This window comes from Streptomyces sp. DSM 116793 (assembly GCF_057320905.1).
The window spans coordinates 6,558,267-6,673,609 of the sequence record NZ_CM170494.1 but is presented as its reverse complement, the minus strand read 5'-3'; the positions used below and the strand labels follow the sequence as shown (position 1 = coordinate 6,673,609).

Annotated in this window: 84 protein-coding genes and 4 pseudogenes (2 of these 88 cut by a window edge); 43 read left to right on the top strand and 45 right to left on the bottom strand. The window is 71.0% G+C overall.

Going from position 1 to position 115,343, the window contains the following annotated elements; genetic code table 11:
- Positions 1–507, bottom strand: the 5' portion of a protein-coding gene (locus tag ACSMXW_RS26230; RefSeq protein WP_485799866.1) for a DNA-methyltransferase. 825 nt of this gene lie to the left of the window's left edge; the window shows 507 of its 1,332 coding nt (coding positions 1–507); the start codon lies at positions 505–507; the stop codon falls past the left edge of the window.
- A 570-nt stretch (positions 508–1,077) separates the two neighbouring features.
- Between ACSMXW_RS26230 and ACSMXW_RS26225 the strand changes: the two genes are divergently transcribed.
- Complete coding sequence (locus ACSMXW_RS26225; protein ID WP_485799865.1) at positions 1,078–1,527, top strand: PIN domain-containing protein; 450 nt, start codon at positions 1,078–1,080, stop codon at positions 1,525–1,527.
- A gap of 204 nt (positions 1,528–1,731) precedes the next feature.
- Positions 1,732–2,481 (top strand): transposase, encoded by a 750-nt coding sequence (locus ACSMXW_RS26220; RefSeq protein WP_485799864.1) that lies wholly within the window; start codon positions 1,732–1,734, stop codon positions 2,479–2,481.
- Positions 2,482–2,701: 220 nt separating this feature from the next.
- On the opposite strand, the pseudogene ACSMXW_RS26215 reads toward ACSMXW_RS26220, so the two are convergent.
- A pseudogene (locus tag ACSMXW_RS26215) lies at positions 2,702–3,540 on the bottom strand (IS5 family transposase).
- 353 nt (positions 3,541–3,893) lie between these two features.
- Here ACSMXW_RS26215 and pglW point away from each other — a divergent pair.
- On the top strand, positions 3,894–8,591 hold the full coding sequence (gene pglW / locus ACSMXW_RS26210; protein ID WP_485799863.1) for a BREX system serine/threonine kinase PglW: 4,698 nt from the start codon (positions 3,894–3,896) through the stop codon (positions 8,589–8,591).
- Between the two features lie 69 nt (positions 8,592–8,660).
- Positions 8,661–12,482, top strand: a complete 3,822-nt coding sequence (pglX, locus tag ACSMXW_RS26205) for a BREX-2 system adenine-specific DNA-methyltransferase PglX (protein ID WP_485799862.1) — start codon at positions 8,661–8,663, stop codon at positions 12,480–12,482.
- A 4-nt stretch (positions 12,483–12,486) separates the two neighbouring features.
- Here pglX and ACSMXW_RS26200 read toward each other — a convergent pair whose 3' ends face one another.
- Positions 12,487–13,152: an ATP-binding protein gene (locus ACSMXW_RS26200; protein WP_485799860.1), complete on the bottom strand. Its 666-nt coding sequence runs from the start codon at positions 13,150–13,152 to the stop codon at positions 12,487–12,489.
- A 186-nt stretch (positions 13,153–13,338) separates the two neighbouring features.
- On the opposite strand from ACSMXW_RS26200, the gene ACSMXW_RS26195 reads away from it, so the two are divergent.
- The 4 genes from ACSMXW_RS26195 to pglZ all read left to right on the top strand — a co-directional run bounded on the left by ACSMXW_RS26195 (position 13,339) and on the right by pglZ (position 21,631).
- Positions 13,339–14,211 (top strand): helix-turn-helix domain-containing protein, encoded by an 873-nt coding sequence (locus ACSMXW_RS26195; RefSeq protein WP_485799858.1) that lies wholly within the window; start codon positions 13,339–13,341, stop codon positions 14,209–14,211.
- Complete coding sequence (locus ACSMXW_RS26190) at positions 14,208–14,411, top strand: DUF397 domain-containing protein (protein ID WP_485799856.1); 204 nt, start codon at positions 14,208–14,210, stop codon at positions 14,409–14,411. The genes ACSMXW_RS26195 and ACSMXW_RS26190 overlap by 4 nt, the downstream gene beginning before the upstream one ends.
- 325 nt (positions 14,412–14,736) lie before the next feature.
- Positions 14,737–18,699, top strand: a complete 3,963-nt coding sequence (gene pglY, locus ACSMXW_RS26185) for a BREX-2 system ATPase PglY (protein ID WP_485799854.1) — start codon at positions 14,737–14,739, stop codon at positions 18,697–18,699.
- Between the two features lie 19 nt (positions 18,700–18,718).
- Positions 18,719–21,631, top strand: coding sequence for a BREX-2 system phosphatase PglZ (gene pglZ / locus ACSMXW_RS26180; protein WP_485799852.1), 2,913 nt, complete (start codon positions 18,719–18,721; stop codon positions 21,629–21,631).
- A 21-nt stretch (positions 21,632–21,652) separates the two neighbouring features.
- Here pglZ and ACSMXW_RS26175 read toward each other — a convergent pair whose 3' ends face one another.
- Together ACSMXW_RS26175 and ACSMXW_RS26170 are read right to left on the bottom strand one after the other, a co-directional pair.
- Positions 21,653–22,486: a CBS domain-containing protein gene (locus ACSMXW_RS26175; protein ID WP_485799850.1), complete on the bottom strand. Its 834-nt coding sequence runs from the start codon at positions 22,484–22,486 to the stop codon at positions 21,653–21,655.
- A gap of 206 nt (positions 22,487–22,692) precedes the next feature.
- The gene (locus tag ACSMXW_RS26170) at positions 22,693–24,501 is read right to left on the bottom strand and encodes a GmrSD restriction endonuclease domain-containing protein (RefSeq protein WP_485799848.1); all 1,809 of its coding nucleotides are present in this window, start codon (positions 24,499–24,501) and stop codon (positions 22,693–22,695) included.
- A gap of 122 nt (positions 24,502–24,623) precedes the next feature.
- On the opposite strand from ACSMXW_RS26170, the gene brxD reads away from it, so the two are divergent.
- The 3 genes from brxD (at position 24,624) to ACSMXW_RS26155 (ending at position 29,526) form a co-directional block, all read left to right on the top strand.
- Positions 24,624–25,961, top strand: coding sequence for a BREX system ATP-binding protein BrxD (gene brxD / locus ACSMXW_RS26165; protein ID WP_485799846.1), 1,338 nt, complete (start codon positions 24,624–24,626; stop codon positions 25,959–25,961).
- Positions 25,958–28,099 carry a DEAD/DEAH box helicase gene (locus ACSMXW_RS26160; protein WP_485799844.1) on the top strand — a complete coding sequence of 714 codons (2,142 nt, stop codon included), beginning with the start codon at positions 25,958–25,960 and terminating at the stop codon, positions 28,097–28,099. Before brxD ends, ACSMXW_RS26160 begins: the two co-directional genes overlap by 4 nt.
- Positions 28,100–28,194: 95 nt before the next feature.
- Positions 28,195–29,526: an SRA domain-containing endonuclease gene (locus ACSMXW_RS26155; protein ID WP_485799842.1), complete on the top strand. Its 1,332-nt coding sequence runs from the start codon at positions 28,195–28,197 to the stop codon at positions 29,524–29,526.
- A gap of 10 nt (positions 29,527–29,536) precedes the next feature.
- On the opposite strand, the gene ACSMXW_RS26150 is transcribed toward ACSMXW_RS26155, so the two are convergent.
- On the bottom strand, positions 29,537–30,586 hold the full coding sequence (locus ACSMXW_RS26150; protein WP_485799840.1) for a beta family protein: 1,050 nt from the start codon (positions 30,584–30,586) through the stop codon (positions 29,537–29,539).
- 164 nt (positions 30,587–30,750) lie between these two features.
- On the opposite strand from ACSMXW_RS26150, the gene ACSMXW_RS26145 reads away from it, so the two are divergent.
- From ACSMXW_RS26145 to ACSMXW_RS26110, 8 genes and pseudogenes are all read left to right on the top strand, one after another.
- Entirely contained in the window at positions 30,751–32,646 is a 1,896-nt protein-coding gene (locus ACSMXW_RS26145) for a DNA/RNA helicase domain-containing protein (RefSeq protein WP_485799839.1), read from the top strand.
- Positions 32,647–32,987: 341 nt separating this feature from the next.
- On the top strand, positions 32,988–33,188 hold the full coding sequence (locus ACSMXW_RS26140) for a hypothetical protein (RefSeq protein ID WP_485799837.1): 201 nt from the start codon (positions 32,988–32,990) through the stop codon (positions 33,186–33,188).
- A 201-nt stretch (positions 33,189–33,389) separates the two neighbouring features.
- Entirely contained in the window at positions 33,390–35,276 is a 1,887-nt protein-coding gene (locus ACSMXW_RS26135) for a DNA/RNA helicase domain-containing protein (RefSeq protein WP_485799835.1), read from the top strand.
- A 91-nt stretch (positions 35,277–35,367) separates the two neighbouring features.
- Positions 35,368–36,220: pseudogene (locus tag ACSMXW_RS26130) on the top strand (IS5 family transposase).
- Positions 36,221–36,398: 178 nt separating this feature from the next.
- On the top strand, positions 36,399–36,704 hold the full coding sequence (locus tag ACSMXW_RS26125; protein WP_485799834.1) for a hypothetical protein: 306 nt from the start codon (positions 36,399–36,401) through the stop codon (positions 36,702–36,704).
- A 5-nt stretch (positions 36,705–36,709) separates the two neighbouring features.
- The gene (locus ACSMXW_RS26120) at positions 36,710–37,465 is read left to right on the top strand and encodes a hypothetical protein (RefSeq protein ID WP_485799833.1); all 756 of its coding nucleotides are present in this window, start codon (positions 36,710–36,712) and stop codon (positions 37,463–37,465) included.
- A gap of 23 nt (positions 37,466–37,488) precedes the next feature.
- Positions 37,489–38,991 (top strand): putative T7SS-secreted protein, encoded by a 1,503-nt coding sequence (locus ACSMXW_RS26115; RefSeq protein WP_485799831.1) that lies wholly within the window; start codon positions 37,489–37,491, stop codon positions 38,989–38,991.
- Between the two features lie 4 nt (positions 38,992–38,995).
- Positions 38,996–39,667, top strand: a complete 672-nt coding sequence (locus ACSMXW_RS26110; protein WP_485799829.1) for a hypothetical protein — start codon at positions 38,996–38,998, stop codon at positions 39,665–39,667.
- A gap of 528 nt (positions 39,668–40,195) precedes the next feature.
- On the opposite strand, the gene ACSMXW_RS26105 is transcribed toward ACSMXW_RS26110, so the two are convergent.
- The 3 genes from ACSMXW_RS26105 to ACSMXW_RS26095 form a co-directional block, all read right to left on the bottom strand.
- Entirely contained in the window at positions 40,196–40,468 is a 273-nt protein-coding gene (locus ACSMXW_RS26105) for a DUF4333 domain-containing protein (RefSeq protein ID WP_485799828.1), read from the bottom strand.
- Positions 40,469–40,925: 457 nt separating this feature from the next.
- Positions 40,926–42,623, bottom strand: coding sequence for an SWIM zinc finger family protein (locus tag ACSMXW_RS26100; protein ID WP_485799827.1), 1,698 nt, complete (start codon positions 42,621–42,623; stop codon positions 40,926–40,928).
- A 750-nt stretch (positions 42,624–43,373) separates the two neighbouring features.
- On the bottom strand, positions 43,374–44,204 hold the full coding sequence (locus ACSMXW_RS26095) for a PspA/IM30 family protein (RefSeq protein WP_485799826.1): 831 nt from the start codon (positions 44,202–44,204) through the stop codon (positions 43,374–43,376).
- Between the two features lie 620 nt (positions 44,205–44,824).
- Between ACSMXW_RS26095 and ACSMXW_RS26090 the strand changes: the two genes are divergently transcribed.
- Both ACSMXW_RS26090 and ACSMXW_RS26085 read left to right on the top strand, forming a co-directional pair.
- Entirely contained in the window at positions 44,825–45,622 is a 798-nt protein-coding gene (locus ACSMXW_RS26090; protein WP_485799825.1) for a VOC family protein, read from the top strand.
- Between the two features lie 484 nt (positions 45,623–46,106).
- Positions 46,107–46,301 (top strand): hypothetical protein, encoded by a 195-nt coding sequence (locus tag ACSMXW_RS26085; protein ID WP_485799824.1) that lies wholly within the window; start codon positions 46,107–46,109, stop codon positions 46,299–46,301.
- Positions 46,302–46,639: 338 nt separating this feature from the next.
- Here ACSMXW_RS26085 and ACSMXW_RS26080 read toward each other — a convergent pair whose 3' ends face one another.
- Entirely contained in the window at positions 46,640–46,993 is a 354-nt protein-coding gene (locus ACSMXW_RS26080) for a DUF4333 domain-containing protein (protein ID WP_485799823.1), read from the bottom strand.
- 428 nt (positions 46,994–47,421) lie between these two features.
- On the opposite strand from ACSMXW_RS26080, the gene ACSMXW_RS26075 reads away from it, so the two are divergent.
- From ACSMXW_RS26075 to ACSMXW_RS26065, 3 genes are read left to right on the top strand one after another with little or no spacing between them, the layout of a single operon-like run.
- Positions 47,422–47,733, top strand: a complete 312-nt coding sequence (locus tag ACSMXW_RS26075) for a hypothetical protein (protein ID WP_485799822.1) — start codon at positions 47,422–47,424, stop codon at positions 47,731–47,733.
- A gap of 19 nt (positions 47,734–47,752) precedes the next feature.
- A complete protein-coding gene (locus ACSMXW_RS26070) occupies positions 47,753–48,991 on the top strand; it encodes a putative T7SS-secreted protein (protein ID WP_485799821.1) in 1,239 nt (412 codons plus the stop codon).
- A 34-nt stretch (positions 48,992–49,025) separates the two neighbouring features.
- Positions 49,026–49,532, top strand: a complete 507-nt coding sequence (locus ACSMXW_RS26065) for a hypothetical protein (RefSeq protein ID WP_485799820.1) — start codon at positions 49,026–49,028, stop codon at positions 49,530–49,532.
- 17 nt (positions 49,533–49,549) lie between these two features.
- On the opposite strand, the gene ACSMXW_RS26060 is transcribed toward ACSMXW_RS26065, so the two are convergent.
- Together ACSMXW_RS26060 and ACSMXW_RS26055 are read right to left on the bottom strand one after the other, a co-directional pair.
- Positions 49,550–50,254 (bottom strand): hypothetical protein, encoded by a 705-nt coding sequence (locus ACSMXW_RS26060; RefSeq protein WP_485799819.1) that lies wholly within the window; start codon positions 50,252–50,254, stop codon positions 49,550–49,552.
- Between the two features lie 126 nt (positions 50,255–50,380).
- Positions 50,381–51,340, bottom strand: a complete 960-nt coding sequence (locus tag ACSMXW_RS26055; RefSeq protein ID WP_485799818.1) for a D-2-hydroxyacid dehydrogenase family protein — start codon at positions 51,338–51,340, stop codon at positions 50,381–50,383.
- An 891-nt stretch (positions 51,341–52,231) separates the two neighbouring features.
- Here ACSMXW_RS26055 and ACSMXW_RS26050 point away from each other — a divergent pair.
- Positions 52,232–53,089 (top strand): lysylphosphatidylglycerol synthase transmembrane domain-containing protein, encoded by an 858-nt coding sequence (locus tag ACSMXW_RS26050; protein ID WP_485799817.1) that lies wholly within the window; start codon positions 52,232–52,234, stop codon positions 53,087–53,089.
- Between the two features lie 483 nt (positions 53,090–53,572).
- Here the strand turns inward: ACSMXW_RS26050 and ACSMXW_RS26045 are convergent, their stop codons facing one another.
- Complete coding sequence (locus tag ACSMXW_RS26045; RefSeq protein ID WP_485799816.1) at positions 53,573–54,085, bottom strand: hypothetical protein; 513 nt, start codon at positions 54,083–54,085, stop codon at positions 53,573–53,575.
- 565 nt (positions 54,086–54,650) lie between these two features.
- Here ACSMXW_RS26045 and ACSMXW_RS26040 point away from each other — a divergent pair.
- The 5 genes from ACSMXW_RS26040 (at position 54,651) to ACSMXW_RS26020 (ending at position 61,771) form a co-directional block, all read left to right on the top strand.
- The gene (locus ACSMXW_RS26040) at positions 54,651–58,097 is read left to right on the top strand and encodes a S8 family peptidase (protein WP_485799815.1); all 3,447 of its coding nucleotides are present in this window, start codon (positions 54,651–54,653) and stop codon (positions 58,095–58,097) included.
- Positions 58,098–58,315: 218 nt separating this feature from the next.
- Positions 58,316–59,044 (top strand): TetR/AcrR family transcriptional regulator, encoded by a 729-nt coding sequence (locus ACSMXW_RS26035; RefSeq protein ID WP_485799814.1) that lies wholly within the window; start codon positions 58,316–58,318, stop codon positions 59,042–59,044.
- Positions 59,045–59,099: 55 nt separating this feature from the next.
- A complete protein-coding gene (locus ACSMXW_RS26030; RefSeq protein WP_485799813.1) occupies positions 59,100–60,275 on the top strand; it encodes an MAB_1171c family putative transporter in 1,176 nt (391 codons plus the stop codon).
- Between the two features lie 447 nt (positions 60,276–60,722).
- A complete protein-coding gene (locus tag ACSMXW_RS26025; RefSeq protein WP_485799812.1) occupies positions 60,723–61,178 on the top strand; it encodes a helix-turn-helix domain-containing protein in 456 nt (151 codons plus the stop codon).
- A complete protein-coding gene (locus ACSMXW_RS26020) occupies positions 61,175–61,771 on the top strand; it encodes a toxin (RefSeq protein WP_485799811.1) in 597 nt (198 codons plus the stop codon). The genes ACSMXW_RS26025 and ACSMXW_RS26020 overlap by 4 nt, the downstream gene beginning before the upstream one ends.
- A gap of 190 nt (positions 61,772–61,961) precedes the next feature.
- On the opposite strand, the gene ACSMXW_RS26015 is transcribed toward ACSMXW_RS26020, so the two are convergent.
- Together ACSMXW_RS26015 and ACSMXW_RS26010 are read right to left on the bottom strand one after the other, a co-directional pair.
- Positions 61,962–65,798: an aminotransferase class I/II-fold pyridoxal phosphate-dependent enzyme gene (locus tag ACSMXW_RS26015; protein ID WP_485799810.1), complete on the bottom strand. Its 3,837-nt coding sequence runs from the start codon at positions 65,796–65,798 to the stop codon at positions 61,962–61,964.
- Positions 65,799–65,824: 26 nt separating this feature from the next.
- Positions 65,825–66,766, bottom strand: a complete 942-nt coding sequence (locus tag ACSMXW_RS26010) for an NAD-dependent epimerase/dehydratase family protein (RefSeq protein ID WP_485799809.1) — start codon at positions 66,764–66,766, stop codon at positions 65,825–65,827.
- Positions 66,767–67,068: 302 nt separating this feature from the next.
- On the opposite strand from ACSMXW_RS26010, the gene ACSMXW_RS26005 reads away from it, so the two are divergent.
- The 4 genes from ACSMXW_RS26005 (at position 67,069) to ACSMXW_RS25990 (ending at position 72,526) form a co-directional block, all read left to right on the top strand.
- The gene (locus ACSMXW_RS26005) at positions 67,069–68,394 is read left to right on the top strand and encodes a GAF domain-containing protein (RefSeq protein ID WP_485799808.1); all 1,326 of its coding nucleotides are present in this window, start codon (positions 67,069–67,071) and stop codon (positions 68,392–68,394) included.
- Between the two features lie 399 nt (positions 68,395–68,793).
- Positions 68,794–70,311 carry an aldehyde dehydrogenase gene (adh, locus tag ACSMXW_RS26000; protein WP_485799807.1) on the top strand — a complete coding sequence of 506 codons (1,518 nt, stop codon included), beginning with the start codon at positions 68,794–68,796 and terminating at the stop codon, positions 70,309–70,311.
- Complete coding sequence (locus tag ACSMXW_RS25995) at positions 70,311–70,805, top strand: DUF779 domain-containing protein (RefSeq protein WP_485799806.1); 495 nt, start codon at positions 70,311–70,313, stop codon at positions 70,803–70,805. Before adh ends, ACSMXW_RS25995 begins: the two co-directional genes overlap by 1 nt.
- 209 nt (positions 70,806–71,014) lie before the next feature.
- A complete protein-coding gene (locus tag ACSMXW_RS25990) occupies positions 71,015–72,526 on the top strand; it encodes a dihydrolipoyl dehydrogenase family protein (RefSeq protein WP_485799805.1) in 1,512 nt (503 codons plus the stop codon).
- Between the two features lie 61 nt (positions 72,527–72,587).
- On the opposite strand, the gene ACSMXW_RS25985 is transcribed toward ACSMXW_RS25990, so the two are convergent.
- The gene (locus tag ACSMXW_RS25985; RefSeq protein WP_485799804.1) at positions 72,588–72,797 is read right to left on the bottom strand and encodes a DUF397 domain-containing protein; all 210 of its coding nucleotides are present in this window, start codon (positions 72,795–72,797) and stop codon (positions 72,588–72,590) included.
- Positions 72,794–73,669: a helix-turn-helix domain-containing protein gene (locus tag ACSMXW_RS25980; protein ID WP_485799803.1), complete on the bottom strand. Its 876-nt coding sequence runs from the start codon at positions 73,667–73,669 to the stop codon at positions 72,794–72,796. Before ACSMXW_RS25980 ends, ACSMXW_RS25985 begins: the two co-directional genes overlap by 4 nt.
- Positions 73,670–73,863: 194 nt before the next feature.
- On the opposite strand from ACSMXW_RS25980, the gene ACSMXW_RS25975 reads away from it, so the two are divergent.
- Complete coding sequence (locus ACSMXW_RS25975; protein WP_485799802.1) at positions 73,864–74,772, top strand: RpnC/YadD family protein; 909 nt, start codon at positions 73,864–73,866, stop codon at positions 74,770–74,772.
- A gap of 44 nt (positions 74,773–74,816) precedes the next feature.
- Here ACSMXW_RS25975 and ACSMXW_RS25970 read toward each other — a convergent pair whose 3' ends face one another.
- From ACSMXW_RS25970 to ACSMXW_RS25915, 12 genes are all read right to left on the bottom strand, one after another.
- Positions 74,817–75,713 carry a glycosyltransferase family 2 protein gene (locus ACSMXW_RS25970; protein WP_485808323.1) on the bottom strand — a complete coding sequence of 299 codons (897 nt, stop codon included), beginning with the start codon at positions 75,711–75,713 and terminating at the stop codon, positions 74,817–74,819.
- A gap of 173 nt (positions 75,714–75,886) precedes the next feature.
- On the bottom strand, positions 75,887–76,891 hold the full coding sequence (locus ACSMXW_RS25965) for a glycosyltransferase family 2 protein (RefSeq protein WP_485799801.1): 1,005 nt from the start codon (positions 76,889–76,891) through the stop codon (positions 75,887–75,889).
- Positions 76,884–77,846: a glycosyltransferase family 9 protein gene (locus tag ACSMXW_RS25960; RefSeq protein WP_485808322.1), complete on the bottom strand. Its 963-nt coding sequence runs from the start codon at positions 77,844–77,846 to the stop codon at positions 76,884–76,886. The genes ACSMXW_RS25965 and ACSMXW_RS25960 overlap by 8 nt, the downstream gene beginning before the upstream one ends.
- A gap of 425 nt (positions 77,847–78,271) precedes the next feature.
- Positions 78,272–80,113: a D-glycero-beta-D-manno-heptose 1-phosphate adenylyltransferase gene (gene rfaE2, locus ACSMXW_RS25955; RefSeq protein ID WP_485799800.1), complete on the bottom strand. Its 1,842-nt coding sequence runs from the start codon at positions 80,111–80,113 to the stop codon at positions 78,272–78,274.
- Positions 80,110–80,853, bottom strand: coding sequence for a D-sedoheptulose-7-phosphate isomerase (locus tag ACSMXW_RS25950; RefSeq protein ID WP_485799799.1), 744 nt, complete (start codon positions 80,851–80,853; stop codon positions 80,110–80,112). Before ACSMXW_RS25950 ends, rfaE2 begins: the two co-directional genes overlap by 4 nt.
- On the bottom strand, positions 80,853–82,088 hold the full coding sequence (locus tag ACSMXW_RS25945; RefSeq protein ID WP_485799798.1) for a glycosyltransferase: 1,236 nt from the start codon (positions 82,086–82,088) through the stop codon (positions 80,853–80,855). The genes ACSMXW_RS25950 and ACSMXW_RS25945 overlap by 1 nt, the downstream gene beginning before the upstream one ends.
- On the bottom strand, positions 82,085–83,047 hold the full coding sequence (locus tag ACSMXW_RS25940; protein ID WP_485799797.1) for a glycosyltransferase: 963 nt from the start codon (positions 83,045–83,047) through the stop codon (positions 82,085–82,087). Before ACSMXW_RS25940 ends, ACSMXW_RS25945 begins: the two co-directional genes overlap by 4 nt.
- Positions 83,044–84,042, bottom strand: a complete 999-nt coding sequence (locus ACSMXW_RS25935) for a glycosyltransferase family 9 protein (RefSeq protein ID WP_485799796.1) — start codon at positions 84,040–84,042, stop codon at positions 83,044–83,046. The genes ACSMXW_RS25940 and ACSMXW_RS25935 overlap by 4 nt, the downstream gene beginning before the upstream one ends.
- On the bottom strand, positions 84,039–85,130 hold the full coding sequence (locus ACSMXW_RS25930) for a D-glycero-alpha-D-manno-heptose-1,7-bisphosphate 7-phosphatase (RefSeq protein ID WP_485799795.1): 1,092 nt from the start codon (positions 85,128–85,130) through the stop codon (positions 84,039–84,041). The genes ACSMXW_RS25935 and ACSMXW_RS25930 overlap by 4 nt, the downstream gene beginning before the upstream one ends.
- A gap of 6 nt (positions 85,131–85,136) precedes the next feature.
- The gene (locus tag ACSMXW_RS25925; RefSeq protein ID WP_485799794.1) at positions 85,137–86,318 is read right to left on the bottom strand and encodes a glycosyltransferase family 2 protein; all 1,182 of its coding nucleotides are present in this window, start codon (positions 86,316–86,318) and stop codon (positions 85,137–85,139) included.
- Positions 86,315–87,949, bottom strand: a complete 1,635-nt coding sequence (locus ACSMXW_RS25920) for a carbamoyltransferase family protein (RefSeq protein WP_485799793.1) — start codon at positions 87,947–87,949, stop codon at positions 86,315–86,317. Before ACSMXW_RS25920 ends, ACSMXW_RS25925 begins: the two co-directional genes overlap by 4 nt.
- Before the next feature lie 119 nt (positions 87,950–88,068).
- Positions 88,069–89,115, bottom strand: coding sequence for an NAD-dependent epimerase/dehydratase family protein (locus ACSMXW_RS25915; RefSeq protein WP_485799792.1), 1,047 nt, complete (start codon positions 89,113–89,115; stop codon positions 88,069–88,071).
- Positions 89,116–89,650: 535 nt separating this feature from the next.
- On the opposite strand from ACSMXW_RS25915, the gene ACSMXW_RS25910 reads away from it, so the two are divergent.
- The 7 genes from ACSMXW_RS25910 to ACSMXW_RS25880 all read left to right on the top strand — a co-directional run bounded on the left by ACSMXW_RS25910 (position 89,651) and on the right by ACSMXW_RS25880 (position 99,466).
- Positions 89,651–90,616, top strand: coding sequence for a polysaccharide pyruvyl transferase family protein (locus ACSMXW_RS25910; RefSeq protein WP_485799791.1), 966 nt, complete (start codon positions 89,651–89,653; stop codon positions 90,614–90,616).
- Between the two features lie 570 nt (positions 90,617–91,186).
- Positions 91,187–91,987 (top strand): GNAT family N-acetyltransferase, encoded by an 801-nt coding sequence (locus ACSMXW_RS25905; protein WP_485799790.1) that lies wholly within the window; start codon positions 91,187–91,189, stop codon positions 91,985–91,987.
- Between the two features lie 379 nt (positions 91,988–92,366).
- Positions 92,367–93,878 carry an alanine racemase gene (locus tag ACSMXW_RS25900; RefSeq protein WP_485799789.1) on the top strand — a complete coding sequence of 504 codons (1,512 nt, stop codon included), beginning with the start codon at positions 92,367–92,369 and terminating at the stop codon, positions 93,876–93,878.
- A complete protein-coding gene (locus ACSMXW_RS25895; protein ID WP_485799788.1) occupies positions 93,875–95,248 on the top strand; it encodes a pyridoxal-phosphate dependent enzyme in 1,374 nt (457 codons plus the stop codon). The genes ACSMXW_RS25900 and ACSMXW_RS25895 overlap by 4 nt, the downstream gene beginning before the upstream one ends.
- A gap of 5 nt (positions 95,249–95,253) precedes the next feature.
- Positions 95,254–96,486: an aminotransferase class V-fold PLP-dependent enzyme gene (locus tag ACSMXW_RS25890; protein WP_485799787.1), complete on the top strand. Its 1,233-nt coding sequence runs from the start codon at positions 95,254–95,256 to the stop codon at positions 96,484–96,486.
- A 236-nt stretch (positions 96,487–96,722) separates the two neighbouring features.
- On the top strand, positions 96,723–97,481 hold the full coding sequence (locus ACSMXW_RS25885; RefSeq protein WP_485799786.1) for a class I SAM-dependent methyltransferase: 759 nt from the start codon (positions 96,723–96,725) through the stop codon (positions 97,479–97,481).
- Between the two features lie 155 nt (positions 97,482–97,636).
- Entirely contained in the window at positions 97,637–99,466 is a 1,830-nt protein-coding gene (locus ACSMXW_RS25880) for a hypothetical protein (RefSeq protein WP_485799785.1), read from the top strand.
- A gap of 102 nt (positions 99,467–99,568) precedes the next feature.
- Here ACSMXW_RS25880 and ACSMXW_RS25875 read toward each other — a convergent pair whose 3' ends face one another.
- From ACSMXW_RS25875 to ACSMXW_RS25855, 5 genes and pseudogenes are all read right to left on the bottom strand, one after another.
- The gene (locus ACSMXW_RS25875; RefSeq protein WP_485799784.1) at positions 99,569–100,207 is read right to left on the bottom strand and encodes a 4Fe-4S single cluster domain-containing protein; all 639 of its coding nucleotides are present in this window, start codon (positions 100,205–100,207) and stop codon (positions 99,569–99,571) included.
- 179 nt (positions 100,208–100,386) lie between these two features.
- Positions 100,387–101,103 carry a hypothetical protein gene (locus tag ACSMXW_RS25870; RefSeq protein WP_485799783.1) on the bottom strand — a complete coding sequence of 239 codons (717 nt, stop codon included), beginning with the start codon at positions 101,101–101,103 and terminating at the stop codon, positions 100,387–100,389.
- Between the two features lie 37 nt (positions 101,104–101,140).
- Complete coding sequence (locus ACSMXW_RS25865; RefSeq protein WP_485799782.1) at positions 101,141–101,866, bottom strand: hypothetical protein; 726 nt, start codon at positions 101,864–101,866, stop codon at positions 101,141–101,143.
- A gap of 80 nt (positions 101,867–101,946) precedes the next feature.
- Positions 101,947–102,108, bottom strand: a pseudogene (locus ACSMXW_RS25860) (alcohol dehydrogenase); the annotation flags it as partial.
- A gap of 243 nt (positions 102,109–102,351) precedes the next feature.
- A complete protein-coding gene (locus ACSMXW_RS25855; protein ID WP_485799781.1) occupies positions 102,352–102,942 on the bottom strand; it encodes a TetR/AcrR family transcriptional regulator in 591 nt (196 codons plus the stop codon).
- Between the two features lie 64 nt (positions 102,943–103,006).
- Here ACSMXW_RS25855 and ACSMXW_RS25850 point away from each other — a divergent pair, with 64 nt between their 5' ends.
- A complete protein-coding gene (locus ACSMXW_RS25850) occupies positions 103,007–103,369 on the top strand; it encodes an aldo/keto reductase (RefSeq protein WP_485808320.1) in 363 nt (120 codons plus the stop codon).
- A gap of 94 nt (positions 103,370–103,463) precedes the next feature.
- Here ACSMXW_RS25850 and ACSMXW_RS25845 read toward each other — a convergent pair whose 3' ends face one another.
- The 11 genes and pseudogenes from ACSMXW_RS25845 to ACSMXW_RS25795 all read right to left on the bottom strand — a co-directional run.
- On the bottom strand, positions 103,464–103,874 hold the full coding sequence (locus tag ACSMXW_RS25845; protein WP_485799780.1) for a nitroreductase/quinone reductase family protein: 411 nt from the start codon (positions 103,872–103,874) through the stop codon (positions 103,464–103,466).
- Between the two features lie 115 nt (positions 103,875–103,989).
- Complete coding sequence (locus tag ACSMXW_RS25840) at positions 103,990–104,370, bottom strand: DUF742 domain-containing protein (protein WP_485799779.1); 381 nt, start codon at positions 104,368–104,370, stop codon at positions 103,990–103,992.
- Positions 104,367–104,801 carry a roadblock/LC7 domain-containing protein gene (locus tag ACSMXW_RS25835; protein ID WP_485799777.1) on the bottom strand — a complete coding sequence of 145 codons (435 nt, stop codon included), beginning with the start codon at positions 104,799–104,801 and terminating at the stop codon, positions 104,367–104,369. Before ACSMXW_RS25835 ends, ACSMXW_RS25840 begins: the two co-directional genes overlap by 4 nt.
- Positions 104,798–108,127 carry a sensor histidine kinase gene (locus ACSMXW_RS25830; protein WP_485808319.1) on the bottom strand — a complete coding sequence of 1,110 codons (3,330 nt, stop codon included), beginning with the start codon at positions 108,125–108,127 and terminating at the stop codon, positions 104,798–104,800. Before ACSMXW_RS25830 ends, ACSMXW_RS25835 begins: the two co-directional genes overlap by 4 nt.
- Positions 108,128–108,765: 638 nt before the next feature.
- The gene (locus tag ACSMXW_RS25825) at positions 108,766–109,461 is read right to left on the bottom strand and encodes an RICIN domain-containing protein (RefSeq protein WP_485799776.1); all 696 of its coding nucleotides are present in this window, start codon (positions 109,459–109,461) and stop codon (positions 108,766–108,768) included.
- A gap of 171 nt (positions 109,462–109,632) precedes the next feature.
- Positions 109,633–109,797, bottom strand: a pseudogene (locus ACSMXW_RS25820) (ISAzo13 family transposase); the annotation flags it as partial.
- Between the two features lie 358 nt (positions 109,798–110,155).
- A complete protein-coding gene (locus ACSMXW_RS25815; RefSeq protein WP_485799774.1) occupies positions 110,156–111,004 on the bottom strand; it encodes a class II fructose-bisphosphate aldolase in 849 nt (282 codons plus the stop codon).
- A 120-nt stretch (positions 111,005–111,124) separates the two neighbouring features.
- Positions 111,125–112,087: a DMT family transporter gene (locus ACSMXW_RS25810; RefSeq protein ID WP_485799772.1), complete on the bottom strand. Its 963-nt coding sequence runs from the start codon at positions 112,085–112,087 to the stop codon at positions 111,125–111,127.
- Positions 112,084–113,076, bottom strand: a complete 993-nt coding sequence (locus tag ACSMXW_RS25805; protein ID WP_485799770.1) for an N-acetylglucosamine kinase — start codon at positions 113,074–113,076, stop codon at positions 112,084–112,086. Before ACSMXW_RS25805 ends, ACSMXW_RS25810 begins: the two co-directional genes overlap by 4 nt.
- Positions 113,077–113,126: 50 nt before the next feature.
- Positions 113,127–114,290, bottom strand: coding sequence for an SIS domain-containing protein (locus ACSMXW_RS25800; RefSeq protein WP_485799768.1), 1,164 nt, complete (start codon positions 114,288–114,290; stop codon positions 113,127–113,129).
- A protein-coding gene (locus ACSMXW_RS25795; RefSeq protein WP_485799767.1) for a D-tagatose-bisphosphate aldolase, class II, non-catalytic subunit crosses the window boundary here: on the bottom strand, positions 114,287–115,343 show its 3' portion. The gene runs 242 nt beyond the window's last position; 1,057 of the gene's 1,299 nt are visible here — the last part of the coding sequence; the start codon falls outside the window, past its right edge; it ends in the stop codon at positions 114,287–114,289. Before ACSMXW_RS25795 ends, ACSMXW_RS25800 begins: the two co-directional genes overlap by 4 nt.

Sequence of the window (115,343 nt, the reverse complement as noted above, 5' to 3'; positions counted from 1 at the left end):
CGAGTACGGCAGCAGCACCTGATTGACGTCAGCCTGCGGCCACTCAGTCTTCGAGAACCACCAGACCGTATTTACGGCATCCTTAACCCGAATCCGGCGCTTATTCACCCACTCGAGTGGACTAGGGAGTTTCGCCGGATTATACCAGAAGAACTCCTCCGCGAGGTGGTACTTCAATTCGTCAACGAACTTCAGCAGGACACGGTAAGGGTAGAGGGATCGAGTCGGACTGCCCTTGCGGTAGGCGTTGCCGATGTCAACGACGAGGCTCCCGGTTGACTTCAGGACGCGCTTTGCGGCCTCACCGAACTGGGCGAGCCAGTCGACATAGGCCTCTTGATCTTCGTTGCCGTATGCCTTCTTCCGCTGCAGGGCGAAGGGCGGGCTCGTGACGATCAAGTCCACACTCTCGTCGTCGAGGCCCTGGAGCAGCCTCAAGGAGTCCCCGTGCAACTGGGTGCCGCGGGGTGTCGTGTAGACCTTCTGATCGTCCGTGAAAGTGGTCAACGCGTCCTTGCCTCAGATGTACTCGTCCAACGTGTGTCCCGCGAGCGGAAGTAGCATGCGCCGACGTCCCAGGCAAGTAGGGCCAGCCTGACAGCTGTCCCCGTGGCCACACTCCTGCCGAGGTTCCGTTCGGCAGCTAGCCGACGATACACAACGTCCAAGTGGGCAGAGTCGGGGCTTCCAAGTAAGTGCCCCATGATCTTCGCCCCGCTGCATCGGGGCACTTGGCCGACAGCCTGACCGCTAGCCTCGCGCTTTCGCGAGGTGGACCGTCAGAGGGCTGATCAAAAACGCGAGAAGCGCTCCTGAACTGCAACGATAGGGCTTGTCGCGAGACCCGTACGTCGCGAAGAAAGAAGCACTTCTCAGGTGATGAAGCGTACCGGGTCCTACCCTCCTGTCTGCGTAGAGGGCGGCGGTCTGGGGCGGACCGGCCTGGATCGGGCAATACCGGCTGCGCTGGCGCCGTGGCGCCGCCTCCGTGCCATGCATGATCCGGGGGACAGTTCGATCCCGTAGCCTTCGCCCAGCACCTCGCCGCTGACAGCCCTTACGACCGGCCTTCATCAGGTGCGCACCTATCGGGGCCAGCCCGACGCGACCAGGCAGCCCGGCTCCTACGGGGCCTCGCGGCGGCAGCACGCCCAGTGGGAGAGCGACCCACTCGTCAAGCTCGTCACCCGGCCCCTGCGCTACCCATCCGCATGGCCCAAGGAGCGAGCCCAGGAAAAGGGCATCGACGTCCAGCTCACCCTGGACTTTGCCGTCATGACCACCCGCAGCGAATACCGCGTTGGGATCATGGTGTCGGCCGACACCGATCTGAAACCCGCACTCGAGTATGTGGCCGAGCTGACGGCTTCCCGAGGCAGGCCGCGAGCCGAAGTGGCAGCCTGGTCCATCAGCGGCCAGCACTGTCGGCGGCTCGCCATCAGCGGCAGAAACCTCTACTGCCACTGGATAGGCGAAGACGTCTACAGGAAGGTCCAAGACAAAACCGACTACACCCGCAGCATCTGAGAAACTGAAGGCCCCTCCCGGACACCGCCAACGCTCCTACGCTCCGGTGTCCGGTCAAGTCCTTGAGAGCAAGCACTGAGCCTTTTCAGGGCGGCCACCGATTGGGTGATCTTGGCTCGGTGAACCGGTGGTCCGCAACGCACGAGGCTCCCGTGCCGTTGAGGGAGGTGTTCGAAGTCTCAACCCATCGGCGCAGGAGCCTCGTTGGTTTCCTATCCTGCCGCACTCGACCTGCCTCATGCCCTGGTCGAGCAGGTCACGATGCTCATCGTCACCCGTGAAGGTGACCGGCGGTGCAAGCTCCCGCCGCACCAACGCGCGCTCGTCGCGCTGGTGTACCTGCGCATGCACGACACCCTGGCCCGGATCGCATCCGGGTTCGGGATATCGGTCGGTACTGCCCATGCCTACGTAACGGCCGTCACCGGTCTGCTCGCCGATCGCACCGCTGGCCTGCTGAAGACTATGCGCGAGCGCGATCCGGACTTCGTCCTGCTGGACGGCACCCTCACCGAATGCGACCGCGTCGGCGACAGTCGCGCTGACTACTCGGCCAAGCACCGCCGCCACGGCGTGAACGTCCAGGTCGTCACCGATCCGGCTGGCCAGGTGCTGTGGATCTCGCCCGCGCTGCCGGGCCGCACCCACGACCTGACCGCGGCCCGAACCCACAAGATCATCCGGATCTGCGAGCGGCAGGGCGTTCCGGTCCTTGCCGACCGCGCCCACCAGGGCGCCGGCACGTGGGTCACCACCGGCCTGAGACGTCCACCAGGCGGAGACCTCACACCCACCCAGCGAACCGTCAACCGAGCCCTCGCCCAGGCACGAGCCCCCGTCGAACGCGGCATGGCACGGCTGAAGTCCTGGCGGATCTTCCGCAGGTCACGCATCAGCCCCAACCGCATGACCGTCATCGCCAAGGCCGTCCTCACCCTGGAGAGGCAACGCTGAAAAGGCTCACTGTTCCGGCCGGCGTGGTGGACCATCCATGGACTGGGTCCCGATCAGCCAATCGCAAAATCTGCTCTGACCTGCAATGTTTCGTAGGCCAGGAGCGGCCTCTGGAGCCGTGTACCAGGTTCGAATCCTGCCGGGGCAGATCACATCCCTTTTCGCAGGTCAGGGCTACTAAAAGAGCGTTTTGTCCCGGGAGGGGTGTTTGGTAAGGGCATCAGGCGTCGCGCCAGTTCGGGGTGGTTTCCCGGGTGAGGCGGCGGCTTATCAGGTCGACCATCGCCAGTTTGATCACGGCGTCGGAGCGGTGTGGGTGGGTTTCGTAGTCGCGGGCGAGACGTCGGTGGTGCATGAGCCAACCGGATGTCCGCTCGACGACCCAGCGCCGTGGGAGGATCTTGAAGCCCTTCTGGCCGGGGTCGCGCTGGACGACTTCGACGTCGATGCCGAGGCGGGCGCCGTGGTCGATGGCCTTGGTGCGGTAGCCGGTGTCGGCCCACGCCTTCGTGACACGGGGATGCGCTGTCGCGATCTGCGAGAGGACCTGGATGCCGCCGACGTTGTCGGAGACGCTGGCGGCGGTGACGAGGACGGCCAGGGGGAGGCCGAGGGTGTCGACGCCGATGTGTCGCTTGCGGCCTGCGATCTTCTTGCCTGCGTGGATGCCCTGGTCGGCGGCCGGGACGTTGGCAGAGGTTTGACGCTCTGGGCGTCCAGCACGCATGCGCTCGGCTCTTCGTCTCGGCCCTCTGCCTTGCGGACCAGGCGCCTGAGCACTCCGTTGAGATGGTCGAACACGCCGTCCTTCTGCCAGGCGGCGGAGCAGCCGTAGACGGTCTCCCAGGGGGCGAAGTCGTGCGGTAGGTATCGCCAGGGGATGCCTGTGCGGTCGAGGTAGAGGATGGCTTCCATGATCCGGCGCAGGTCGCGCTCGGGCGGCCGGCCGATGTCCAGGCCCTTTCCTCTCCGCTCGGCTCGCCAGGTCGACAGGATGGGCTCCATCAGCTTCCACCGGGCATCGGACAGGTCACTCGTGTACGGCCGCTGTCGGGACATGTTCCGGTAGTACCGGCGGCCGCCGTGCTTCCACAGGGCGCAAACAGGGGTGAGCGGGGGCGCCTTGGGATCAGACAGGAGCGAAAGGACCGAAACGGGCCTGCGCCTGCCGTCACCAGCCCCTAACGGCACGACAGTGACCCGGAAATCTCAACCGCCCCAGGCAGGTCAGCCACCCAGAGAGCCACCAAACACCTCTTCCGGGACAAAACACTCTTTTAGAATTGACGGCTCGATCCAAGGGTTATCGGGCTCCCGACCCCGGCCCCACACCCGTTACGATCTCAGCTGGGAAATTGCTGCCGAGCAGCCGTAATCAGGACAGATCGACAAGGGCGAAGCGGGGATGGCGCATGCGGGACGGCCGGTGGGAAACGGTCACCGAATCCGAGTTCCAGCACGAGCGCCGGGGGCTGGAGGTCATCCGGGAGAAGCTCCCCGACAACGATCCATGGCGTGCCTGGTCGAACTTCACCTTCACCGCGCACAGCGGCCACGTCAGGGAGGTGGACCTGCTCGTCGTCGCTCCCGGCGGGGTCTATCTGATCGAGCTGAAGGACTGGCACGGCTCGGTCGAGTCCCGTAACGGCACCTGGCTGCAGACCCAGCCCAGCGGCCGGCAGATCACGCACGGCAACCCGCTCCATCTGGCGAGCAAGAAGGCCAAGGAGCTGGCGCAGCTTCTGGCGCAGGAGGGCGAGCGGGTGTGGGTGTCGGAGGCCGTCTGCTTCACCGACTCCTCGCTGAGGAACCGGCTGCCTGCCCATGACCAGCACGGCCTGTACACCGTGCACCAGCTCGTCCAGACGCTCCAGGCGCCGCCCCGCGACGAGCATCGCCGCATCGACCGGACGCGGTCGCGTCGGATCCAGTCAGCCCTGGAGCGGGTGGGCATCGCCCGCAGCGACGCCGAGTACAAGGTCGGCCCCTATCTGCTGCACCGGAAGTCGTTCGACTCGGGCCCGACCTGGGCGGACTATCTGGCCCGGCACAGCGAGCTGCCGGAGGCCGCACGGATCCGTGTCTATCTGCGGGAGCGCGGCTCCGACGCCGATGTGCGGGCCTCGGTCGAGCGGGCGGCGCGGCGTGAGGCCGCGGTGCTGCGGCGTTTCCGGCACCCCGGTGTGGTTCAGCTGAAGCAGTACGACCCGTCCGGGCACTCGGCGGGCCCCGCGCTGATCTTCGACTTCGATCCACGGACGCTGCGCCTTGACGAGTACCTGGCGCAATACGGCGAGAAGCTGGACATCCTGAGCCGGATGGCGATGGTTCGGCAGCTCGCCGAAACCGTGCGTTCGGCGCACAGCCGCCGGATCTACCACCGCACCCTGGCGGCCCGCGCCATTCACGTGATGCCCCGCCCCCGAGGGCGGGCGGCGGGTGCGGACGGGAACGGCGAGGAGGCCGCTTGGCTGAGCCCGTATCTTCAGATCTCGGACTGGCAGGTCGCGGTCCAGCGCGGTCCGGAGTCCGGCATGCCGAGCGGCGGTGAGCGGTTCGCGCCGACCACGCTCTCACACGCGGGCGCCCACCTAGCGGAGGGTGCGGACCCGTATCTCGCCCCCGAACTGACCGCGCTGAAGGCCGACCCCGTGGCGCTGGACATCTACGGCCTCGGTGTCCTCACCTATCTGCTGGCCACTGGAAAGGCCCCGGCTGCCAGCCAGGCCGAGCTGCTGGCCCGTTACGAGGCGGGTGAGGGACTGCGACCGAGCGCCGTGGTGGACGGCTTGTCGGAGTACATCGACGAGCTGGTGCAGGCGGCCACGGCCTACCACGTCGACGACCGACTGGACTCGGTGGACGACTTCCTGGAGATGCTGGAGGTCGTCGAGTCGGTCCTGACCGAACCCGTCCCCGCGGAGCCCGTGCGGCCGGCCGAGCCGGAGAAGGACCCGCTGGAAGCGGTCGCGGGCGATGTGCTGGCCGGCCGCTGGCAGGTCAGGCGACGCCTGGGTACGGGATCGACCAGCCGCGCGTTCCTCGTACGGGACCTGACGGCAGGCCCTGACGTGCGCTTCTCGAAGACTCTCGCGGTGCTGAAGGTCGCCAACTCGGACAGCAAGGGGGAGATGCTCGCCCGCGAGGCCGAGATCATGGGACGGCTGCGCCCCGATTCGCGAATCATCCGTCTCGTCGAGCCGGAGCCGCAGCGCATCGGCGGCCGCACCGTCCTCGTCATGGAGTACGTCGGAGACGAACGCGAGGCCGATGGCGAACCGGCCGCGCCCGGTGAGCGCAGGAGCAGGCGGCGCGAGGAGACCGTCGCCCGCCAGCTCCGGGAGTTCGGCCGTCTGTCCGTGGACCAGCTCGAGGCGTACGGCGACTACCTGTTCGGCGCGGTGGACTTCCTGGAGGGCGAGGGCGTGTGGCACCGCGACATCAAGCCGGACAACATCGCGATCCGCATCCGCCCGAACCGCACCCGTGAGCTGGTCCTCATCGACTTCTCGCTGGCGGCCTATCCGGTGCAGGAGACCGGGGCCGGGACGGACGGCTATCTGGATCCGTTCATCGGCACGCTCACCGATCGCTCGGTCTACGACGGACACGCCGAGCGGTACGCCCTCGCCGTCACCCTGCACGAGATGGCCTCCCGGGAACTCCCGGTCTGGGGCGACGGGAGGGTCTCGCCGCGCCAGACGGACCCGAAGAAGGAGCCGTACCCGAAGATCGCAGCCGATGCCTTCGACCCGGCGGTGCGCGACGGCCTCGTCGCATTCTTCCGCAAGGCCCTGCACCGGGACGCGGCTCAGCGCTATGCCGACCTCAAGCCGATGCGGGACGCCTGGAAAAAGATCTTCCTGGACATGGACGAGGCGAAGCCGTCGTCGCGCCGCTCCCGTCAGCCCACCGCCGCGCCGGGCGGTACGGGCGGCACGGGCGGCACTGGGGAGGCGCCGGCCGAGGCCCGGGAAGCCCCGATCCCGGACGCCGAGGAAGAGAGCGCCGAGAAGCAGCGCGACCGGCAGGCGGCCGAGGCCGACCGCGAGACCCCCATCTCGGCATCGGGCCTCAGCCTGGCCGCCCAGTCCTTCGTCTACGGCCTGCACGTCAATGACGTCGGTGGTCTGCTCGACTACAGCCGCCATCAGCTCGTCAACGCGCCCGGCCTGGGCGCCAAGACCCGCAAGGAAGTCCTCCGCCGCATCAAGGAGTGGCGGCAGCGCCTCGCCGAACAGCCCGCCGCCCCGCTCACCCCCGAGGGGCGCAAGGAGGCGAAGGAGGAGCTGTCGGTCGCGGAGGCCGCGCTCGCCACCGCGATCGCGGAGAACGGCAATGCGGAGGGGCTGCCGGAACGTGCTCTGCGTAGGGTCACCCTCGATACGCTCGCGACCATCTTCGTACCGGAGCTGAAGAAGGACGGCGCGAACCGCAACGAATGCGAGATGGTGCGGCTGCTGCTCCGGCTCCCCGATGAGCGGGGCACCCTGCCCGACATCGGCGTCTGGCCCAAGCAGAAGGACGTGGCGAGCGCGCTCGGACTGTCGGCGGGCCGCATCCCGCAGATGCTGAAGACGCAGCGGACCCGGTGGAAGAAGCACCCGGCGGTGCGGGTGCTGCGCGCCGAGATCCTGGCTCTGTTGCGGGACCTGGGCCGGGTCGCCTCCGCGGCGGAGATCGCCGACGCCCTGGCGGTGCGGCGCGGCACCCAGCTCCCGGAGCGCGAACAGCGCCGGGCGCTGGCTCTGGCCGCCGTACGCGCGGTGGTCGAGGTCGAGCAACTCGTCCCGGACGAGGCCGAGTTCCAGCACGCGCCGAACCGTGACGCGGCCGACGAAGGCATGGGGGCGGGGCTGCTGGCCCTGGAGGTCGGCCCCGACGACGCGCCCGAGACCCCGTCCGGGCCCGGTCTGCTCCACTACGCCCAGCGGCTGGGCAAGGTCGCCGACCGGCTGGCAAAGCTCGACACCCTGCCGACCGCGGCCACAGTGCTGGCGGAACTGGGCGCCATCGCTCCTCCGAGTACGGCCGTGGAGTGGGACGAGCGGCGCCTTGTCGAGATCGCCGCAGCGGCCTCACGCCAGGCCGCCGCCACGCCACGCCTGGAGATCTACCCCCGTAATCTGCCACTCGTACGGGCGCTGCGCCTCACCCAGGCCGGTCTGGTGCCACGCATCCCGGGCATGCCGGACAAACGGCAGCCGGGGCTGACGCCCAAGGACATCCACGAGCGGGTACGGGCACGCTTCCCCGAGCTGCTGAACGAGCGACGCGGTCACGCACTGCCGACGGACGGGCCGCTGACCCGGGCGCTGCGGGAGGCCGGGTTCGACCTGGAGCTGAAGACCCGCGAGGGCCACGGGACGCTGCGCTACATCCCGCGTCAGCGGGACGGCCAGTCCACGTACCTGTCGTCGGACGCCGCCCGCCAGGCGACGGGCATCCTCACCGCTCACCGCTACTCCGACGACCCGCAGCTCGCGGGCGCGGCGTTGGCCGAGGAGCGGCTGCTCGCCTCGGCCCGGCGAGACGGCTTCCGGGTGCTGACGGTACGGACGGGGCTGGCGAGCCAGGCGGTGCGCGAGCTTACGGCGGACCGGTTCGGAGCGGAAGCGGTATCGGTGACCGAACTGTTCCTGCGGGCCCTGCACGAGCAGGTCGACCAGCGGCCGAAGCCCACGTGGGAGACCATCCTACGAGCGGACGCGGCGGAGCCGGGTTCGAAGGCGGCGCTGCGATTCGGTGAGTACGTGCGCACGAGTTGGGGTGCGGTGGAGCCCCGGCTGCGGGAGCTGGTGTCGGGGGCACGGGAGGCGGGGGCACGGGGCTCGTCAGGATCACCTGTGCTGCTGACGGACGCGGGAGCGTTCGCGCGGTACGACGCCATGGCAGTCCTGGAACGGCTCGCCGACGCGGCGCGGGACGGAGGGCGCGGGCTGTGGCTGCTGTGCCCGCAGAACGACCCGGCGCGACCGCCGAGGCTGGGCGCGGTCGCTGTGCCGTACCAGTCGGGGCTGGGAGAATGGGTTGAGTTGCCCGAGTCGTGGGTGGCCAACGCCCACCGGGCCGAGGCGTCGGCGCATGCGGGTCTGCCCGCGGACGGCTGACGGCGGGGTGCGAGCCGCCGAGGCGATGGGCACATTGGGGACAACGGGGAACACGGGAGATGTGACGACGTGATTGACGCTCCAGCGCTGCGGACCGACCTGATCAAGCAGGTCAAGGCGATCGAGGTGGATCTCACCAAGCAGGTCAAGGATGGGGAGTCGGTCCTCAAACCGCTGCGGCAGGAGTTCGAGAAGGCGAGCAAGGCGGATCCGGCGACTCCGAGGTGGAGTGCTTGGCTGGATGCGCGTTTGGCTTCGGCTGAGGGTGAGTTGTCGGCGGACCGCGTGGAGCGGATCAGGGCGGCGGACTCGGTCGCGGGCCGGCTGCGGGCGGAGTACGACGAGGCCCGGAAGCTGGGGCGTACGGCGGCGACGTGGAACGCCTGGCTGGACGAGCGGGTCACGCAGGTCGCGGTGGCGTGGGTGCTGGGCACGGTGTTCGTACGGTTCTGCGAGGACAACCGGCTGATCGCGGAGCCGTACCTGACGGGGCCGGATGCGGAGCGTCGGGACCTGGCGGAGGCTCGGTACGCGCAGTACGTGGAGGAGGACCCGGACCCGACGTACCGGGGCTGGCTGGAGCGGGCCTTCGAGGAGCTGGGCGCGGGGCAGGCCGGGAAGCTGCTGTTCGACAAGCGGCGCAATCCGCTGTACCAGATTCCGCTGTCGCATGACGCGGCTCGGGCGCTGGTGGAGTTCTGGCGCGAGCGGGGCGAGGGGGAGGACGCCGACCGACTGGTCCACGACTTCACCGACCCGCTGGATGAGGACGACCCCACGAAGGGGTGGGACACCCGGTTCCTGGGCGACCTGTACCAGTGGCTTTCGGAGTCGGCCCGGAAGACGTATGCGCTGCTGCAGACACCGGAGTTCGTGGAGGAGTTCATCCTCGACCGGACGATGGACCCGGTGGTGCGGGAACTGGGCGGCAAGTTCGGCGAGCTGAAGATGATCGACCCGACGTGCGGGTCGGGCCACTTTGTGCTGGGGGCGTTTCGGCGGATGGTTCGGCTGTTCGCGGAGCGGGAGCCGGGGCGGGATGTGCATGAGCGGGTGCGGGATGCGCTGAACGCGGTGCACGGGGTTGACATCAATCCGTTCGCGGTGGCTATTGCGCGGTTCCGGTTGTTGATGGCCGGGATGGCCGCTGGGAACGTGCGGACGCTGGCAGATGCCAACAGATACGACTGGCCGATTCACTTGGCGGTGGGCGATTCCCTCATCCAGGGACGCCAGCTTGAGATCGGCGTTCGCGGCACTAGTGGACAGGGTGAACTTGAGTTCGTAACTGACCAAAAGGATGAGCTGGCAGAATTCTCTTATGCAACCGAGGACATACACGAGGAGGCATACAAGAATATCCTCACACGCGACCAGTACGACGTAGTGGTAGGAAACCCGCCATACATCACGGTCAAGGACAAGAAGTTGAACATCTTGTACCGTGACCTTTATTTGTCTTGCGCAGGCAAATATGCACTATCTGTCCCCTTTGTAGAGCGGTTCTTTCAGCTCGCGAAGTCCGGATCGCCTCACGGGCACGGATATGGAATGGTGGGCCAGATCACTGCGAGTTCCTTCACAAAGCGAGAGTTCGGAACCAAGCTAATTGAGGAATATTTTGCGCACAAAGTTGAGCTGACGGAAGTTATTGACACATCAGGAGCTCACATTCCAGGCCACGGCACACCTACAGTAATCCTTGTGGGCCGACGCCGCCCTGGAAGTGTCCGCACAGACACCATTCGAACCGTACGCGGAATTCAAGGTGAACCGACAGCACCGGAGTTGGGCAAGAAGGGCCTGGTCTGGCAGGCAATCACTCAGCAGATCGACCATCCGGGGTCAAAAAGCCAGTGGGTCTCTGTAGATGACTTGCCCCGCGATCAGTATTTTCGCAAACATCCCTGGATGCTCACTGACGGCGCCGTCGAACTCAACAAAAAAATCGAGGAAACTGGGCGAATCAAACTGAGGAGTGTTCTGGCTCGAGACATCGGTTTCGCCAGCTTCCCCGGGCAAGACGACGCGTTCATCAGCACCCCGGAGGCCCTTCGGCGACAGCGCATCACGGGTGGCCTTGCCAGGAAGCTCATCGTTGGAGAGGTAGTCAGAGATTGGGAATGCCATTGCACGGAAAGCGCTATTGCACCCTACGATGACGACCTTAACCCATTGCCTTACGATGCTGGCGCCCCCTGGGCGCGCCTGCTGTGGAAGACACGGAGCCACCTCCGTTCCACTACTGACTTTGATGGCCAGACTCAGCATGACCTCGGTAAGGCATGGTGGGGTTGGTATCGCTGGGTAGCTGAACGTTACCGCACTCCACTGTCGATCACATTTGCTTTTGTCGCGACACACAACCACTTTGTGCTTGATCGAGGCGGGAAGGTATTCAACCGTTCTGCTCCTGTGATCAAACTAGAGAAAGGGGCAGGCGAAGAGGAGCATCTACGACTGCTCGGACTACTCAATAGCTCGACTGCCTGCTTCTGGCTCAAACAAGCAAGCCACAATATGGGCAGCACCGTTGACACAAAGGGGGCGCGCCAAAGCACCTTCCCCTTCGAAGATTTCTTCCAGTTCAACAGCACCCCAATGGGAGAATTTCCCCTACCCGGAGAATTTCCCACCGAGCTTGCAGCGAAACTCGATATGCTTGCCAGGGATCTTGCTGACACCAGTCCCTCCGCGCTAACCGACCCAGACTCACGCACCCCCAGCGCTCCACATTTCAGCGAATGCCGGAATAAGTGGTACTCCACCCGGGCCAAGATGATCGCAATGCAGGAGGAACTCGACTGGCAGGTCTACTCCCTCTATCGCCTACACTCCGAAGACCTTCGCGCGCCCGAAGTGGAAGTCCCCCGACTCGCCCTCGGCGAGCGTGCTTTCGAGATCGTGCTCGCCCGTCGCGTTGAGAAGGGCGAGGCATCAGACGAGTGGTTCAAGCGCCACAACTCCACACCCATCACCGAGCTACCCGACCACTGGTCCGACGCCTACAAGGCCGTCGTCCAGAAGCGCATCGACGTCATCGAAACCTCTCGCGCCATCGGCATGCTGGAGCGCCCCGAGTACAAGCGCCGCTGGGCCACCGAGGGCTGGGATGTTCTCCAGAAGCGCGCGCTCAAGTCCTGGCTCCTCGACCGGATGGAGAACCGTGAGCTGTGGTTCCAAGATGGACAGCCGACCATCCTCACCCGCGACCAGCTCACCTCCGCGCTGTCCCTCGATGAGGACTTCGTGTCTGTCGCGGAGCTGTACGCCCCGCGCACAGAACTGGCGACCATCGTCACCGATCTCCTCGCCGAGGAGCACGTGCCGTTCCTCCCCGCGCTCCGCTACAAGCCCAGCGGCCTGAAGAAGCGCGAAGACTGGGAGCACGTCTGGGACCTCCAGCGCAAGGAGGACGCCGCTCCGGACGAGCCCGCGAAGCGGAAAATCCGAGACACGATCCCTGTACCGCCGAAGTACACCTCAGCAGACTTCCTCAAGCCGTCCTACTGGCGTGCCCGAGGCAAGCTGGACGTGCCGAAGGAGCGGTTCATCTCGTATGCGACCGGGGCGATCTCCGGAACACCGATGCTGTTCGGCTGGGCGGGCTGGGACCACCGGGAGCAGGCGCAGGCGCTCGCCACGTACTTCACCAATCACGACGGGCTGTCTTCCGAGGAGATGACGCCGCTGCTCGCGGGCCTGCTCGAACTTCAGCCCTGGCTCGAACAGTGGCACAACGACTTCGACCCGCTCTACGGCAGCTCTCCCGCAGCTTTCTTCGCGGGCTACCGCACCACCCAGCAGGGTGAACACGGCCTCACCGATGACGACCTGCGGGCCTGGCGGCCTGCCCCGGCTGCTCGTGGCCGGCGCTCAACCAAGGGCTGAGCAGCTATCCCGATGTGTCCTCCTCCCCGCCTTTGCGCGGGGAGGGGCCACCCGGCCCTCGTACGGTCAACGGCGCGGCGGCGCCGACCCGCAGTTCGAACCCGTCGTCCATCTCAAGCACGACAGTGCAACTGCTGCCCGACGCAGAACGCTCAGTGCCCACGCTTCGAACCGTTCGCCAGGCGCCGCACACTCGTACACACTGACCTTCACGGACCGCTACCGCAGCGATCTGGGTACCGTCGCGGCCAGTAGCGAGGTCTGGGGCCTGCAGCTCTGCCCAGACCGTTTTCCCGATCCCGCATGCCCGTTGCTCGAACCCCCAGCGTTGAGCCAGCGCCTCCACGAGCAGCAGCCCGCGCCCGCCCGTCTCGTCCTCGCCTGGCGCCCGTACCTCGGGTTTCCCTTCGCCTGCGTCACTGACCTCCAGGCGCAGCATGCTCTCTTCCTGCAGCCACGCGATCCGCACTCCGACCAGCCGGTCACGCGGCACACGTACTCGCATCGCGTTGGTCACCAGCTCTGAGAGGACCAGCTCAGCAGTCTCCGCTGCCTGTCCGATGCCCCAGGAACCGAGTACTGAATGCAGTAACGCACGCGCCCTGGGGACGCTGCGCCGCCGACGAGGCAGCCGGAACTTCACTTCGTGAGCGGTGGAGTGCTCTGCCATGACGCCCCCTGGGGGTCGGTAGCTCTCAATCAAGTCCCTGTGGACTGATGGCGGTTCGAACCGTCCTGAGCAGATTGCTCTCGCTGCAGAGGTTCGCGCAACGTTGCATGAATAATCGCTTCTCGATTCACTCGTTCGTGCTACTTGGAGAGCCCTCAAGCCCTGAGCACTGATAGGTAGTGACGTATGCCAACCGTCAAACCCTCCACCGTGCTGGGGCGCCAACTCGGTGACGAACTCCGCCGGTTCCGCGAGAACGCGGGCCTCTCCACCGCCGATGCAGCAGAAGTCCTCGACTGCACCAAGGGGAAGATCAGCCGCATCGAGAACGGTCACGTTCCCGTCCGCACGCCGGATCTGAACGCCCTCATTCACGCATACGGCGTCGAAGACAGCGAGGCACGCGAGCGCCTCGCTGCACTGGCGCGCAGGGCAAATCGTCGGCGACGCGACGGCTGGTGGCGTCAGTACGAGTCCGTACTCGGTGACGCCTACCGCGACCAGATCGAGATGGAGGCCATCTGCGACAGCATCCGAACGTACGAAGTGCAACTCGTCCCCGGACTCCTACAGACAGCGGAGTACGGGCGGGCAGTAACGGTGGCCTCGCGCTCCTGGCAGACACCCGAGGAGATCGAACAGTTCGTCCAGGTGCGGCTCACCAGGCAAGAACGACTGATCGGCGAAACCCCCATGGACTTCTGGGCCGTACTGTCCGAAGGGGTCCTGCGGCAGCAGGTTGGCGGCCCGGCCCTGATGCGAGCACAACTGGAGCACATGGCCGCCATGGCGGAACAGCCCAACATCACTGTGCAGGTATTGCCGTTCTCACGCGGTGCGCACTCAAGTATGTTCGGGCCGTACCTTCTTCTCAGCTTTCCGCAGTTGGCATCGCTCGACCTTGTGTTGTCAGAAACGCCGACCGGCAACATCTGGATGGAGCGGGAACTCGAAGTCGCTCGCTATCGCGAACTCTTCGACGACGCACGCACCGCAGCGCTGCCACCGACGGAATCGCTCGCTCTGATCCGTTGTGTTGCCAAGGAGTACCAGTCATGAGCAATGAAACCGACATATCGCTGGACCTCATGGAGGCGGCCTGGCGTACGAGTGGCTACAGCGGCGGCCAGGGCAACTGCGTCAAGGTAGCCGACAACCTCTCCCGCAGTGTCTTGCTCCGCGACAGCAAGCACTCAGCCGGTCCTGTCATACGCGTCAGTCGGGCGGCCTGGGCCACATTCATCACGCACCTGCGTTGAACTGGACCGTAAGGCCGGAATGGCCGCCGGAGACTTCGACAACCTGTAGTCCGCTCCCCCCACCACCACTCCCTCCCCCACCGGCCACTCCACCCACCACCGGCCCGCCCCGCACACCGGCTCCCTCCCCTACGCAAACCGTTACGATCGTGTACGGGCCACAGCCGTCGCACGACCGACTCACGACGGCTGACGACGACGCACCGGGGCCGCGCGGAGACCATCCGTAACCGTCGCCGCCCCGGGCCAGGGGGCAGACCCTGCTGTCCAGGCCCACGCGCTCACGCGCACACAGGACGCAGGAACCAGGAGAAGCGAGACACAGATGGCCCCGAACGCCACCGGCACGGCACCTCTCCTCCGTGACGTCATCGACATCAAGACGTCGATCTCGACCTCCGACTTCGTGCTGAAGCTCGCCGAGGCCGTCACCGAGGAGGGGGCGGCTCGCGCGCTGCGCGACTATGTCGTCACGGAGCGGCTCCTGGAGAACTTCGACGAGGCCCTCAGCCTCATCAAGGCGTCCCTCGACGGGCACACCTCGAAGGCCGCCTATCTCCACGGCTCCTTCGGTTCCGGTAAGTCCCACTTCATGGCCGTCCTCCACGCCCTCCTCCGGGGCGACCCGGCCATCCGCAGCCGCGGGGACTTCGACCCGGTGCTGACCAAGCACGAGTGGCTGGGCACCGACGGCAAACGATTCCTGCTCGTCCCCTACCACATGCTCGGTGCGAAGTCCCTGGAGCAGCGCGTTCTCGGTGGCTACGTCAGCCACGTCAAGTCCCTGCCCCAGCACAAGGACGCCCCCACCCCGCAGGTGTACCGGACGGACTCGCTCTTCGAGGACATCCGCTCGCACCGTCGCCGCGTCGGCGACGAAGCCTTCATCGCCGGGCTCGCCGACGCCCCCACCCCCGGCGCCACCGGAGATGGCGAGGATGACGACGAGTGGGGCGACCCGTTCAGCTGGACGCCGGAACTGCTCAACACCGCGCTCGCAGCCGAGGAGCTGGACGGCGGCGAGGTGAACCTGAACCTCGTCAATCCCAGCACCCCGGCCGAGCTTCGCGCGAAGCTCGTGCACGACGCGAGCATGACCTGGTTCCCCGGCTTCGCCCGGCACGCGGCCGAGGACGAGCACGGGTTCATCTCCCTCGACGCCGGCCTCGCCGTCATCGCCGAGCACGCGAAGTCGCTCGGCTACGACGGGCTGATCCTCTTCCTCGACGAGCTGATCCTCTGGCTCGCCAACCGCATCCACGACCAGAAGTTCGTCTCCCGCGAGACCGACAAGATCACAAACTTCGTGGAGGGCGCCGACTCGCGCCGCGCCATTCCTATCGTGTCGTTCATCGCCCGCCAGCGCGACCTGCGCGAACTCGTCGGCGAGGAGACCTCCGGCGCGGCCGAAACCGCCATCCAGGACAGCCTGAACCTGGCCTCCGGCCGCTTCGACAAGATCACGCTGGAGGACCGCAACCTCCCTCAGATCGCCCACGCGCGCCTTCTCACGCCCAAGGACGCGGAGGCCGCCGCCAAGCTGGACGCCGCCTTCGCGAAGATCAAGCGGGTCGGTCCCCAGATCTGGGACGTGCTGCTCGGCTCGGACGAGGCGACGACCGGCGCCGACGAGGAGTCGTTCCGGCTGACGTACCCGTTCTCCCCCGCCTTCATGGACACGCTCGTCCACATCTCCTCCGCCCTCCAGCGCTCCCGCACGGGCCTGAAGCTCATGGGCCAGCTCCTCGCCAACCACCGGGACGACGCGACGCTGGACAACCTGATCCCGCTGGGCGACCTCTACCCGGTCATCGCCGACGGCGGCGACAAGCCGTTCGTGGACAGCCTGAAGGTGGAGTTCAAGGTCGCGGACAAGCTGTACCGGACCAAACTGCGGCCGCACCTCCTCGGGACGTACGAGATCACCGAGGAGGACGTCGAGCGCTACCAGCACCGCCGCGAGACCATTACCGACCAGCAGCTCCTCGAACGCTGCCGGGGCTTCGTCGGCGACAACCGGCTGATGTGCACGCTGCTGCTGTCCGCGCTGGCCCCCGGCGTACCCGCCCTCCGCGATCTCACCATCCGGCGACTCGGCGCCCTCAACCACGGCTCGGTCCTCTCCCCCATCCCGGGGGCGGAGGTCGGAATGATCAAGGCGAAGGTCGACGAGTGGGCCACCCACTTCGTGGAGATCAAGGCCACCGGCACCAAGCTCAACCCCGGCGTACGGCTGGAACTGGCCGGGGTGGACGTCGACTCCGTCATCGCCAACGCGAACGTGAACAACAACCGCTCCAACCGCCGGGCCCTGGCCAGGCGGCTGCTGGCCAAGGAGCTGGGCCTGGAGGTGCACGAGCGGCTGGGCAGCGCGGACGATCTGGCGCTCGTCTGGCGCGGCTCGAACCGCACGGCGGAGGTGGTCATCGGTGATGTCAACGACCACGAGAACCTGCCCGACCACGAGTTCTCCCCGAGCCAGGACGGGCTGTGGCGGCTGGTCATCGACCTGCCGTACCAGGAGAGCGAACACGGTCCCGTCGAGGCGGTCAACCGGCTGCGCGCGCTGCGCGAGCAGTCCGGTACGGGGACCCGCACCGTGGGCTGGATTCCCACCTACCTGTCCGCCCCCCGCTACAAGGACTTCCAGAGGCTGGTCGTCATCGACTACGCGCTGGCCGACCAGCGGCGCTTCGACACCCACTACGCCCAGCACCTCAACGCCGACAACCGGGCACGGGCCAGGGTTCTCCTCGAAGAGCAGCGGGAATCCCTGATCAAGACGGTGACGGCGGCCTTCAAGCAGGCGTACGGCTGTGCGGACAAGAAGGCGGCGGACGTCGACGTGTCCTTCGACGACCACTTCGAGTCGCTGCGTGACGTGCCCGATCTGAAGGTCTCCATCGGCCAGACGCTGTCCGACGGGGCACGGCACATCGTGAAGAAGCTGCTGGCGCACCAGTTCCCCGCGCACCCCGACCTCGACCCTGATGGCACCCACACGGCGGTCACGCCCGCGCAGGCCCGTACTGTGTTCGGCCATATCCGGGCGGCGACGGAATCCGCCGAGCGGCAGGTCGAGGTTCCCTCGAAGGACCGGGTGTGGATGCGCCGGATCGCCGCGCCCCTCGGACTCGGCCAGCAGGGAGAGGTCTACTTCCGGCCCTCCAACCGCTGGGTGGACCACTTCAACCTGCAGGCCCGCAGCGACGGTGGCCCGGGCGACCTGAGCGTGGTCAAACTGACCGAGTGGATCGACCGACCCGAGCCGATGGGTCTCGACGCCTTCCTCGTCAACCTGGTCATCGCCTCGTACGCGGAGATGGACGACCGGGTGTGGGTGCGCGCCGGCTCGCTGCTCGACCCGGCGCCCGAACCCTCGGCCATCAAACCCCAGGACGGTCTGCGCTCCCAGCCGCTCCCGGACCAAGCGGTCTGGGAGGAGGCGGGGCGCCGTTTCTGGGACATCTTCGGCGAGCAGCCCCCGAAGCTGCGCCGGGGGCGGCTGGTCGGCCACTTCGCCCGGCAGATCACGGCCAAGGCCCGCGACTACAAGCCGCACACGGACACGCTGGTCGAGGAGCTGGAGAAGCACGCGAAGCTGCTCGGCCTGGACGGGGCCGACGAGTCCGCGTCGGGCAGGCTGACCCTCGCCCGCCGCTCCCGCGACCTGCTCAAGGAGCTGCGCGACCTCTCCGAGAGCACAGCGGGAGGTTCGGCGGCGGCCAAGCAGATCATCACCACCTTCGCCACCTTCGACCTGGGCGAGGCGTCCGCCGGCCGCTATGGGGCCTCGATCAAGCAGGCGAAGGCCGTCGCCGACGCGCTCGTCGTCGCAGCCTGGGACATGCTGAAGCTCGCGCCCAACTACGGGCCTCAGGGCGAGGCGGTGCTGGAGGCGCTGCGCGGCGCGGCACGCGCAGATCAGCGCACGATGCGGCTCGAGGACGCCCTGCGGGACGCGCGGAAGTCCATCGTCGCGGTCATCGAGCGCAGCCAGGCGGCAGCCCGCCCGCAGCCGCCCACCCCCACGGTTCCGGTTCCGCCAGCCCCCGTCTCCCCGCCCGCCCAGCTCACCACGCCCAACGCGGTGAGCCTGAACGACGACACCGCCCAGCCACCGGTGTCCACCAACCACCTGCTCCCCGGCCCGCGTGCGGCGCGTCGTTCGGGCGGCGGACGGGCCAAGGCATCGCAAGCGATCGCCCAGCTCCGGGCCGAACTGGACGACCTGACGGCCACGGAACCCGATGCGATGATCGAGATCAGTTGGCGGGTCGTGGAATGAGCGGAACAAGGCGGGTGCGGTGACGACGAGCACGAGCGCGGAGGCCACCACCAGTGCGGTACGGCTCAACTCCGCCACCATCGCCCAGTACCTGGCGTCCCAGCGCGGCCTGAACCCGGGCAAGCGCCGGGCCGTGCTGCTGCGCGCCGCGCCGCGCTGGGACGGCCCGGCCGAACTGGCATGGGGCGATCACCGGCACGCGTCGGTGGCCGTCGCGCCCTCACCGCTCGCCGCGTACGAGCTGGTGCTGGCGCACCAGGCGCCGGCGGCGCCCGGACCCGACGTGCTGGTGGTGCTCACCGACCGGGAAGAGGCCGAACTCGGCCCCGACCTGCTGGCCAAGGTGCACCGGCACCGCGTCAACGCGGTGGACACCTGGGACATCGTCCGGGAATCCTTCGGTGCGGTCAGCGCCGACCGCTGGCTGGTCGACGAGACCTGGGCCGCCGAGGCGCTGCTGGACGCCACCCCGCCGGGCGGCTGGCCTCGGCTTCCCGGCGGGGTGCTGTCCAGGGACAAGGCGCTGAGCGAACTCACGCTCCGCAGGCTCGGCATCGGCCGGTACGACCCGGACCGCGACCAGCGGCATGCCCTGTCCGTGAACGGCGATGAACTCGACATCCAGACGCTGCTGCAGTGGTCGCTGGCGTCGGGCGGCCCGGACCGCTATCTGGCGCTGCGAGCGCCCGAGCGGGCCGGTATCCGCGAGTTCCTCGGCTCGTCGGACCAGGCGGGCCAGGCCGGGCGGGCACTGCTCGCCCTGGTCGAGACCGAGCACGGGCCGGATGCCGTCGCCTTCGGACTGGTCTGCGCCGCGCTGTGGGTGCATGCCGACGCGGATGCGGACGCGGAGAACTACCGGGCCCGGGGGCGCGCCGAGCGCTGGTTCGGCGACGAGCCGCCCGCCCGCGGCGAGGCCCTGGACGCCTTGGTAGCGGCCTTCGGCCGCGCCTGCGAGGAGTTCGCCTCGGGGCTGCTGCTGACGGGACGGTCGGCCCACGAGGAGTCGGCGGCGACCGCGCGCCGTCTGTCCGGTTCCGTGGGCGACCGCGCGGCCTCGCTGGCGCGGCAGTTCGGCGCGGAACAGGCAACCCGTACGAGTCCCCTGCTGGCCGCGGGGCTCGAGGCCCGCTTCACCGCCGTCGGTGAAGCACTCCTGGCCGGCCATCGGGCGCGGATCGAGCAAGCGGTGGCCGCGCTCGACGACCACCGGCTCGCACCTGAACCCGATGCCCGGCCCCGTATCGAACGGGCCCGCATGGCGCAGCGGCTCACCCAGTGGCTCGCGACGAAACCGGCGATCGGCGCCGAGGCGGAGAGCGAAAGCGTGCGGGTCGGGATCGGCCGACACGTCACCGACACCGGCTGGGTTGACCTCGCGCTCGACCACATCGAGTCCGGCGGCGACCCCGATGCGACGCTGAAATCGGCCTACGACGCCCTGGGCACCTCCGTACGCGACCGCCGCCGGAACATCGACCGCCACTTCGCCCGGTCCCTCGCGGCCTGGACGGCGGGCGGCAGACCACCGGAGGACATGCTGACGGTGGAAACCTTCCTGCCCAAGATCGTCGCCCCCGTGGTGAAGGCCGGGAAGCGCCGGCTGCTGCTTCTGGTCCTCGACGGGATGAGCGCCGCCATCGCCGCCCAGCTCGGCGAGGAGCTGCGCGACCACTGGGTGGAGTACGACCCGCTGCCCAAGGCGAAGGGCGCCCCGGTCCGCCGGGCGATGGCCGCCGCGCTGCCCACCGTCACGGCCGTATCGCGCACCTCCCTGTTCGCCGCCCGCCTGATGAGCGGCACCCAGGCCGACGAGAAGAGGCTCTTCCCCCAGCACCGTTTCTGGGGCGAGGAGGAGGCCGCCGTCTTCCACAAGGACGACCTGCGTGGCGACACCAGCGGTGCCCCACTTGGGCCCGAGCTGCACGAGGCGCTGGTCAGTGACCGCATTCATGTCGCCGTGGTGCTCAACACCATCGATGACCGGCTCGCCACCGAGCAGAAGCTCGGAGACGGCACCTGGCGGCTCGGGGACATAGGACGGCTGCGGGACTTGCTGCGCTTCGCCGCCGCCCAGGGCCGGGCGGTCATCCTCACCAGCGACCACGGCCATGTCATCGACCGGCACGGGGTGCGGGTCGAGGCCGACCCCGACCGCGTGGAGTCCGCCCGGCACCGGTCGGGAGCGGGTCCGCTCGCCGAGACGGAGATCGCTCTCTCGGGACCGCGCGTGGTCGCACCGGTGTCCGGTGGGGAGATCGTCACACTGTGGGACGCCGACTCGCGCTACACCTCGCAGAAGGCCGGTTACCACGGCGGTGCCTCCCTGGCCGAGGTCGCCATTCCGGTGCTCGCCTTCCTCCCTTTCGGGGCGGAGCCGCCGAGCGGCTGGCGCGAGCTGGGCAACCAGCAGCCGCCATGGTGGTCGCTCGGCGCGGCTGAGGACGAGCCGACGCCGGCACGGCCTGCCGTGACGCCCGCCCCGAAGAAGCAGTCCAAGCGGGCGAAGACAGACGTCGCGCTGGCCAAGAGCCACGACTCGCTCTTCGACATGGCGCTGGTGCCCTCGGAAGGGGACGGCGCCCTGCTCTCCGCGAAGCCGGTCGCTCCGGATGACGCGCTCGTCGACGGACTGATGGCTTCCGAAATCTTCAAGGCTCAGGTGGACCTTCTCGCCCGCAGACCGCGCCCGCCGGAGCTGGCCCGGGTCGAGAAGGCCGTACGGGCCCTGCTGGACGTAGGAGGCACGCTTCCCGTGACGGCGCTGGCGCAGCGCATCGGCCTACCCGCCTCCAGGGCGGCCGACGGCTTCGCCGCCGTACTGCGGCAGCTGCTGAACCACGACGGTGTGCAGGTCCTGGAGACCTTGCCGGACGGCAGGACGCTGCGGCTGCACCCGGGGCTGCTGCGGGACCAGTTCGAGCTGGCGTAACCCGCAGAGGGCGCCCGGCAGTCAGGTGAGCTGCCGCAGCAGCCCGACGAACTGGCGCAGCTCGTCGCTGAGCCTCTTCGACAGCGGTTCGGGGTCGAAGTGCGCGATCATGTTGCGGATCGCCCGCACCCGGTCAAGCTGATGCACGAACTGGACCCGGTCCACGCCCGTCCAGCGGAGAGCCTGCCAGTTCTGGTCGGCGAGGGGGCGGAGTGCCCGGTTCTGCTGATGGCCGTCGAGCAGCTTCACATAGCCGTTGAACATCAGATCGGTGATCTGGCCGGTCTTCTTGTTGTTCGGCTGTACCGCGCGGATGTTGTCCGGTTCCAGGGCCGCGCCGAGGCACTTGCGAAGCCGGAACTCGATCTCGCCCACGACGAAGAACGGCCACGCCGTGGCGTCGAAACGCTCCGTGATGTCGGCCCCGGTGACGATGCCGGTGAACTGTCCGCTGCTGTCACGCACGAGCACGTAGCCGTACTCACTGATGATCGGCAGGAGGGAGAAGAAGTCCTGACGCGAGTCGGCTATCGGCGGGTCGTCCACCAGGGCCTTCGACAGAGTGGTCGGCGCGTTGGTCTCGTACATCTTGGCGACCGAACTCCAGGTGACCACACCGTGCAGAGTCGTCCTGCCATCGATGACGGGCACCTGGGAGTAGTTCTTGGTGCGCATGAGATACGTGGCCTGGGCCACCGACGCGTCGGACGGCACACAGTCGACCCCGCTGTGCGACGCCGGGAGATCCCCGATCCGGAAGGAATGCTGGGGGAGCGATACAGGCGTCACCCCGTCCCCCTCCCCCTCCTGAACATCCGGCTCCTGCTCCAGCTCGGCCACGGATTCGAGGGGCACGACGTGCACATCTGCCTTGCCGTTGCAGTTGGCAAAGTAGGGAACGGTCGAAAGCCCAGCGTCCTTGAGCGTCTGTGTGATGAGCAAAACGGACTGGTCGTTCCGCACCCTCGTGCCGAAGAGCGCGAGGAGCTCTGCAACCGGGATCAGCTTGCCTCGGAGCTCGCGGAGCCGCTCCTCAGATGGTGTCTGCGACATCCTCGCGCTCACCAGCCCGCCGTGTCACGGAAGACGGTGCGCTTGCCCATGGCGGATCTCACCAGCTCAAGCAGTTGCCGGGCACGGTTCTCGTAGAAGCGGTCGAAGTCCGCATCGTGCAGGTCCGACGGATCGATGAGATGAGTGGCGAGGACGTCGTCGAACCACTCGGGTCGCATCCCGGACTCCAGCGTGAGCGACTTGAGGTATACGGCGGGAGAGCCCACGAGGCTTCGGCTGGCCCGGAAGGACAGCGGCGTCTTGTTGACGATGGAGTTCGCCTTGGCCGATTGCGCCGGGGCGTTCTTGGCGACCCACCCCTTGGGGAAGATCTGTCGCACGTCGACGTTGTACTCGATCAGCCGGCCCGCCGTGAGGGGGGCCTCGGTGAAGTACCAGTCCACCGCGCCCTGCTTGACCAGCAGCGCGTAGATGCCCTTGTAGGCGGCGCTGTTGCGGGTGGTGAGGCTGTCCAGCCGGTCGTCCAGGAAGGCCGCTTCGGCGATCGTGTCGGGGGCGACTCCTTCCTCACCGCGGATCCAGCCGATGAGCTGCTCCACGTCGCGTGTGAAGCGGCTCTCGGTCGATCCGCCGTACATCTCGCCGAGCACCCCGCACCAGTACCACTGGGCGATCCGCTCGTCCGCGCCGGGCGTGTCAAGCTCCTCCTCCAGGACGGCGCGGACGGCGGCCAGCGGCACGAGCTGGGTGCGGTACGGGAGGTCGCCGGTGCGGACGATGCACTGCCGCTCCAGGAACGCCCCGACCCACTTTAACGCCTCCGCCACCCGGGGCGCGAGGCGCCGGAAGTCCGCCAGCGGCAACCGCAGCAGGTCGCGGCGCTTGCAGGAGACCGAGCTGCGCTGGCCGGCCTGCTTCTCCTCCCAGGTACGGACGAGTGCGACGGCCTGCAGGAAGTCGCTGCTGCTCAGACCGTCCTCGATGCCTGCCTCCAGGCGGCCGAACACCGCATAGGACGACGTCAGGTCCTTCTTGATCTGCTCCCACTCCACCGGGAGCCGGTAGTAGTCGCCGCGCTCCGCGACATGCTCCTGATTGCCCGCGTAGGTGGCGGTGAGCAACTCGAAGACGTTGAGCGACACACCACCTGTGTTGACCCGTTCGAACACGGCACACACGGCGTCCATGGTGGTGGAGGCCGGAAGCTTGATCATCGGCACCTGGAACTGCTGCACATGGTTGAGCACATGCTGCTGGAAGTCGCTCCAGATGCCCCAGTTCGCCGTATCAACCTTCACGAACTCCTGGAGCCATTCGTTCACGCGCTGCGTGTCGAACACGAGGTGGAGCGGAAAGAAGCCTTCCGCGCACTCCTTCTCGACCGTGCTGAGGTCACGGACGACCCTGCGTGCGAAGTCGGACCGCAGAATCCGGTCCTCAGGCACGGAAACGACCGCGTCGTCGCGGTCCGCCGGTGCTCCGATGGCCTTGGCGATGTCGATGTAGTACCAGCGCTTGAGTTCCTTGCCCCGCGCGTCGACGGTTTCGACCGGCCGGTCCCGGTGAAGCGCCTGGAACAGGGAGGTCATGCGCTGCTGCCCGTCAAGGAGCAGTAGCTCGGGCGTCGTACCCTCGGCGGACTCCGCGCCGTTGAGCGTACGGGGCTTGAACTGGGAGGTACCACCGGTCTGCAGCGCCATCACGACGCCGAGGGGGTAGTCGAGCGTCACTGTCGCGATGAGGGCCCTGATCCGCTCGTCGTCCCATTTCCATTCGCGTTGGAAATCAGGAAGCTGAAGAGTTCCGGATGCGACGTCCTTGAGAACGTTGCCTAGATTGAGGCCGTCGAGCGCCACGCTGGGTCGTCTCCCCGATAGAAGCTGAACGGTGAACGTACGATTGCACCAAGTCACCAACCGTGAGTCAAGCGCAATGGCAGGACCGCCTGGACCGCCTGACGCAGTGCGAGACTGATGGGGTGAGTACCGACAGCCCCGGCCGGACCGGACCCGTCAGCGCGGCGCGGCGCCGTGATGTCATCGACGCTCTGCGGCGTGGCGCCGTCCCCGAAAGCGGGCTCGACCTCCTCGCGACTGGTCTAGAGCGATTCGAGGAGGCGCTCAACGCTGAATTCGATGCCGTCTCGTCAGGGGCGTCCGTCTTCAAAGCGGTCCGCGGTGAGTATGGATCAGGCAAGACGTTCTTCACCCGGTGGCTCGGCGAGCGGGCAAAGCGCCGCAAATTCGCCGTCGCCGAGATCCAGGTCTCCGAGAACGAGACACCTCTGCACAAGCTGGAGACTGTCTACCGCCGCCTGACCGAGCGGCTGGCCACACCCGGATTTCCGCCTAGTGCGCTGCGGCCCGTGGTGGACGCGTGGTCCTACGCCCTGGAAGAGGACGCTCTCGCCGCTGGAGCTTCGGAGGAGGCGCTGCCTGCCGAGGTCGAACGGCTGATGATGGCCCGGCTCGTCGAGGTCTCCCGGCACGCACCATCGTTCGCCATCGCCCTGCGGGGATACCGGAATGCTCTGGCGGCGGGAGACGAAGCCACGGCGTCCGCCGTCATGGCCTGGCTGGGCGGGCAGCCGCACGTGGCTGCCGCGGCCCGCAAGGCGGTCGGGGTGCGGGGCGATCTGGACCACTTTGGTGCCCTCGGCTTCCTGCAGGGCCTCCTGACCGTGCTGCGTGACTCAGGGCATGCCGGACTCTTCGTGGTCCTTGACGAAGTGGAGACGCTCCAGCGGGTTCGCTCCGACGCACGCGACAAGGCGCTGAACGCGTTGCGCCAGCTCATCGACGAGGTGCACTCCGGGCGGTTTCCTGGGCTCTACCTGATGATCACCGGGACACCGGCCTTCTACGATGGACAGCAGGGCGTGCAGCGGCTGACGCCGCTGGCACAGCGGCTGGCCACCGACTTCAGCACCGATCCCCGCTTCGACAACCCGCGCGCGGTGCAGCTGCGGCTGTCCGGTTTCACCCTCGACTCGCTCATCGGCCTGGGGCTGACGATTCGTGACCTGTACGCGAGTGGCTCGTCCAGCCCGGACCGCGTCAAGGCTCTCGCAGACGAGGCATACATCGCCGATCTCGCCAAGGCTGTGGGCGGAGCGCTGGGCGGCAAGGTGGGGGTTACACCTCGGCTGTTCCTGAAGAAGCTCGTCGGCGACGTCCTCGACCGTATCGATCAGTTCGAGGAGTTCGACCCGCGCGAGCACTACGCCCTCACCGTGAACGCATCGGAGCTGAGCGACGTCGAGGCCAATGCCGCGGCAGCCACGAGCGCCGATGACATCGCGCTGGACCTCCCGTGACGGGGGTTCCCGCGGGCTCCGACCCGCTGGACCGACTGCACCGAGGCCTGGCCCACCACATCGTGAACTCCCTGGGTTGGCCGGGCCTGCGGCCGCTCCAGGAGGAAGCGATCGCACCTCTGATGGACGGGGCGGACGCGGTGCTGCTCGCCCCCACCGCCGGCGGGAAGACCGAGGCCGCATGCTTCCCCGTCCTGTCGCGGATGGTGGAGGAGAACTGGACCGGCACCTCGGTGCTGTACGTCTGTCCTCTCAAGGCGCTGCTGAACAACCTGCTGCCACGGCTCGAGACGTACACCTCGTGGCTGGGGCGGACCGCATCCCTCTGGCATGGCGACATTCCCCACACCCGTCGCAAGCGCATCCTGCGCAACCGACCGGATGTCCTGCTGACCACTCCGGAATCCCTCGAGGCGATGCTGGTCAGCGCAAACGTCGACCACCGAGCCTTCTTTTCGGGACTGCGCACCATCGTCGTCGACGAGGTACACGCTTTCGCGGGAGACGATCGCGGCTGGCATCTGCTGGCCGTGCTGGAGCGGCTGGAGCGAGTGGCCGAACGGCCGGTCCAGCGTGTCGGGCTGTCCGCGACAGTGGGCAACCCGCAGGATTTGCTGACCTGGCTCCAGGGCTCCGGGGCCAACAAACGTACCGCGCGGGTGGTCGCCCCCCACCTGCGGGAGCAAGAACCCGCTCTTCCCCCGCCCGGGGACATCGAACTCGACTACGTAGGTTCGCTGGCCAACGCCGCAACCGTGATCGCGGCGCTGCACCGGGGCGAGAAGCGTCTGGTGTTCTGCGAGGCGCGCCGGGACGTGGAGAAGCTCGGCGAAGCACTGCGAGCGAAAGGAGTGACCACCTTCCTCTCGCACGCCTCACTGTCCACGGACGAGCGGCGCCGGGCGGAGGAAGCCTTTGCGGAGGCCCGTGACTGCGTGATCGTCTCCACGAGCACACTGGAGCTCGGCATCGACGTCGGTGACCTGGATCGGGTCATCCAGATCGACGCGCCGGCAACGGTTGCCTCATTCCTTCAGCGACTCGGCCGCACCGGACGCCGGCCCGGGTCGAAGCGCAACTGCCTCTTCCTGGCAGTGGACGAGGCCGGGCTGCTGTCGGCGGCCGCCCTTCTCCTGCTCTGGTCCCGCGGCTGGGTGGAACCGGTCGTCGCGCCGCCGGAACCCCGGCACATCACGGCTCAGCAGATCCTCGCCCTGTGCCTTCAGGAACACCGGGTCGGCGACCGGCTGTGGCGGGACTGGTGGGGCGGACTCGGCCCGTTCGGTGCGTCGGCGGAGCCGGTCGTGCGGCATCTGCTCGACGAGGGGTACCTGAACCTGGACGGTGGGCTGATGTTCATCGGCCCCGAGGCCGAACAGCGCTTCGGTTTCCGTCACTTCATGGATCTGACGGCGGTGTTCACCGCTGCGCCCGAGTTCACCGTGCTGTCCGGCCGCACCCTTATCGGTACGACTGATCCGGCGTTGCTCACCGACGAGATCGTGGGACCGCGGCGGCTGCTGCTCGCCGGACGCAGCTGGCAGGTGACCTATATCGACTGGTCGCGGCGGCGCTGTTTCGTCGAGCCGGTGGACGGGGGCGGAAGGGCCCGCTGGGGCGGCGTCGGCTTCGCCCGCGCCGCCTCGTACGAGCTGACGCGGGCGGCTCGGGAAGTGCTGCTCGGTACAACGCCTTCGGTCAGACTCACCCGGCGGGCCGAGGGGGCGCTCGCCCAGGCTCGCGAGGCGAGCACCGACCTGGTGCACCCCGGCGGCACCGTGATCACGCGAGGCGGACGGGACACGAACGTCCGCTGGTGGACGTGGGCGGGATACCGCGCCAATGCCACCCTCGCCGCCACGCTCACCTCTGTCTCCGACCCCCTCCAGCGCCCCACGGACACGTACGTCCGGCTGCGTGAGGGCATCACCCCGCACGAGTGGAAGAAGGCCGTCGCGGAGGGCACCGAGCACCTCTGCCTGCCCGCGGTGGATCCACGCGCCCTGACCGGCTTGAAGTTCAGCGCCGCCCTTCCGCGTCGCCTCGCCGAGGCGACGCTGGCCGCCCGTCTTGCCGACCTCGACGGAGCGTCCGCGGCGCTCCGCGAACCGGTCAGGTTCATGACGTGGAGCGTCTAGGGCAATCAAGTGGTTCGATGATGGTGACCGTGTGTCAGCGACGTGTCGTAGCCTCCGAGTCCTACTCCACAGGCTGGCCGACCGGAGAGTGACGTATGAACACTTGGCTCCTCACCTGCAACCAAGACGTGTTCGCACTGGACTCATTCCGTCAGGATGGGCATGAGCTCCGGTCGTGGAGCGTGGTGCGTCACAGAAGGGAGTTGGCAGGCGGCGACCGGTTCGCCATGTGGATCACGGGGCCCAAGGGCGGTCTCATCGGCTGCGGTCGATTCACCGGGCCTCCGACGCGGCAGGCATCCCATCCGGACGAGTACTGGCAGAAGGATCCAGGGCAACGCTGGTGCGCACCACTCGTCATGGATGAGTGGCTTGACGAGCCCGTCCCTCGGAGTGAGTTCGTCGAGGACCCACGGTTCCTGGGAACCTCGCCATTTCGGACGCTCTTCGCCGGAAATCCCCACCGCCTGAGTGATGACCAGTGGGGAGCCTTCAGTGAGGTGTTCGAGCAGCGACGTACCTCCACCTCACGCGACTGGGGACTGCGGCCCGGGGACACGATTCGGCGCGGGGACCTCCACGATCTCTACGGAGGCAGCCGAGTCGGCGACATCAGCACATGTAGGGAATCCAGGAACGTTTTTCTGTTCACCAGCCCACACACCGATCGCGGACAAGGGTGCCGTGACGGATGGGCGGAGGACGGGACCTTCCACTACATCGGTGAAGGCTCCGCCGGCGACCAGGATTTCGCAAGCGCGAACAACTCGGCGATCCGTGACCACACGCAAGAGGGCCTGGCGCTGCGTCTCTTCGACGGAGACGTCCATGACGTCCGCTACATCGGGGAGTTCGCCGTAGATCCCTCAGCTCCGTACAGCTACGCGGAGGTCCCTGAGCCCAGCGGCGAATCGATGCGACGAGTCATCCGATTCCATCTCATGCCCGTGGGTATCGCTTCTCAGCCGGCCACCGTGCCCGTGGGCTGTGACTACCGAGTCGCGGACGACACCGTCGTGCCCACCACCGCCAGCCCCGGCCCAGTGAATGCAGACCTCGCCACGCGGAATCTCAAGGCGCACCGAAGACTGCAGAACGATCTGGCGGCGGCTGCCAGGAAGCGGGGCATGACGGTCCTCTCACCCAACGCGGCTGATCCGGACTTCGACCTCGCCTGGCGCAAGCGTGACGATGACCTCGTCGTATGTGAGGTCAAGTCTCTGACGAGAACCAATGAGGCGCGACAGCTACGCCTTGGCCTGGGCCAGCTTCTCGATTACCACGATCTGCTCCGGACCCGAGTCGCGAACGTGCGGGCGGTCCTGTGGGTGGAGCGCGAACCCAGCGACTCCCGCTGGCTCGCGATATGCCACCGGGTGGGGATCGAACTCGCTTGGCCGGGCCAAGAGGACGACATCCTCACATAGGGGCCGGGACTCATGGGCGTCCAAGGGCCTCCAAATTGGCCGATACCACGGCAAGATGGTGTGAGGTCGCCCATGCGCGCCACTCCGTACCACCTCCGGCTTTCGGCCGTCGTCGACGAGCGCAGTCGAGGAGCCGGGCGTCTCCCCACGAGGTCCGCGCACCAGTCGACGGCCAGTGAGGGGACGCGACAAGGTCTTGGCTCAGGGTGAAGAAGTCATCGTTGCCGGAGCGGATCCTCGGGTAGACGTAGACCTGCCAGTCATCTCTGGTCGTGTAACGCATGTTGGGGTCCGGCGTCCCCTTGGAATGCACCGGCATACGCGGGTGCGTGACGCCGAAATCCCCGAAATCCGGCGGCTCGCCATCCCACCGGTTGATGACCTGCTGCCACAGCTGCGCATCCAACCGTGGCACAGGCGTCGCCTGGCCGCGGGGGAAGCCGGCGAGATTGACAGGGAACGCACCCGCAGCGACACACCTCTCTCGCCAACGCCAGGGGGAAAGCAACCTCAGCCCCTCCAGAACACGCTTTACGGCGCCATCCCGACCCGCGATGGACCGTACGGGCCCGGCGTCCATGAGCAAACCGATCTCCTCGGGCTCCGCCTTGAGCCCCCGGAGCAGCGCGCGGATTTGCCTTTCGTCCGGGAAAGAGGCGCTTGAATCCCTGGCCACCGTCACGCGAAGGCACGCTCCACTCCGGTGCCTAGCCACCGCACTCGCCGCCTCCGCCATCACCTCGTCGGTGTCGGTGCATCGAACGACGGGGCACATCGCCACACCTCTGAGATCGAGCGACTCGCTCACTCGGGCCATCGGGCCGCCGATGTCACCTTGGAGGACCCTGACCTCTGGTAGGGCACCACAGTCGACAGTGAGGACCATGCCGTTCGGCACGGCGTCCATGGCATGATCGCAGAAAGTTTCCAAGATATCCCTGACATCCGGGTCGGGGACGATCTCCATCACCGGACGGATACGGACTCGGACCTCGGACGTCGCGTGCTCAAGGGCCATGAACTCACCTGCTTTGCCCTTAAGTATCGGTACGTAAGCCACCGGCCACTCCAAGCACCCGCCGGCGCACCAAGCCGACCGACAATTCACCCGTGTCCGACAGAATGACCGAGCCACGTACGGTCAGGTAGAGGCCGAATCAGCCACCGTGCTCGGCCCCTGGGCCGACGCGGCTGCGCATGGGGCCACTGATATAGATCGTGGCCATGCATATTTTCGGAGGAACGGTGGCGCAGGCCGCGGCGAGGATCACCGAGCCCGAGTTCGTCACCGAGTGCGTTCAACGCTTCCGTACCATCCACGGTCGCCCTCCTGGCGAAGCGGAAATACGTAGCTGGGAGAACAGTTGGCCACCGCTGCTTCGGGTGCTCTCCGCGGCCGAGTTGAGCGGGCTGCACCTGTTGCTGGAGTACGAGCTGCCCGGCACCAGCCAGCGCGTCGACGGGCTCCTCCTCGGTCGCCGCGCTCAGGTGGAGTCCCTGGTCGCCGTGGTCGTCGAGCTCAAGCAATGGCAACATGCCGCGCCGCACCACGCGGGGCCGGGGATGCTCAAGGTAGGGGAGAGGGAAGTCCTCCACCCAGCCCGCCAAGTCGGTGGCTATGTCAACTACCTCAACGAGTGGGTGCCTCCCGAGATCCACCTGGACGTCGAGGGTCTCGCCTTCCTCCACAAGGCCCCTTCGGACCTGATCGAAGCCTTGCGCCGGCTTCAGGGATCGGGCCCCAGCGCTGCCTACCCCGTCCTCGGCCCTGATGACGTGGATCCTGACACCCCGCCACACGAGCTGGCCGAACGCCTCCACTGTCAGGGTCTGCAGCCGGCATCCCAGCAACGCGTCACCGCATTCCTGGAGGCGCGACACCGTCCGTCGCCCAAGTTGCTGGCCAGGGTTGCCGACGCCATCGCCGGCCATGAAAAGTTTCGTCTCGTCGGAGAGCAGGACAGGGCGCGTCAGCAGATCGACAGCGCCATCAGAACCGCACGGCAGGGCCGCCGTGGGCACATCGTCGTCGTCACGGGTGGGCCTGGGACGGGGAAGACAGCCATCGCGACACGGATACTGGGCGATCTCTGTCAGGATCCCGGCGCCAACCCGCGTCTCCTCTCCCCCACAGGGACCCTTTCACAGCAGCTCTGCCGGGCCGTTGGGGAGCCGGCGCGGGGCCTCATCGCCACCTGGACCACTGGCCGGCCCGGCGGCCTGGACAAGGCCACAAGCGTCGTGCTGCTCGATGAGGCCCACCGTGCTCGCACAGGCCTGGGCGTTCGCAGTGGGGACTCTCCTCTCCTACTCGCCAGACTGATGGATGACTGCGCCGTCCTCGTCCTCTTCCTCGACGAGGGTCAGATCGTCCGCCCCGGCGAGGGCACCACCGTGAACGAGCTGCGCCTCATGGCCGGGCGGAAGGGGTACAGCTTCGCCCACATCGATCTGCCCACCCAGTTCCGATGCAGTGGCTCCCGGTCCTATCTGGATTGGGTGGATGCCCTGCTGGCTCCGGAAGCACGCCCGCCGCGCTGGAGTGGCAACGACTATGACCTCGCCCTCGCGGAGAATCCCGCACAGCTCGAGGAATGGGTCGCGGAGCACATTCGCCAAGGCCGAAGCGCGCGCATCACCGCGGGGTACTGCTGGCCCTGGGATTCCCCCGATGCCCCACCGCTGTTGCCGGAGGTCTCCATCTCATGGAAGAACGCCTCCGGGGAGCACCTGTGGGAGCGGCCTTGGAACTCCCGGTCCGACAAGATCATCGCCGGGGACGGAGTCCCGGGTCGCGCTTTCTGGGCCACGGACGAGGGCGGACAGCGGCAGATCGGGTGCGTCTACACCGCGCAAGGCATGGAGTACGACTACGGTGCGGTGATCCTCGGTAAGGACCTCAGGTGGACGGCTCAGGGGTGGCAGGCCCAGCCCGGCGAGAGCGAAGATTCCACCACGAACCACCTCACCGCTCAGCGGTACCTGCGATACGCGCTGAACACATACCGGGTTCTTGCCACCCGCGGCACGCGTGGTACGCGCCTGTACTCCACCGATCCGGCGACCCAGGCGTTCCTCCGGACCGTGCTGCCGGGCCCCATCAGCAGCGAAAGGCACTGATCATTCTCAGGAACTTTCTTGCCATGATCAGACCGACTGCGTACACTCTCGAAAGATCATTCGGCCACGACAAGGCTTCCGGGTCTGACCCGGACATCGCCTTCCCGCCTGGATATGGAGCACACACGTGCCTTCTTCCTCAACCGACGGCAGCACGGTAGCCAAGGTTCAGCACCGTCGGTCATCCTCGTTCGCACAGCAGCCAGGACACAGGGGTAGCGCGGTCTCGCCGATTCGCTTCCTCCCCCGTTCCGCCTGATCCCGTCTGAACCTGATGCCCGCACCGGGCTGGCGGGAAAACCGTTCTTCCTGCGGCGCCGGCCGGGCCCGAAAGGACTGCTGTGCTTTCCACGCCCATTGTTGTCACCGTGTGTGTCGCCTCGATGGCGGCGGTGATTTGTTGCGCCTTCGTCTGCAACACCTTCGGCAAGATCGCTGCCGCCGCGCTCCGGGACAGCCGCTCGGCCGACCGCCCACAGATCATCCAAGCCCTGGGCACGGCCTTTCGTCATTTTCTGCGGCCGTGGTGGCGGCGCAGCTAGATCTTCCACCAAAGGGCAGGGGGCGTGTCGAGCGCGCCCTCTGCCCTGGATGGCGGAGAGAAGCATCGTGACAGAGCTACAGTTGATACCGATCTTCCTGCGGCCCGCCGGGCTTCCGCATCTGGCGGGCTCCCCCCGTACACGATGTGAAGGACACGCCCCCACCCGCTCCAGTGATCGTGTGCTGCCTGGGGGCCTCTCTTGTTGATCCGTGAATCCGTCGCGTCGGCCGCCGCCGAGATCCAGTCGGGAGCGCTGTACTTCCATCTGGAGGACAGGTTCGTTCACGCGCACGGACACCGGCCCTCCTACGCCGAGCGCCGATCGTGGGAACACTCTCTTCCCGCTCTGGTGAACGCCGTGCTGGAGGCTGGTCTCGGCGAAGTCGAGGTAATGCTGGAGTACACGCTCCCGCTCACCAGCCGGCGTGCCGACGCCATACTCGCGGGCGTTCATCCGAAGACCCGCGAACCTTCCTACGTAGTCGTGGAACTGAAGCAGTGGACCGAGGCTTATCCGGACGAGGAAGCCCCACGCCTTTGCCATGTCGACGGAATGCGCTCCCGCGCAATGCTGAATCCTATCGAGCAGGTCCGGGGGTACTGCGACTACCTGACCCGGTTCAACGGGGCTTTGGACGGGCGGGAGCACCAGATTGTCGGCGTGGCCTACCTGCACAACGCCACTGAGTTCGGAGCCGGAGCGTTGGACATCGTCGGACAGAGTCCGCGCGGCCGCTTCTTCACCGGGGACAAACGGGGCAGGTTGATCGAGTTTCTCCAGGAGCACCTCGCGCCGGAGTCCGGCGCCCTCCCCGCCGACGCCCTGCAGGCAGGGAAGATCAAGCCGTCCACGCAGCTCGTCGATGTCGCGGCTCAGGAGATCCGCGACCGGGAGCAGTTCCAACTGCTCAATGAGCAGCAGCTCGCGTACGAACTCGTACTCAAAGCCGTTCGGAGCTCTCGGCAGGCCGACAACAAGGAAGTAATTGTCGTCACCGGTGGGCCGGGGAGCGGGAAGAGCGTCATCGCGCTGTCTCTTCTTGGAGAGCTGTACCGCCAGGGCCGGTCCGCGTTGCACGCTACCGGTTCGGCTTCGTTCACCAAGACGATGCGGAAGGTCGCGGGGAGTCGCAAGCGGGAGGTCCAAGACCTCTTCAAGTACTTCAACAGCTTCATGAGCGCCGAGCGCAACGGTCTCGATGTACTGGTATGCGACGAGGCACACCGGATGCGCCAGACGTCGGCGAACCGCTACACCCGAGCCGCCGACCGCACCGGCAAACGCCAGGTTGAAGAGCTGATCGACGCGGCCCGCGTGCCGGTCTTCCTTCTCGACGAGCACCAGGTCGTACGCCCCGGCGAGATGGGCTCCTTGCGCGAGATCGAAGACGCGGCGGCTGCCAAGGGGCTGCGAGTCACGACAGTGGCTCTGGACGGGCAGTTCCGTTGTGGCGGCAGTGACGCCTATCTGCAGTGGGTGGTCCGGCTGCTCGGCCTGGAAAAGGGAGGCCCGATCGTCTGGGAACCCGACTCCAAGATGACGCTCATGGTGGCCGATAGTCCCGAGGAGATGGAGGAATTCCTCGAAGACCAACGCGCTCAGGGGTACGGCGCCCGCATGTCCGCCGGGTACTGCTGGAGGTGGACCACCAAGATCGCACCGGGTCAGTCGCTCCCGGCGGATGTCGTCATCGGTGACTGGGCCCGGCCCTGGAATGTCTACGGGGACCGAGCGGTGGGCGGTGCGCCTCCGGCGGCGCTGTGGGCCACGGACCCGGCTGGGTTCGGACAGGTCGGCTGCGTCTATACCGCGCAGGGCTTCGAGTACGACTGGAGCGGGGTCATCATGGGGCCGGACCTCGTGTGGCGCGATGACAGGTGGGTCGCTAACCGTGCTGCGTCGAAGGACCCGGCGTTCAAGAAATCCACTCCGGATGAGGACGTGGACCGGCTGATCCGCAACACGTACAAGGTACTGCTGACCCGGGGCATGAATGGCACCGTGATCTACTCAACCGATGCGGAGACACGCACCAAACTGCGGGAACTCGTCCAGACCGTGGCTCGTACCCCCGCTTCCGTGTAGCAATTCCGGCTCTTAGAGGGCATCTGATCTCTACATTTGGTAGTTAGGGATGGTTTTGTGACTGCTGGCGTTGGCGGTCGTTGGGCGGTGTGTGAGTGCTCGTCGTCCGTACCGCAGTGATGTCTCCGACGCCCGCTGGGCATTGATCGAACCGGTCTTCACCGCCTGGCGAGCCAAGCGAACCGGACCTGGCACAGCGGCCCGAGTGCACGACCTGCGGGAGATCGTCAACGCAATCCTGTATGTCAACCGCACCGGCATCCCGTGGGAGTACATGCCCCACGACTTCCCGCCGTACAAGACCGTCTACGACTACTACGCCAAGTGGGAAGCCGACGGCACCACCCAGCAGGTCCACGACCTGTTACGCGACAAGACCCGGCAGGCCCACGGCCGCAGCACGGAGCCCACCGCGGCCGTGGTGGATGCGAAGAGCGTGAAGACCTCAGCAAACGTGGCCGAGAGCAGTCAAGGCATCGACGCCGGCAAGAAGATCAAAGGACGCAAGCGGCACGTCATTTACCGACACCCTCGGCCTGGTCCTGGCCGTGCTGGTCACCGCCGCGTCCGTGCACGACACCACCGGCGGCAAGCTCCTGCTCGACGACCTGGCTGCAGCTCATCCCACCGTGTCGAAGGTCTGGGCCGACGGCGGCTACCAGACCAGCATCTTCAACCACGGCGCCGGTCTGGGTATCGATGTGGAGGTGGTGCAGCGGCCACGGACGAAGGGGTTCGAACCGTTGCCGAAACGGTGGGTGATCGAGCGGACCTTCGGCTGGCTGATGCAGCACCGCCGCCTCGCGCGAGATCATGAAGCCCTACCGCAGAGATCCCGGGCGATGATCCACTGGGCGATGGCTAACAAAATGTCCCGCGAGCTGACGGGAGAATCCACACCAACGTGGCGAATCGAAACGGACATGCCAGCCACAACGGCATGAACATTGATCAGATGCCCTCTTCCGCGTCCGTCGCCCGCACGAGACTCTCGGACCACAGACGTGCGTCAACTCCGCTGCTCTCAACGGCACTTGCTGACGGCGCGCTTGTTTCTCCCCGGCATGCGCCGTGTGTCAGGATGGCTGTTCCTGCGGATATCTCGGGGGAGAGGCGACCGCGATGGCTGGTTACACCAAGGTGGAGTTCGAGGCACTGTCGCGACTGGTCAGGGATCTCAGCGAGTGTGCGACCGGGATGCGGTCCGCGATGAAACAGCTGAAGGACATCGGTCCCAAATCCTGCGGCTCCGACGAGCTGGACGAAGCCTGCGACGAGTTCCAGGAGAAGTGGGGGTACGGCATCAAGTTGATCGCCGAGGCCACCGGCGGGATCACCGAGAAGGTAGCCGAGTCGGGCCGGCTTTACCAGGGCTTGGAAGACAAGATCGCCGCGCAGGCGCGGTCCGTGAAGGCCAGTGATCGGTGAATGCCGTGCACGATCCCCGCACAGCGGATTCCCACCGGGGCACGCCGCCGTCTTCGGCGCAAACCTCGCCATCCCTGGCCTTCCGCTTCCGGGTCCAGCCGGAGTTCCACACGGTCCCGCTGGGCATCGGTGAGGACGCGGACGCCCTCGACGAGCAGCTGCGGCAGTTCACCCGCGACTACTGGGGCGAGAGCGAGGACCTGGAGCAGCTGCGCCGGTTGACCAGAGCCATGTACGCGGCGAACGCGCAAACCCTCGCTGAGGGCGGTACCGTCCACAACGCGCTCGGCGTCTTCCCCATCGGCGGCACGCCGGAGGGCCCCCGGCCGCCCGAGCGCATCAGCCGCGCCACACTCACCGTCAGCGTGCGTGACCTGGACAACCCCGACCCGCATCTCACGGCCGCGGGCATCGCTGAGCTGCTGGACAGGGCCGCAGCAGACGGCGAGGGCGGCGAGATCCAGATGGTGACTCTCCCCGCCGGCCCTGCGGTCGTCCGAATTGCCGGGTCCCGCGCCGTGTGGGAGCTGCCGGACAGGAGGCAGGAGCGGTTCTTCGTACGGATCGAGGTCTGGCTCCCGTTCCCCGAGGACGACAGGCTGCTGCTGCTCTGCCTGAGTACGGCCGACGTCCAGGATCTGTACCACTATCAGGCGGTCCTCGCGGACATCGCCGAGACCGTCGTCTTCGGAGAAGCCGACGACCCGGTGACAGTCGAGGCCGCCGACTCCCCTCCGCCGTCCCCCTTCAGCTCCTACTGACCAGGTCAAGGAGATCGGCACTCATGAGCACCCAGACGTTCGACGCGCTCGGATTCGACCCCGCACCCGGCGTCCCTTCCTCAGTGCATCACCTGGTCACCACGCTCAGCAGGGTGGGCAAACAGCTCAACGACGCCCACGGAACGCTGACCCGCCTGGGCAAGGCGGACGGCGCCTGGGAAGGTGAGGCGGCATCCGCCTTCGCCAAGAAGACCGGGACTCTGCCCAAGTACCTGGCCGACGGGCACAGCTCACTGATCGACGCCGCTCACGCACTGCACGGCTGGGAGTCACGCCTGCGTGAGTTCCAGACGCTGGCACGCCGCTACGAGGAGGAAGCCACGGCGGCCCGGAAGAGGCTGAAGTCGGCCGAGAACAACCCGGACCTGCGGCTCGGGGGCCGGACCTTCGACACCGATGCGGAACTGCACGACGCGCAGCAGCGCCTGGACCACGCGGTGAAGCGGGCGAACAACGCCCGCGACGAACTGAACTCGATCATCAAGAAGGCGCAGGACCTGTTGAACAACCACGACGAGGCGGCACGCGCCGCCGCGTCGGCGATCCGCAAGGCCGCTGAGGCCGCCCCCGACCAGTCGCTGCTCGACAAGATCGGCGACCTCATCACCGGCCTCGGCAACAAGATCAAGGATCTCGCTGGCGACCTCTGGAACTGGATCCAGAAGCACGCGGACACGATCTACAAGATCGGGGACTGGCTCGGTTACCTCAGCGCCGCGTGCGACATCCTCGCGGTGGTGTTCTCCGAGACCATCGTCGGCGGCATCGCCTTCGAGGCCATCGGCATGGCACTCAACGCCGGCGCCCTCGCCTTCCACGGTGTCGGCTGGGCGGCCGGCGCAAAGAAGGGCAGCGCACTGGACATCGGCCTCGACCTTCTCGGCTTCGTCCCGTTCGGTGACTTCGCAAGGCTGGGGAAAGTCGGCATAGGAGCCGTCAAAGGCGTCAAGATCCCGATGAACGTGCTGGACTACGGAGTAAAGGCAGCCCACTCCTGGAAGCGCGCGGGCGACATCATCGAGCACGTCGGCGGCACAGCGAAACTTGGCGAGGACGCCGAGAAGTGGGTCATGCGGAAAGGGCACGCGATCCACGTCACCGCGGACACTCTGGCGGACCGATTCAAGGTCGCCGTGGCCAAGGAGTTCGGCGACCGCAACCTGTACCGAGCCGGGGCGGGACTGATGGACGTCCCCCTGCACAAGGTGATGCCCCGGCTGATCGAAAGCACGCCGCTGGGACGCATCCCCGCACTCGCGGACTCCGTCCGTCCGATCATCGATGAAACCGGCGAAACGGTCGGCCGCTACATCGACCCCCGCTCCTGGACGGCGCGCGGTTCCGAGGCGGTGATGGGCGCGAAGAACCTGTACAAGGAGGGGGTACGCCTGGCGACCGAGCCCGTCCAGTACGGCTCCGAGAAGATTCACGAGACGATCGACCAGGCACGCGAGACGGCGGGCGTCGTCATCGGTCGACTGTCACACGCCAACCCGTTTGGATGACACCGTGAACAACACCCCTTACGCGTTCCTGGTCTCCATGAACAATCCCGTCCCCGTCTCCGGTCCACTCCCCGGCCACCTGCCACCCGACGCCGAAATGGCCTCGACGATCCGGCTTTCAACCGCCCGGCGAGAGGATGCCCCGCTGGCGCGGGTCTTCGCCCCTCGTGCCTCTCAGCGCTTCAGCCGCGAGGCGCCCGCGCCCTTCTGGATCCAGCACGGACGAGACGGCGGCCCGCTGTGCTCCGTCCGTCCCGCCGCGGTGGACGTCTACGACGTCTCCACGCCCGACGGGGTCCTGCTGGCTCGCATCACCCGCCGGGGCGCCCGCCTCCTGCCCTGGCCGCGGCGCGTGCGATGGTCGGCGCAGTGCACAAACCCGCCACGACCGGTCACGGGCAAGGCGGGCACCTGGTACGCGTGGTTCATCTATGTGGTGACCGCCCCCATCTGGCTCCTCGTTGCACTCTGCATGCTGGTCTACTCGCTCATCGACGGCACTGCGGGCGACCAGACGCTCGGGAGCCCGACCCGAACCCGCTGGCGCACGTCGGGGGCAGGCACGGTCCTCGACTACCGGGGCCTCAGCAAGACGTACCGGTTCGACCCCTCGCACCTCGACACCCGGGTCGCGTACGCCCTGGCGGTTCTCCAGACCTGGGACCGCAAGGGCTGAGGGCGGTTCGCGGTCCGCTCCCGCAGAGCAGGCTGCCCGGCCGCCTCATGGCTGAGCTGGTGTGAACGTCGTCTCGCGCCGACGTGGGGTCCGACTACGCCGGGGCGGGCGGCAGAACGCCGCGCTGCTGTGAGCCTGAGCCGCGTGCGCAATCCGCGGGTCTCCCGCTCCGCCAGAGCCGCGAGCTCGGTGTCCATGGGCCACTCTCGGTGAATAAAGAAGCTTCCCCTCGATCGTCGACATCTGGCGACTGGCACGTTGAGGTTCCAGAGGAAGTGGTGCCGCAAGGGAGTACGTAACGAATCGGCCCACCCGCAGAGTTCAAGCGGGACGCCATCGCGCTGCTTTACTCCACACGGTGTGGTCCTCGATGGCCTTCGCCGCGGCCCTCTCTCGGCCGGTGAGGAATCAAGGTCTCTCTGCCCTCCAGCCGCCCCTGAGGCACAACGGGCCCGGGGTGTCCAGCCGGCCCGTGGCGACCAGTGGGGCCTCCGGGGTCCCCCGGTACTGGCGCAAGACGGCCGGTGATCAGTTGGCAGCCGGGGAAGCCTTGTCGTCGGCCTTGAAGGCGAAGTTGATCTGGTTTCCATCGACGGAGGACACCGTGACCGACACGCCCAAGGTGCTGCCGTCGCCCGCTGTGAGCTGGCAGCGGGTGCTGGTACCGACCTTGCCGACGAGGTCCTCGGGACAGGTGATGTGCGGCCTCGGCTGGCCCGTTGTGGCGGCGAGCTTTTGGGAGAGTGTGGCGGCCAGCTTGTCCGAATGGGCGACGCTGCCTGTCCCCGTCCCAGCGATCACACGTGCCGACGCTGACACTGCCTGCGCGCACATCTTCAAAGTACGGGCCGATGTTCTCTGATGGTGGTCAGCAAGTCTGAACTCCGTGAAGGTCCACCACTACGCTCTGCATTCGTTATACCTGGTGGCATCTCCACGGGCGCCGACTTCCGGCCATGGCAGCCAGCCTCTTGTCCCGGTCCGCGGCGATGCCCCGGCCACGCCCCCGCAATCTCTGATTGGGCATCACCTGAGGAGCGTTCAGGCTGGCTGAACTTCGCCGTGTCATTGCCTTGGTCGCTCTCTGCGACGTTGCCGGAGGTCTTCACGCTCTGCGCGTCCACCAGGGCGGCGGACGGGGCCGATGACCGCTGCCGCACGCGGCGCCTTATCACGCGGCAGGTTCGTGAAGGCGCTCGGTGGTGCCGAGGACACGGCTCTGATCGTGGAGCGCGGTCCCCGTCGATCCGCTGCGGGTTCACAGGCCGTGCTGGTCGAGGAGGCGCATCAGGTTTCGTTTGCGCTTCTGGCCGGCACGCAGGGCGGTGAGGTACGTGGTGAACTCGTCCGGGGTGCCCAGGCGGCGGTGGCAGTCGCGCATGCTCAGCAGCAGACTGGTGAGCTGCTCGTAGACCGCGTTGCCCGTCTGTTTCATGAGGGATCCGGCCAGGCGCTGGTACACACGCAGCGCGTCGGCGGGGCGGGTGGGGCGGGCCTGGTCGGCGAGCGTGAGCCACTGCCGGTCGTCGGCACCGGTCTCGGTGGCGGCCTGCCAGGCGGCGTCGACGTCCTTGTCGTCGAGCAGGGCGTCGATCAGGACGGTTCCGCCGTACCAGGGGTGTTGCCGCTGCTCCGCGTCGGCACGCAGCACCGCGAGGGCCCGGTCACGCTCGACATGCCAGCGGTCCGCCGCCTCTGCCGCCGCGCGCAACTGTCGGTAGGCGGCCAGGGAGCGGTGGGCGGCGAGGTCGTCGCGGCGCAGGGCGAGGGCGTCGGTGATCCGATGTGCTTCGGTGTAGCGGACACAGAGGTAGTCGATCAGACCGGTGTCAGCGGTGAGGGTTCCGGTGTCCTGTGCGGCATGGGCGTTGCGTGCCTCTTCAACGCCGCGTTCCGCCCAGCGCAGCGCCTCGTCGGGGCGGCCCGCGGCGTCCAGTCCGTGGGCGATGGTCAGATGGGTGCTGCCCTCGGGGGCGAGGTCGGCCGCGTGCACGGCGACCCATACGTCCACGTCGCCTTCCGACTTCGCCAGCCGCTCCATCAGGTACTTCTCCGCCCAGCCCGTGGGGTTGGCACGCCAGGCGCCGGCCGCCGACTCCCGTACGGTGGCCATCCCGTGCTCCCCGAGGATGTCCTCGTAGTCGAGTGGGTCGATGCCGGTGAGGTCGTCCAGGTCGCTGAGGACGTGCGCGACCAGCCAGCGCGCGGTCTCCTCCGGGTCCGGGCACGCGACGCGGCAGGCGTCGAGATGCGCTTCGGCGAGGGCCGCGCCGATCCGTCCGAGGTGCCCGTCGGAGTCGTCGAACGTGTCCCGTACCTCGTCGAGCAGGCCCATCGCTTCCCGGGAGAGGGAGATGGCGTCCGTGGCCCGTCCGGCGGTCGTCAGCTCGGCGATCGCGGACACCGCCTGCGTGGCCTGTTCACCATAGGCGCGGGCATCGGCGTATTCGACGTATCCGTACCGCGCGAAAGGACTGATATCGAGGAGTTCGCGGACCCGGGCACGGACCTCGGTGAGGTCGCCGCGGACGCTCGCGGCCTTCAGCTCCAGACGGCGGCGCGCCTGCCGGTCCTCGGCGATCAGTTCGCGTACGAGGGCGAGCAACTCCTCCTTGGAGAGCGCGGACAGCCACGCGTCCAGCTCCCGCCCCCGGGCCCGGGCCCTGGCGCGCTGCCGCGGCAGACTCTCCGACCCGGCAAGCACCGTCAGCCCGAGCGCGACCAGGTGCTTGCAGAAATGTCCTTCCATGCCATACGGGCAGTCGCACTCCCCGCCGAGCTCCCCGGTCTGATCGAAGGACAGCTCCACCGCGTACGCGTCGGTCCCGTGGACGGTTGCGGTGATCCAGCCGTCGCCGACCTCCAGGGCGGTCACCGCGTCCAGGTACCCCCGCCCGCGCTCGAAGGAGCGCGGACCGGCCAACGCCCGCAGATCCGACTCGGTGAACCCATCCACGGTCTCCCTCTGATCTCGTGTCACTTGTGCCCCGGCCGTCCGGGCTTCCCTCCGGGCTCCGGCTTCCGGGCTCCCGGCTCCGGCTTCCAGGCCCCAGTCTCCGGTCTCCTGTCTCCGGGTCTTCACACTGCCTGCCCTCCCCCACCCTGCTTATCACCAAGCGCGGCCCCAGTCTTCCGGACACCAGTGCTGCCGCGAGTGGCAGACCGCCTTCGAGGCCGCGGCGGGAGACGGCCACGGCCGGGTGTTCCTCGTCAGAGACCTGGGCGATTGCCGCATCCCCCACGCACGCCCGGGGTGCCGCAACAGTGCGGCCAGGACCTGTCCGCTCGGCTGTGATGTTCGGGGCGCCCGGACAACGCGGGCGAGGCACGGGCCTCCATGCTCAGAGCTCGGCTCCCATGGTGGAGCGGGCCGCGGCCGCTCAGCGGACGCCAGGCCTGGCGGTTGGCGGTGAGCAACGCCAGGTCTGAGGGCCTGACGGTGATCACAGTGCGGCCAGGCATGCGGCCGGTTCGCGGTAGCGCGGCCGGCCCGGATGGGCAGGAAGCTCATCGCGTAGGCCACGCGGCGATCGTCACGACGGGGAGCGGTAGCGGGAGGGCGTTCCTATCGCGCTGCCAGCTGCCGGGCGGTCGGGGGTGGGACGGGAGCGGTTCGCCGTCCGCGGGCGTCGGCCCCGGCCCGGGCCCCGGCACCGGGCGCCGTCGGGCGGGGACGCGGCGCGGCCGTCGCCCGAGACGGGCTCGGTCACCGGGGCGGCTCCTCGTCGGACGGGGCGTCCGTCGTGCTTTCCGCCTCGGGTGTCTCGGGCCGCGCGGGCTCCGAGGAGCGTGGGGTGCCGCCGCTCTCCACGGCCGGCCGGGTGGCGGAGGAGCCGGGCAGTTCGGCCTTCATCCTGGTCAGCTGGGCCTCCACGTCCTGGTCGGAGGTCGCCGCATCCAGCTCCGTCTGGATGTCGTCACGGCCGGACGGGAGGGTGGCGTCCTCCAGCGCGCCGGAGTCGATCAGCTCGTCCAGGGCTCCGGCCCGGGCCTGTAGCTGCTCGGTCCTGTCCTGGGCACGCTGCACGGCCATACCCACATCGCCCATCTCCTCGCCGATGCCGGAGACCGCCTCGCTGATGCGGGTCTGGGCCTCGGCCGCGGTGTAGCCGGCCTTGATGGTCTCCTTGCGGGTACGGAACGTGTCCACCCGTGACTGCAGGCGCTGCGCGGAGGCGCTCAGCTTCTCCTCCTGCTCCTGCAGGGTCGCCCACTGGCTGTCCAGGTCCTCGATCTGGGCGACGACCGCCGTCCGCCTGGACAGCGCCTCGCGGGCCAGATCCTCCCGGCCGACGGCGAGCGCCTGCTGCGCCTGGCCCTCCAGCTTGCCGCCGGAATCCCGCAGCTGGGCCGCCTGCACCTCGATCCGCTTGCGGCTGGTCGCGACATCGGCCAGTCCCCGCCGCACCCGCTGCAACATCTCCAGCTGTCGCTGGTACGAGTAGTCGAGGACCTCACGCGGGTCCTCGGCTCGGTCCAGCGCCTTGTTCGCCTTGATCCGGAAAAGGTCGACGATTCGGCGAAAGATGCTGGTCATGGCGAGCCTGCTCCTCTCCGTGGCCCGTAGGGCAGCGAGCGGCGAGCGCTTGCGCTCGGGCCGCGGGCGCCTCGCAGCTCACGGCCTTCACCCGCTCTTGTCCAGTGTCCCTCGCGTCACGCCTACGTGGCGGCCGCAGAGGATCGCTCCTGCTCGCGGGGGCCTCCGTACCGGCCGGGCGAGCTCCCGTACCGGCCGGGCGAGCTCCCGTACCGGCCGGGCGACCTTGGGTTCCGGCCGGGTCCCCAGTGTCATGAACGGTGGCGACGGTGCGGGACGGTGCGGTGAGGGCGGTACGCGGCCGGTCCGGTGCCCAGGCAACCGGCCGCGGCCGTCACCCGTTCGGCGGCCCGAACGCGATCGATCGGTCGCAGCCGGACGGTGCGGCCGCGTCCTGGTCGTCAGGCCACTGACGTCAGTGCGCGATCCCGTGCTCACACTGGGTGCTCACGAGTCGTTGGGGGCACGGTCCGGCATGCGCGTCTCGCCGAGGTCCGCCCGCACTGAGCTGGGCCCATCCCCGTCCGTGCCGCGGCGCCCACGGAGAGCAGCCGGCAGGCGATTGCCGGTGCCCGGTGTCACGCTGGGGCCACACAGGACCTGCGGAAGGGATCATCGCCATGATCACCACGGACTTCGCCCCCGGTTCCCCCTGCTGGCTCGACCTCGGCGCTCCGGACGTCCGCGCCGCAGCGGCCTTCTACAACGCCGTGCTGGGGTGGGACTACCAGTCCATGGGCGAGGGGGAGGACATGGAAGGCGGCATGTTCCGGAAGGACGGAAAGACCGTCGCCGGGCTGGGCAAGCTCACCGAGGAGGGCGCTCGCTCGGCCTGGATGATCTACTACAGCGTCGCCGACGCGGACGCCACGTTCCAGGCCGTGGAGCGCGCCGGCGGCACCGTGCGGGTGGCGCCGATGGATCTCGACGGCTGGGGCCGGATGGCGCAGTACAGCGACCCGCTGGGGGGCCAGTTCGCCGTCTGGCAGCCGGGGAAGGGCAGCGGCCTCGAGCTCGTGGACGAGCCGGGCTCGCTGTCGTGGACCGAGTTGTACACGAGCGACGCGGCGGCCGCCAAGGAGTTCTACGGCGGCATCTTCGGCTGGAGGTTCAGCGACATGGAGCTGCCCGGCGGCGGGGGCACGTACTCCCTCATCACCCCCGCCGGGCTTCCCGAGGAGCGCATGCACGGCGGCATCATGGAGCTCCCCAAGGAGAACCTGGCCCTGACGGGCGGACGACCGTACTGGCACCCGGTCTTCGCCGTCGCCGACTGCGACGCCGCGGTCGCCAAGGTCACCGAGAACGGCGGCAGCGTGCAGATGGGGCCCGAGGACGCGGAGGGTGTCGGCCGCCTGGCCGTCTGCCTCGACCCGTCGAACGCGGACTTCGTGGTGCTCACGCCGGCCGGCAGCTGAGCCGGACTCTTCCGCCGGCGCGGCGCGCAGCGTCGCGCCGACGTCGTCCTCAGCGCCGCACGCTGGCCCATCCTCCTGGCCCGGCCCCTTCCGAACACCTGCTGGAACTCCGGGCGGCACCCTCGCTGGAACACCTGGCGGCGATGAACCAGAACCACCAGGCCGCCAACGAGTTCACCGACAACTTCGGTTAGCCCGACCGCAAATGGCGGAGATTCGTACCGTGTCCCTTCTGTACGGACGAGTGTGATGCAGCTAGAGTGGTGGCCCTCGCATTTCCGACGAAGAAGGGGAGGAGGAAAACGGTGCTCATGTATGTGCACAGCTGGCACACGGGGTACTCCGCGCAGCGTCGCGTGAGTCGCAAGCGGCGGGGAGCTGCAGGAAGGGCCGGATCCTTCGTTTTCCCCGCTCCCGGGATCCATTCCTCTTCTTTGTGAATCGCAGAGTGCGCGCCCGGCCCGCGTGCGGGGAGGCGAGCGCGATGTTTGTAGGACTTCTTCAAGCCCTCGGTACGTTCCTCGGTGGCCTCGGCGCCCTCATCGCCGCTGTCACCCAACTCCTCGTGGTACTTCGCAAGAAGGACGAGGCAGGGGAAGGCGGCACCCACGATGGCGACATGTCGAATGTCGGGACGATACTCCGAGAGCTGATCGTGTACCCGGCTGCAGCCGTCTGACATTCCCGAAGGCGGTATCTGAGAAGGCGGTTACGAAGAAGGCGGTTACGAAGAAGGCGGTTACGAAGAAGGCGGCATCGGAGAACGCCTCCCTCGGCGGGTGAGGATCGTTCCATTCTGACGCGCCGAGAATGACGTGAGAAACGAAGAGGCCGAGAGGTCGGTTCCGATCTCTCGGCCTCTTCGTGCTGTCGGCCCTCGGAGGAGTTTCCTGCCGGGCGTGGCTTCACAGCGACACGTTCACCGCGCGACCGACACGGCCGAAGCCCCCGGTGTGGGCACGCCCGAATTGCGCCGCTACAAGACGCCCACGTGCCGCGGTCGGGAAGGCTCGGTTGTCAGTTCGCAGCCGGGGAAGCCGTGTCATCGGCCTTGATATCGAAGTTGACCCGGTCTCCGTCCACAGAGGAAACGGTGACCGATACGCCCAAGGTGCTGCCGTCGTCGGCTTTGAGCGTGCAACGGGTGGTGCTGCCGACCTTTCCGACAAGGTCGTCGGGGCAGGTGATGTGTGGCGTCGGCTGACCGGTTGTGGCGGCCAGTCTTCCGGCGACTGTGGTGGCCAGCTTGTCCGCAGACACTTTGGGCTCGGACTTCTTCACGTTGACCGAGGCCGAGCACCCTATGAGAAGCACGCCGGCCGCTACGGCCGACAGACTCCAAGTTGCCACGGACAAACGGGCAATGGTCATGAGGGGCTCCATCCCGGGATCAAGACAAGAAGTCGCCGGAAGCATACTGGGCAGACCTGCTCCTGGCATGCGCTCCAACCCTGCCGGGCCGGCTGAGGGGAAGCCGGAATCCCCGGCAGCCCACGGCATGCAGCAGGGCATCGCGGCCGGCCGCTTCCCCGGTCCACAGAGCTCAGATCACCGCAACCCCCAGGATGGGCGATGCTGTCCGGGCCACGGTCGCGCCACTCACGGGCCACGGTTGGGCCACTCAAGCGCGCTGGTCAGCTCGCGGCCTCCAGTTGGCCAAACAGCAGGACCAGCACGGAACGTCCGCCTTCTGATGGTGGAGGCCGATGCTACACTTCGCGCGCCGATCACCATGATCACCAAATGACTCACCAATGGGCTTGTGCGCGGCGGGAGTTGACGAAGGGGGGAGTCAGTCGATGGGCGGTCCTGACCTGGCTGCGGGCTCGCAGGCTCTCAAGAAGGGCGCCAAGGACGTCGTTGAAGCTCTGCGCCCGACCGAGGGTCTCGATCTCGAGGAGTCGGCAGGGCGGAGTTCCTGTTTCGGCAACTCGTCGCCGGCGGCGGCGTTCGTGGAGTTCTGCGCCACGTGGCAGGCAAGCGCCCAGATTCTCAGCGGACGTACGGCCAGACAAGCGACGGGACTCGTCTCGGCGTCGGGCACCTTCGGGGAGACGGACGGAGCCGTCCGCCACGCGGCGAACTCCGTGCGGACGGACCGGGACCGGTAAGGCGGGAGCGGGGGAAGCGGTGGCGGGTGGACTAGGGTCGACGACGGACCCCAAGGCGCTCATTCCCGGTGATGTCGATGCGCTGACCGAACTCGCCGACACCATGGCTCACTGGTCGAAGAAGTTCGACAAGGTCGGGTCCAACCTACGGGACGTGAAGATCCCCGGCTGGAACGGCCAGGCCAGTGAAGCGTTCTGGAAGAGGCTCTCCGGCGAGAAGGGCAACTGGTACATCGCGTCGGACCACATGTCAGGCGCGGCGACCGCCATCACGTCCTACGTCAGGGTGCTGAGCTGGGCTCAGCGGCAGGCGGACGATGCGATCGACATGTGGGATGCCGGGGACCACGCGGGAGCACAGGAGGTGCTCAGCACCGCGCGCACCCAGCTCGAGCATGCGGCCGGGACCCTGTCGACCGAGCTCGGCAAGCTCTCCGGAGGCGCGCCTGACAGCCCGAGCTGGCTGACCCAGGCGAGAGACCTCGTCAAGGAGCTCGGGATCGGTAAGAGCAGCGGCGGCAACGAGTTATGGCAGTACGGGAACAACCCGGCCGACCGCCACAAGCGGGGGTGGGGCCATCAGGATCCGAACGCCGGGGGCGAGGACCCCAACGCCCCGAAGAAGACCAGCTGGTCGGTGAAGATCGCCGAGGTCAGCGGGGGTGCCGACGTCTGGTCCGCGGATGCCAAGGGCGAGGTGACGGTGGGCGGCGCCAAGCTGTCCGCCAGCGGCGGCGTAGCACTGCTCGGCCTGGACGGTTCCGCGGCCGCCGGAATCACTGACGGAAATCTGGAGCTGAAAGCCACGGGCAGCGCGTACCTCGCGAAGGCTCAGGCCTCGGGTGGTGCCGAGTACGGGATCGTGGGCGTCCAGGCGCAGGGCAGCGCCCTGGTGGGCGCCAACGTCGAGGCGAAGGCCACGGTCGGCAAGGACGGGCTGCACGCAGGCTCGGAGGCGTTCGTCGGCGCAAAGACCGAGGGGTCACTCTCCGGGGACGTGAGCGGTATCGGCGCCGGTGTGACCGGGGAGGCGTGGGCCGGGGCAGGAGTCTCGGCCAGCGCCGACGTGGGCAAGGGCGCGGATGGCAAGTACCACGTCGGTGGTGAGATGGGCGCCGGCCTGGGTGTCGGCGGCAAGGTGGGCTTCCAGGTCACCGTCGACCCGAGCGAGGTCATCGACACGGTCGACGATGCGGCGGACGCGGTCGGCGATGCGGCGGACTCCGCCTGGGACAACACACTCGGCGCGCTCTTCTAGCATGAGTCGACGCTCAACAGGGGACGGGTTCACGATGACGACCACCTTGCCGATCAGGATCTCGTTCTCGCTACCGGACGGCTGGAAGTCGGCGCCGCCGGATGAAGTGGGGGCGCCCGGGGCGGCTTTCGTCGCACTGCACCCCGCCTCCATCGACGGGTTCACAGCGAACATCACCATCGCCGGGCGGATGCGCAATGACGGCGCCACCATGCGGGAGATCGCCGGCGAGTCGGTGCAGCGGCTCCGGCAGTCGGGATCGGTGGAGATCATCAGGAAGCAAGACGTGGGCACGCCCGACATTCCGGGCCTGACAGACTCGCCGGGCGTCGTACAGAACCTGCGCCTGTCCACCACCCTGCACGGCGAAGCTCTCGAGCTGGTCCAGAGCCAGGTCTACCTCGGCCTGGAGGACGTCGACCGTCCGTCCAAGCGTGCCGTGATCGAGCTCGTGCTCACCGCGAAGCCGGGGCAACTGGCAGAGGTCGTCGATGACTTCAGAAAGTTCGTCCGCTCGGTCCGGGCGGACGAAGGATCCTGACGCCGGGGACGGAGACCTCAGACCGTCGACCAGACCTGCGGCGGGATCCTGTCCAGTACGTCGCACAGGTAGGTGAGCCGCTCGTCGAGGTCCTGCGGGCTCAGGCGACCCCGGCGCCAGGTGAGCAGCTCGTCGTTGTGCAGCCGGATCGGGGCGTCTTTCGTGGCCCGCGGGTCCGCGGTCAGGAAGGGCACCACCCCGCCGGTCAGGGCCGTGCGGGCGAACGCCTCGTCGTCCGTGATCACCCGGAACGCTTCGTCGAAATCCGGCGCTCCGAGCTGCACCACGTGTCCGCGCTGCGTCATCCCGCCGAGCCCCTGCGGGCGCCGCACCACCAGCTCGGGCCCGGCGCCCGGCGCGGTGACCGCGAACATCGTCCAGAAGGTGGGTTGGTCACGGCCCGGACCGTCGTTGACGCCGATCGTGCCGGTCGTGTACTCGAAACAGCAGAAGCCGCGGCCCCGGAACTCGCCGGTGATGTAGTGCAGGGCCCGCACATTGCGCCCGGTGATGGGCAGCGGCGCCATGCCGCAGAGCCGGTCGACCACCCCGTACGTGGCCTGCTGATAGCTCCAGCCGCGCTCCTGCGCGAGCCGGATCGCCGCGGTTCTCCCCGCTACGCTGCGGGCCTCGCTCCGTCGGGTACGCACGAACATGGTGATGACGAGGGCGAAGATCCCGCCCACGACCAGGATCACCAGCACCGGCATCAGTACGTTCATGGCACGCGATTATGTCTGATGTTCGGTAGGCGGCAGAGGGATCGGCATAGGTCGTTACCCGCGTCCGCGTCCGGAGGTGGGCTGGGTTGATGCGGCCGTCGTCTCCCGCGGCCGCCACGGACTCGGTCAGCCGAGGCGGCGTACCGGGTCGCCCGCCAGGAACGCCTCGATGTCCTCGACGGCGTGGGCGTAGTACGTCGCGTAGTTGGCCTGGGAGACGTAGCCGAGGTGCGGGGTGGCGAGCAGGCGGGGAGCCGTGCGCATCGGGTGGTCGGCGGGGAGGGGCTCGGTGTCGAAGACGTCGACGCCGGCGCCGGCGATCCGGCCCTCGTGCAGCGCCGCGAGGAGGGCGTCCTGGTCGACGATGGCCGCGCGTGAGGTGTTGATCAGGTAGGCGGTGGGCTTGAGGAGGGCGAGTTCGGCCGCGCCGAGCAGGCCGCGGGTGCGGTCGCTCAGCGCCAGGTGGACGGAGACGAAGTCGCTGCTCCGCAGCAGCTCCTCCTTGGAGGCGGCGAGTGCCACGCCGAACTCGTCGGCGCGCTGCCTGGTGAGGTTCTGGCTCCAGGCGCCGACCTGCATCCCGAAGGCCAGGCCCACCTGGGCGACCCGGCTGCCGATCTTGCCCAGCCCCAGCAGGCCGAGGCGGCGGCCGTGCAGGTCGGCGCCGACGGTGGACTGCCAGGGGCCGCCCGAGCGCAGCGCGTCGTTCTCCTGGACGATGCTCCGGGCGAGGCCCAGCAGCAGGGCCCACGTCAGCTCCACCGGCGGGGTGGGGACGCTGGCGGTACCGCAGACCGTCACGCCGTTCCGTTCGGCGGCGGTGTAGTCGATGACGGAGTTGCGCATGCCCGAGGCGATCAGCAGCCTCAGCCGGGGCAGGCGGTCCAGCAGGGACGCCGGGAACGGGACCCGTTCACGCAGGGTGACGACGATGTCGAAGTCGGCGAGCCGGGCGGCGAGTTCGTCCTCGTCGGCGATGTGCTCACGGAAGACGACGGTCTCCACCCGGTCCTCGACCGGGCTCCAGTCCGCGGACTCCAGCGCGGCGTTCTGGAAGTCGTCGAGCACGGCACAGCGCAGTCGCATGTCGGTTGTCTCCGGAGTTCGTCGTGGTTGTGTGGTCGGTGGTCGGTGGGTTTGTGTGGTCGCCGGGGGGCGTGCGGTCGGCGAGTGCATGTAGCCGCCAGGGGGCGTGTGATCGGCGGGTTCACTTAGCCCGCCAGGGGGCGTGTGAATCGTCGGGGGTCGTGTGGTCGGAAGCGTTCGTAGGTGGCGCCCAGGCCGGGTGCCGTCGGCAGGACGATCACATTACTTTCGGCGGCGGGGCGGCCCGGGCCCAGCCCGGCCCGGGAGCCGGGGCGGCGACTGGCCACCCCGGGAAGCTCCACCACCGCCCTCGGTCACCGCGTGAACACCGAGCGGCGATGCCGAAAGGCCACGGATGTGCTATCCATCACCCCTCCCCCCACGGGTCGATCACGGAACAAGCACCCCACTAGGCAACAGCGACGACCCAAGAGAGGAGCATCGTGCCTGGTCAAAGCGTTCCCCACCGCCTCACGCGGGTTCCGTCGGGCCGTTGACGGGCGCCGCCGCGCCAGGCAGCCGATCGCCGGCTCCTCTTCGGTTCGCGGACACCGAACCGTTACACAGGATGGGAAACATCTCTGCATCCCCATGACTCGCCGTCTCCATCCGCTCGACTCCCCGTGCCCGTCGCAGACGGGCCGGCACAGAAACGGCTCGCCTGTGTCCTCACCCCCGCTCGCCACGGCGGCGCCCGCCGCGACGGCTCCCGCGCCCCCGGTGCCCGCAGCGCCGCCTCCCGCGGTCCCCACGCCTCCCACGCCCCCCGCGTCCCCCACGGCGCCCGGGTCATCCGGGCGCCTCCCCTTCCCCGCCAAGCGCCTCCAGCGGGCCCTGTGCCTGCTTCCGCTCCTGCTGATCGGGGCGTGGACGGCCGTCCACTGGCACGTCATGTACACCGGCGTCACCCGGCTGGCCTCCGCCGACCCCAGGTGGCTGCTGGCCGGGCTGCTCTTCACCTGCCTGTCCTGGGCGGCCGCCTCCTGCATCCGGCAGGGAGCGGTCCTGGAGCGGCTGCCGTCGAGGCTGCTGTACGCGACCCAGTTCGCCGCCGGCGCCGCCAACCACCTCCTGCCGGGAGGCCTGGGTGCCCACGCCGTCACCCTGCGCTTCCTGAACCGCCGCGGGCTCCCGCTGAGCCGGGGCACCGCGTCCATCGCGCTGTACTCGCTGGTCAAGTCGGTATCCACGACGCTGGTGACCACCACCTTCCTGGCGCTGAGCCTGCATACCGTGCCGTACGGTGCGCTGCTGCCCGACAATCCCGGCACCGCCCTGGCGGTGGGGGGCGCGGCCGTGGCCGGGGGCCTCGTCGTGGCCGGCCTGCTGCTGACGTTCGTAAGCCGGCTGCGCCGCCTCGTCACCGACTTCCTGCGCACCGCCCTCACCGACGTACGGCGGCTGCACACCCGGCCCGCCCGGGTCCTCGCCCTGTGGGGCGGCGCGGTGGCCTTCCCGCTGATCCAGGCGTGCGTGGTCGCCGCCGTCGCCGCCTCGCTCCACATGCCGCTGCCCTGGCTGGACGTCGTCCTCGCCTACCTCGCCGCCAACGCCATGGGCTCCGTGGTGCCCTCCCCCGGCGGCCTCGGCTCGGTGGACGCGGCCCTGGTCCTCACCCTCACCGCCTTCGGCGCCCCGGCGCCCCTCGCCGCCGCCACCGTCATCGGCTACCGCGTCCTGACCGTCTGGCTGCCCCTCCTGCCCGGCGCACTCACGCTGACGGCACTGGTGCGCAGCAAGGTGTTGTAGCGGCGCACCGTGCTGTAGCAGCGCACGGTGGTGTGACGGCGCACGGTCGTGTGACGGCGCACAACCTCCCCCAGCACAGGACGCCGTGGCAAGAGGGGGTGGGCCGGCCCGGGTCGCCGAGCCGGGCCTCGCGCCTGCGCCGAGCCGCGGGCCCGCCCCCGTTCGCGTAGCACCCGACCTCGATCCGGCCGAAGCCCCGGGGCGGTCGTGGCCGGCGAACCCCAGCGCCGCCGTCGCCGACCGCCGGGCGGGATCGAGGCGGTGACCGGGACCGGGAAGGCGTTCGGGTCCAGGCTGTCCACGGTGGGGAGGTGGCCGGCGGAGCGTCCGCCGGCGGCGAGCGGCGAGGCGGGGAACGTCGGCACGGCACGGCGCGGGTGAACGCTGCAGTCGGCCTGCCGGCTGACAGTGGAGTCGTCGTGGTCGGGCAGCGAGCCGGTGATGCCGTCGGCGGTGGCCGTGGGCGCCTTCACAGCGTGCCCTTCACAGCGTGCCGAAGAGCACCCCGCGCCAGGCCCAGCCCGACGCGAGGACGGCGTCCCGCAGGGGGTTTCGCAGTTCCGCACCGTCGAAGCGGAAGGTCTCCGTCGCTTCGAGGCGGTTGCTCTCCCCGCGTGAGATCGCCCAGTGGCGCGAGACGGTCCTGTCGGGCCCGCGCGAGTACTGCGACGAGACCTCAAGCCTGGGCGGATTCCCGACTCGGGTGACCTCCCACTGCTCTTCCAGGGCGCGCACCTCGTGGTCCGCCGGGACCAGACGCATCCGGATCCGGACAGCGCGGGTCAGCTGGGACTCGATGAAGAGGGTCTGCCAGGCGGGCTCCGCCATCCGCCACTCGGCCAGCAGGTCGGCGTCATCCGCTGCGCCGTCGCGGATGACGTACGGCACGTCGGGCCGGTTGAGGCCGAGCAGGGCTGCCTGCACCTCATCGGCCGAGCCTGGCGCAACGCCGTCGGCCGGGCGCCGGGTCCCGGTCAGCTTGTCGAAGAGTCCCATGGAACCAACCTATGCGGGCTTCGGACTGCCGGTGCCGGGTCTGCCGCTGCCGCGCGGACACGCCCGAGGCCACATCGATGTCCGGGGGGACTGTACGCGCGAAATGTCACCGAAGTCGTCGAGGACAGTGGGGCATTGGGCTGCGGTGTAGGTCAGGGGCAGGCGGATTCGCCGACCGGCCTGTCCGCACCGGCGACGTCCGGCATGGACAGGTACACCCGCACCTGGACGAGGTACCGGCGCGGCCGTTGCGGCCGTTCAGGGGCGGGACCAGACGTACTCGGCGTCCGTCCGTCGCTGCCTTCCGCAGGCGCAGTTGGCCGACGGGGACACCAGCGCGGTGAGCGCCGCCCCGGGTCCGGCGGACACATCTTCCGGGGCCCCGGAACGGTGCCGCGTGCCGCGGCGGTCGAGTGGAGCGGCGGCACCCGGCTCCTCCTCCACCGCACCGCGGTCTGGACCTACCCTCCCCAGGCCATCTTGACGCGGCCCCCCGCCTCCTCCACCGTGTTCCGCGCCCCGGGCCGCGGGTCCGGTGGTCTTCGAGGACAGAGGGGATGCCACTGTGCGAAGAACCAGTTCGAGCTCCCGTTTCACCTCCCGATTCACCCACAGATTCACCCACAGATTCACCTCCCGGTTCACCTCCCGCAGCACCGGGCGCTCAACCTCCCGGACCACCGGCACCGGCACCGGCACCGGCACCGCCACCGTCGCCGCCGTCGCGGTCGCGGCCCTGGTCGCGGGCGTGACCGGGGCCGGGGGGACGGGCACGGCGAGTGCGGTGCCGGCGGCCGTGCGGGGTCCAGCGGGCGGTGCCGTGGCGGGGCACGGCGGTGACGGGCGGGCCCGAGAGGTCACGCTGATCACCGGTGACCGGGTGCTGCTGACCGCCAAGGGCAGGGTGGCGGGCGTGCTGCCCGCCGAGGGCCGGTCCTCCGTGCCCGTGCAGATCAGCGAGATCAAGGGGCACGACTACGTGATCCCGGGCGACGCCGAGGCGATGCTCGCCGCGCACACCCTGGACATGCGGCTGTTCGACGTCACCGAGCTGAGCAGGCCCGAGTACCGCGACCTGGCGGACGGCGGCGTGCCGATCATCGTCACCCACTCCCCGGGACAGCCGGCCGCGCCGCAGAAGCTGCTCGCGCACGCCGGTGCGGCCGTCCGGGAGTTGGACGCGATAGACGGCGAGGCGCTGACGGTGGCGCCCGGGGACGCCGCGGCGGCATGGGCCTCGCTCACCCGCACCTCGGCCCACGGACTCCGGGCCGCAGCCGGGGTCACGGCCATCGGTCTCGACCGGGTGATGACCGCCTCGCTGGACACCAGCGTCCCGCAGATCGGCGCTCCGGAGGCGTGGCAGGCGGGATATGACGGGACGGGGGTGCGGATCGCCGTGCTGGACACGGGGATCGACACCGGCCACCCCGACGTCGGTCCCAAGGTGGTCGCCGAGAAGAACTTCACGTCCATGGCGGACGCCAAGGACCACAACGGGCACGGCACGCACGTCGCCTCCACCGCGGCCGGGACCGGCGCGGAGTCCGGCGGCCGCTACAAGGGCGTGGCGCCGGGTGCCGGGCTGCTCAACGGGAAGGTGCTCGACGACGCCGGGTCCGGCCTGGAGTCGGGGATCATCGAGGGCATTCAGTGGGCGGTCGAGCAGGACGCCGACGTCGTCAACCTCTCGCTCGGCTCAGCGGACAGCCTCGGCCCCGATCCGGTCGAGGACGCCGTCAACCGGCTCTCCGACGAGGCGCTGTTCGTGATCGCCGCGGGCAACTGGGGCCCGGGCGACACCACCGTCGGCACGCCAGGCGCCGCCGAGGGCGCGCTGACCGTGGGCGCCGTCGACAAGCAGGACGTCCTCGCCTCCTTCTCCTCCCGTGGCCCGCGCCTGGAGGACGGCGGCGTCAAGCCCGATGTGACGGCGCCCGGGGTGGACATCACCGCGGCGTCCGCCGAGGGCACGGAACCCGACAAGCCGCACCCGGCCCCCGGCTACGTCACGCTGTCCGGCACGTCCATGGCCACGCCGCACGTCACGGGCGCGGCGGCGCTGCTCGCCCAGCAGCACCCCGACTGGGGCGCCCGGCAACTGAAGGCGGCGCTCATGGGCTCGGCCGAGCCGGGCGACTACAGCCCGTACGAGCAGGGCAGCGGGCGCGTCGACGTGGCGCGGGCGGTCCGGCAGACCGTCGTCTCCGAGCCGGGCTCGCTCAACTTCGGCCGGGTGCGGTGGCCACACGAGGACGACGCACCACTGAGCAAGACGATCACCTACCGCAACACCGGCACCCGGCCGGTCACGCTCGACCTCTCCACCGCCACCACCGGGCCCGGCGGTACCGCCCCCGACGGCTTCTTCAGCCTGAGCGCCCGGCAGGTCACCGTCCCCGCGCAGGGCACGGCCTCCGTCGACGTCACCGCCGACACCCGGCTGGGAGGCGGCGCCACCGGCGAGTACACCGTCACCGTCACCGCGTCCGGGGGCGGCCAGACGGTCCGCAGCCTGGGCGGTCTGGAGCGCGAGGCGGAGGTCTACGACATCACCTTCGACGCCACCGACCGGTACGGCGCCCGGCCCGAGAGCACTCTCTGGTTCGCCTGGGTGGACGGCCTGGACAGCGACAACTACGCACTCGTCACCGGCGACGACGGCACGGCGCGGATCCGGGTGCCCAAGGGCGACTACAACCTGGTCGGCAAGTTCTTCGTACCCGGCGACGAGGGAACGGAGGGCTACGACCTGCTCTCCACGCCGAAGCTCACCGTCGACAAGGACATGACCATCGCACTCGACGCGCGGCGGGCCGAGCCGCTCGACATCGCGGCACCCGACCCGGACGCCGAGCACTACGCGACGATCCTCTACACGGCGGTGAAGGAGAACGGGACCGTGCGCACCACCGGCCTCGGTCTGCTGCCCGACGTGCCGGCCGGCACCCGCACGGCACAGATCGGCGACCCGCCGCCGGCCGACGAGGTCACCTCCTACCTGCTGTCGCGCTGGGACGACGGCGACACGGAGTTCCATCTCGCGGACACCCACAAGGGGGGCTTCTACACCGGCCACACCCTGCATGTGACGTGGGCGGAGCTGGCGAAGCTCACGGTGCGCCAGGGCGGTTCGGCCCCGGGCGACCTGGGAGTCGGCTGGACGAGCACGCCGGACGTTCCGGAGTCGGCGGCCGTGGGGTTCTACTCCGACCTGCCCGGTACCCGGACGCTCTACCTCCAGGGCGGCTACCACTGGCAGCACAGGTTCCAGCAGATCAGCGGCGACGACGGCCAGGTCGAGGCCGAGTACGAGGCACCCGCCGCGTTGTACCGGGGCGGCCGGGCGTACGCCGAGACGTTCAACACCGGCGTCTTCGGACCCCTGCTGGACGCGGGCGAGCCGGGGCTGGTGCGGGACGGCGACACCCTGACCGGCGCGATCACGCCCTTCGCCGACGGCACGGGCCACCGCGGTAGCAGCCGTCACGACGCGGAGTCCACGTCCACCACGCTCTACCGCGACGGCAAGGAGTACGCGACCGTCGACGACGTCCTGGACTCCGCCGCCTTCCGGCTGCCGCCGGGCAGGGCACGGTACCGGCTCGTCACCACCGTGGGCCGCGCCGAGTCCGGTGTCGCCACGACGAGTTCCACGGTCACCTGGCAGGCCGAGTTCACCTCCGGCCACACCGACCGTGCCACGGCCGTTCCCGCGAGCGTGGTCCGGTACGCCCCCGAGCTCTCCCCGGACTCCACGGCCGCCGCGGGCCGCGCGCAGTCGGTGCCGGTCACGGTCCAGGGCTCGGCCGCGGGCCGTGGCCTCGCGTCGCTGCGGATCTCCGTCTCGTACGACGGCGGAGCCGCCTGGCACCGGCTGGAGGTCCGCCACGGCAGGGTGACGGTACACAATCCGGCCACCGGAGGGTCGGTGTCCTTCCGGGCCGAGATACGGGACCGGCACGGGAACGCCTTCACTCAGACGATCACCGACGCCTATCGCACCGTGTGAGTTCCCGCCCGTCGCACCGCATGAGTCGGCACCCCGCACATCAGAGGGTGTAGCGGGCTGACGCGACAACGGATCCCGGTCCGCGCGGCGGGGCACGACCCTGCCGCGCGGGCTCCCGGCGGACCGGCACAGTCGGTGTGGCCGAATCCCACCCCGCGCCCCGGTCTCGCGGGCAACCGCACTCATCCCCGTCATACCCGCCCGGTACCGTACGCCCCATGGAATCATCCGGAACGAGTGCTGCCCATGCGAGCAGCACGCAGGCGGCGGGCATCAAGGACACAGCGCGCCGGCTGCTGGGGAAGGTGGGGGCCGCGGGGCTGACCCTGGACGCCGTCGCCGAGGGCGGCGGCCTGGCCCCCGCCGACGTGGCAGCCGTCTTCCCGCACCGGGACGACCTGCTGACCGCCCTGGTCATCGACGCCTACAACACCTCCGCGGCCGCGATGGAGCAGGCCGACCAGGCGGCCCGGGACGCCGGTGCGTCGGCGGGCGCGCGGCTCCTCGCGGTCACGCGGGCCCTGCGGCAGTGGTCCTTCGACAACACCGCCGAGTTCACACTGATCTACGGCTCGCCCGTTCCGGACTACCACGCCCCGCAGGACACCGTCCCGCCCGCCTCCCGCACCCCCGCGGTGCTGGCCGGCATCGTGCGGGCGGCGCTGGAGGCCGGGGACCTCACGCCGCCCCGGCGGCCGCTGCCCGGTCCCTCGCTGCTGCTGCCGGAGGCCGTGCAGCTCTTCGGCGGCGTACCCGAGGCTCCGTTCTCGGACATCATCGAGCGCGGCATCGTGCTGTGGAGCAACCTGATCGGGCTCCTGGTGTTCCAGGTCTTCAGCCGTACCCACGACAGCGTCCGGGACGAGCCCGCGTTCTTCGACTTCGCCATCTCCGTGGCGGCCGAAGGCATCGGACTCGAGGTCCCCCTGGACGACACCACCCGCTAGGAGCATCGACCGGACCGTCCGCCACGTGCGCGGCGCCGGTGGGGGGAATCAGGCCGTGAACACCACGAGAAACCTCTGCTTCGTCATCGAGGCGCTGTCCTCGTACGCCGCGCTCGTCTACCGGCTGGGCCAGGTACGGCGCAGCTGGCGGGACGGCGCCTACCGGGCGCTGGTGGCCACTCTGCTGCTCCAGTGCCTCACCTTCACCATGGGTGCCTTCGCCACGGCGAGCGAGTTCTTCCTGGGCGTCCACAATCTCGCCATCCTGGTGATGCACGTGTCGGCGGTCGCCTTCTGCGTCAGCGCCCAGATCATCCTGCTGGGCTGGGCGGCGACCGCGGCCCAGGAGGCGGCTCGGAAGACCCGCTACTGGCTGATCACCGGCATCGCCCTGGAGGCCCTGCTGATCGCGCTGTTCTTCGTCGCCGACGGCCCCGGCCGGCCCGCGTCGGACTTCGACACCGGCAGCGGCCAGCCGCTGGTCCTCACCTACCTCCTGGTCTTCATCGTGTCCCAGGCGGCTCCGTGCGTCACCATCTTCCGGCAGTGCGGCCCCTACGCCCGGATGACCGACAAGGCCTCGCTGCGGCGGGCCCTGCGGCTGCTCTCCGTCGCCGCGGTGGTCCTCTTCCTCTACTGCCTGGCGAGGACGGTGAACATCCTCACCGCCGCGGCCGGGCTGGACATCGGTCTCTGGACGCTCGCCGCGTCCGTCTTCAGCGCGGTGGGCATCGTCATCCTCTCCCTCAGCCTGACGATCTCCTCCTGGGGATCCTCCACGGCCAAACTGGTGGAGTGGGCGCGCAGCTACCGGTCGTACCGGGCCCTCTACCCGCTCTGGCGCGACCTGTACGAGTCCTCCCCGGACATCGTCCTGGAGCCGCCAGGCACCGCGGGGACCGCGGTCTCCGACCTCAACGACCTCAACTACCGGCTCCACCGGCGGGTCATCGAGATACGGGACGGCTGGCGGGACCTGCGGCCCTACATCGACCGCAGCCCGAACGGCGACGGTCAGGCGGACCCCCGCGCGAGCGAGGAGTCCCGGCAGGCGTTCGCCGAGGCCGCGCAGATCCGGCGGGCCCTGGACGCCAAGCGCACCGGCACCATCCCCGACGACAACAAGGACGCCGGCGACTTCGACGACCGTAACGCGGACAATTTCACCGCGGAGGTCGCCTGGCTCACCAAGGTCGCGTCGGCCTATCGTAGACTCAGCAAAGCGGGCTGAAGGCGGCCGGCGGGTCGCAGGGACCCGCTCGCCCTGCGCACGCCCGTCCGGAAAGCTCCCGCCCGGTCTGTCCCCCCGTCAGACCGGGCGGGTTTTCTTTCCCCCGTGCCACCGGGCGGGCCTCCCCCGTGCCCCCGTCCCGCCGGTGATCCCCCGTGGTTCCCCCGTACTCCCCCCGCTGATCCCCCGTTTCCCCCTCTTTTCTCTCTCTTCCTGTCGAGCCGGGCGGGTGTGTCTCGCCCGGCCTGGCCCGCCCCATCCCCCGAGGGACGGACCAGGCCGACAGACCGGCAACCAACTCGGCTACCCCCGTGAGCGAAGTTAGCTGGCAGCTATCGGCGGGGTCCACGTTGGCGGAGTCTCGGCCGATTGTCAACTGGCAGCTAATCTGCGAAACTGTGGGTTAGCCAAGGGCTATGCGGGGAGGTGACGGGAAGGAGATTCACCATGTCCGAGACTGACGACCGGCCCACGCTGGCAGTGCGGCTGGACGACCTCTTCAAGACGGTCCGTCCCAAGGGCAGGCACTGGACCAATGCCGAGGTGGCGGAGGAGCTGAAGCGGGCCAGCCCCGAGCTCAAGGTCGGGGGCGTCTATCTGTCGCAGTTGCGGACGGGCAAGCGCTCCAATCCCTCACCGGACCTGCTGGCCGCCCTGGCCCGCTTCTTCGGCGTGTCGGTCGCCTACTTCTTCGACGACAAGGTCGCCGAGTCGGTGCTCGGCGAGGTCGCCGCCATCGAGGCGCTGCGGCAGGCGGGGGTGCGCGCCGTGGCGATGCGGGCGGCCGGGATGAAGAAGGAGAATCTCCAGGCCATCACGGCCATCATGGACCAGTACCGCCAGATGCAGGGGCTGCCGCCCGTCACCGATCCCTCGGCAGCGGAGGAGGGTCACGGGGAGTGAGAGGCGCCAGGAAGGGACAGCCGGCCGATCAGGACCGCCGCAGCCGGCTCAAGAGGCTCCGCAAGGCCGGCGCGCAGCGGATCACCGAACTCGACCTGCCCGACGTGGCCGATGTCGCCGAGCTCTGCCGCCACCTGGGTGAGGTCCGCGACCGTCCCATCACCCTGGTGCCGATGCAGATGCCCGCGTCGCACCCGTGCGGCATGTGGGTCGCCGCGCGCGACGAGGACCTCATCTTCTACGACGCCAACACCACCAGCGCCCACCAGGAGCACATCATCTTGCACGAGCTGGGCCACATCATCTGCTGCCATCGCGGGGCCGGGTGGCTGGACGAGGCGAGTGCCCGCCTCCTCTTCCCCAACCTCGACCCCGACGTCGTGCGTGACATGCTCCTGCGCGCGACCTACGACGACGTTCAGGAACAGGAAGCCGAGATCATCGCCTATCTGCTCTCCCAGCGGGTGGGCGGCACCGAGGAACGGCAGGACGCGCCCGCGGCCGAGGACGCCCGGGACGAGGGGGACGGCACGGACGGCGCGGACTCGGGAAAGAACGCCATGCTCAGCCGGATCGAACGCACGCTGATCTGACGTGCGTCATCCAGCGCCCCGCGCATGCCGGCTCCCCGCGCGTCACTCGTCCCCCCGCGGAAGCCGCCTGTCCGCGCGTCACCCGTCCCACCGCGGACGACACCTCGCCGCGCGTCACCCGTCCCACCGCGGACGACACCTCGCCGCGCGTCACCCGTCCCACCGCGGACGACACCTCGCCGCGCGTCGCTCATCCCGCGGTGGACGCCACCTCCTCGGCCAGGATCGACACGGCCCGCCGGATGTCGTCCTCACGGTGTTCGCTGGTGACGAAGAACCGCAGCCTCGCGAGCCCCTCCTCCACGGCGGGGTGGAAGATCGGATCGGCGATGACACCGCGCTCGAAGAGCCGGTCCGCGACGCGCAGGGTCCGCGCCGAGTCGGCGAGGACGCACGGCACGATCGGGGTGTGGGCACTGGAGCCCGTCGCCAGACCCGCCGAGGCGGCCAGGCCGAGGAACAGCTCCGCGTTCCGCCGCAGCGTCCGCACCCGGTGCGGTTCCGCGACGATCAGCTCGGTGGCGGCCAGCGCCGCCGCCGCGTTGGGCGGGGTCAGGCCGACGCTGTAGACGAAACCCGGCAGTGTGTGCCGCAGCCACCGCACCGTCCGGGCCGAGCCGCCGAGGTAACCGCCGCAGCTGGCGAAGGCCTTGGAGAGCGTGCCCATCCACAGGTCCACGTCCGACCTGTCGACGCCGAAGAACTCGCCGACCCCGCGACCGCGGTCGCCCACGGTGCCGATGCTGTGCGCCTCGTCGACCAGCAGCAGTGCACCGTAACGCTTCTTCAGGTCGATGACGGCCGGCAGGTCGACCAGGTCGCCGTCCATGCTGTATGCGCCCTCGACGGCGATCAGCACCCGTCTGAACCGGGACCGGTTGAGCCTCAGCAGGTGTTCCAGCTGACCGGTGTCGTTGTGGCCGAACGGGCGCCGCGCCGCCCCGGACAGCGCGCAGCCCTGGAGGATGCTGTCGTGGGCTAGCGCGTCGTGCAGCACGAGGTCGCCCGCGCCAACGAGGTGCCCTATCGCGGTGACGTTGGTGGCGTGGCCGCTCACCAGCGCCAGGCAGTCCCCGACGCCGAGGAAGTCGGCGAGCGCCCGCTCCAGCCGTACGGTCAGGTCCCGTTCGCCGGAGAGCACCCGGCTCGCGGAGACCGAGGTCCCGTACCGGTCCACCGCCCGGTGCACGGCCTCGTTGACCGCCGGATGGCCGGAGAGTCCCAGGTAGTTGTAGCTGCCGAAGGACAGGTATCCCCGGCCGTCGATCGTGGTCGTGTCGCGGATGTTGCCCTGGTGGACCCGGAAGTACGGGAAGGCCGCACCGCTGTCGGCGATCGAGTCCAGGCGCTCCTCGAACCGGCGCACCTCGGGGAAGTCGTCGATGCGCTCGGTCCCGGCGGCGTCGAGGGGAGCGGCCGTGGCGGCGTCGGGGGAAGCGGCCGTGGCGGCCGGGCCCGCCGGGCCCGCCGGGGGCTGCGGTGGCGGCGGCTCACCGGGCGCCGGTCCGACGGCCGGGACCGGCACCGGCGCGCGCCCGCTCCCGGGTGGCAGCGGCTCGCCCGGGGCCGGCGGCGCCGTGAGGTGCGGGCCGGCCAGCGCGATCAGCCGTTCCACGGTGAGGCCGGGCGAGAACATCTCCTCGGTGCGGAAGCCCGCTATCCGCTTGCCGATGTTGACCTCCAGCTCCTGAAGCATCAGCGAGTCGAAGCCGAGATCGGTCACCAGCGCCATCCGCTCGCTCAGGTCGGAGAGGGGGATGACACCGGTCCGCGACACCTCTTCGAGGACGATGGACGCGGCGGGTGTGGCCGGTGCGGCAGGCGCGACCGACGCGACCGACGCGGCGGACACGGTGGGTGCGACCGACGCGGCGGGTGCCGCGGGTGCCGCGGGTGCCGCGAACGTGCTGAGTGTGGCGGATGCGGCGGGTGCGGCGGGTGCGGCGGACGTACCGGCCCCGGCAGGCGCGCCGCCGACCGGCTCCCGGACCACTGGCTCCCGGACCACCGGCGCCCCGCCGGCCTCCGGCGCCACCGTCCGGGCCGCCGGCACTCCCGTCAGCGCCACCTCCGGCGCCCCCGTCCGCGTCACCGCCTCGACTACCGGCACCGACTCCTGCACGGCCACCGGCCCGTGCTCGTCCCCGACCTCACGCGCCGACTCGTCCACCGCCCAGTGGTGGCGCGGGGCGAGCGGGCTCGGCGGCAGGGTGGACGGGGGTATTCGCTCTCCCGCCGGACGGAGCACCGAGCCCGTGACCACGCGCTGCGCGAGCCGGGCCAGCGCGGCCGTGTGGGCCTCGGCGGGCAGCGCGCCCGGTGCGGGGAGGACGGACTCCGGCAGCTCGGCGTCACGAGTGGGCGGCACCGTGCCGGCCACCTGTCCCGGCCCGAGAGCGCCGGTACGGCCCGCGGCCACGGCCTCGGCCGCCGCGGTCAGCTTGGTGACGGCGTCGGCGGCGTCCTCGGCGACGACCGCGAGACGTTCGGCGAAGGGAACGCGGCGGGACAGGGTGTCCGCCACACCGGCGAGCGGCGGTTCGTCGCCGGCGAGGGTGTCCGCGAGGTCCCGGGCGTAACGGGACAGGCCGGCCCGGTCGCGGGCGCTGAGCACCAGCAGGTGCGGCCCGCCGTCCGGTGCCGGGCGGTCCTGTGCCGTGGTGCACTCCTCCACCACCAGGTGGACACCGGTGCCGCCGAAGCCGAAGGCGCTCACCCCCGCCACGCGCGGCTGCCCGGCCTCCGGCCACCGGGTCGGGGCCGTCGGGACGGTCAGCCGCGCGGCGTGGAGCCCGGAGCGGTCGGCCAGGTCGAAGTCCGGCTGCGGCGGTATCACCCCCCGGTGCACGGCCAGGACGGTCTTGATGAGCCCGGCGAGCCCCGCGGCGTTGAGGGAGTGCCCGACGACCGCCTTCACCGCGCCGAGGAAGGCGGGCTCGCCCTGCTCACCGCGGAGTTCGCGCAGCGCACCGACCTCGACCGGGTCGCCGACCGTGGTCCCGGTGCCGTGCGCCTCCAGGTAACCGACCGAGTCCGGGGAGAGGCCGGCGTCGCGGTAGGCCCGGCGCAGCGTCCGGAGTTGACCGGAGGCCTGGGGGTGCATACCGCCCTGCACGGTCCCGTCGTTGGCCGTTCCCACGCCGCGGATCACCGCGTAGACCCGGTCGCCGGCCGCCAGCGCGTCGGCCAGCGGCCGCAGCACCAGGACACCGGCGCCCTCGCCGAGGACGAACCCGTCGGCCTCCGCGCCGAACGGCAGGCACCTGCCGCTGCGCGAGATGGCGCCGATCCGGCAGAGCCCCACCAGCAGGTCGGGGGTGAGCATCAGCTGGGCACCACCCGCGAGGGCGATGCGGCACCGGCCCGCGCGCAGGGCGAACACGGCGTTGGCGACGGCCATGAGCCCACCGGAGCAGGCCGAGTCCAGGGCATAGCTCTCGCCGTGCAGGTCTAAGACCGAACTGATCGTGTTAGGCCCCATGTTGAGCAGGAGGCCCGCCACGGACGAGCCGTGCAGCCCGTCGACGCCGCGGACCATCTCCAGCGGCCCGGGACCGGCCGCCCGCGCCCCGAACTCGCCACCGGCCAGCTGCCGCATCCGGATCTGCAGGGTGCTGATCTCGCGGTAGCCGCTCTCGGTGAGCGAGGTGATCACCGACGTCTCCTCGCGGTCGAAGCCGTCCGCCTCCCACCCCGCGTCCTGGATCGCCTCGCGGGCGAGGTCGATCAGCAGCCGGTGCTGGGGATCCATCGACCTGGCCCGCCGCGGCGGGATGCCGTAGTGCGCCGCGTCGAAGTGGCCCACGTCCGGCAGCAGCGCCATCTTGTCCGTGTAGGCCGAGGACGCGTCACGGAAGTCGTCGCTGAGGAAGGTGGCGCTGCGCCACCGCGCGTCGGGCACGGGGGAGAACTGCGCCCGTGGGGCGGTGAGGAGCCGCCAGTACTGGTTCAGGTTCCGCGCCCCCGGAAACCGGCAGGCCATCCCCACGATCGCGACGTCGGCACGCCGCGCCCCCGCTGAAGCCACTGTGGAACCCTTCGCTGTCACGGATGTCACCCGGCGGTGGCCAGTCGTTCACGCCACCAGTCCACGGTCGCCTTGACCTGCTCGTCGAGGGGGGTGGCGCGGAGGGCGAACGCGGCCTCGTACGCGCTCGCGTCCAGGACGAACGGGCGGTCGAACTGGTAGCGGACCTCCTTCAGTTCGCGCAGGAGGGGAGAGAAGAGCCCGGCGACGGCCAGCACGGCGGGCGGCAGCCCCCGCACCGCGACCGGCCCCGTCCCCGCCTGGGCGGCGAGGCGGTCGACCATCTCCCGGGTGGACAGCGCGGGTTCCGTGGGGACGTGCCAGGCCCGCCCCCAGGCGCGCTCCTCGCCCGCGACCTCGACCATGGCCCTGGCCACGTCGGGGAGGTAGCTCCAACTGTGCGGGGCGTCCGGGTCGCCGAGGGTGGAGACCGGCTTGCCGCGCAGCAGCCGGGGCATGACCCGCGCGGCGAGGTGCCCGCCGTCGGTCACGCCGGGCCCGAAGAAGTCCGAGGGCCGCACCTCGACCGCCCTGATGCGGCCCTGCTCGTGGAGCGTCCGCGCCTGCTCCCAGACGGCGGCGCGCACCCGCCCCTTGGGTCCTGTCGCGGCCGGCGGCAGGTCCTCGGTCAGCGGGCCGTCCACGGGACCGTAGCCGTAGAGGTTGCCCAGCATGACCAGGACGGCCCCGGTCGCCTCGGCCGCCGCGCAGAGCGACGAGGCCAGCGGCGGCCACTCACTCGTCCAACGGTGGTAGGGCGGTGCGGCACAGCCGTGGATCGCGGCGGCTCCCCGCGCGGCGTCGATCAGTCCCCTGCTGTCCGCCGCGTTCAGCGCGATGTGTTCGATGCCGGGCTCCGGGCTCCGGCCCGACCTGGTGATGACCCGTACCGAATGGCCCTTTTCGGCCAGCAGCCGAGCGGTGGCCGCACCCGCGGGCCCGAAACCTATGACGACTTGATGGCTCACGCGCGCACACTAGCGGAGGACTGTGTTGCTCTTGTGACGGGTGCGGGTCAAGCGGAGGCGGATGGTTAGGTTTCGGTCAGCCGCGCCGGGGTCCGGAGGTCACCGGCTCCGACCGCACCACCTGCGTTCATGTCGAACGCCACTAGCATGGGAGGTGCCTCACACAGGGACCGACGGCGACCGCGCGGGCTTCGGAGTGGCTTGAGTGAGACCGTCCGTCCCCTTCCGGTGCACCGTGCTGGCCTCGGCACCTCTGTCACCCGCCGGTGCGTACCTCGACGAGCAGCGAGCTGGGGATGCCGATGTCGGAGCAGGGAGCGCTGTGGCGGCGGCGGACCGTGCTGGAGCGCCAGTGGGCCCGCCACGTACCGGAGTTGAAGGCCACCGGCCGGCCGCGCGGTGGCGGTCTCGCGCTGCGTCACGAGGTCACCGAGTCCTGGATACGCTCCGTGGAGACGGTGGACCCGGAGCGGGACAGCGCGCCGGTGGCGAGGGAGGGCGTGCACGCGCTCTGGTCCCGCTCACCGCTGTACGGGCCGGTGCGCGACCTGGCCGACGAGCTGCGGAGCGTGGCGGAGGACGCGGGGTTCGTGGCCGCGGTGACCGACGAGTCCGGCACGATTCTGTGGACGTACGGCGGGCGGGTGATGCGGCGCCGCGCGGAGCGGGTGAACTTCGCGCCCGGCGGCTGCTGGGACGAGCCGGCCATGGGGACCAACGCGCTGTCGCTGGCCCTGCGCACCGGTGTGCCGAGCACGGTGTTCTCCGCGGAGCACCTGGTGGCGGCGCTGCACGGCTGGGTCTGCTACTGCGCGCCGATCCACGGCCCGGACGGGCGGGTGCTGGGCGTGCTCGACCTGTCGACGACGTGGGACCGTTCGCATCCGCTGGCCATGTCCACGGTGCGCATGATGGCGTCCGCGGTCGAGGGCGCGCTGCGCAGCCGGCACGAGGGTGCCGCGCGCGGGGGCGGTGGACGCGGCAGCGGCGGGCGTGGGGACGGTGCGCTCTTCTCAGGCCGCGGCGGCGGAGGCGGCGGTTCCGTACGCGGCGGTGCCGCCCGGGGCGGCCTCGAACTGACCTGTCTCGGCGGCGAGCGGGCGGCGCGGGACGGCGTGCCGCTGCACCTGCCTCCGCGGCAGCTGGAGATCCTGACGCTGCTGGCGCTGGAGCCGGCGGGCTGCTGCCCGGAGCGGCTGCGCGAGGCGCTGTACGGCGACCGGGCGGTCAGCGCGTCCACCTTCAAGGCGGAGGTGTCGCACCTGCGGCGGGCCCTCGGCGGGCAGGTCGCCACGCGCCGGTACGAGCTGACCGTGCCGGTGGTGTGCGACGCGGTCGAGGTGCTGCGGGCCCTGGAGCGCGGCGACACGACGCGGGCCGTGGAGCTCTGCCGCGGTCCCCTGCTCCCCCACTCGGAGGCCCCCGGGATCGTCGAGTGGCGGGAGCACATCGAGGTCGCGGTGCGGGAGGCGGTGCTGGCCAGCACCCGTCCCGAGCACGCGCTCCGCTACGGCGAGCGGGCGCCGTACGACGCCGAGATCCACACGCACGCCCTGCGGATCCTCGGGCCGAACGACGCGCGCCGCGGGATCGCCGCGGGACGGCTGACGTCCGCACTGCGCGGCTGACCCGGCCGACGGCTGACCGGACGGCCGACCGCCCCGCGCCGACCCGGCGCGCGCGCTGGGCGCGCTGAGCGCGCCGACCCACCGACCCGCCAACCCACCCATCGCCCCCCATCGCCCCACCGACCCACCGACCCACCGACCCACCGACCCACCGACCCATCGACCAAGCGACCCATCGACCAAGCGACCAAGCGACCGGTCGGTGGCCAGGGCCTCTGACCAGGTGGCCAACCTCCCGCCAACCTCCGTTGCGCACAGTGTGCCCGCGCCGCGGCGGCCGGCCCCGCCAAGGCACCCGACGGCCGGTCCGGCACGGCACGGGCGGCCGGTCCGGCACGGCGCGGCACCGGGGCCGGTCCCGCACGCACCCGCACACCTCTACCGGGAGGAGCAACCGCCATGGTCTACGCACAGCCAGGCACCGAGGGCAGCATCGTCAGCTACGCCCGGCGGTACGACAACTTCATCGGCGGCGAGTGGGCGGCGCCCGCCGAGGGCCGGTACTTCGAGAACCCGTCCCCGGTGACGGGTGAGGTCTTCTGCGAGGTCGCCCGCTCCACCGCCCCCGACGTCGAACGCGCACTGGACGCCGCGCACGCCGCCGCCGGGGCATGGGGCCGCACCTCCACCACCGAACGCGCGGTGATCCTCAACAGGATCGCCGACCGGATCGAGGAGAACCTGGAGAAGCTGGCCGTCGCCGAGACATGGGAGAACGGCAAGCCGGTGCGCGAGACGCTGGCGGCCGACCTGCCGCTGGCGGTGGACCACTTCCGCTACTTCGCCGGCGCGATCCGTGCCCAGGAGGGCAGCATCGCGGAGATCGACGAGGACACGGTGGCGTACCACTTCCACGAGCCGCTGGGGGTGGTCGGGCAGATCATCCCGTGGAACTTCCCCATCCTGATGGCGACCTGGAAGCTGGCGCCCGCGCTGGCGGCGGGCAACTGCGTGGTGATCAAGCCGGCCGAGCAGACCCCGGCCAGCCTGCTGCTGGTGATCGAGCTGATCGCCGACCTGCTGCCGCCGGGCGTGGTCAACGTGGTCAACGGCTTCGGGGTCGAGGCCGGCAAGCCCCTCGCGTCCAGCTCACGGGTGGCCAAGGTGGCGTTCACCGGTGAGACCACCACCGGGCGGCTGATCATGCAGTACGCCAGCGAGAACATCATCCCGGTCACGCTGGAGCTGGGCGGCAAGAGTCCCAACATCTTCCTGCCCGACGTGACGGCGGCCGACGACGACTTCCTGGACAAGGCCGTCGAGGGCTTCGTGATGTTCGCCCTCAACCAGGGCGAGGTCTGCACCTGCCCGTCCCGGGCCCTGATCCCCTCCTCGATCTACGACGAGTTCATGGCCCGCTGCCTCGCCCGCACCAAGGCCATCACCGGCGGCGACCCGCTGGACCCGGCCACCATGCTGGGCGCGCAGGCCAGCAACGACCAGTACGAGAAGATCCTCTCCTACATCGACATCGGCCGGCAGGAGGGCGCGGAGGTGCTGACCGGCGGCGGCACCCGCACGGTGAAGGGCCTGGAGGGCGGCTACTACATCGAGCCGACCGTCTTCCGCGGCACCAACGACATGCGGATCTTCCAGGAGGAGATCTTCGGCCCGGTCGTGTCCGTCACCACCTTCGACTCCGTGGACGAGGCGCTGAAGATCGCCAACGACACGCTGTACGGGCTCGGCGCGGGCGTGTGGACCCGGGACGGCGGCGCCGCCTACCGGCTGGGCCGGGGCATCAAGGCCGGCCGGGTGTGGACCAACTGCTACCACGCCTACCCGGCGCACGCGGCGTTCGGCGGGTACAAGAACTCCGGGATCGGCCGGGAGAACCACAAGATGATGCTGGACCACTACCAGCAGACCAAGAACCTGCTGGTCAGCTACTCCCCCAAGAAGCTGGGGCTGTTCTGATGGACGCCACCGGCGACCCGCCCGCCACCGGCGCCTCGTCCGCGGCGGAGGGTCCGCCCGCCGCGGGCGGCCCGCCCGCCCGTGTCGGGCTCACCGCCGCGGCGGAGCGACTGGTCCTCGACCTCACCCGGCGGCACGGCCCGTTGATGTTCCACCAGTCCGGCGGGTGCTGCGACGGCAGTTCACCGATGTGCTACCCGCGCGGTGAGTTCCGGGTCGGGGCCGCGGACGTGCTGCTGGGGCACGTCGCCGAGGGGACCCCGTTCTGGATGAGCGCGAGCCAGTACGCGTACTGGAAGCACACCCACCTGACGGTGGACGTGGTCGACGGACGGGGCAGCGGCTTCTCCCTGGAGGCGCCCGAGGGGGTGCGCTTCCTCCTCAGGTCCCGGTTGCTCACCGAGGAGGAGCTGACCGCACTCGACGCCCAGCCGCCGCCCCTGACGGGCGACCGCCTGGAGGGCGGCGCGGGCCCCACGGCGGGCGCGCCCTGACGCCGTGCCGGGCCCCGGCGGCGCGCCCGGGGCCCGGCTTTGGCGGAGCGCCCGGGCCCCTCCCGGCCTCCGGCCGAGCGCCCGGTTCGTTCGCCGGGCTGCTCCGCCTCGTGCGGTGGGACGGCAGGGTACGGTCGGCGGCACGGGCCCGGGGCACCCCAGGCAGCCCCCGGCCACCCCCAGCGACCCCAGCGGCAAGGAGCACGGGAATGGCAGCGGCAGTGGATCCGGAACGCACCGAGTGGGACGTCATCGTGCTGGGCGGCGGGGCGGCGGGCGAGAACGCGGCGCAGTACGCCACGCAGTTCTCCGGCCTCGACGCGGTGCTGGTGGAGGGGGAGTTGCTGGGCGGCGAGTGCTCGTACTTCGCCTGTATGCCGAGCAAGGCACTGCTGCGCCCCGGCGAGGTGCTCGACGCGGCCCGCCATGTGCCGGGGGTGTCCTCGGTCGTCGGGGACGCACGGCTGGACGTGGACGCCGTCCTGGCCCGCAGGGACGCGATCGTGAGCGGCCTGTCGGACGACTCGCAGGTGCGGTGGGCGCTGGGCGCGGGCATCGACGTGATACGCGGACAGGGGCGGCTGGCCGGAGAGCGCACGGTGGTGGTCGGCACGGCCGCCGGCGGCACCCGGACGCTGACGGCCCGGCACGCGGTCGTCGTGGCGACGGGTTCCCTGCCCGCGGTGCCGGGGATCCCCGGCCTCCGCGAGGCGCTGCCGTGGGATTCGCGCGATGTGACCAACGTGCACGTGGTGCCACGGCGCGTGGTGATCCTGGGCGGTGGCGTGGTCGCCTGCGAGGCGGCGACGTGGCTGGGCGCGCTCGGCGTCGAGGAGCTGACCGTCGTGCACCGGGGTGCTGAACTCCTCACCCGGCAGGAGCCCTTCGCGGGCCCGCTGGTCGCCGAGGGGCTGCGGTCCGCGGGCGTCCGGCTGCTGCCGGGGCGCGGCATCGCCGAGGTGCGGCGCGCCGACGTCCGCGACACCGGTCTCGGGCTGCCGCGCGGGGGCGAGGTCACCGTGGTGCTGGACGACGGCGGCACGCTCGTCGCCGACGAGATCGTCGTCGCGACCGGCCGGACACCGCGCACCGACGACCTCGGCCTGCCCTCCGTCGGCCTGCCGGACGGCGGCTATCTGGACGTGGACGACCAGCAGACCGTCCGCGGGGTGGACGGCCGGTGGCTGTACGCCGTCGGCGACGTGTGCGGGCGGGCCCTGCTGACGCACATGGGCAAGTACCAGGCGCGGGTGGCCGGTGAGGTGATCGCGGCGCGGGCGGAGGGGCGGCGTCCGGAAGAGCAGCCGGAGGGCCGTGAGCCCAGCCGCCTCAGCACCGCGGCCGGCCACCGTGCGGTTCCGCAGGTCACGTTCACCTCCCCCGAGGTCGGGTCCGTCGGCCTCACGGAGGAGGAGGCCCGGGGCGCGGGCGTCGACGTCGAGACGGCCGAGTACGACCTGGCCGCCCTCGCCGGCACCTACCTGCTCCGGGAGGACTACGCGGGACGGGCCAAACTCGTCATCGACCGTGCGACGGACACCCTGGTCGGGGCGACGTTCGTGGGCCCGGGCATCGCGGAACTCGTCCACGCGGCGACCACGGCCGTCGTCGGACGCATGCCGGTGTCGTCCCTCTGGCACGTGGTGCCCAGCTATCCGACGGTCAGCGAGATCTGGCTCCGGCTGCTGGAAACGCTGGAGGGCCGGCGCAGGAAGGGCTGAGCGGTACGCCGCGGCGCCCCGCTCCGGTGACCACCGGGGCGGGGCGCGTGACGTCGGGGGATCAGCTCTCCGAGGCGTACGCCACGAAGCGCGCCCAGGCGCGGGGCGCGAGCGCGAGCTGAGGACCCCCGGTGTCCTTGGAGTCACGGACGTGGACGGTGCCGGGGCTGGTGGCGACCTCGACGCAGGACTCGCCGTTGTTGCCACTGCTGTAGCTGCTCTTGAACCACGCCAGTTCGGAGGCGCCCCCGGCAGCGGTCGTACGGATCATTTCTCTCCCAGCAGATGCTCGATGAAGGCCAGTGACTCCCCCGGAGGGAGAGCCTGCGCGCGGATGGTGCCATATTGCAGCTCAATGATGCGCAGTTGCCTCAGGTCGGAGACGGGGCGGCCGTTGAACGCACCGTCTGAGCGTCCCACCGCCGTGCCGTCGGGGAACTTCAGCAGCTCGATCCTGCCGTCCAGACCGGAATGGACGTCGCGGTGCGTAGGCATCACCTGAAGGGTGACGTTCCGCAACCGGCCCACCTCCAACAGACGTTCGAGCTGCGCTCGCCACACCATTGTGCCTCCGAGAGGGCGCCTCAGAGGCGCCTCTTCCAGCACAAAGCTGAGCGCCGGTGCGGGGTCCCGCTCGAAGACGGACTGCCGGGCCACACGAGCGGCCACCATCCGCTCCACATCATCCTGCGAGTAGGGAGGCTGGGCGGCCTCGATCGCCGCCCGGGCATGCTCGGGCGTCTGCAACAGTCCATTGACGCTGTTGCACTCGTACACCCCGATCTCGACAGCCTGGGCCTCCAGCTTCCCCAGATCCCGAACCTTCTTCGGGTACCGGACCCGCCGCACGTCCTCCTTCATCGCCGAGATCAACCCGTCCGCCCCCAGCACCTCGTCCGCCTTGTCCAGGTACTCGGGCCGGGGGATCCGCTTGCCGCCCTCGATCTTGTACACCATGTCCTCGCCGTACCCCACGGCCGCCCCGAACTCGGCGGCCCGCATCCCGGCGGCCTCCCGGCGCAGCTTCAACTGCCGTCCCACCGTGGCGATCACGGCGATGCCCCAGTCGTCGTCCGGGTCCACCTCCCAGCCCGGCTCGTCCAACTCGTCCCGAAGCCGTACCGCCTCGCCGTCCACCGTCATGTCCGCCCCTCCGTTGTCCTGCGTCGCACCGCGACGCCCTACCCGTACCAACCGTCCAGACCGTCCGGACAGCACCGGACAAGAACCCGACAGCGGCCGTACGCAACCGACTTGTCAGGCTTCAGCGTAATCAGCCGTACACGTTGCGTGATAGGAATACGAATGCAGAAAACACCGCATAACCGAGGAACGCCATGGTCAGTCCGCCTCATGAGGCGATGCACCGCATCTTCCAGCACGATCCCGAGCTCTTCACCCGCGTGTCCCAGGTACTGGGGATCACGGTCCCCGCCCCCGCCAAGGTGACCGTGATGCCCACGGACCTCACCGAGACGAGCCCTGTCGAGCGCCGGGTGGACACCCTCTTACGTCTGGAGAGCGCCGAGCGGGACGCCTTCCTGCTGGCCGTCGAGGCCCAGGGGAAGCAGGATGCCGCCAAGCCCGCGAGCTGGGCGTACTACGTGTCCTACCTGTGGACGAAATACCGGCTGCCCACCGCCCTGCTGGTCGTGTGCCAGGACCACGCGACCGCCCGGTGGGCCCAGCGGGCGGTGTCCAGCGGTCCACCGATGCTGCCCACGCTGACCCTGCGCCCCGTCGTGGTGGGCCCGCACAACATGCCGGTGATCACCGACCCCGACGAGGCCCGCGCCGACCTGGCCCTGGCCACCCTGTCGGCGATCACGCACGCCGCGAACCCGGACATCGGTGCCATACTGAAAGCCCTGTCCACCGCGCTGCAGGACGCACCCGAAGCCGTACAAGACCCCATCGTCGAACTCACCGCTCAGGGCCTGGGCAACCGCCCGGCCAAGGACCTCTGGAGGAATCTGGTGGCCGTGGACCTCTCCTTCTACAAGTCGTGGCTCTCGGAGGAGATCCGCGACGAAGGCCGCGCAGAAGGCCGCGCAGAAGGCCGTGCAGAAGGCCGTGCGGAAAGCCGGGGGCAGGACATCTTGCTCGTTCTGGCCCAGCGGGGCCTGGACGTGACCGAGGAGATCCGCACGCGGATCACCGACTGCGACGACCCCGAAATCCTCCGCCAGTGGCTCGCCCGCGCCGTCACCGCACCCTCGGCCGAAAGAATCTTCGACAGCGAGTGACACGCAGGGACCGACGCCCGTGGCGGGCCGTGGGCGTCGGTCCCTCACCCCACGTACCGCCGCGCCCGTGAGCGGCGCTGTTCGTGTTCCAGGAGGCGGAGGCGTGCCTCGATGTGTTCGGGGACGACCTTGCGTTCGCGGAGGACCCAGGGGAGGCCGGCCGCGGCCTCGGCGAAGGCCCGAAGGGACGCGATGTCACGGGGCACGGTGCGGGCGAGGTACAGGGTGCGGCGCAGTGCGGCCGGTGCGGGCCTGCGGAGCCAGCAGAACCAGAGCGTGTTGCGGATGCCGTGGATGCGCCTGAGGCGGCTGTCGCGGTGCGGTGACGGCTGGTGGTGGACCGTCAGGCCGGGGACGTAGGCCAGCCACCAGCCCCGCGTCGCCAGGTCCGTGGCCAGGAGTTCCTCCTCGCCGCCCAGCCACAGCCGGGGCGAGAAGCCGCCGGCCGCCCTGAAGGCGTCCGTCCGCAGGACCGTGGCCGCCGCGAGGAACGACCCCAGGGCGGGGCCCGGCAGCCAGTCGGGGCCCGTCAGCGGGGAGTTCCGCAGCTCCTCCACCACGGGGTCCTCGACGCCCTGGGGCTCGACGACTATGCGGGCGGTGACGGCCGCGAGGCGGGGGTGGCGGTCGAGGAGGTCCGCGGCGCGGGCGAGCGAACCCGGCGCCCACCACGAGTCGTCGTCACAGAACGCGACGTAAGGCGTCTCCACTTCCCGGACGGCGACATTGCGGCCCACCGCCCCCAGATTGCGGCCCGCACGCAGCACCCGTACGCGCGGATGCACCCGCGCGGCCGCGTCCGCGGAACCGTCCGACGAACCGTTGTCCGTCACCAGCACCCCCGGCGCCTCCGGCAACGCCACCAGACGCTCCAACGTCCGCAGCAACTCCCGCCGGCGATCCCGCGTGATCACCACCACCGTCACCCGGTCGTCGGGCACGACCCGGTCTTCCGGCATGGCCCGGTCACCCGGCATGGCCCGGTCACCCGGCACGGCGCGGCCATCCGGCACGACCCGGTCCTCCGGCACGGCGCGCCCCCTCGGCTGCCCTTTCGGCCGGTTCTCCGGCTGCCCCTTCGTCCGTCCCCTTCGCGCCGCCGCGCGTTCGTCGGTCATGGCGCCTCCCTTCCGTCGGCGGGCGCACCCGTCTTCCGGCCTGCGGGTCGGGCGCGCGGTCCCCGCTGCCCGGACCTGGTGCCGTCCCGGTCGGGCCCGCCGTCGAGCCGGTACGCACGAGACCCGCTCGCCGGTGCCTGTGACGCCCGCTCGACCGCCCGCGCCGCCCGTTCCACCTCCGGTGGCAGCGGCCTCCTGGTGCGTAGCGCGGCGGGCAGCCGGGCCACCGTCCCGGCCAGGGCGCGGCGGGCGACCGGGTCGCCGGGGGCCGCGGCCGCGAGGCGGGCGGTGGCGCGGAGGGCCAGGGGCAGGGGGCGGCGCAGCCAGAGGGTGAGGAGTTCGTTGCGGCGCACCAGTGCGGCGCGGTGCTGGCGCGGCGCGCCGGCCGGGTGGTGGTGGGCGGTCAGCTGGGGGCAGTAGGCGACGCCCCAGCCGCGGGCCATGAGGTCGTACGCGAGCAGGGTCTCCTCGGCGCCGAAGAACAGCAGCGGGTGGTAGCCGCCCGCGTCGAGGAACGCGGCGCGGCGCGCGACGGCCGCACAGCCCAGGAAGCCGAGGATCCGGGGCCCCGGCAGGTCGTCGGCGGGCGGCAGCGGGGACGCGGCCAGCACGGCGTTGACCGGGTCCTCCTCGCCCGCGGGGCCGACGAGGGTGCGGGCGGCGGCGAGGCCGAGGCGGGGGTGGCGGTCGAGGAGGTCCGCGGCGCGGGCGAGCGAACCCGGCGCCCACCACGAGTCGTCGTCACAGAACGCGACGTAAGGCGTCTCCACTTCCCGGACGGCGACATTGCGGCCCACCGCCCCCAGATTGCGGCCCGCACGCAGCACCCGTACGCGCGGATGCACCCGCGCGGCCGCCTCCGCGGAACCGTCCGACGAACCGTTGTCCGTCACCACCACCCCCGGCGCCTCCGGCAACGCCACCAGACGCTCCAACGTCCGCAGCAACTCCCGCCGCCGGTCCCGCGTGATCACCACCACCGTCACCCGGTCGTCAGGCATGGCAGCCGTCCGTCCGCCCTGCCGCCGCGGCGGGCGGCAGGTCCGCCACCGCGGCGAGGACGTCCTCGGGGGTGATCCGTAGCAGTTGGGGGTCGGGGGTCCGCCCGTGCGGGTCGCCCGGCGGGCCCGGGTACCAGAGCGCGCGGTGCGCCGGGTCGGGCGGCGGGCCCCAGAGACGGGGCGCCACGGGCCCGAAGAGGGTGACGGACGGGGCTCCGTGGGCGACCGCGAGGTGCGCGATGCCGGTGTCCCCGCTGAGCACCGCGCCGGCCTCGGCGACGAGGGCGGCGAGCAGGTCGAACGACGCCCCGGTGACGACGTCTTCGGGGCCGAGTCCCGCGTGCTCGGCGACACGTGCGGCCAGGCCGGCCTCGCCGGGTCCCGCGGTGACCACGACGCGGCGGCCGGCGCTGCGCAGCGCGGCGGCCACGGTCCCGTACCGCTCGGCCGGCCAGCACCGGGACTCCGCGCCGGCGCCGGGGTGCACGACCACCGCGCCGGGCGCGGGCGAACGCCGCTCGGGCGGGGGCAGCCGCAGGTCGCCGGGGTCGGCCGGGATGCCGTAGAACGTCAGCAGGCGGCACCAGCGGTCGCGTTCGTGCTCGTCGGAGCGCCATACGGGGCCGTGCACGGCGGGGGTGTCGGGGTGCGCGAAGGCGAGCAGCCTGCCGGGGCGGAGGCGGTGCAGCAGGAGGTGGCTGGGCGGGCCGTTGCCGTGCAGGTCGACCGCGATGTCCGGCGGCGGCCCCGGCCAGTCGATCCTGCGGGGCACGGCGCGGCCCGGGGCGGAGGCGGCCAGCAGCGTGTCGACCGCGCCGCACGCCGCGGCCGGTGCGGCCAGCGCACCGGGCGCGGCGAGCACGATCTCGTGCCCGGGGAAGGCCCGGCGCAGGGCCCGCAACGCGGGGACGGCGGCGAGGAGGTCACCCAGGCCCAGGGCCCGCAACACCAGCAGCCGGGGGCGGCCCCGGTGCGGTCCGCCCTCCGGGCGGGCTTCACCGGGGCCGGTGCCCGTGCCGGTGCCCGTGCCGGTGCCGGTGCCGGTGCCCGTGCCGGTGCCGGTACCCGTGCCGGTGCCCGTGCCGGTGCCCGTGCCGGGGCCGGTGCCCGTCGGCCCGGTGGCGGTGGCGTCCCGCCGTGTGACGGTGGCCGTCGGCCTGGAGTCAGGTGGGGGTGGGGGTGTTGTCCGCCACGTACCGGCCGGTGGGTGGTTGCTCGCGCAGTTCCCCGCGCCCCTGAGGGCACCGGGGTGCTCCCCACTCCCACGGCACCCCGTCAGGGGCAAGGCGAACTGAGCGGCCACGCCCCCAAGGGGCGCGGGGAACCGCGCGACCCGCCCCGGCGGAACAGCCGCACCGTCCCGAGAGCCGGTGTGCCGGATCACCGCGGCACCCCCGACGTCACGGCCGCGCCGGCCCGTTCGGCGAGGCCGGTGCTCGACCGGCCGTCCAGGTAGGGCAGCAGCACGGCCTGGCCGCCCCACTGCTGGAGCAGCGCGGCCTCGGGGAGTTCGTCGAGGCCGTAGTCGCCGCCCTTGACCCACAGGTCGGGACGGAGCCATTCGAGCAGGCGCTCGGGGGTGTCCTCGTCGAAGACGGCGACGGTGTCGACGCACTCCAGGGCGCGCAGGACGCGGATGCGGTCCGCGACCGGGTTGATGGGGCGCCCCGCCCCCTTGCGGCGGCGCACCGACGCGTCGGAGTTGACGCAGACGACCAGGCAGTCGCCGAGCCGCCGGGCGGCCTGGAGGAGTTCCACGTGCCCGGCGTGCAGCAGGTCGAAGCAGCCGCCCGCGGCGACGACCGTGCCACCCTGCGCCCTGATCCGCTCGACGAGGCCGGCGCCCTCCCAGCGAGGAGTGCCGTCCGGCCGAGGAGCGGCGTCCCGGCGCGGGATGCCGTCCGGCCGGCCCGCGCCGCGGCCCGTGCCATCGCCCGGCGCGCCACCGCCCGTGCCATCGCCCGGCGCGCCGCCGTCCGGGCCGCGACCCGCCGCGCCACCGCCCGCGCCGCCGCCGGCCGGGTGGCCGTCCAGACCACCGCCCACCGTGTCGCGGTCCCCGCTCCGGTCCTGGCCCGCGGACCGTCGCGAGCCCTCGCCGGAGCCGCCGTCCGAACCATTCCCCGCGCCGGCATTACCGAGGCGACCGCCCCCGCGGCGCGCGGCACCGGGCCCCCCGCCCGCGGCACCGGGGCCCGCCCGCCCCGCGGCGGCCATGGCGGCCGCCTCCGCGCCGGCCGCCGTCCCCGCACGGGCGAGCGCGGCCGCCCCGCCCGCCGCCACGTACTCCGTGGCCGTCCGGATCGCCGCCCGCACCGCCTCCTCCAGCAGGGCCCCTTCGCCGAGCAGCGCCGCGGCCGTGACGGCGAACCGGTCGCCGGCCCCGCACGGGTCGGCGCCGCGGGCACCCGTCGTCGGTACCAGCAGCGGGTTGCCGCCGTACGACAGCAACGCGCCCTGTTCGCCGAGGGTGACCGCGACGGCCGCGGACTGCCAGGCCGCCACCAGCGCGGCCGCGTGCCGGGCCGCCTCGCCCAGCGCCGAGCGGGGCGCACCGCCCCGCGTGTGGTCCCGCGCACGGTCCCGTCCCGGACCCCACGCGCCGTTCCCGGTCCCGTCGGGGCCGCCGGGGCCGCCGGCCCGCAGCGCCGCGAAGAACGCGCGGGCCTCGGCCGCGGACGGCACCACCAGCCGGGCGCGCGGCACCGGCGGCCCGCCGCGTGGGTGCGGATCCCACACGAGCGGAGTGCCCGGGGCGCGCTCGGCGAGCACGTCGCGCAGCACGTCCACGGTGCCGCCGCCGTAGTCGGCGGCGAGCAGGGCCCCGGCCGACCTGATCGCCCTGACGGCGTCCGTCGTGGCGGTGGCGGCGCGCCCGCCGCCCCTGTCGTACCTGAGCAGCACGCGGTCCCCCGACAGGACACGGGTCTTCTCGGGGAGTTCGCCGTCCAGCGGCACGGGCACCAGCGTCACCCGCGGGTCGAGCAGGGCGCGCAGCCGCTCGCCGGCCGGGTCCGCGCCGAGCGCGGTGACGAGGACGACGTCGCGGCCGTCGCGCGCGGCGAGGCACGCGGCCAGCGCGGCCCCGCCGGGCCGCAGCCGCTCCTCGGCGTCCGCCACGACGGGCACCGGGGCGTCGGGCGCCAGCCGGTCCGCGCGTCCGGTGAGGTCCCGGTCGAGCAGCGCGTCACCGACGACGACGAGGGGGGCACGGCCGGTCATGTCGCCTCCCCGGTCCACACGGCACCGCGCGCCCGCACGCCGCCGTCCGCCCGCACGGCACCGTCCGCTCCCGGTGCGCCGTCCACCTGCACGGCACCATCCGTCCCCAGGGCGCCGTACGTCCCCATGGCGCCGTCCGTCCCCACGGCCTCCCCCGGCCGCACGGCTCCGTCCACCCCCACCACCTCGTCGAACGCCTCGCACACCATGTGCACCGCCACCAGGTGGAGTTCCTGGACGGTGGCCGTGGCCGCCGCGGGGACGCAGAGGGACTCGTCGGAGGCGGCCGCGAGGGGGTTGGGAGCGGGGCCGGTGAGGGCCCAGACGTGCATGCCCACGTCCCGGCCGGCCTCCGCGGCGGCCAGGAGGTTGGCACTGGCGCCGCTGGTCGACAGCAGCATCAGGACGTCGCCGCGCCGCCCGTGCGCGCGCACCTGGCGCGCGTACAGCTCGCGCACCCCGTAGTCGTTGGCGATGGCGGTGCAGGCCGAGGTGTCCGCGTGCAGGGCGATCGCGGAGTACGGGGCGCGGTCGGCACGGTAGCGGCCGACCAGCTCGGCGGTGAGGTGCTGGGCCTGGGCCGCGCTGCCGCCGTTGCCGGCGGCGAGCAGCCGGCCGCCCGCTGACAGGGTGCGCGCCAGCCGGGCGCCCCAGCGGTCGGTGATCTCCGCGCTGCGGCGGAACGGGCCCAGCGCCGCCAGGAGTTCGTCGCAGTGTCCGCGGACCGATGCCATGGTCATCACGCCACCTCCTTCGGCAGTTCCCCGGCGCGCACCGCCTGTTCGTAGACCTCTTCGTAGACCTGCTCCACGCCGTCGGCGACGCGGTCCCAGGTGTAGTGGGCGAGGGCGCGCTCGCGGCCCGCGGCGCCGTAGCCGCGCAGCAGGGCCGGGGAGTCCAGCAGTTCGTTCACGGTGGCCGCGAGGGCGTCGGGCCTGCCGGGCGGCACCAGCCGGCCGGTGACGCGGTCGGCGACGGTGTCGAGCTGGCCGCCGACCGTGGTGGCCACCACCGGCACCGCGCAGGCCATGGCCTCCAGCGGGACGATCCCGAACGGCTCGTAGACCGGGGTGCACAGCACCAGGTCGGCGCTGCGCATCAGGTCCGGCATGTCCTCGTGGGCCACGGCGCCCAGCAGCCTGACCCGGTCGGCGACGCCGCACTCCGCGGCGATGCCCGTCAGGCGTGCCGCCTCGGGCTCGGTGTGCAGCCTGCGCGCCTCGGGGCCGCCGGCGATGACGAGTTCCGCGCCGGGGATGTCCGCGAGGGCCCGGACGGCCAGTTCGTAGCCCTTGCGCGGCACCAGCCTGCCGACGCTGAGCAGCCGCCGGGGCCGCCCCCGGCCGGCCCGGCCGGACCGCTCGCCCGGGGGCGCGGGCCGGAACCGCTCGGCGTCCACGCCGCAGGGCACGATGGCGGTGCGGCGCACGGGTATGCCCATGGCGGTGAGTTCGTCCACCTCGTCGGCGCAGGTGGCGAGGACACGGGAGCAGCTGCGGCCGATCCTGCGCTCCACGGCGACCCGCTCCGGCGGGCTGGTGTCGGCCTGGCCCTGGTGGCGGCGCTTGACGGTGCCGAGGGCGTGGAAGGTCTGCACGACCGGGACGCCGAGTCCGTCGGCGCCGGCGAGCGCGGCCATGCCGGACATCCAGAAGTGGGCGTGCACCACGTCGGGCGGTTTGGCGTTCCACTCGCGGTTCAGGTGGCGTCCGAACGCGCTCATGTGCGGGAAGAGCGCGTCCTTCGGCAGCACGGCGGGCGGGCCCGCGGTGACGTGCTCGACGACGACGCCCGGCGCCATGGGCACCCTGGTGGGCCCGCCGGGCGACTCGCGGCGGGTGTAGACGGTGACGTCGTGGCCGCGGGCCGCGAGGATGCCGGACAGCCGGGCCACATAGACGTTCTGGCCGCCGGCGTCGGGGCCGCCGAGCGCGGCCAGCGGGCTGGCGTGCTCGGACACCATGGCTATCCTCATCGGCTCACCTCCTTCATCAGCCGCTCCCAGTCGTCGAGGAAGCGGGTCAGGCCGTAGCGGGACAGGGCCGCGGCGCGGGCGCGTTCGCCGACGGCGCGGGCCTCCGCGGGATCGGCGACGAAGCGGCGTACCGCGTCGGTGAGCACGTCCAGGCGGCACGAGACCACGCCCGCGCCCGCCGGCACGGCCTCGGTCACCTCGGTGGTGGCGAGGGCGACCACCGGCATGCCCAGGTGCATCGCCTCCAGCAGCGACAGGCCGAGGGAGGTCCAGCGCACGGGGTGCAGGTAGAGCCGCCGTTCTGCCATGGCCTGGTGCAGGTCGCGCTGGGTGAGATCGTGGCTGCGGCAGCGGTCGGGGGCGAGCCCGAGCCGGTCGGCGAGGTCCCGGGTGGCCATGCCGAAGACGTCGAGGGGGGCCGCGGCGGCGAACCGCGGCAGGAGGTCCGTGCCGGTGGTGCGGCCGCGCCGCAGCGGCTCGTTGACGGCCACCGCGGCGCGCGGCAGGCGGCCGGTCCACAGCGGGCCCGGATCGACGATGCCGTGCTCGATCACCGTGGCGGGCGCACCGCCGTTGTCCCACATCAGGTGGTTGAAGTGGGTGACGTGCACGAGGTGGACGCCGGGCAGGCCGGCGGCCGGGTGGCGAGTGTCGGGCACGTCTCCGCCGGGGGCGTTGTGCTCCAGGTAGACGGCGGGCACGTCGCGCCCGGGCCGCCGTCCGAGCCACTGCTCGGCGAGCCGGTACTCGTGCGGGCGCTGGAGCACCACCAGGTCGACGTCCGTCTCGCGCAGGCGGTGCGGCGGCACCTCGACGACCGTCCGCGGCCAGTCGAACGTGCGCGCCCTGCCGAGGCCGTCGGGCCCCCGGTCGGGCGTGACGGGCACCAGATACGTGTGCGGGCCCTGGACGAACGCGGTCGTCCAGGAGCCGTGCACATGCCAGATAAGGATTCTCATGAGGGCCCATCCCGGAGCTTCTCGACTGCTTTGAGGACGTCGTCGGCGGTGACGCCGGACAGGCACGGGTGGCCGGCGACGGGGCAGACGCGGTAGCGCCGGTCGGCACAGGCCGCGTCCTGGTCGCCGAGCAGCACGTGCGGCACGCCGTAGGGCCGCCACCGCTCGGCGGGGACGACCGGGGCGAACAGCGACACGACCGGGGTGCCGACGGCGGCGGCCAGGTGTGCGGGGCCCGTGTTGCCGCAGACCACCGCGGACGCCCCGGCGAGCACGCCGGCGAGCTGGGCGGGGCTGGTCCGGCCGCCGAGGTCGAGTCCGGTGCGCCCCGCGACGCGGGCGGTCAGCTCGCGCTCGGCGGGGCCTCCCGTGACGATGGTGCGGTAGCCGGCCCCGGTCAGGCAGCGGACCGCCTCGGCGCAGCGCTCCGGCGGCCAGGTGCGGGCCGGGACGCTGGCGCCGGGGTGCAGGACGACGTAGGGCCCGGGCCCGGTGAGCCGGTGCGCGGCGGGCCCCGGGCGCACCCGCAGCAGGCCGTCGTCGTCCGCGGGCAGCGGGAAGCCGGCGGCTGACGCGAGGTCGAGGGAGGCCCGCACCTCGTGGACGCCCGGGGCGCGGTGGTGGCGCAGGTCGAGCAGGCTGCCGGGCCAGTCCTCGCTGTCGGCGCCGATCCAGGGCACGCCGGCCAGCCGCAGCAGCAGGGCCGTGGGCAGCGGCGACTGGTGGAACGAGGTGAGGATCAGCGCCGCGTCGGCGCTGATCCGGGCGGCGGTGGCCAGGATGTCGGCACGGTCGGCGGGCGGCGGGTCGGCGCCGCCCCAGGGCGCTTCCCAGGGCAGCACGGCGTCCACGCCGGGCAGCAGCCGGGCGGCGTGCGCGCCTTGGGGGCTGCACAGGACGGTGACGTGGTCGGCGTGGGCCGCGGCGGCGCGGATCGCGGGGCCGGCGAGGAGTACGTCTCCGAAGCCGTCCAGGCGTGCGATGAGGACCCTCATCGTTGCTCGCCCCTCTCGCCGGGGAGGCGCGCCGGTGCGGGGGGCTGCGCCAGCGGTCCACCATTGGCCGGGGGCCCGGCACGACCTGGGCTGCCCCCTCGCGGCAGTGACGACCTGCCCGTCTCGTCGTGGCTTGTCGCGCAGTTCCCCGCGCCCCCATACGACGCACCGGCACCGGACACCTCGCCGTCGACCGAGCGACCGGCACGGCCCGGGCTGCCCCCTCGCGCCAGTGACGACCTGCCCGTCTCGTCGTGGCTTGTCGCGCAGTTCCCCGCGCCCCCATACGACGCACCGGCACCGGACACCTCGCCGTCAGCCCAGCGACCGGCGCGGCCCGGGCTGCCCCCTCGCGCCAGAGGCGACCTGCCCGTCTCGTCGTGGCTTGGCGCGCAGTTCCCCGCGCCCCCATACGACGCACCGGCACCGGACACCTCGCCGTCAGCCCAGCGACCGGCGCGGCCCGGGCTGCCCCCTCGCGCCAGAGGCGACCTGCCCGTCTCGTCGTGGCTTGGCGCGCAGTTCCCCGCGCCCCTGTACAGGGCAACGTCGCCCAGCAGTCGGCGTACCGCGGTCAGTAGGTCCGGGGCCACCTCCTGGGCCGTGTGGATCTCTTCGGGGCGGGTGTCTGCGGTGGGGACCAGGATGGGTCGGGCGCCGGCGCGGTCTGCGGCGGTCAGGTCGGTGCCGATGTCGCCGATGACCGCGCACAGGGCCGGCGGCACGCCGAGCCGGGCGGCGGCGGTCAGGATGAGGCCGGGGGCCGGCTTGCGGCAGTGGCATCCGTCGGCGTCGGCGTGCGGGCAGACGGCCCAGACGTCGAGGGGCCCCAGGAGGTGTTCGACGCGCTCGTTGACGCGCCGCACCGCGGCCGGCGTGAGCAGGCCGCGGGCGATGCCCGGCTGGTTGGTGACGACGCCGGTGCGCACCCCGTGGGCGCGCAGCAGTTCCAGGGCGCGCCACGCCGTGGGCACCGGCTGGACGCGGTCGGGGTCGCCGTTGTGGGGGACGTCCACGACGAGCGTGCCGTCGCGGTCGAAGAGGACGGCGGCGGGCGGTCGGTGATGCTCGGTGCGGATGCTGCTCATGGGCCGTCACCCGCTTCCCGGGGTCCTGGGCGGCAGGCCACCGTCCGGAGCCATCGGCGGCTGGGCGCTTCGCCGGGTGCGGCGCGGCGGGTCGCCGCCCCGGGTCCGGCGCGTTGGCCCCGGCCGCCGCCGCGGGCCGCCGCCCGCCGCCCAGGGTGCCGCGCGCCGGTGCCGCCAGTGGCCGTGCAGCAGGTGCCAGGTGGCCGCGGGCGGGATGAGGACACTGGTGGCGAGCATCGCGGTGACCTCCGCGCGGTCGCGCGGGCCCGGCGCGATGCGCGCCCAGGCGAACTCGGCGGTGCCCGCCGCCCACGCCGCGGCGGCGGCCGCGGCCGGGCGGGGCCGGCCCCGGGCGGCGAGCAGCAGGGCGGCGCAGCCGGCCGCGGTGACGGCCAGGTGGCCGGGGATGCGGCCGAGGGGCGCGCCTGCCCTGCGCCGCCAGCCGCGGCCGTGCAGGCGCCGCATCAGCGCGTCGTCGGCGTTGCCGCGCTGGGCGCGCAGCGACGCCCACCGGTCGGCGGGCCGCACCGGGTGGCGGGTGGTGCGCCGGCCGCGGCTGAGCTGCCAGCCGGCGCCCTCCACCCGCAGGGCGAGGTCGGCGTCCTCGCGGAAGGCGCGCGGGAACCGCTCGTCGAAGCCGCCCACCTGTTTCAGCGCCTCGGCGCGGTAGGCCATGTCGGCGGTGATCCACAGCGCCGTCGCGAGGCCCGCGGTGCCGCGCTCCGCGTCCGTGGGCCGCCGGTGCCCGGGCAGCGGCACCTCCAGCGCGGCCTGCACCCCGGCCGTGCGGGGGCCGGCGGCGGCGAGGTCGAGCGCCAGCTCGTCGCGCCACGCCGGGCCGACCTGGACGTCGTCGTCGAGGAAGACCACCCAGGGCGCGGAGACCGCGCGCAGGCCGGTGTTGCGGGCGGCGGCGGGGCCCCGGCCGCCGGTGTGGAGCACCCGGCTGCGGGCGCGCAGGTCCCCGAGCGCGGCGAGGGCGCACGCGAGGGGCCGCGGGTCCGCCGCGCCGGGCGGCGGGCGGTCGTCGACGACGACGATCTCCCGCGGCGGCGGCCCGCTCGCGGCGGCCAGCGCGGCCATGCAGTCGGTGAGGCTGCTCCGCCCGACGGTGGGCACCACCACCGCGTAGTCGGGCAGGCCGACGGCGCCGTCCGGAAGGCTCGTGGCATCGTGCGGAGCGCTCATGCGAAGGCCCTCCCCCTGCGGACCGTGTACGGCCCGATCGCGAGCAGGTCGACGGGGGCGGAGCCGAAGCACTCCAGGGCGTCGCGTGGGTCGTCGACCATGGGCCGTCCCGCCGTGTTGAGGCTGGTGTTGACGACGACGGGCAGCCCGGTGCGGCGCTCGAAGGCGGCCAGCATCCGGGCCACCAGGGGCTCCTCGGCGGCGTCCACGGTCTGGATGCGTGCCGTGCCGTCGACGTGCACCACGGCGGGGATCCGGGCGCGCCACGGCTCGGCGACCTCGTGCACGAAGAGCATGTAGGGGCTGGGCAGCGGCCCGTCGAAGAGGTCGGCGGCGCGCTCGGCGGCCACCATCGGGGCGACGGGACGGAACTCCTCACGGCCCTTGACGCGGTTGAGGCGGTCCAGGTTCTCGGCGCGGCCCGGGTGGGCGAGCAGGGAGCGGTGGCCCAGGGCGCGTGGGCCGTACTCGCTGCGGCCCTGGAACCAGGCGACGATGCCGTCCCGGGCGAGTTCCTCGGCCACCGCCTCGGCGATGTCCGGCGGGCGCTCGTACGGCACGCCGGCCTCGTCGAGCCACCGGCGCAGCTCGTCGTCGCCGAAGGACCTGCCGAGGCCGGCACCGGGCATGGGTGCGGTGGTGTCGCCGAGGGCGGCGGCCACGTGCAGGGCGCTGCCGAGCGCGGTGCCCGCGTCCCCGGCCGCGGGCTGCACCCACACGTGGTCGTAGGGGCCCTTGGCGGCGATGCGGGAGTTGGCGACGCAGTTGAGCGCGACGCCGCCGGCCATCGTGAGCGCGGCGCCGCCGACCTCGCGGTGCAGCCAGTGCACCAGGTCGAGCAGGGTCTCCTCCAGGCACTCCTGGACGCTCGCCGCGAGGTCCGCGTGCTCCTGCTTCCACGGCTCCCCGGGGCGCCGGGCGGGGGCGATCGCCTCCCAGTCCACACCGTGCGCGGTGAAGCCGCCGCCGGTGGCGTGCAGGTGCGGCCGGATCCTGGGCAGGAAGCGGGGGGTGCCGTAGGACGCGAGGGCCATCACCTTGTACTCGTCGCTGCTGCGCAGGAAGCCCAGGTGGGCGGTGAGTTCCTCGTAGAGCAGGCCGAGGGAGTGCGGCAGCTCCTGGGCCGCCGCCACGTGCAGCCGGTCGCCGTCGTAGCGGCCCGCGAGGTGGGAGGCGGCCTCGCCGCGGCCGTCCAGGACGAGGACGGCGCTGGACGGGTGCGGGGAGGCGGGCCCCGCGGACGCGGCGTGGGCCATGTGGTGCGGCACGAACCGCACGATCTGGGGGTCGAGCCCGGGCAGCGCCTCGGCGAGGAAGCCGGGGGCCTGCCGGGCATAGGCGATGCGCAGGTGGTCGAAGGGGTCGTCGAGGCCGAGCTGGTCCGCCGGGCGGGTGAGCGCCGGGTCGAAGGAGTAGCCGACGGCGTCCAGGTCCTGCGGCGTCAGGCCGGCCTGGCGCAGGCACCACCGGGCGGAGTGCTCGGGCATCTCCCAGGCCGAGAACGGCACCGGGCGCTTGCCGTGCTTGCGCCGGCTGAAGCGCTCCTCCTCCGCCGCCGCGACCGTCCGCCCGTCGACGACGAGTGCCGCCGCGGGGTCGTGGAAGACGGCGTTGATGCCCAGAACGCGCATGGTCGGCTCCCTTGGGGATCGGTCCGGCCCGGGCGCCGGCCGGGTCGGGCTGTGGAGGAGGAGGGACTGTCTCGGTAACCCTCAGCAGCGACGTCAAACGCCGCCCGGTGGCTCCCCGATCAGTCGGGGACCGCCGATCGGGTCCCTGGCCTGGCCTTCGACCGGTCTGTCCGGACCGCGTCGTCGCGGGTGCCGGCCGGGCCCCCGCTCACGTGCTGTGCCGACCACCACTCGGCGGTGCGCCCGATGCCCTCCTTCCAGTCCACCTCCGGGCGCCAGCCGAAGCACTGGCGCGCCAGCGTGGTGTCGGGGCGCCGTTTCGCCGGGTCGTCCACCGGGCGCCCGATGAAGGTGACGTGGGACCGCGAGCCCGTGACGTCGATCACGCGCCGCGCTATCTCCAGCACGCTGGCCTCGTCGGTACCGCCGATGTTGACGGGGCCCGGCAGGTCCGACCTGACCACGGCGAGGATGCCGGCCACGGTGTCGTCCACGTAGCACAGCGAGCGGGTCTGGCTGCCGTCGCCCGCGACGGTGAGGGGCTCGCCGGCGAGCGCCTGGGCGATGAACGTGGGCACGGCCCTGCCGTCGCCGGCCCGCATGCGCGGCCCGTAGGTGTTGAAGATGCGCACGATCGACGTGTTCGTGTCCCGCGCCCGGCGATGGGCCGTCACCAGCGCCTCCGCGAACCGCTTCGACTCGTCGTACACGCTGCGCGGCCCGATCGGGTTGACGTTGCCCCAGTACGACTCCGACTGGGGGTGCTCCAGCGGGTCGCCGTACACCTCGGAGGTGGACGCCAGCAGGAACCGTGCGCCGTCCCGGTGTGCGCGCTCCAGGGCGTTGCGGGTGCCGGTGCTGCCGACATCCAGGGTCTCCAGCGGCAGCCGCAGGTAGTCCGCGGGCGAGGCCGGGCAGGCCAGGTGGAGTACGAGGTCGAAGGGGCCGGGCGCCGCCGCGACGGCCTCCGGGTCGGTCACGTCGGCCGGCAGGAAGTGGAACCCGGGACGCCCCTCCAGGTGGGCCACGTTGGCGCGTGACCCGGTCACCAGGTTGTCCAGGCACACCACGTCCGTGCCCTCGTCCAGCAGTCGTTCACACAGGTGGGAGCCCACGAACCCCGCGCCTCCGGTCACCAGCGCACGTTGCCTCTCCTCTGTCCGCACGGGCTCTCCTTTCGTAGTGGGCCGTCTCGGCGTCAGGCGGTTGCGAGTAGGCCCGACCGGCGGGCGGCTAACCTCAGGGGTCCGCCCGCGTGACCTCCCGGAGGCCGGCCGGCGGCGGGCCGCGGGGGCCGGTCCCGCCGGTTCGGCCGGCCGCGGCGGACGGTCGTGCCGTCCACCGGAGGACGGTGTCGTGCCCGCCGCGGAAGACGGTCGCGCCGTCCCTGGTGGCCGGTCCAGCCGTCCGTGGTGGACGGTCCGCCGGTCCGCCGGGGGCGGTCCTGCCCCACGGTGCCCGGGCCGGGTCGGCCGCGGGGCGCACGCGGGTGGTTTGCCGCGCCGCCCGCCGGGGACCCGGACGTTCCGCGCCGCACGGCGCGTGCCGGACGCCGTCGACCGCCGGAGCCGGACAGTGCCGCAGTCAGCCCCGCAGCCAGCGCCCCGGCCGACGCCCCGGTCGGCGGACGACCGCTGCCCCGGGGCGCTTGTCGGGCCAGGGCCCGGCCCCGGACCGGGGCCCGCGGGAACCGCCGCCGGCGTGCGGGCCGGCGGACCCGGCGAACCCCTCAGGGTCCTGCTCGCCGGCTGGTTCAGCTTCTCCGACGGCGAGGTCACGGCCGGGGACGTGCTGGCTCTGCACCGGGTCCAGGCGGTCCTGGACGCCTCGGGGGTGCCGTACGACACGGCGTGGAGTCCGGGCTTCCGGCCCGCGGGGCTCCGGCTCGACCATGCGGATCCGGACGCCTATTCCCATCTGGTGTTTGTCTGCGGCCCGTTGCACGGGCCCCAGGTGGAGGAGGTGCACCGCAGGTTCCACCGGTGCCGGCGGATCGCGGTGGGCACATCCGTCATAGCCGAAGATGACCTTTCTTCTACCGGTTTCGACCATATCCTCTCCCGCGATGCGCCGCATGCGGAGCCGCGGCGTGACCTCGCGGCGGCGGCGCCGGGCATCCCGCGGGTTCCGGTGGTGGGGGTGATCCTCACCCGGGGGCAGGGGGAGTACGGGGAGCGGCGGCGCCACGACGACGTGGCGGAGCGGCTGACGCGGTGGCTCGCCCGGCGGGACTGCGCACGGCTGCCGCTGGACACCCGGCTGGACGCCCACGACTGGCGGCACGCCGCGACGCCCGGACAGCTGCTGTCCGTCCTGGCCGGCCTGGATGTGGTGGTGACCGATCGTCTGCACGGGCTGGTCCTCGCACTGCGGGTGGGGGTGCCCGCGCTGGCGGTGGATCCGGTGGCCGGCGGCGCGAAGGTTTCCGCGCAGGGGCGCGCTTGCGGGTGGCCCGCCGTGCTGGCCGCGGACGACGTCTGCGAGGCGTCGCTCGACCGGTGGTGGGCGTGGTGCCGCACCGAGGGCACCGCGCTGGCCCGGCGCCGGGCCGGGGAGTTCGCCGCGGGCCCCACGCCGGACGGCGCGGAACGGCTCGTCGCCACCCTGGCGTCCGGGGGTCGTCGGCCGCGGCCCCGGCTCCCCGGAGGCGCGCCGCCCTCGGCCTGACGCCTGCGTCCGGCACCCGCCACAGCCGGGCCTCAGCCGGCCCACGTACTACACGGCGGTGAGTCGGCAGCGCACTTCGGCCGGGTCACGGCGGACTCGACGGGCGGCTCGGGCAGGAGGCGGGGGAGGAGGCGGGGATCTGCTGTCGGAGCTGATCAGGAAGCGGCCCGGAACCTCTTCGTACACCCGGCCGCGCGGCCCAGGCGGAGGTGGCGGCGCGCGCCTCGCCGCCTGGGCCACCGGTTGCGCCCTCCTTGCCCTCCTGTGGTGGCCGGCCGTGCGCGGCCCTCTGCGATGACCCCTGTGGCGTGCCGGTCACCGAGCCGCCCTCAACCGGTGGCTGCTCAACCGTTTCGGGGGGTGCCTCTGGTGACCGGCGCCCCGGTGTGGCCCTGACGCCCCGGGCCTGTTCACGACGCGGTGAACCGACGCCGCTGTGGACCGGCTCCGCGCGGGGCGGATGGCACGAAGGGACCCACTGATCCACACGAAGGGGGACCCACTGATCCAGGGGGACGAAGGATGGTGTAGCACTGATCAGAGGTTTCCTCGATGATGCACGGAGTTGCGATGACTGATCTTGCGGAGTCCATCGAATCGGTGGAGCAGCTCGCTGTGGGCTGGCGTTCCATGGTTCTCGACCGGAACGCGGATGCGGATGTGCGAGACCTTCCGGGCATCGCCGTTCGTTGGGCCGACTGCCGTTTCGCTTTCTGGAACACCATCACCCTGACCGATGTGGGCGCGGACGCGAAGACGCTCGGGCAACGTCTGAGCCGGACAGCGGACATCATGCGGTCGAAGAAGCACCCGGGCTTCCTGTGGCTCTTCGAAGACCTTCTCGACGACGAGGCCCGCTCCACGCTTCAGACAGCGGCCGGGCAAGCAGGCCTTCAGCACGCCTTCCCCGGTACGGCCATGGCCGGAGACATACTCCCTGTTCCCGAACCGGTTCACCCGGACCTGACCTTCGTGCGCGTGACCACCGACGAGCACCTGCGAGCCTACGCGGATCTCAACTCGCGCGGCTACGGGTTCCCCCTGGAGGAGGGCCGCGACGGGCTCATCGGGTCCACGCTCTGGAAGAACGAGGTGTACGCCTACCTGGCCATGCGAGGCGACGTCCCGGTGGCCTGCGCCGGCACCATCCCCACGGAAGACCGCCTCTTCGTCGTGCTCGTCGCCACGGACCCCGAGTGGCAGCGCAGAGGATTCGGCGAGGCGGTCACACGCAAGGCCCTGTTCGAGGGCGCCCGGGCCACCGGACTGACCCGCGCCACACTGCACGCGACAGTCGCCGGGGCCCCCGTGTACGAGCGCATCGGCTTCAAGCCGGGCTCACCGATCCACTTCTACGGCCTGAAAGACTGATCCGGCGGCGCGAGTACTCGCTCCACCGGCCATGACGCACGCGAGGACTGCGGGTGACCTCGTCGAAGTGATGGGGAAGCAGAACATGGCGGGCCGGGGAGTGCCAGGTGCATAGCGGCCGCCCCTGAGGCCCGAAGGAGCGCGGGCCCTCTCATCTCCCTCAGGACGGTCACCAGCCGCGGGTGCGGGCGGCGCACGGTCGCGGGGGCGGCGCCGGGCCAGCCGTGACAATGGTTCTCATCTTCGCAGGCTCCCCGGAGACGGCCGTTCGTGCGTAAACGGATCGCAGAAGGGAAGGGCTTATACGGCGAACCGAGGGGAAGTGACCGGCCGTGCCCGGGATGCCGGTTGCGGCGCCGCGGGCGGGGAGGGACCTGGCATGGGCGGGCAGCCCTTGTATCTCGAACCGCGGCTCGGACCGCGGCTCAGCGCGTTGCTCGCGGCCACCGAGCTGCTGCACACGCTCACCGGCGCCCTGGGCTCCCCGCTGAACGTGGTCGTCCCCGACCAGATCGCCGAGAACCTGGCGGAGTTCCGTGCGGTGTACCGGGCGCACCACCTGTCCGGGCAGGTCTTCCTCGCCCACAAGGCCAATCGCTCCAGCGCCCTGCTGCGCCGTCTCGCCGCCACGGACGCGGGGGTGGACGTCGCCTCGCTGGGCGAGTTGCAGCACGCGCTGGGCGCCGGGTTCACGCCCGGCCGGATCGTGGCGACCGGGCCCAAGAACCCCGAGTTCCTCTGGCTCGCCGCCCGCACCGGCGTCACCGTCAGCCTGGACTCGCGCGCCGAGCTGGAGCAGCTGGCCGCACTGGTGCGGGGCCATGCGCTGCCCCGGGCCACCGCGCTGCTGCGGTTGTCCGGCTTCGAGACCTCCGGTGTCCGGGTGCTGAGCCGCCGCAGCCGCTTCGGCACGCCCCTGCGGGAGCTGGACGCCCTGCTCGACGCGGCCGAGCGGCACGCCGACGCCGTCGAGCCCGCCGGTGTGGCCTACCACCTGGACACCACCAGCATCGCCGAGAAGGCCGCGGCCCTGGAGGGCTGCCTGACGGCCCTGGAGGAGTGCCGCAAGCGCGGGCTGCGGCCCCGGGCCCTGGACGTCGGCGGCGGGTTCGGCGTCAGCTACCTCGCCCACCGGGAACAGTGGGAGCGGTACACGAGCGAGCTGACGGCCGCCGTCCTCGGCACCCGTCCCCCGCTGACCCGGGGCGGGCACGGCTACGGGCTGCGCAGCGACTCCGGCACGCTGCGCGGCGCCCTCGGCCTCTACCCGGCCCACCGGCCGGTCGCCGGCGCCCGCTACCTCGACGAGCTGCTCGCGCGGCCCGCCGCCGCGCTCGGCGGCAGACCGCTGGGGTCGCTCCTCCTCGACCACCTCTGCGACCTGTACACCGAGCCCGGCCGGGCGCTGGTGGACCAGTGCGGGCTGACGCTGGCGAAGGTGCTTGAGGTGCGCGGGCCAAAGGACGACGGGGCGTTCATGGTGCGGCTGGCGCTGACGGCCGGCGACATGGCCCTGGAGCAGCACGGGGTGCTGGTGGATCCGGTGCTGGTGCCGGCGGTTGCCGGGGCGGCGGTTCCGGGGCCGGCGGACGGGGCGCCGGCGGGCCGGGCGCGGGACGGCGCGGGCCCCGTCGCCGTCCACCTGTTCGGCAGCCTCTGCCTGGAGTCGGACATGGTCACGCGGCGGACGGTCTTCCTGCCGCACCGCCCGGCGCCGGGCGACCTGCTGGCCTTCGCGAACACCGCCGGGTACGCCATGGACTTCCACGCCACCCGCGCCCAGCACCAGCCCGTCGCCAGGACGGCAGCCGTCTGGCAGGAGGCGGGCGGATGGCGCTGGTGCCTGGACGATCAGTACTGGCCGACCACGCCCTCGGAAGGAGCCCAGTGAGGTACGACAGCATCACCGAGGCCATCGGCAACACCCCGCTCGTCCGGATCGACCCGGCCGTGCACGGCCTGGCGCACATCGACCTGTACGCCAAGCTGGAGCTGCTGAACCCGTTCGGCTCGGTGAAGGACCGCGCCGCCTGGCACATGGTCGGCCCGCACCTGGCCGCCGCGGCCCGGGACGGCAGCCAGGTCGTCGAGCTGTCCAGCGGCAACACCGCCAAGGCGCTCGCCGTCATCGCGGGCATGCACGGCCTGGGCTTCAAGAGCGTCACCAACCGGATGCGGGTCCCGGAGATCAAGGACCTGCTGCTGCTCCTCGGCGCGGAGATCGAGGAGCTGCCCGGGCAGAGCGAGTGCCTCGACCCGACCGCGGCGGACGACCCGCTGACCCTCTTCCACCAGGCGCTGTCCGAGCCCGGGAGCACCTACCTGCACACCGACCAGTACTTCAACCCGCGGAACACGGAGGCCCACCTCACCGGCACGGGACCCGAGATCGTCAAGGACCTCGGCGGGCGGGCGCCGGACTGGTTCATCGCCTGTGTGGGCACCGCGGGCTCCTCCACCGGCGTCGCCCAGGCGCTCCGCGGCCATGACCCGGACGTGCGGGTCGTCGGCCTGGTCGCGGAGAAGTCGGACTTCATCCCGGGCATCCGCACCATCGACGAGGCCCACGAAGTCGGTCTCTTCGACCCGGGCACCTACGAGTCGGTGGAGGCGGTGAGCGCCGACGACGCGATCGAGGGGATGCTGACGCTGAACCGCCGGTGCGGCATCATGGCAGGCCCCACCGGCGGTGCCGCCTACTTCGGTGCGGTCCGGCGGCTGCGGCAGGCCGACGCCGAGCTGGCCGGCCGGAGGGGACCGGCCGGGTCCACGGGGCCCACGGAGCCGACGGAGCCGACCGGGCGCCAGACCGCCGTGTTCATTGTCTGCGACCGCGTGGAGAGCTACCTGAGCTACGTCCGCCGGCGCCGCCCCGACCTGTTCGGCGCCGCCCGCCGCGGCACCGCGCTCGCCGACCTGTCCGAGGCGGAGATACGTGCGGCCCCCGCCATCGGCGTCGCGGACGCCCAAGCGTGGCTCGCCACCGGACGGCCGCTCGTCGTCGACCTGCGCAGCCCGTACGCGTACGCCGCGCTGCACATCGACGGCTCGGTCAACATCGTCGACGAGGTCTTCGACGAACTGCTCCGCGGCGGGCTGCCGTTCAGCCGCAGCCGCCCCGTGCTGCTGGCGTGTCCGGTGGGCGAGAAGTCCGGCCGGTACGCCGCGCTGCTCGCCCGTATGGGGCATCCGGACGTGCGCAGCCTGGCCGGGGGCATCATCGCGTGGCGCGACGCGGGCGCACCGCTGGTGCGGGACTGACCGCCATGGCCGCACCCGCGCCCGCGCCCTCTTCCGACCACGGCCCGGACCCGGCGGGCACCGCGGACCTGCTGGACTGGCAGCAGGGGCTCCGCGCGCAGTTCCCCATCATCACCGGGCACCCGCAGCTGGCCTACCTGGACAGCGCGGCCACCACGCAGAAGCCCGCCGCCGTGCTCGACGCCGTGCAGACGTACCTGACCGGGTCCAACGCGAACGCCGGGCGCGGCACCTACCCGTGGGCCAACCGGACCACGGCGCTCGTCGAGGAGACCCGCGAGCGGGTCAAGCGCTTCCTGGGCGACCCGGCGCCGGACCGCTCCGCCGTGCACTTCACCAGCGGCACCACGGAGGGGCTCGCGACCGTCGCCCTCGACTGGCTGCCCGCGCTGCTCGCCGACGGCGACGAGATCGTCGTCCCGGTCGCCGACCACCAGGCGAACATCGTGCCCTGGCTCAAGGCCCGGCGGACGCTGGCCGCCCGCGGGGTGCGCGTGAAGGTCGTCGAGATGCCCTACCAGCGGAGTTCCGGGGACTACGACCACGCCGCGCTGGCCCACCTGGCCGGCCCCCGGACCCGGTTCGTGGCCGTCACGCACGTCCACCACGTCTACGGCGGGAACATGAACGTGCACCGCATCCGGGAGGCGGTCGGCCCGGATGCGGTGATCTGCCTGGACGCCGCCCAGAGCGTCGGTCACCTGCCGGTGTCGGTGGCGGACCTCGACGTCGACTTCGTCGTCTTCTCCGGGCACAAGGCGCTGGCGCTGCCCGGTTCCGGCGCGGTCTGGGCCCGTCAGGCGCGCGGGCCCGCGTTCGTTCCGGACGGCTGGAGCGGCACCCCGAACACGGCGGGCGTCGCCTCCCTCGCCGCCGCGCTGGACTGGCTGGACGTAGCGGGGTGCGACCGCATAGAGCGCTGGACGGTCGCGCTGGCGGCGCGGCTCACCGAGGGGCTGCGGCACCTGGACGCCTACCAGGTGCTCGGCTGCCCGCTCAGCCTCGCCGCGGACTCGGCGGTGCAGCAGCGGCAGGGCATCGTCACGTTCCGGCACCGCGCGATCGACTCCGGCGACCTCGGGTTCATCCTCTTCAGCCACGGCTTCATGGTCCGCTCCGACAACCACTGCCAGGGGGACGGGGGTGAGCGGGAGGGGTCGGTGCGGGTGAGTCTGCACGTCTACAACACGGTCGCGGAAATCGACCGTCTGCTGTCGGTACTGGCGTCCCTCCAGTGACCGCACCCCCGCACCCCTTGCGGGCACCCTCCAGGTCGGGCCCGGCCCCGGCAGGGGCGACCTCACATCGGGTCCCCCTGCGCACCGAACGGTCCGGCAGCCCGCCCAAGACGCGTTCTCCGGTCAGCAATACGGGGGAACCCGGACCCGAAGTGCAATTGGAAACCGTTTCCACCTGTAGGGTCTGACGTGCAGTCGGAAGAGGCAGTGCGAGAACGGCAAGGTGGCACGACGGGATGGGGCTGAGCCTGGCGACGGCCGAGCGATGGGTGGACCGCTGGGAGCACCAGCAGCGGCGTTACGCGGTCGGTCGCGAGGACCGCTTCCATGTGATCGCGGACGTCGTGGAGCACGCGGTCGCGGGCACCGCGGGCCGGCCGCTGGTCGTCGACCTGGGCTGCGGCCCCGGCTCGCTCGCGGCCCGGCTGGCCCGGCGGCTGCCCGCCGCCGACATCGTGGCCGTGGACCGCGACCCGCTGCTGCTCGAACTGGCCCGCACCCACCACCCGGACGCCGCACGCTACGTCGACGCGGTCATCGGCGCGCCGGGCTGGACTCGAGCCCTGGGCCTGGACCGGCCCCTGGACGCGGCCGTCTCCACCACCGCCCTGCACTACCTCGCGCCGACCACCCTGCGCCGCACCTACCGGCAGCTCGCCGCACTCCTGCGGCCGGGCGGCGTCCTCATCAACGGCGACCACCTCCCGCAGGACGACCCCGGCCTCGCCGCGGTCACCGGGTGGGTCGGGCGCCGGGCGGCCGAGCGGCAGCGGGCCTACGACCACGAGGACTGGGAGTCCTGGTGGGCGGCCGTCGCCGCCGACCCCGAACTGGCCGACCTGCTGGCCGAGCGCGACCGCCGCGGCACCGGGCCGTGCGCCCCCGCCGGCCTCTCCCCCACCGCCCACCTCCGCCTGCTCCGGGGGGCCGGCTTCACCCGGGCCGGGACGGTCTGGCAGTGGGGGGACAGCCATGTGATCGTGGCCGTGCGATAGGACCGCGCCACCGCCGGGGCCCAAAGGACGCTGGGCCCCCAACTCCCCTTCTTTAGGCCCGTCTTGGGCCTCGAAGGCTCTGCCCTTGGGCCCTGCCCGATTTCTACGGTCGGGGGGACCTCAGCGGGCCGGACCGATCGTAAGGGGCTCTTGCGATGCGCTGGAGAGATGGCGGAAACGGCGCAGGACAACGTTGTTTCACCGTCCGACAACGTCGTTACAGCGGCCGACAACGTTGTTTCGATGTCCGACAACGTTGTTTCGATGTCCGGCAGGGCTCCTCCGGCTTCCTCCCCCGCCGCCGTTCCGGCACGTTCCCCCGCGACCGCGACCGCGCCCAGGCCAGCCTGGAGTACGTCGCCCTCATAGGGCTCGTCGCGCTCATAGTCGGGGCGCTGCTCGCGCTCTCCGTGCCCGGTGACGTCGCCACCGGCTTCCACGACGCGGTGTGCAGGGTCGTCCGTTTCGACGAGGGCGGCGCCTGCGACACCGACCAGGCCGGCGGCCCGGGCACTCCCCCGGGCGGCGGGGACGACCCGTTCGAACCGTCGAAGTGCCTGCTGGCCCAGGACAAGAAGAAGGACACGGTCCTGGTCGACATCCTCTTCTTCAAGATAAGCGGCTCCACGGAGCTGATGGTGCAGCAGTGGTCCAACGGCGAGGTCACCGTCCAGGAGGTGGAGACCTCAGCGATCGGGGCGGGCGCCGGCATCTCGGCGGGCATTCCGGGCCTGAAGGACTGGGGTGGCGAGGCCTCGCTGAGCGTCGACTACCTGCACGGCAACAGCAAGGGCGGCCAGTGGGTGTTCAACAAGCACAAGTCGGACGACCCGCAGGCCGACCTGGAGGCCAACATGGGCGACGCGAAGAAGTTCATCCAGGGCATGCGGGACGAGGACACCTGCGAGGCCATGCCTCCCATGGTCAATCCGATCAGCGTCGCCGGCTGTGAGAACGACGCGCACGAGGAGATGGACGAGGCCGACGCGGAGGCGATGCCCGACGTGGACGTCACCAAGACGACGGACACGGTCTCCGGCGGCGTGAGCTTCGGCAAGGCGTTCAAGAAGGGCCCCAAGGACGAGAAGGGTGACAAGGACGGCAAGGACGGCAAGGACGGCAAGGACGGCAAGGACGGCGACAAGAAAGGGGACGGCAAGAAGGACGATGACAACAAGGGTGACGACAAGGAGGACGACGGCATAGGCAGCATCTCCGCGGACGGGCTCACCGGTTCGATGTCCGAGGACGTGACGGTGATGCGTACCAGGACCGGCAAGGACGCCGGCAAGATCACATTCGTGTACACGTTCTCGCTGGGCGGGAACGCGGGCCCGGGCGGACAGGCCCGGGCGTCCCGGATGCAGCAGGTGTCCGTGACGTACGACGCCGCCGCCTACGACCAGGAGGAGAAGGACGGGACGCCGCACCACCCGCAGAAGCTGACGATCACGACCAGCGACGAGTCGGGGACGACCGAGGGCGCGGAGGCCGGGGCCGGGGCCAACGCGGGCCCCGTGACCATCGACGTCGGCGGCGGCGGGGGCAAGACCAGGTCGACGATCCACACGGAGTCGGCGCAGGTCGACCTGAGCGGCAAGGACAGCGACACGGTCGAGAACTGGCTGCGCGGCCGGGGCGACGATCCGGCCTCCGACGAGCTGCCGAGCCCGTCCGACGCGGCCAGGCCACAGGCCCCCGACGCCACGCCCATCGAGCGGCTGCTGCACGACAAGGCGCAGCTCTCGAAGATCGACTACGCGGCCAACACCGACTGGTGGAACGCCTCGCTCGGCATCGGCTTCGGCGTGGCCCTCGGCGAGGCCTCCCTCGGCTTCAAGATCTTCGGCATCACCGTCTCCCACGAGCACAAGCAGCAGACGGTCACCGGCAATCCCCAGTACGCGATGGCCCCGGTGGCGGACGGCACACGGCCATGGGTGGAGTGGAAGAAGTGCACACGGACGTCACCGGTGAGCTTCTGAGGGGCCGCCGGCGGCTCCGGCACCGCGGGGACCGTCCGGCCCGCGGCGCCGGCCGTTCGCCGCGGCCCGGACTCGGCAGGCCTCACGCCGTGCCTTCGCCCGTTACGTACGCGGTGCACCGTCACCGTCCGCCCCCGCCACGCCCAAGGTGAGCGGGTCGATGCCGGTGAGGGTGAGGTGGCCGTCGGGGTGGATGACCACTTCCGCGTCGGGGACCGCGTCCAGGTCTGCGAGTGTGTAGCGGTCGCTCAGGAGGTGCACGGTCTTGTTGGCGGAGCCGCGCAGGCCCCGGGCGAGGTGGCGCTCGCGCTCGTAGCGGCCGGCGAGCAGCACGTCCAGGCAGGCGTACAGGCGCGGGGCCTCGGCCATCCGGTCCACCTCGGTGCGGCGGTAGCCGGTGAGGAGCAGGGTGGACAGGGAGGTCTCCGCGCGGACGCGCTCCAGGAGGCGGAGGACGGGGCGGCGTTGCTGGAGCGGTTCACCGCCGCTGATCGTCACGCCCTCGATGCGGTCGCCCAGGCGGCGGATGCGGTCGAAGAGGGTATCGACGGTCACTTCTCGCCCGTCGCTCGCGTCCGCCGCGTCTCCCGCGTTCCGCGGGTGGGTCTCGGGGTTGAAGCAGCCGGGGCAGGCCAGGGTGCAGCCCTGGACCCAGATCACGGCTCGGGTGCCGGGGCCGTTGGCGGCGCTGTGGGCTGCGAAGCCGTGGAGACGCAGAGTGTGGGGGGTCTGCGTCTCCATGTTCCGGCTCCTTGGTCGGCGTGGTCGGGCGGGGGTCGCCCGCCGGGGCTCGTCCTTGGACGCGGCGGCCGACCGGGACGGAGGCGCGCCCGTGCGGACCCCGCGAGCCTATGCGAACCGCCGGTGACCGGGCGGGCCGCTTCGGTGACCAAGGTCGGCGCAGCCCGGTCGCCGAGCAGTCAGCGCAGCCTGATGCCGCTGGCGTCAATGCTGATCGGCATCCACGAACGGTCCGGTGTCCGGTCCTCGTTGCGGATGAAAATCTGACGCTGCGTGGTCACCACGACCCCGTCGACCGTCTCGTGCCGCGTGTCGTAGTGCGCGGTGGGCGAGCCGCCGTTGACCTCGGGCTGGCAGTCGATCCGGCGCTGCATGCCGGTGGCGTCGAAGTAATAGAGCTGGACGGTGTTGTGCACGTCGAGAGTGGTGGGGAACGTCACGCTCAGCCCCTGCCAGGTCTCACCGCCCTCCGTCCACGGCTCGATCTCGGCGGTTTCGACTCCGGGGTAGGTGAACAGGAACGGCTCGACGAGGTAGCTCCAGGTGGCGTACGCCCGGAAGTAGCCCGCCTGGGCCACGGTCCAGGGGCTGTCGATGGTGTATCCGTCGAAGCTCGCCCGCGGCTTCTTCAGGTGCTCCTCCGTACCGTCGGGGTCCTTGACGGTGAGGAGTTCCGCCTCCTTGTCGAAGACGATGACGCGTCCCGAGGGCTGGGTCAGGGACGCCCGCTGGCGGTGGATGTCGGCGACGACGTGGTCGGTGCCGACGAAATCGGGAACTCCCTTGAACTCCCAGAACGGCCCGCCGTAGGTGACGTCCGCTTCGATCGTTGTCGCATTGCGCCACGGGGTGAGACCCCCGTGGGCGTCGATGACCTTGGCAAGCAGCGATGACATGTCCGGTGTTCCTTTCGAATCTTTTTCGCGGGGCGGTTCAGCCGAGCCGGATGTCGTCGAGTTCGATCGAGACGACGACCGGTTCAGGCAGTGAGTGGCCACCCTCATCGGTCAGGTGGACACTCCGCTTCGTCGGGAAGACGAAGCCGTCGAAGTCCCGGTGGTCCCAGCTGTAGTGCGCCGAGACGCCGTCCCCTGGGCCGAACACGTCGGGGTAGTAGTCGTGGCGCCGTATCAGGCCGTCGCCGTCGATGTAATAGGTCTGCACCCGGGTGTGGGCGTGCAGCCGCTCCGGCCAGGTGACCTGGAGGCGCCGCCACGTCTCGCCGTTCTCCTGCCAGGGGGCGAGCTCCGCGAAGGCGAAGCCCGGCTCGGCGAACTGAAAGGGCTCGGTGAGGTACGTCCACATCGCGTAACCCGTGAAGTAGGCGGCGTGCAGTCGGTCCCACTGGGTTTCGAGGGCGTGGCCGGCAAAGGCGGAGCGCGGGTCGACGCGCTCCTCCAGCACCGTGCCGTCGGTGGTCTCGACGGCCACTCGTTGCGGGGTGAACGAACTGCGAAGTCCCGGCTCGCCGAATGGCGTGTGGGAGGCGAACTGGCGGTGCAGCTCGATGCTCGCCGTGTACTCCTGGAGCACACCGTCCTGGCCCTTCATCCCCCACAGGGCCCCGCCGTTGACGACGTGGGCGGTGAGCGTGGAGTAGGAGCGCCAGCGCGCGATGTCGCCGTGTGCGGCGAGCACGATGTCCTTGAGGTCGGTCATGGGGTATTGCCCTTCTTCTACGCTGTTCCTCAGGGGCGGAGAGCCCCGAATGAGGGTGGAGGCCGAGGACGGCCTGTGGGTCAGCGGCCCGCCGCGGTGGTGATAACGGCCGCGGCGCCGCCGAGCTCGGCGAGCGCGCGTCCCGGATCGGTCACCGACGCGTCGATGTAGTGCTCCGCGCCGAGCGCCCGCACAGCCTTCGCCTTCTCCGGCCCGCGGCTGACCGGGGCCACGCGGCACCCCGCCGCAGTGGCCGTTCAGGCACGGTCAGGGTGTCCGAGCGGCAGATGCCGCACGCCTCGACACGGACCCGGACTTCTCCTGCTGCGGGGGAGCGGAGATCGCGCTCTGCGCGCCGGAGGGCGCCGGCCGGCTTCCGTTGCTTCGTAAACGGCTTATGTGGACATGATTCCTTTCACTGGATAAGTATGACTGGTCGTCTCTAAATAGGCGCACATCGGTGCGCGCGGTCCCCGCTGCCGCGATCAGCGCAGCAGGTGCGCGACCATGCGCTCGAAGGTCCGTACGGGGTTCGCCGACGCCGTGGTCTTGGCGTGGACCGCCCCGCCTTCCCAGGCGTTCACGAGGAACTCGGCCAGATCCTCGGCGGGAACGTCGGTGGTGATCTCCCCCGCCTGCTTGGCCTCCTCGATCGCACGGGAGAGGGCAGCCACCCAGGTGTCGAAATAGGCTCCTATGGCCGCCGCCACGACAGGACTGTGCGCGGGCACCTCGCCAGCCAGATTGCCGATCAAGCATCCCCGCTCGGCCGCAACCGCAAGACCGGCGGCGACGAGACCGGCAAAATGCCGCCGGATGCGCTCCAGCGGACTGCCGGCCGAGGAGTCCGCCAGGGCCTCGATGCCGAGTTCACCTGCGTATCTGCGGACCGCCTCCAGAGCAAGATCCTCCTTGCTCGCGAAGTGGTTGTAGAACGTGCCCTTCGGCGCGCCGGCCGCGGTGACCAGGTCCTGGACGCTGGTGCCGTTGTAGCCCTTCCGGTGGAACTGGTCGAGAGCCGCATCGCTCAGCCGCTGCTTCGTGTCGAAGAATGCGGGGCCCTTGGTGCGCGCCATGAGACACCTCCTCCAATAAGTATGACCGGTCGGCTTAGAATGTCAAAATGGAGCACGCACTCTTCTGCCGCTGGCCATTCGTGCGGTCGCCGAGGAGTTGGGCGCCAGTCCCGCTGCGGTGGCCTCGGCCTGGGCTCGCAGCCGTCCCGGTATGACGACCACGTTGATCGGCGCGCGTCGTATCGACCAGTTCGACGCCAACCTGGCTGCTCCGGACGTCACGCTGTCCGACACACGGAGTGCCGAGCTGGACGCGGTGTCCGCACCCGGGCTGAACTTCCCAGCGGACAACAACAGGACGCTGGCACCGATGCTCCAGTTCGCAGGTGCCGCGGTGGACGGGCGTCCGCCCACCGCCTCTCCCCGGCTCGCCTCCCATGGATTGCCCCGGAGTGCCGCGGGGACAACGCTCCGCCGAAGACCATGAGGAACTGCTCGGCAAGTACGCCGGGTTCGGGTGCGTGCTCCCGCCTCCGCGGTCCACTTCGCGAAGTACCCCTGCAGAAATTCCTTGGAGGAAATCAGTCGCCGGTCACGTCGTCGTCCAAGTCGACCCGGACGGTCAGCAGGTTCGTGCCCAGGGCGCGGACCGCCGCGCTGTTGAGGCGGGGCAGGGTTCTGAGGCGGGCCGCGGCGTCGTCCTCGGGGAGGAGGTGGGCCGTGCCGGTGTGCCAGTGGCCCTTGAGGCGGACGCGGACACGGGGGTCGGCCTGGATGTTGCGCACGTAGTGCGACTTCTCGCCGTACTCCGAGACCAGCCAGAACGCGTCACCGGTGCGGCGCCCGCCGACCGGGGTGCGGCGTGGCAGGCCGGAGGTGCGGCCCGTGGTCTCCAGGAGGACCTGGCTCGGCAGCCGGCTGGCGAGCGGGTTGGCGACGTGGCGCTGGAACGCCGTCACGACCCGGTGCTTGATGTCGTCGTACTGGGCCATGCCTGTTCTCCCTGCCGTGGTGCCGGGTTCCTCCCGGCGATTATCGGCCGCCCGCGGCCGGGCGGGGTGCCCGGCGCACGGCCCGCCGCCGGACTCACCCTCCCGGCAGCGGCGGTCAGAGTCGTTCCAGTCCCTCTCTCACCGCCTGGAGCAGACCGAGGTCGAAGGTGCCGGTCCTGCCCACCGGGGCCCGTGCCACCACCAGGCCGAACTGGAGCAGGTCGCCGATGAGGATCTTCGTCACGGACACCGGGAGGTTGAGGTCCGCGCTGACCTCCGCCACCACCGCGGGCGTCCGGCACTGGTTGACGATCCTGCGGTGCTCCGGTTCCAGGCCGGGGCGTGGCGCCGGTTCGCCCTCGGGGGCGACGGTGGTGACCACCGTGATCAGTTCGAGGTCGGAGCGCCCGGGGGCGGTGCGGCCCCGGGTGATCGTGAAGGGCCGGACCAGTGAGTCATCGGCGTCCGGTTCCAGGCCGTCCGTCCAGTGGCTCACACACGCCCACCCCCGTCGGTGCCACCGGTCTGTGTCCGGTGCTCCGTACCGAGCTTCCTGCCGACCTGCTGGATCAGGGTGTGCATGGCCACGGACATCAGTTCGGCGTCCACGTCCTGGGAGGCCACCACGGCCAGATGGGTGCCGCGGCCCGCGGTGGTGATGAAGAGCCACAGGTCCGTCAGCTCGACGATGACCTGGCGCACGTCGCCGCCGTCGAACAGGTCGTCGACGCCCCGGGCCAGGCTCTGGTGGCCGGTGGCGATGGCGGCGAGCCGCTCGGCGTCGGCGCGTTCCAGGGTGTCCGACTGGCTGACCACGAGTCCGTCGTCGGACAGGACGATGGCGTGCCGGGCACCGGCGACCTGGCCGACCAGGCCGTCCAGCAGCCAGTCGAGGTCCCGGTCGGTAGCGGTGGTTCGCTGTGTCATGGCGCATCTTCCGTGAAGGTCGGACGGGAATCGGGTGTGGGTGCACCGGGGGCGGGCGGGGCGGTCCCCGGCGGCCGGCCGACCCGGCCCGGCGGTGCGTCGGGTTCCCGCGGCGGCGGGCCGCTCCACTCCGGCGGTGCGTCGGCTTCCCGCGGCGGTCGGCCACCCCGCGGCGGCGGCTCATCGCCTTCCTGTGGTGAGTGGCCCTCCCATCGCGGCGGCCCATCGGTCTCCTGCGGTGGTCGGCCGCTCCACGCCGGCGGCCCATCGGTCTCCTGCCCTGGTCGGCCACTCCACGCCGGCGGCCCATCGGTCTCCTGCCCTGGTCGGCCACTCCGTTGCGGCCCGTCAGTCGGCTGCGCCGGTCGGCCGCTCCACCGCGACGGCCCCTCGGGCACCTGCGGCCGTCGGCCGCGGGACAGCCGGGACTGCCGCTGGAACGCACCGATCGCGGCGCCGGACCGCTCCGGGTGCGGGTTCTCGCGTGGCTCGCGGCCGTCCTGGCCGCCGGGCCTGCGGGGACCGCGCCGGGGATCCTTCAACTCGGGCGCGATGCTGGCCTGCCGGACGCGCTTGGGCAGCGGGGAGAGGGGGCCGGGTGCGGCGTCGGGGCCGGAGCCGGCCGAGGTGGCGCCCGGGACGCGACCACCGGACGGAGCGGCGGCCGTACGGCGCGGCAGCGGTCCCGGGGCCGGGAGCGAGTCGGGGCCGGGGCCCGGGGGCCGCTGTGCGTCCGCTCCCGGTGTCGGGGCGGACGGCGAGCGGACCGGGATCTCCGGTCCCTGGCCGCGTGTGCGGGCCGGGAGCCGGGACGGCCCCTCGTCGGCCGGTTCGGGAGCGGTGCCGGCCCACGACGGGACACCCCGCCCGGACGCACCGCCCTGATCGGAAACATCACCCCGCCCGAGCGCACCGCCCCGCCCTGGGTCACCGTCCTGCCCGGCGGCACCGGCCTGCGCGGGCACCTGAGCCACGTCCTGCGGCGCGTCCTGCCGTACGCCCTGAGCTGTGCCCCACGGAGGCAGAAGTGCGGCCCCCTGCACGGGGGACGACGGGTCCGGCCGGGGCGCGGGCGGCAACTCGGCGCGGGCGTGCCCGGGCTGCTGTCCGGCGCCCACCGCGCCGTCCCCGGGCTGCCGCCCGCCGCCCACCGCGCCGTCGCCGGGCTGCCGCCCGCCGCCCACCGCGCCGTCCCCGGGCTGCCGCCGGGCGCGCACCGGCGCCGCTTCCCGAGCCGGAGCCGCCACCTCCCGAGCTGAACCCGCAACCCCCCGACCCGGGCCTGCCACCTCCCGAGCCGGACCCGCAGAGTCCCACACCGGACCCGCGACCTCCCGCACCGGATCCGTGCGCCGGGTGGCCCGGTGGCGGCCGGTGCCGTCGGGGGTGTTGGCGGCCCGCAGGCGCGCCCGGGAGCTGACCGGCGTCTCCACGTCCGCCGCGCCCGGCGGGGGCGGCTCCGCGACCAGGTCCGCGGGGACCATCACGATCACCCGTGTACCGCCGTACACCGAGGGCCGGAACTCCACCTGGAGCCCCAGGTCGGAGGCGAGCCGCGCCACCACGTACAGGCCGAGCCTGGCGTCCTCCGCGCGGGCGACCACGTCCAGTTCGGGGGGCTCGGCCATCAGCCTGTTGACGGCGTCGTAGCCCTCGGGGTCCATGCCGAGGCCGCGGTCCTCGATCTCCACGGCGAGCCCCCGGCCGACCAGTCCGGCGCGTGCCTCGACCGGGTTGGGCGGCTTCGAGAACGCGGCGGCGTTCTCCATCAGCTCGGCCAGGATGTGCACGAGGGGGCCGACCGCGCGTCCGGAGAGCCAGGTGTCGGGACCGACCTCGATCTGGATCCTGCGGTAGTCCTGCACCTCGCCGAGGGCGGCGCGCAGTACGTCGACGGCCCGGACCGGCTTGCGCCAGCGGCGCTGCGGCTGCCCGCCGCCGAGCACCACCAGGTTCTCCTCGTAGCGGCGCAGGCGGGACGTCAGGTGGTCGAGGTCGAACAGGCCCTCCAGGATCTCCGGGTCCTCCTGGCCGCGCTCCATCTCGTCGAGCTTCTTGAGCTGGAGGCCGATGAGGAGCTGGGTGCGGCGGGCGATGCGCTGCAGCATCTGCTGGAAGCCGCGGTGCTGCTCGGTCTCGCGGACGGCGGTCTCGATCGCGGTGCGCCGGGCGGTGTTGAGCGCCTGGCCGAGCCGGCCCAGCTCGTCGTGCCGGTAGGGGATCTCGCGGGCCTCGGCGGCCACGGCGTCGATGGCGTCCACGGCATCCACATCGACGTACTCACCGGCCCGAAGCCGCTCCATGACCGCGGGCAGTTCCGTCTCCAGGCGGGCGGCCTCGTCGCGCAGGGCGAGGATGCGGCGCCGCAGCGAGCCGGTGAGCAGCACGCTGAGGACGATCACGACGAGGACGGTGCCCAGGCAGAGGGCGCCGTAGGTGCGCATGCGGACCTTCAGCTCGTCCACCGCGCCGTCGGCGACGCGGTCGGCGACCGCGGCGCGCCGGCCGATGATCGAGACGAACTGCGGCTTGACCGTGCGCATCGCCTGCCGCCACTGGCCACTGGTGCGGGGCAGGTCGGCGGTGTCCACGGGGTGGTGGCCGATGAGGGTGGCCTCCACGACGGTCTTGGTCTCCCAGGCGTCGTTGCCGGTGAGGTTCTGCAGGCTGTCCCGCTCGTCCTCGGTGACCCGGGGGGTGATCTCGCTGTCGAGGAGGAAGGTCTGGGTGCCGATCCACTGGCTGAAGTTGGACCGGTCGTCCTGGCGGAAACTGTCGGAGGCCCAGCTGTAGCTGAGCACCGCGTCCTCACGGGAGAGCATCTCGTCGGCCCACATCAGGTCGGTGAGCGGCTGGAACGCGGTGGCCAGCTCGCCGTTGTCGGCGTTGCCGAGGGCCTCGAAGAAGGCGAGTCCCGACTCGATGATGCCGGTGAACGACTGGAAGGCGATCTCGTCGGTGATGGTGTGCTCGTCGACGGACCTGCGGATCTCGCGGACCTGGAGGACGGCGTCGCGTTCCTTGCCGAGCGCGTCGCGGAGCTGGCTCCTGAGCAGGGCGGAGGGCTTGCCGGCGGTCGCGTCCCGTAACGCGTCGATCGCCTCGTCGGTGCGTCTGCGCTGGGCCATCATGGCGTCCTTGGAGGCGGTGTCGTCCGCGATCACCAGGCCGGTGAGCCGGCGCTCCTCCTGGATCTGGAGCGTGACGTCGCGGGCGAGCGCCCCGCTGCGGTCGGTGAGGGTGTCCTGCGCGGCGAGCCTCTGCCAGTCGAGGCCGAGCTGGGCGGTGCTCAGGCCCCAGAGGGCGAGCAGCGCGAGGCTCGGCACAAGGGCCAAGAAGACGAGAACCATACGGAGCGAACCGAGGCGGGAGACCTGGCCGTCCCGCCCCGACCCGCTTTTCAGCGTTGTCATGTTCCCCCGCAGCGGCCCCCGGCAACGGGCGCCGCAGTCTGACGACGTGTAGGTGGCGTGATGCTAGTGCGACCCCGGGGAGGACGGAACACGAATACCTAAACCCCTGGGGCTGGTCACGCACCTGCCACGCCTGCCGCTCCGTCCCGACCCCGGCGCGGGCCGAACGGGGCTGCGCACCGCATCGTATGACGGGGCGTCAGCGCATGTACATGGCGTCTCCGATTGTCCTGGCCCGCTGTTCCACCGCGGTTTTCGACGTGTTCACGGGAACCGGCCCCGTGTCGCCGGTACCGACCTGCCGCCCCCGGTATTCGAAAGACCACGCCGCCGAGTTCGACGCCGGCCTCATGGGTGAACCGAGCCGGTACACGGCTGGTGGCCGCCTCACGGAAACGGGGTCATCGCCAAAGCCGTCCTCGCCCTGGAGAGACGCCGCTGAAAACGCTCAGTGGGCAGTTTCAGCACCTCGAAGCCGGCGGGGATCACGCCGGGGTCGTCATCCCGGGGAGCGTCGCGACCTGCCGCCGGTTCACGCAGAACATGCACGTTCAGCCGTAGATCTCCCACAACTGGTTGGGGCCCCGGTGGCAGTCCCAGATCTGGACCTTGGTGCCGTTGGCCGGAAGGGTGTTGGCGTCCGCGTCAAGGCACTCGCTGGCGGCGAGGTTGAAGAACCAGTCCGGGTAATTGCGCAGGTCCATCTCCCACAACTGGTTGGCTCCTCCGTTGCAGTCCCACAGCTGGACCTTGGTGCCGTTGGCCGGGAGGGTGTTGGCGTCGGCGTCCAGGCATTTGTACGGTTGGCTGCCCGCGCCGACCTGCAGGTTGTAATAGTCCGGTGAAGGTGCGTTGCGAGCTTCCGACATGTACCAGACCTGGTTCGCCGCGTTGTTGCAGTCCCAGATCTGCACTTTGGTGCCGTTGGCCGGGAGCGTGTTGGCGTCCGCATCGAGGCACTTGTTGGTCTCGGTGACCGCGTTCGTGATGATGTGCCGCAGGCGGTAGACGAGCTTCAGGCCCCGAGCTCGCTCGGAGGCGAGGGAGGCCCTGACTGCTGGAATCTCGGCCGGGGACGACACGTCCACGATCCGGACGACTTTCGATGATCGGTCCCAGAGTTGTCGGGGCGCGGCCACCCCGCTGTCCGCGGCATGGGCAGAAGCCGGAGCAAGGGCGAGCGCGCTCGACACGGCCGTGATCACCGCCGCGAACCTTATCCTGCGCGGACACATCCCCGTGGGCATGAGCGACCACGCTCCTTTACCTTTAGCGCTGCCACAGCTACGGGCAGTATCCGGGCTGTGGAGGTCCGCGGAGTATCCCTCGGACGAATGAACCGCTGTGGTTCCGAGCGGGCGGTAACCAGGTAAATCAGGTAGACGAGCAGGTCGGGTTCATCGGGGCCGTAACCCACGGCTCTCATTCACCCCGGCCGCCCGAGCCACGGCTCGAATGCCGCCATGTCCCAGCCCTCGGGCCTCTGCGGCCATCGGTAGTCGCCGCTGTCGTTCGTCCAGATGCGGGAACAACACGGTGAACTTCACGGCGAGTTGCTCACGGGCCTCATCCGAGATGCGCATACGACACCAACGAGCCCCGGCCCCTGAAAGCAACACCTTGATGGTCGGCAGACCCTGAGTCACTCCAGTCGCCGTTCGCTATCGACGCTGATCAGAGCTGCTCTTCTGGCCCACCAGGCCCGCGAGAGCGGACAAGTTCCCCGAGGGCGGGTGGATTTGCGGCGGCGGATGCGGGCCTAGGTTGTGGGGCTCGGGAAGTCATCCTGCAGCTCACGCTGCGTATCTGCACTCGTTGACAGCTCTGCCGAGGACGCGGGTGCGCAGGAGCCTTTGCGCCTGGGGCGTCCCCCACAGCGTGCTGGTCCTGAGCCTCGGGCGGTCGTTGGTCTCGGGCCCGGTGCGGTCGATGCCTGTTGTCTCAGCCGCTCACGACCGGGAGCAGTTGCCGTACCGCCTCCGCCATGGCCTGCCGACCGCGGGCCAGGTATGGGCGGGGGTCCGTCTGGTCCGGCTGGGCTGCCAGCGCCTCGCGGACCGCGCGCGTGAAGGCCATGCCGAGTGCCGTGCCGATGTTGACCTTCGCGATGCCCGCCCGGACGGCGCGCCGCAGTTCATGGTCGTCGACGCCCGACGAACCGTGCAGTACAAGGGGGACGGGCACGGCTTCCCGTAGACGTTCGATCAGTGCGTGGTCCAGGGACGCCGAGCGCTCGGTCATCGCGTGGCTGCTGCCGACGGCGACGGCCAGGGCGTCCACGCCGGTGTCCGCGACGTAGCGCGCCGCCTCCTGCGGGTCGGTGCGCACCCCGGCCGCGTGGGCGTTCGCGGGGGCGTCGGGTTTGCCGCCCACGTAGCCGAGTTCGGCCTCCAGCCACAGCCCCGCGCCGTGTGCCCACTCGGCCGCGGCACGGGTGGCGGCGAGGTTCACGGTGTACGGCTGTGCCCCGGCGTCGAACATCGCGGAGGAGAACCCGGCGTCGGCCGCCGTGCGCAGCAGTCGCATGTCCGTCACGTGGTCCAGATGCAGTGCGACGTCGACGCCACAGATGCGGCCGACCTCCGCCGCGGCCCGCGCGATGGGCTCGACCCGCCCGTTGTGGAACCGCACGGCGTTCTCGCTGATCTGCAGGATCACCGGGATGCCTGCCGCGGCGGCGCCGTCGGTCACCGCCTCGGCGTGCTCCAGCGTGATCACGTTGAACGCGGCGACGGCCCGGTGGCCGGCAGCGGCCTTCGCGACGAGTTCGCGTGTGGAGACCAACGGCATGGGTTGTTCGCCTCGCTTTCGTGGCCGGCCTGCTTCGTGGCGGCCGGTACGGACGTGCCGTGCGCGGGCGGGTACGGACGGGGCACGTCCGTTACCGGTCCGCGCAGGGGTGCCTTTCGATCAGGGTCTGTGCGCGGCGGGAGTCGCGTGCGGGGTGCCGTCCGCCGCGTCGGCGTCCGCGCCCGGGGCCACGGCGTCCTCGCCGCTCTTCTCGTCGCTGTAGACCATCAGGGTCGAGCCGCCGAGGGCGAGCACTATGCCGATGCTGCCCCACACGTTGGGCAGCGTCCGGTAGACCGCCAGGGACAGCACGATGGTCAGCACCGGGGCCAGCGCGTTGGTGAGGGGGGCGACCACCGTGGCCTTGCCCCGGCTGAGCGCCATGACGAGGAACAGCGCGCCGACCGCGTTGAGCACCTGGGTCACGGCGGTGAGTGCCGGCGCCTGCCAGGGGGCGCTGGGCGGCAGGCCGCCCATCATCGCGAACGCCACCGGAACCAGCAGCAGCCCGCTGATGGTCATCCACCCGAAGGTCGTCGCCTCGTTGACCCCGATGAGTGCCGCCTTGCGCATGCAGTACGCCTGAGCGCCCCAGGCGACGCAGATCAGGACAGCCATCAGCAGCCATGGACCGTGCGAGTTCGCGCCGCCCCCGCCACCGGGGATGCTGAGCAGCACGATTGACACCAGCGCGGCGACCACTCCCACGGCGGCGAGCCGGGCGATCCGTTCACGCAGCAGTGCCATCGCCATGAGCACGGTGATCACCGGGGAGAGCGACACCACGGGGAAGATCAGGTACGCGGGGCCGTCGGCGAGCGCCTGGAACAGCAGCAGTTGTCCGCCCGCGCCGGTCAGTCCGGCGAGCAGTCCCCACACCGCGGCGGCCGGCCGGCGGTCGAACCGTTTGCCGCGCATCGCGAAGAACGCCGGTATGAGCATGGTGAAGGCCCAGATGATGTAGATCATCTCGTTGGGGTAGCCGTACCGGGTGTTCGGTTGGCTGGAGAAGGCGCCCCAGACGCCCCAGAACACGACCAGCAGGGTCGCATACAGCATCCAGCTTCTTCTGGCGTTGATCATTGGCTGTCCTCTCCTGAGTCAGGGGGGACCGGGACCGTGCGCAGCGCGTCGAGTGCGGTCCGGTCGAGCGGGGTTCCGGCGAGTTTCGCCGCGTAGAGAGCGGCACCGATGACCGGCTCGTACAGGGGTCGTCGCAGCTCGTAGTTGCTGTAACCATTCTTCAGCCCCGCTTTGAACGCCTCCAGGACCGCGTCGGCGCCGAAGGTGCCACCGGAGTAGGAGACGGGTACGGTCTCGTCCGGTCCGAACCCCAGCTGCACGCGGCTGACCTCGACGAGCAGCGCGAGTTCCCGGCCGGCCTCGGCCAGGATCGCCGCCGCGGACGCATCGCCCAGAGCGGCCGCCTCGGTCACCCGGCGGCTGAGCGTGGCGACCCGGCCGCGGTCGCCCCGCCACCTGTTGTGGACCACGTCGATCACGTCGAGGTCGGACGCGAGGTCCAGGTGGCGGCGGAGGAGCGCGGCCAGCGGACCCTCGGGCAGCCGGCCGTCGCTCATCCGCGCGAAGGCGCCCAGGCCGCGGATCGCGATCCAGTAGGCCGATCCCTCGTCGCCGAACAGCTCGCCCCAGCCGCCGACGCGCACCCCTCGGCCACGCCGCTCGCCGTACGTCATCGAGCCGGTACCGCTGATGACGTTGATGCCGTCGACCGCGCCCAGTGAACCGGCCCAACCGCAGACCATGTCGTTGTTGCAGGCATAGCGGTGGTGCCCCAGCACCGCTTCCGGTGTCGCGTCCAGAATGGGCAGGTCGCCCGGGGCCTCTCCGTAACCGGGCAGGCCGAAGAAGGCGTGATCGATGTCGGCCGGGGTCAGCCCGGCTGCCGCGCAGACCGCGTCCACGCCCTGCTTCAGGACGCGCCCGACGAGGTCGATGCCGTCGGAGAAGTAGTACGAGCTAGCCGCCTGTGCCCGTCCCACCACCCGACCGGACCGGTCGACCAGGCAGAACGCGGTCTTGGTACCCCCGCCATCGACACCCAGGAACATCGTGCAACCTCCGTCCGGCGCCATCGCCGCACATCGTCTGGCCTTCTGTCTCAGTTGTGCAGGGTGTGCAGGATCACGCCCTGCACGACTCGGTTGACCTCGCCCGAGGGGAACGGGGTGTCCGGCCGGATGCCCCGGGCCAGCGACGAGCGCAGGGCCACGACCTGGGCGTACACCACGGCCGGCAGGGCCAGGGCGACGTCCTCGACGTCATCCAGGCCAGGCAGCGGCCAAGCGTCGTCACGGCTGCCGCCGGTTCCCGGGCTGGAGCCCGCGCCGACCGTAACGACACCGCCTGCGGGAAGGTTCCCGCGCAGCTCCGCAACGATGTCCTGGTCGTACTGGCGGGTGTACGGATCGTTCGACACGTACACGATCACGACCGTACGTTCGTTGAGCACCGCCTTGGGCCCGTGCCGGAATCCCAGGGAGGAGTCGGCGCGGGCCACCAGCGTCCCGGCGGTCAGTTCGAGCACCTTCAACGCCGACTCCTCGGCGAGGCCCCTCAGCGCCCCGCTGCCCAGGAAGACGATGCGCTCAGGGGCGCGGTCCACGAGGGCTTCGACGCCTCGGGCGACGCCGGTGTCCTCGATGATCCACTCGGCCGCGCGTGCCAGGCGGCCGGCGAGCCCGTCGTAGGCGTCGCCACCCAGGGCGAGCAGCGCCGCGAGCGTCATGCAGGTGAAGCTCGACGTCATGGCGAAGCCCCGGTCGTTGGCCGCGGCCGGCATCAGCAGGACGTGGGACGCGGGCCGGTCGGCGTGCTCCAGCGCCAGCCTGCCCTGCGGATTGCAGGTGATCACGAGATGGTGCACCTCGGAGAGCACCTGATCGGCCAGGGCGGTGGCGGCCGCGCTCTCCGGGCTGTCACCCGACCTGGCGAAGGAGACCAGCAGCGTGGGCACGTCCTCGGCCAGGCAGCCGCGGGGGTCAGCGACGAGGTCCGTGGTGGCGACCGCGTCGACGCGCAGTCCCAGGCGCCGGGCCAGTGCCGCCTGGAGCACCTGGCCGGCGAACGCGGAGGTGCCGGCACCGGTGAGCACCACCCGCAGGTCACCGCGGGCCGTCAGCGGGCGCAGGAACGCGTCCAGCGACTCCCGGGAGGCCGCGACGAGCCCTTCGACCTCTCGCCACAGGCCGGGTTGCTGAGCGATCTCGCGAACGGTGTCGGCTGCCCCGGTGCCGACCGGCAGGGTGCCGGAGGGGGTGATCACACGTACTCCTTGAGGTTCGGGTTGCAGGCACGGCCGTAGTCGCGCAGCACGTCGCGGACACGGTCCACAGCCAGGTCGCGCGGCCGGGCCTGGAGTTCCCCTCGGCGGACGCGGGCGTACTGCATCGGAAGATGGGCACTGAGCAGCGGCAGCGGGATGTCCAGGGCCGTGAGGTTGTCCAGCAGCCTGGTCTGCGCCCGCTCGACCTCGGGGTCGGGCCAGTAGTAGCGCAGCCGGTCGCTGTAGCTGTAGCGGCGGGCGAGGCGCTGCTCGGCCGCACCGCCCGGGTAGTACCCCTCCCACATGGCCGGCTCGGCGATCATCCGCTGCTCGACGACCTCGGGCAACCGCGACCGGTCGGCGGCAGGCACCAGTTCGTACTCGATCGCGGCGAGGGCGAACAGCGCCTCCCGAAGGGCGAAGGTCAGCCCCGGACCGACCTTGAGGACCGCCCAGTGGTCCTCGACCAGCGCGGTGAGCGCCTCGGCCGTCTGGTAGTCGGTCGAGTGCGCCTCGAAGACCATGGCGGGCTCGTCGTCGAGTACCCCGCGCAGCTCCCCGGTCAGCTCCCGCCGGTAGTCGACGACCCGCAGGTGGTCGAACTCCACGGCCGGCTGGACGACCAATGCCATGACGCGCGGCCAGACACCGTCGAGGCCTTGCACGGCGAACGCCTTCCGGTGCTGCTCCAGGGTCGCGCGCGCCGCTTCTGCCCTGGTCGGGACGAGGGCACCGAGCGTCTCGTGTGCGCCACCGGGCGTGGGCACCTCGGTCCCGATCACATACCGGATCCGTTCGGCCCCCTCGGAACCCACCGTGTCCTCGGCCACCCGGATCAGCCGCGCGGCACGATCGGCGACCACCTCGTCGGTCAGCGGTACGGGGTCGCCGGCGCAGGGGAAGCTGCAGTCCAGGTGGATCTTGGTGAAACCGGCCGCCGCGTACGCGGCGACGAGGGCGCAGGCCCGCTCCATCGCCTCGTCGGGCGCCAGGGCCCGCCACCGGTTCGGGCCCAGGTGATCGCCGCCGAGGACCACGCGGTCCAGTGGCAGA

Bases quoted from the DNA above. Each gene is read 5' to 3' on its own strand.
- pglW (WP_485799863.1), top strand. From the start codon at position 3,894: ATGCGGGACGGCCGGTGGGAAACGGTCACCGAATCCGAGTTCCAGCAC.
- ACSMXW_RS26200 (WP_485799860.1), bottom strand. From the start codon at position 13,152: ATGGCAGAGCACTCCACCGCTCACGAAGTGAAGTTCCGGCTGCCTCGT.
- ACSMXW_RS26195 (WP_485799858.1), top strand. From the start codon at position 13,339: ATGCCAACCGTCAAACCCTCCACCGTGCTGGGGCGCCAACTCGGTGAC.
- ACSMXW_RS26190 (WP_485799856.1), top strand. From the start codon at position 14,208: ATGAGCAATGAAACCGACATATCGCTGGACCTCATGGAGGCGGCCTGG.
- pglY (WP_485799854.1), top strand. From the start codon at position 14,737: ATGGCCCCGAACGCCACCGGCACGGCACCTCTCCTCCGTGACGTCATC.
- ACSMXW_RS26155 (WP_485799842.1), top strand. From the start codon at position 28,195: ATGAACACTTGGCTCCTCACCTGCAACCAAGACGTGTTCGCACTGGAC.
- ACSMXW_RS26145 (WP_485799839.1), top strand. From the start codon at position 30,751: ATGCATATTTTCGGAGGAACGGTGGCGCAGGCCGCGGCGAGGATCACC.
- ACSMXW_RS26125 (WP_485799834.1), top strand. From the start codon at position 36,399: ATGGCTGGTTACACCAAGGTGGAGTTCGAGGCACTGTCGCGACTGGTC.
- ACSMXW_RS26115 (WP_485799831.1), top strand. From the start codon at position 37,489: ATGAGCACCCAGACGTTCGACGCGCTCGGATTCGACCCCGCACCCGGC.
- ACSMXW_RS26095 (WP_485799826.1), bottom strand. From the start codon at position 44,204: ATGACCAGCATCTTTCGCCGAATCGTCGACCTTTTCCGGATCAAGGCG.
- ACSMXW_RS26090 (WP_485799825.1), top strand. From the start codon at position 44,825: ATGATCACCACGGACTTCGCCCCCGGTTCCCCCTGCTGGCTCGACCTC.
- ACSMXW_RS26085 (WP_485799824.1), top strand. From the start codon at position 46,107: ATGTTTGTAGGACTTCTTCAAGCCCTCGGTACGTTCCTCGGTGGCCTC.
- ACSMXW_RS26080 (WP_485799823.1), bottom strand. From the start codon at position 46,993: ATGACCATTGCCCGTTTGTCCGTGGCAACTTGGAGTCTGTCGGCCGTA.
- ACSMXW_RS26075 (WP_485799822.1), top strand. From the start codon at position 47,422: ATGGGCGGTCCTGACCTGGCTGCGGGCTCGCAGGCTCTCAAGAAGGGC.
- ACSMXW_RS26065 (WP_485799820.1), top strand. From the start codon at position 49,026: ATGACGACCACCTTGCCGATCAGGATCTCGTTCTCGCTACCGGACGGC.
- ACSMXW_RS26060 (WP_485799819.1), bottom strand. From the start codon at position 50,254: ATGAACGTACTGATGCCGGTGCTGGTGATCCTGGTCGTGGGCGGGATC.
- ACSMXW_RS26055 (WP_485799818.1), bottom strand. From the start codon at position 51,340: ATGCGACTGCGCTGTGCCGTGCTCGACGACTTCCAGAACGCCGCGCTG.
- ACSMXW_RS26050 (WP_485799817.1), top strand. From the start codon at position 52,232: ATGTACACCGGCGTCACCCGGCTGGCCTCCGCCGACCCCAGGTGGCTG.
- ACSMXW_RS26045 (WP_485799816.1), bottom strand. From the start codon at position 54,085: ATGGGACTCTTCGACAAGCTGACCGGGACCCGGCGCCCGGCCGACGGC.
- ACSMXW_RS26035 (WP_485799814.1), top strand. From the start codon at position 58,316: ATGGAATCATCCGGAACGAGTGCTGCCCATGCGAGCAGCACGCAGGCG.
- ACSMXW_RS26025 (WP_485799812.1), top strand. From the start codon at position 60,723: ATGTCCGAGACTGACGACCGGCCCACGCTGGCAGTGCGGCTGGACGAC.
- ACSMXW_RS26005 (WP_485799808.1), top strand. From the start codon at position 67,069: ATGTCGGAGCAGGGAGCGCTGTGGCGGCGGCGGACCGTGCTGGAGCGC.
- adh (WP_485799807.1), top strand. From the start codon at position 68,794: ATGGTCTACGCACAGCCAGGCACCGAGGGCAGCATCGTCAGCTACGCC.
- ACSMXW_RS25995 (WP_485799806.1), top strand. From the start codon at position 70,311: ATGGACGCCACCGGCGACCCGCCCGCCACCGGCGCCTCGTCCGCGGCG.
- ACSMXW_RS25990 (WP_485799805.1), top strand. From the start codon at position 71,015: ATGGCAGCGGCAGTGGATCCGGAACGCACCGAGTGGGACGTCATCGTG.
- ACSMXW_RS25985 (WP_485799804.1), bottom strand. From the start codon at position 72,797: ATGATCCGTACGACCGCTGCCGGGGGCGCCTCCGAACTGGCGTGGTTC.
- ACSMXW_RS25980 (WP_485799803.1), bottom strand. From the start codon at position 73,669: ATGACGGTGGACGGCGAGGCGGTACGGCTTCGGGACGAGTTGGACGAG.
- ACSMXW_RS25975 (WP_485799802.1), top strand. From the start codon at position 73,864: ATGGTCAGTCCGCCTCATGAGGCGATGCACCGCATCTTCCAGCACGAT.
- ACSMXW_RS25965 (WP_485799801.1), bottom strand. From the start codon at position 76,891: ATGCCTGACGACCGGGTGACGGTGGTGGTGATCACGCGGGACCGGCGG.
- rfaE2 (WP_485799800.1), bottom strand. From the start codon at position 80,113: ATGACCGGCCGTGCCCCCCTCGTCGTCGTCGGTGACGCGCTGCTCGAC.
- ACSMXW_RS25950 (WP_485799799.1), bottom strand. From the start codon at position 80,853: ATGACCATGGCATCGGTCCGCGGACACTGCGACGAACTCCTGGCGGCG.
- ACSMXW_RS25945 (WP_485799798.1), bottom strand. From the start codon at position 82,088: ATGAGGATAGCCATGGTGTCCGAGCACGCCAGCCCGCTGGCCGCGCTC.
- ACSMXW_RS25940 (WP_485799797.1), bottom strand. From the start codon at position 83,047: ATGAGAATCCTTATCTGGCATGTGCACGGCTCCTGGACGACCGCGTTC.
- ACSMXW_RS25935 (WP_485799796.1), bottom strand. From the start codon at position 84,042: ATGAGGGTCCTCATCGCACGCCTGGACGGCTTCGGAGACGTACTCCTC.
- ACSMXW_RS25930 (WP_485799795.1), bottom strand. From the start codon at position 85,130: ATGAGCAGCATCCGCACCGAGCATCACCGACCGCCCGCCGCCGTCCTC.
- ACSMXW_RS25925 (WP_485799794.1), bottom strand. From the start codon at position 86,318: ATGAGCGCTCCGCACGATGCCACGAGCCTTCCGGACGGCGCCGTCGGC.
- ACSMXW_RS25920 (WP_485799793.1), bottom strand. From the start codon at position 87,949: ATGCGCGTTCTGGGCATCAACGCCGTCTTCCACGACCCCGCGGCGGCA.
- ACSMXW_RS25905 (WP_485799790.1), top strand. From the start codon at position 91,187: ATGACTGATCTTGCGGAGTCCATCGAATCGGTGGAGCAGCTCGCTGTG.
- ACSMXW_RS25900 (WP_485799789.1), top strand. From the start codon at position 92,367: ATGGGCGGGCAGCCCTTGTATCTCGAACCGCGGCTCGGACCGCGGCTC.
- ACSMXW_RS25890 (WP_485799787.1), top strand. From the start codon at position 95,254: ATGGCCGCACCCGCGCCCGCGCCCTCTTCCGACCACGGCCCGGACCCG.
- ACSMXW_RS25885 (WP_485799786.1), top strand. From the start codon at position 96,723: ATGGGGCTGAGCCTGGCGACGGCCGAGCGATGGGTGGACCGCTGGGAG.
- ACSMXW_RS25880 (WP_485799785.1), top strand. From the start codon at position 97,637: ATGCGCTGGAGAGATGGCGGAAACGGCGCAGGACAACGTTGTTTCACC.
- ACSMXW_RS25875 (WP_485799784.1), bottom strand. From the start codon at position 100,207: ATGGAGACGCAGACCCCCCACACTCTGCGTCTCCACGGCTTCGCAGCC.
- ACSMXW_RS25870 (WP_485799783.1), bottom strand. From the start codon at position 101,103: ATGTCATCGCTGCTTGCCAAGGTCATCGACGCCCACGGGGGTCTCACC.
- ACSMXW_RS25865 (WP_485799782.1), bottom strand. From the start codon at position 101,866: ATGACCGACCTCAAGGACATCGTGCTCGCCGCACACGGCGACATCGCG.
- ACSMXW_RS25855 (WP_485799781.1), bottom strand. From the start codon at position 102,942: ATGGCGCGCACCAAGGGCCCCGCATTCTTCGACACGAAGCAGCGGCTG.
- ACSMXW_RS25845 (WP_485799780.1), bottom strand. From the start codon at position 103,874: ATGGCCCAGTACGACGACATCAAGCACCGGGTCGTGACGGCGTTCCAG.
- ACSMXW_RS25835 (WP_485799777.1), bottom strand. From the start codon at position 104,801: ATGACACAGCGAACCACCGCTACCGACCGGGACCTCGACTGGCTGCTG.
- ACSMXW_RS25825 (WP_485799776.1), bottom strand. From the start codon at position 109,461: ATGCCCACGGGGATGTGTCCGCGCAGGATAAGGTTCGCGGCGGTGATC.
- ACSMXW_RS25815 (WP_485799774.1), bottom strand. From the start codon at position 111,004: ATGCCGTTGGTCTCCACACGCGAACTCGTCGCGAAGGCCGCTGCCGGC.
- ACSMXW_RS25810 (WP_485799772.1), bottom strand. From the start codon at position 112,087: ATGATCAACGCCAGAAGAAGCTGGATGCTGTATGCGACCCTGCTGGTC.
- ACSMXW_RS25805 (WP_485799770.1), bottom strand. From the start codon at position 113,076: ATGTTCCTGGGTGTCGATGGCGGGGGTACCAAGACCGCGTTCTGCCTG.